Annotated in this window: 116 protein-coding genes and 2 pseudogenes (2 of these 118 only partly in view); 59 read left to right on the top strand and 59 right to left on the bottom strand. The window is 67.2% G+C overall.

Annotated elements, in window-relative coordinates; all coding sequences use genetic code 11:
- From NY1_RS04765 to NY1_RS04755, 3 genes are all read right to left on the bottom strand, one after another.
- Positions 1-431, bottom strand: partial view of a serine hydrolase domain-containing protein gene (locus NY1_RS04765; RefSeq protein WP_067708768.1) — the 5' end (the start) only. 712 nt of this gene lie to the left of the window's left edge; only the first 431 of its 1,143 coding nucleotides appear in the window; its start codon is at positions 429-431; its stop codon lies off the left edge, out of view.
- Positions 432-506: 75 nt separating this feature from the next.
- On the bottom strand, positions 507-1,628 hold the full coding sequence (locus NY1_RS04760) for a winged helix DNA-binding domain-containing protein (protein WP_067708764.1): 1,122 nt from the start codon (positions 1,626-1,628) through the stop codon (positions 507-509).
- A 64-nt stretch (positions 1,629-1,692) separates the two neighbouring features.
- Positions 1,693-2,859 carry a thiolase family protein gene (locus NY1_RS04755; RefSeq protein WP_067708761.1) on the bottom strand — a complete coding sequence of 389 codons (1,167 nt, stop codon included), beginning with the start codon at positions 2,857-2,859 and terminating at the stop codon, positions 1,693-1,695.
- A 112-nt stretch (positions 2,860-2,971) separates the two neighbouring features.
- Here NY1_RS04755 and NY1_RS04750 point away from each other — a divergent pair, with 112 nt between their 5' ends.
- On the top strand, positions 2,972-3,694 hold the full coding sequence (locus NY1_RS04750; protein WP_067708757.1) for a YoaK family protein: 723 nt from the start codon (positions 2,972-2,974) through the stop codon (positions 3,692-3,694).
- 85 nt (positions 3,695-3,779) lie between these two features.
- A complete protein-coding gene (locus tag NY1_RS04745; protein WP_067708754.1) occupies positions 3,780-4,382 on the top strand; it encodes an HdeD family acid-resistance protein in 603 nt (200 codons plus the stop codon).
- Between the two features lie 60 nt (positions 4,383-4,442).
- On the opposite strand, the gene NY1_RS04740 is transcribed toward NY1_RS04745, so the two are convergent.
- The 5 genes from NY1_RS04740 to NY1_RS04720 form a co-directional block, all read right to left on the bottom strand.
- Entirely contained in the window at positions 4,443-5,321 is an 879-nt protein-coding gene (locus NY1_RS04740; protein ID WP_067708751.1) for a phosphoribulokinase, read from the bottom strand.
- A gap of 61 nt (positions 5,322-5,382) precedes the next feature.
- A complete protein-coding gene (locus NY1_RS04735; RefSeq protein WP_067708748.1) occupies positions 5,383-6,459 on the bottom strand; it encodes a class 1 fructose-bisphosphatase in 1,077 nt (358 codons plus the stop codon).
- A gap of 14 nt (positions 6,460-6,473) precedes the next feature.
- Positions 6,474-7,439, bottom strand: coding sequence for an AAA family ATPase (locus NY1_RS04730; protein WP_233434205.1), 966 nt, complete (start codon positions 7,437-7,439; stop codon positions 6,474-6,476).
- A 131-nt stretch (positions 7,440-7,570) separates the two neighbouring features.
- On the bottom strand, positions 7,571-7,993 hold the full coding sequence (locus NY1_RS04725) for a ribulose bisphosphate carboxylase small subunit (RefSeq protein ID WP_067708744.1): 423 nt from the start codon (positions 7,991-7,993) through the stop codon (positions 7,571-7,573).
- Between the two features lie 32 nt (positions 7,994-8,025).
- Positions 8,026-9,480, bottom strand: coding sequence for a form I ribulose bisphosphate carboxylase large subunit (locus NY1_RS04720; RefSeq protein ID WP_084534656.1), 1,455 nt, complete (start codon positions 9,478-9,480; stop codon positions 8,026-8,028).
- Positions 9,481-9,604: 124 nt separating this feature from the next.
- Between NY1_RS04720 and NY1_RS04715 the strand changes: the two genes are divergently transcribed.
- Positions 9,605-10,504 (top strand): LysR family transcriptional regulator, encoded by a 900-nt coding sequence (locus tag NY1_RS04715; RefSeq protein WP_233434204.1) that lies wholly within the window; start codon positions 9,605-9,607, stop codon positions 10,502-10,504.
- On the opposite strand, the gene NY1_RS04710 is transcribed toward NY1_RS04715, so the two are convergent.
- A complete protein-coding gene (locus tag NY1_RS04710) occupies positions 10,505-11,317 on the bottom strand; it encodes a CPBP family intramembrane glutamic endopeptidase (protein ID WP_067708739.1) in 813 nt (270 codons plus the stop codon).
- Between the two features lie 39 nt (positions 11,318-11,356).
- On the bottom strand, positions 11,357-12,703 hold the full coding sequence (locus NY1_RS04705) for an aminotransferase-like domain-containing protein (RefSeq protein WP_067708736.1): 1,347 nt from the start codon (positions 12,701-12,703) through the stop codon (positions 11,357-11,359).
- A gap of 64 nt (positions 12,704-12,767) precedes the next feature.
- On the opposite strand from NY1_RS04705, the gene NY1_RS04700 reads away from it, so the two are divergent.
- Entirely contained in the window at positions 12,768-13,253 is a 486-nt protein-coding gene (locus NY1_RS04700; protein ID WP_067708733.1) for a PaaI family thioesterase, read from the top strand.
- Between the two features lie 12 nt (positions 13,254-13,265).
- Here NY1_RS04700 and NY1_RS04695 read toward each other — a convergent pair whose 3' ends face one another.
- Complete coding sequence (locus NY1_RS04695; RefSeq protein WP_084534647.1) at positions 13,266-13,871, bottom strand: hypothetical protein; 606 nt, start codon at positions 13,869-13,871, stop codon at positions 13,266-13,268.
- Positions 13,872-14,137: 266 nt separating this feature from the next.
- On the opposite strand from NY1_RS04695, the pseudogene NY1_RS44415 reads away from it, so the two are divergent.
- Positions 14,138-14,716, top strand: a pseudogene (locus NY1_RS44415) (DUF4386 family protein); the annotation flags it as partial.
- 51 nt (positions 14,717-14,767) lie between these two features.
- Here NY1_RS44415 and NY1_RS44135 read toward each other — a convergent pair.
- The 4 genes from NY1_RS44135 to mqo are packed head-to-tail and all read right to left on the bottom strand — an operon-like array spanning position 14,768 to position 19,828.
- Positions 14,768-16,237: a MutS-related protein gene (locus NY1_RS44135; RefSeq protein ID WP_084534645.1), complete on the bottom strand. Its 1,470-nt coding sequence runs from the start codon at positions 16,235-16,237 to the stop codon at positions 14,768-14,770.
- Positions 16,234-17,745 carry a MutS-related protein gene (locus NY1_RS04685; RefSeq protein ID WP_084534644.1) on the bottom strand — a complete coding sequence of 504 codons (1,512 nt, stop codon included), beginning with the start codon at positions 17,743-17,745 and terminating at the stop codon, positions 16,234-16,236. The genes NY1_RS44135 and NY1_RS04685 overlap by 4 nt, the downstream gene beginning before the upstream one ends.
- A complete protein-coding gene (locus NY1_RS04680) occupies positions 17,742-18,422 on the bottom strand; it encodes a GNAT family N-acetyltransferase (protein WP_233434203.1) in 681 nt (226 codons plus the stop codon). The genes NY1_RS04685 and NY1_RS04680 overlap by 4 nt, the downstream gene beginning before the upstream one ends.
- Complete coding sequence (gene mqo, locus NY1_RS04675; protein WP_067708725.1) at positions 18,419-19,828, bottom strand: malate dehydrogenase (quinone); 1,410 nt, start codon at positions 19,826-19,828, stop codon at positions 18,419-18,421. The genes NY1_RS04680 and mqo overlap by 4 nt, the downstream gene beginning before the upstream one ends.
- Before the next feature lie 89 nt (positions 19,829-19,917).
- On the opposite strand from mqo, the gene NY1_RS04670 reads away from it, so the two are divergent.
- Positions 19,918-20,856, top strand: a complete 939-nt coding sequence (locus NY1_RS04670) for a LysR substrate-binding domain-containing protein (protein WP_067708723.1) — start codon at positions 19,918-19,920, stop codon at positions 20,854-20,856.
- On the opposite strand, the gene NY1_RS04665 is transcribed toward NY1_RS04670, so the two are convergent.
- Entirely contained in the window at positions 20,841-21,293 is a 453-nt protein-coding gene (locus tag NY1_RS04665) for a VOC family protein (RefSeq protein ID WP_067708720.1), read from the bottom strand. The two genes, NY1_RS04670 and NY1_RS04665, sit on opposite strands and share 16 nt — an antisense overlap.
- 138 nt (positions 21,294-21,431) lie before the next feature.
- Here NY1_RS04665 and NY1_RS04660 point away from each other — a divergent pair, with 138 nt between their 5' ends.
- Complete coding sequence (locus NY1_RS04660; RefSeq protein WP_067708717.1) at positions 21,432-22,442, top strand: fused (3R)-hydroxyacyl-ACP dehydratase subunits HadA/HadB; 1,011 nt, start codon at positions 21,432-21,434, stop codon at positions 22,440-22,442.
- A gap of 43 nt (positions 22,443-22,485) precedes the next feature.
- Here the strand turns inward: NY1_RS04660 and NY1_RS04655 are convergent, their stop codons facing one another.
- Complete coding sequence (locus tag NY1_RS04655; RefSeq protein ID WP_067708714.1) at positions 22,486-22,749, bottom strand: hypothetical protein; 264 nt, start codon at positions 22,747-22,749, stop codon at positions 22,486-22,488.
- A 163-nt stretch (positions 22,750-22,912) separates the two neighbouring features.
- Here NY1_RS04655 and NY1_RS04650 point away from each other — a divergent pair, with 163 nt between their 5' ends.
- The gene (locus NY1_RS04650) at positions 22,913-24,679 is read left to right on the top strand and encodes an MFS transporter (RefSeq protein ID WP_067708712.1); all 1,767 of its coding nucleotides are present in this window, start codon (positions 22,913-22,915) and stop codon (positions 24,677-24,679) included.
- 4 nt (positions 24,680-24,683) lie between these two features.
- Positions 24,684-25,148 (top strand): MarR family winged helix-turn-helix transcriptional regulator, encoded by a 465-nt coding sequence (locus NY1_RS04645; protein ID WP_067708709.1) that lies wholly within the window; start codon positions 24,684-24,686, stop codon positions 25,146-25,148.
- Positions 25,149-25,152: 4 nt separating this feature from the next.
- Here the strand turns inward: NY1_RS04645 and NY1_RS04640 are convergent, their stop codons facing one another.
- The 6 genes from NY1_RS04640 to NY1_RS04615 all read right to left on the bottom strand — a co-directional run bounded on the left by NY1_RS04640 (position 25,153) and on the right by NY1_RS04615 (position 30,983).
- On the bottom strand, positions 25,153-26,442 hold the full coding sequence (locus NY1_RS04640) for a DUF2786 domain-containing protein (RefSeq protein ID WP_067708706.1): 1,290 nt from the start codon (positions 26,440-26,442) through the stop codon (positions 25,153-25,155).
- 85 nt (positions 26,443-26,527) lie between these two features.
- A complete protein-coding gene (locus NY1_RS04635; RefSeq protein WP_067708703.1) occupies positions 26,528-27,430 on the bottom strand; it encodes a glycosyltransferase family 2 protein in 903 nt (300 codons plus the stop codon).
- Between the two features lie 152 nt (positions 27,431-27,582).
- The gene (locus NY1_RS04630; protein WP_067708701.1) at positions 27,583-28,011 is read right to left on the bottom strand and encodes a CBS domain-containing protein; all 429 of its coding nucleotides are present in this window, start codon (positions 28,009-28,011) and stop codon (positions 27,583-27,585) included.
- 220 nt (positions 28,012-28,231) lie between these two features.
- Positions 28,232-29,401 carry an FHA domain-containing protein gene (locus NY1_RS04625; protein ID WP_067708698.1) on the bottom strand — a complete coding sequence of 390 codons (1,170 nt, stop codon included), beginning with the start codon at positions 29,399-29,401 and terminating at the stop codon, positions 28,232-28,234.
- Positions 29,398-29,841 (bottom strand): hypothetical protein, encoded by a 444-nt coding sequence (locus tag NY1_RS04620; RefSeq protein WP_067708696.1) that lies wholly within the window; start codon positions 29,839-29,841, stop codon positions 29,398-29,400. The genes NY1_RS04625 and NY1_RS04620 overlap by 4 nt, the downstream gene beginning before the upstream one ends.
- Positions 29,838-30,983, bottom strand: coding sequence for a hypothetical protein (locus NY1_RS04615; protein WP_067708695.1), 1,146 nt, complete (start codon positions 30,981-30,983; stop codon positions 29,838-29,840). Before NY1_RS04615 ends, NY1_RS04620 begins: the two co-directional genes overlap by 4 nt.
- 126 nt (positions 30,984-31,109) lie before the next feature.
- On the opposite strand from NY1_RS04615, the gene NY1_RS04610 reads away from it, so the two are divergent.
- From NY1_RS04610 to nuoN, 15 genes and pseudogenes are all read left to right on the top strand, one after another.
- Entirely contained in the window at positions 31,110-31,529 is a 420-nt protein-coding gene (locus tag NY1_RS04610) for an Rv3143 family two-component system response regulator (protein ID WP_067708692.1), read from the top strand.
- A gap of 386 nt (positions 31,530-31,915) precedes the next feature.
- The gene (locus NY1_RS04605; RefSeq protein WP_067708689.1) at positions 31,916-32,296 is read left to right on the top strand and encodes an NADH-quinone oxidoreductase subunit A; all 381 of its coding nucleotides are present in this window, start codon (positions 31,916-31,918) and stop codon (positions 32,294-32,296) included.
- Positions 32,297-32,368: 72 nt separating this feature from the next.
- Positions 32,369-32,923: a NuoB/complex I 20 kDa subunit family protein gene (locus NY1_RS04600; protein WP_067708687.1), complete on the top strand. Its 555-nt coding sequence runs from the start codon at positions 32,369-32,371 to the stop codon at positions 32,921-32,923.
- Complete coding sequence (locus NY1_RS04595; protein WP_084534641.1) at positions 32,920-33,708, top strand: NADH-quinone oxidoreductase subunit C; 789 nt, start codon at positions 32,920-32,922, stop codon at positions 33,706-33,708. The genes NY1_RS04600 and NY1_RS04595 overlap by 4 nt, the downstream gene beginning before the upstream one ends.
- On the top strand, positions 33,708-35,057 hold the full coding sequence (gene nuoD / locus NY1_RS04590) for an NADH dehydrogenase (quinone) subunit D (RefSeq protein WP_067708684.1): 1,350 nt from the start codon (positions 33,708-33,710) through the stop codon (positions 35,055-35,057). Before NY1_RS04595 ends, nuoD begins: the two co-directional genes overlap by 1 nt.
- Entirely contained in the window at positions 35,054-35,749 is a 696-nt protein-coding gene (gene nuoE / locus NY1_RS04585) for an NADH-quinone oxidoreductase subunit NuoE (protein WP_067708681.1), read from the top strand. Before nuoD ends, nuoE begins: the two co-directional genes overlap by 4 nt.
- Entirely contained in the window at positions 35,746-37,062 is a 1,317-nt protein-coding gene (gene nuoF, locus NY1_RS04580) for an NADH-quinone oxidoreductase subunit NuoF (RefSeq protein ID WP_067708679.1), read from the top strand. Before nuoE ends, nuoF begins: the two co-directional genes overlap by 4 nt.
- Positions 37,059-39,527, top strand: a complete 2,469-nt coding sequence (locus NY1_RS04575; protein ID WP_084534640.1) for an NADH-quinone oxidoreductase subunit G — start codon at positions 37,059-37,061, stop codon at positions 39,525-39,527. The genes nuoF and NY1_RS04575 overlap by 4 nt, the downstream gene beginning before the upstream one ends.
- A gap of 7 nt (positions 39,528-39,534) precedes the next feature.
- Positions 39,535-40,737 (top strand): annotated as a pseudogene (nuoH, locus tag NY1_RS04570) (NADH-quinone oxidoreductase subunit NuoH); the annotation flags it as partial.
- Positions 40,720-41,295 (top strand): NADH-quinone oxidoreductase subunit NuoI, encoded by a 576-nt coding sequence (gene nuoI / locus NY1_RS44410; RefSeq protein WP_267888391.1) that lies wholly within the window; start codon positions 40,720-40,722, stop codon positions 41,293-41,295. The pseudogene nuoH and the gene nuoI, both read left to right, overlap by 18 nt.
- The gene (locus NY1_RS04565) at positions 41,292-42,104 is read left to right on the top strand and encodes an NADH-quinone oxidoreductase subunit J (protein WP_067708673.1); all 813 of its coding nucleotides are present in this window, start codon (positions 41,292-41,294) and stop codon (positions 42,102-42,104) included. Before nuoI ends, NY1_RS04565 begins: the two co-directional genes overlap by 4 nt.
- The gene (gene nuoK / locus NY1_RS04560; protein WP_067708670.1) at positions 42,101-42,400 is read left to right on the top strand and encodes an NADH-quinone oxidoreductase subunit NuoK; all 300 of its coding nucleotides are present in this window, start codon (positions 42,101-42,103) and stop codon (positions 42,398-42,400) included. Before NY1_RS04565 ends, nuoK begins: the two co-directional genes overlap by 4 nt.
- A gap of 1 nt (position 42,401) precedes the next feature.
- Positions 42,402-44,291, top strand: coding sequence for an NADH-quinone oxidoreductase subunit L (gene nuoL, locus NY1_RS04555; RefSeq protein ID WP_067708668.1), 1,890 nt, complete (start codon positions 42,402-42,404; stop codon positions 44,289-44,291).
- On the top strand, positions 44,288-45,904 hold the full coding sequence (locus NY1_RS04550) for an NADH-quinone oxidoreductase subunit M (protein WP_084534639.1): 1,617 nt from the start codon (positions 44,288-44,290) through the stop codon (positions 45,902-45,904). The genes nuoL and NY1_RS04550 overlap by 4 nt, the downstream gene beginning before the upstream one ends.
- On the top strand, positions 45,901-47,538 hold the full coding sequence (gene nuoN, locus NY1_RS04545; RefSeq protein ID WP_067708666.1) for an NADH-quinone oxidoreductase subunit NuoN: 1,638 nt from the start codon (positions 45,901-45,903) through the stop codon (positions 47,536-47,538). The genes NY1_RS04550 and nuoN overlap by 4 nt, the downstream gene beginning before the upstream one ends.
- 71 nt (positions 47,539-47,609) lie before the next feature.
- Here nuoN and NY1_RS04540 read toward each other — a convergent pair whose 3' ends face one another.
- Positions 47,610-48,986 carry a serine hydrolase domain-containing protein gene (locus tag NY1_RS04540; RefSeq protein ID WP_067708663.1) on the bottom strand — a complete coding sequence of 459 codons (1,377 nt, stop codon included), beginning with the start codon at positions 48,984-48,986 and terminating at the stop codon, positions 47,610-47,612.
- Positions 48,983-49,246: a hypothetical protein gene (locus NY1_RS04535; RefSeq protein ID WP_218028306.1), complete on the bottom strand. Its 264-nt coding sequence runs from the start codon at positions 49,244-49,246 to the stop codon at positions 48,983-48,985. The genes NY1_RS04540 and NY1_RS04535 overlap by 4 nt, the downstream gene beginning before the upstream one ends.
- Positions 49,247-49,417: 171 nt before the next feature.
- Between NY1_RS04535 and NY1_RS04530 the strand changes: the two genes are divergently transcribed.
- A complete protein-coding gene (locus NY1_RS04530) occupies positions 49,418-50,344 on the top strand; it encodes a GbsR/MarR family transcriptional regulator (protein ID WP_218028305.1) in 927 nt (308 codons plus the stop codon).
- Between the two features lie 6 nt (positions 50,345-50,350).
- Here the strand turns inward: NY1_RS04530 and NY1_RS04525 are convergent, their stop codons facing one another.
- A complete protein-coding gene (locus NY1_RS04525; RefSeq protein WP_067708660.1) occupies positions 50,351-50,923 on the bottom strand; it encodes a maltokinase N-terminal cap-like domain-containing protein in 573 nt (190 codons plus the stop codon).
- Positions 50,924-51,056: 133 nt separating this feature from the next.
- On the opposite strand from NY1_RS04525, the gene NY1_RS04520 reads away from it, so the two are divergent.
- Complete coding sequence (locus tag NY1_RS04520; RefSeq protein WP_067708657.1) at positions 51,057-51,380, top strand: hypothetical protein; 324 nt, start codon at positions 51,057-51,059, stop codon at positions 51,378-51,380.
- 24 nt (positions 51,381-51,404) lie between these two features.
- Here the strand turns inward: NY1_RS04520 and NY1_RS04515 are convergent, their stop codons facing one another.
- On the bottom strand, positions 51,405-52,370 hold the full coding sequence (locus tag NY1_RS04515) for an SMP-30/gluconolactonase/LRE family protein (protein ID WP_067708654.1): 966 nt from the start codon (positions 52,368-52,370) through the stop codon (positions 51,405-51,407).
- A 142-nt stretch (positions 52,371-52,512) separates the two neighbouring features.
- On the opposite strand from NY1_RS04515, the gene NY1_RS04510 reads away from it, so the two are divergent.
- The 3 genes from NY1_RS04510 to NY1_RS04500 are packed head-to-tail and all read left to right on the top strand — an operon-like array spanning position 52,513 to position 53,764.
- Positions 52,513-52,965: an SRPBCC domain-containing protein gene (locus NY1_RS04510; RefSeq protein WP_067708651.1), complete on the top strand. Its 453-nt coding sequence runs from the start codon at positions 52,513-52,515 to the stop codon at positions 52,963-52,965.
- Positions 52,962-53,312 (top strand): ArsR/SmtB family transcription factor, encoded by a 351-nt coding sequence (locus NY1_RS04505; RefSeq protein WP_067708649.1) that lies wholly within the window; start codon positions 52,962-52,964, stop codon positions 53,310-53,312. Before NY1_RS04510 ends, NY1_RS04505 begins: the two co-directional genes overlap by 4 nt.
- 8 nt (positions 53,313-53,320) lie before the next feature.
- Complete coding sequence (locus tag NY1_RS04500; RefSeq protein ID WP_067708646.1) at positions 53,321-53,764, top strand: SRPBCC family protein; 444 nt, start codon at positions 53,321-53,323, stop codon at positions 53,762-53,764.
- Between the two features lie 3 nt (positions 53,765-53,767).
- On the opposite strand, the gene NY1_RS04495 is transcribed toward NY1_RS04500, so the two are convergent.
- The 3 genes from NY1_RS04495 to NY1_RS04485 form a co-directional block, all read right to left on the bottom strand.
- Positions 53,768-54,586 (bottom strand): alpha/beta fold hydrolase, encoded by an 819-nt coding sequence (locus tag NY1_RS04495; protein WP_067708643.1) that lies wholly within the window; start codon positions 54,584-54,586, stop codon positions 53,768-53,770.
- Positions 54,587-54,669: 83 nt separating this feature from the next.
- Positions 54,670-55,221 (bottom strand): carboxymuconolactone decarboxylase family protein, encoded by a 552-nt coding sequence (locus tag NY1_RS04490; protein ID WP_067708640.1) that lies wholly within the window; start codon positions 55,219-55,221, stop codon positions 54,670-54,672.
- Positions 55,222-55,307: 86 nt separating this feature from the next.
- Complete coding sequence (locus NY1_RS04485) at positions 55,308-56,156, bottom strand: helix-turn-helix domain-containing protein (protein ID WP_233434202.1); 849 nt, start codon at positions 56,154-56,156, stop codon at positions 55,308-55,310.
- A gap of 119 nt (positions 56,157-56,275) precedes the next feature.
- Between NY1_RS04485 and NY1_RS04480 the strand changes: the two genes are divergently transcribed.
- Complete coding sequence (locus tag NY1_RS04480; protein ID WP_067708634.1) at positions 56,276-56,704, top strand: GlcG/HbpS family heme-binding protein; 429 nt, start codon at positions 56,276-56,278, stop codon at positions 56,702-56,704.
- Here the strand turns inward: NY1_RS04480 and NY1_RS04475 are convergent.
- From NY1_RS04475 to acpM, 3 genes are read right to left on the bottom strand one after another with little or no spacing between them, the layout of a single operon-like run.
- Complete coding sequence (locus NY1_RS04475; RefSeq protein ID WP_169815306.1) at positions 56,686-57,597, bottom strand: MerR family transcriptional regulator; 912 nt, start codon at positions 57,595-57,597, stop codon at positions 56,686-56,688. The genes NY1_RS04480 and NY1_RS04475 overlap by 19 nt on opposite strands.
- Position 57,598: 1 nt before the next feature.
- Positions 57,599-58,039: an SRPBCC family protein gene (locus NY1_RS04470; protein ID WP_084534637.1), complete on the bottom strand. Its 441-nt coding sequence runs from the start codon at positions 58,037-58,039 to the stop codon at positions 57,599-57,601.
- The gene (gene acpM / locus NY1_RS04465; protein ID WP_067708631.1) at positions 58,036-58,341 is read right to left on the bottom strand and encodes a meromycolate extension acyl carrier protein AcpM; all 306 of its coding nucleotides are present in this window, start codon (positions 58,339-58,341) and stop codon (positions 58,036-58,038) included. The genes NY1_RS04470 and acpM overlap by 4 nt, the downstream gene beginning before the upstream one ends.
- A 555-nt stretch (positions 58,342-58,896) precedes the next feature.
- Here acpM and rox point away from each other — a divergent pair.
- The 4 genes from rox (at position 58,897) to NY1_RS04445 (ending at position 62,639) form a co-directional block, all read left to right on the top strand.
- On the top strand, positions 58,897-60,324 hold the full coding sequence (gene rox, locus NY1_RS04460) for a rifampin monooxygenase (protein WP_067708910.1): 1,428 nt from the start codon (positions 58,897-58,899) through the stop codon (positions 60,322-60,324).
- 121 nt (positions 60,325-60,445) lie between these two features.
- Complete coding sequence (locus NY1_RS04455) at positions 60,446-61,282, top strand: alpha/beta fold hydrolase (protein ID WP_067708628.1); 837 nt, start codon at positions 60,446-60,448, stop codon at positions 61,280-61,282.
- A gap of 58 nt (positions 61,283-61,340) precedes the next feature.
- Entirely contained in the window at positions 61,341-61,700 is a 360-nt protein-coding gene (locus NY1_RS04450) for a VOC family protein (RefSeq protein WP_067708626.1), read from the top strand.
- Positions 61,701-61,799: 99 nt separating this feature from the next.
- Positions 61,800-62,639, top strand: a complete 840-nt coding sequence (locus NY1_RS04445; RefSeq protein WP_067708624.1) for an NAD(P)H-binding protein — start codon at positions 61,800-61,802, stop codon at positions 62,637-62,639.
- Here NY1_RS04445 and NY1_RS04440 read toward each other — a convergent pair.
- Genes NY1_RS04440 through NY1_RS04430 form a run of 3 tightly spaced genes read right to left on the bottom strand, consistent with a single transcriptional unit; the run spans position 62,600 to position 66,150 of the window.
- Entirely contained in the window at positions 62,600-63,793 is a 1,194-nt protein-coding gene (locus tag NY1_RS04440; RefSeq protein ID WP_067708909.1) for a DUF418 domain-containing protein, read from the bottom strand. The two genes, NY1_RS04445 and NY1_RS04440, sit on opposite strands and share 40 nt — an antisense overlap.
- Positions 63,794-63,797: 4 nt before the next feature.
- Positions 63,798-64,526 carry a ParB/Srx family N-terminal domain-containing protein gene (locus NY1_RS04435; protein ID WP_067708621.1) on the bottom strand — a complete coding sequence of 243 codons (729 nt, stop codon included), beginning with the start codon at positions 64,524-64,526 and terminating at the stop codon, positions 63,798-63,800.
- 37 nt (positions 64,527-64,563) lie between these two features.
- Entirely contained in the window at positions 64,564-66,150 is a 1,587-nt protein-coding gene (locus NY1_RS04430) for an FAD-dependent monooxygenase (RefSeq protein ID WP_067708618.1), read from the bottom strand.
- Positions 66,151-66,241: 91 nt separating this feature from the next.
- Between NY1_RS04430 and NY1_RS04425 the strand changes: the two genes are divergently transcribed.
- Positions 66,242-66,946, top strand: a complete 705-nt coding sequence (locus NY1_RS04425) for a TetR/AcrR family transcriptional regulator (protein ID WP_067708615.1) — start codon at positions 66,242-66,244, stop codon at positions 66,944-66,946.
- Here the strand turns inward: NY1_RS04425 and NY1_RS04420 are convergent.
- Together NY1_RS04420 and NY1_RS04415 are read right to left on the bottom strand one after the other, a co-directional pair.
- Positions 66,918-67,859, bottom strand: coding sequence for a hypothetical protein (locus NY1_RS04420; protein WP_067708613.1), 942 nt, complete (start codon positions 67,857-67,859; stop codon positions 66,918-66,920). The two genes, NY1_RS04425 and NY1_RS04420, sit on opposite strands and share 29 nt — an antisense overlap.
- 5 nt (positions 67,860-67,864) lie before the next feature.
- Complete coding sequence (locus tag NY1_RS04415) at positions 67,865-68,083, bottom strand: hypothetical protein (protein WP_157762036.1); 219 nt, start codon at positions 68,081-68,083, stop codon at positions 67,865-67,867.
- A gap of 99 nt (positions 68,084-68,182) precedes the next feature.
- Between NY1_RS04415 and NY1_RS04410 the strand changes: the two genes are divergently transcribed.
- On the top strand, positions 68,183-69,070 hold the full coding sequence (locus tag NY1_RS04410; RefSeq protein WP_067708608.1) for an SPFH domain-containing protein: 888 nt from the start codon (positions 68,183-68,185) through the stop codon (positions 69,068-69,070).
- 38 nt (positions 69,071-69,108) lie between these two features.
- The gene (locus NY1_RS04405) at positions 69,109-72,405 is read left to right on the top strand and encodes a hypothetical protein (RefSeq protein WP_157762035.1); all 3,297 of its coding nucleotides are present in this window, start codon (positions 69,109-69,111) and stop codon (positions 72,403-72,405) included.
- Positions 72,406-72,419: 14 nt separating this feature from the next.
- Here the strand turns inward: NY1_RS04405 and NY1_RS04400 are convergent, their stop codons facing one another.
- Together NY1_RS04400 and NY1_RS04395 are read right to left on the bottom strand one after the other, a co-directional pair.
- On the bottom strand, positions 72,420-72,989 hold the full coding sequence (locus NY1_RS04400) for a DUF308 domain-containing protein (protein WP_067708604.1): 570 nt from the start codon (positions 72,987-72,989) through the stop codon (positions 72,420-72,422).
- 98 nt (positions 72,990-73,087) lie between these two features.
- Positions 73,088-74,224 (bottom strand): epoxide hydrolase family protein, encoded by a 1,137-nt coding sequence (locus NY1_RS04395; RefSeq protein ID WP_084534655.1) that lies wholly within the window; start codon positions 74,222-74,224, stop codon positions 73,088-73,090.
- 144 nt (positions 74,225-74,368) lie between these two features.
- Between NY1_RS04395 and NY1_RS04390 the strand changes: the two genes are divergently transcribed.
- Together NY1_RS04390 and NY1_RS04385 are read left to right on the top strand one after the other, a co-directional pair.
- On the top strand, positions 74,369-75,682 hold the full coding sequence (locus tag NY1_RS04390) for a cytochrome P450 (RefSeq protein ID WP_439955993.1): 1,314 nt from the start codon (positions 74,369-74,371) through the stop codon (positions 75,680-75,682).
- 71 nt (positions 75,683-75,753) lie between these two features.
- On the top strand, positions 75,754-76,164 hold the full coding sequence (locus tag NY1_RS04385; protein ID WP_067708906.1) for a nitroreductase family deazaflavin-dependent oxidoreductase: 411 nt from the start codon (positions 75,754-75,756) through the stop codon (positions 76,162-76,164).
- Between the two features lie 4 nt (positions 76,165-76,168).
- Here the strand turns inward: NY1_RS04385 and NY1_RS04380 are convergent, their stop codons facing one another.
- Positions 76,169-76,585 carry a MerR family transcriptional regulator gene (locus NY1_RS04380; protein WP_067708599.1) on the bottom strand — a complete coding sequence of 139 codons (417 nt, stop codon included), beginning with the start codon at positions 76,583-76,585 and terminating at the stop codon, positions 76,169-76,171.
- A gap of 47 nt (positions 76,586-76,632) precedes the next feature.
- Here NY1_RS04380 and NY1_RS04375 point away from each other — a divergent pair, with 47 nt between their 5' ends.
- Together NY1_RS04375 and NY1_RS04370 are read left to right on the top strand one after the other, a co-directional pair.
- Positions 76,633-77,589 (top strand): MBL fold metallo-hydrolase, encoded by a 957-nt coding sequence (locus NY1_RS04375; RefSeq protein ID WP_067708597.1) that lies wholly within the window; start codon positions 76,633-76,635, stop codon positions 77,587-77,589.
- Positions 77,590-77,593: 4 nt separating this feature from the next.
- Positions 77,594-78,202, top strand: coding sequence for a GNAT family N-acetyltransferase (locus tag NY1_RS04370; protein ID WP_067708905.1), 609 nt, complete (start codon positions 77,594-77,596; stop codon positions 78,200-78,202).
- A gap of 72 nt (positions 78,203-78,274) precedes the next feature.
- On the opposite strand, the gene NY1_RS04365 is transcribed toward NY1_RS04370, so the two are convergent.
- Positions 78,275-79,087 carry an SAM-dependent methyltransferase gene (locus NY1_RS04365; protein ID WP_233434201.1) on the bottom strand — a complete coding sequence of 271 codons (813 nt, stop codon included), beginning with the start codon at positions 79,085-79,087 and terminating at the stop codon, positions 78,275-78,277.
- A gap of 221 nt (positions 79,088-79,308) precedes the next feature.
- The gene (locus tag NY1_RS44075) at positions 79,309-79,863 is read right to left on the bottom strand and encodes a hypothetical protein (RefSeq protein WP_067708594.1); all 555 of its coding nucleotides are present in this window, start codon (positions 79,861-79,863) and stop codon (positions 79,309-79,311) included.
- Between NY1_RS44075 and NY1_RS04355 the strand changes: the two genes are divergently transcribed.
- Positions 79,853-80,047, top strand: a complete 195-nt coding sequence (locus tag NY1_RS04355) for a hypothetical protein (protein WP_067708591.1) — start codon at positions 79,853-79,855, stop codon at positions 80,045-80,047. The two genes, NY1_RS44075 and NY1_RS04355, sit on opposite strands and share 11 nt — an antisense overlap.
- A gap of 56 nt (positions 80,048-80,103) precedes the next feature.
- Here the strand turns inward: NY1_RS04355 and NY1_RS04350 are convergent, their stop codons facing one another.
- From NY1_RS04350 to NY1_RS04330, 5 genes are all read right to left on the bottom strand, one after another.
- The gene (locus NY1_RS04350) at positions 80,104-81,012 is read right to left on the bottom strand and encodes a hypothetical protein (RefSeq protein WP_233434200.1); all 909 of its coding nucleotides are present in this window, start codon (positions 81,010-81,012) and stop codon (positions 80,104-80,106) included.
- A gap of 454 nt (positions 81,013-81,466) precedes the next feature.
- Positions 81,467-82,942 (bottom strand): FAD-dependent oxidoreductase, encoded by a 1,476-nt coding sequence (locus NY1_RS04345; protein ID WP_067708585.1) that lies wholly within the window; start codon positions 82,940-82,942, stop codon positions 81,467-81,469.
- A gap of 59 nt (positions 82,943-83,001) precedes the next feature.
- Entirely contained in the window at positions 83,002-83,511 is a 510-nt protein-coding gene (locus tag NY1_RS04340; protein ID WP_067708583.1) for an SRPBCC family protein, read from the bottom strand.
- On the bottom strand, positions 83,508-83,870 hold the full coding sequence (locus NY1_RS04335) for a metalloregulator ArsR/SmtB family transcription factor (RefSeq protein ID WP_067708581.1): 363 nt from the start codon (positions 83,868-83,870) through the stop codon (positions 83,508-83,510). Before NY1_RS04335 ends, NY1_RS04340 begins: the two co-directional genes overlap by 4 nt.
- Positions 83,871-83,924: 54 nt before the next feature.
- Positions 83,925-84,515: a TetR/AcrR family transcriptional regulator gene (locus NY1_RS04330; RefSeq protein ID WP_067708578.1), complete on the bottom strand. Its 591-nt coding sequence runs from the start codon at positions 84,513-84,515 to the stop codon at positions 83,925-83,927.
- Positions 84,516-84,598: 83 nt separating this feature from the next.
- On the opposite strand from NY1_RS04330, the gene NY1_RS04325 reads away from it, so the two are divergent.
- Positions 84,599-85,351 (top strand): SDR family oxidoreductase, encoded by a 753-nt coding sequence (locus NY1_RS04325; RefSeq protein ID WP_067708575.1) that lies wholly within the window; start codon positions 84,599-84,601, stop codon positions 85,349-85,351.
- Between the two features lie 20 nt (positions 85,352-85,371).
- Here the strand turns inward: NY1_RS04325 and NY1_RS04320 are convergent, their stop codons facing one another.
- The 3 genes from NY1_RS04320 to NY1_RS04310 are packed head-to-tail and all read right to left on the bottom strand — an operon-like array spanning position 85,372 to position 88,928.
- Positions 85,372-86,526, bottom strand: coding sequence for a DUF5925 domain-containing protein (locus NY1_RS04320; protein WP_067708573.1), 1,155 nt, complete (start codon positions 86,524-86,526; stop codon positions 85,372-85,374).
- A gap of 44 nt (positions 86,527-86,570) precedes the next feature.
- Positions 86,571-87,188 (bottom strand): TetR/AcrR family transcriptional regulator, encoded by a 618-nt coding sequence (locus NY1_RS04315; protein WP_067708572.1) that lies wholly within the window; start codon positions 87,186-87,188, stop codon positions 86,571-86,573.
- Positions 87,189-88,928 (bottom strand): N-acyl-D-amino-acid deacylase family protein, encoded by a 1,740-nt coding sequence (locus tag NY1_RS04310; protein WP_067708570.1) that lies wholly within the window; start codon positions 88,926-88,928, stop codon positions 87,189-87,191.
- A 95-nt stretch (positions 88,929-89,023) separates the two neighbouring features.
- On the opposite strand from NY1_RS04310, the gene NY1_RS04305 reads away from it, so the two are divergent.
- On the top strand, positions 89,024-89,359 hold the full coding sequence (locus tag NY1_RS04305) for a hypothetical protein (RefSeq protein WP_067708567.1): 336 nt from the start codon (positions 89,024-89,026) through the stop codon (positions 89,357-89,359).
- Here NY1_RS04305 and NY1_RS04300 read toward each other — a convergent pair whose 3' ends face one another.
- Both NY1_RS04300 and NY1_RS04295 read right to left on the bottom strand, forming a co-directional pair.
- Positions 89,360-89,785 (bottom strand): tautomerase family protein, encoded by a 426-nt coding sequence (locus tag NY1_RS04300; RefSeq protein WP_067708564.1) that lies wholly within the window; start codon positions 89,783-89,785, stop codon positions 89,360-89,362.
- Positions 89,786-89,817: 32 nt separating this feature from the next.
- On the bottom strand, positions 89,818-90,519 hold the full coding sequence (locus tag NY1_RS04295; protein ID WP_067708561.1) for an SDR family oxidoreductase: 702 nt from the start codon (positions 90,517-90,519) through the stop codon (positions 89,818-89,820).
- 89 nt (positions 90,520-90,608) lie between these two features.
- Between NY1_RS04295 and NY1_RS04290 the strand changes: the two genes are divergently transcribed.
- Both NY1_RS04290 and NY1_RS04285 read left to right on the top strand, forming a co-directional pair.
- Positions 90,609-91,091, top strand: coding sequence for a winged helix-turn-helix transcriptional regulator (locus NY1_RS04290; RefSeq protein WP_067708559.1), 483 nt, complete (start codon positions 90,609-90,611; stop codon positions 91,089-91,091).
- A 116-nt stretch (positions 91,092-91,207) separates the two neighbouring features.
- Positions 91,208-92,407 (top strand): serine hydrolase domain-containing protein, encoded by a 1,200-nt coding sequence (locus NY1_RS04285; protein WP_067708557.1) that lies wholly within the window; start codon positions 91,208-91,210, stop codon positions 92,405-92,407.
- Between the two features lie 4 nt (positions 92,408-92,411).
- Here the strand turns inward: NY1_RS04285 and NY1_RS04280 are convergent, their stop codons facing one another.
- On the bottom strand, positions 92,412-93,380 hold the full coding sequence (locus NY1_RS04280) for a DUF1353 domain-containing protein (protein WP_233434207.1): 969 nt from the start codon (positions 93,378-93,380) through the stop codon (positions 92,412-92,414).
- 124 nt (positions 93,381-93,504) lie between these two features.
- On the opposite strand from NY1_RS04280, the gene NY1_RS04275 reads away from it, so the two are divergent.
- From NY1_RS04275 to dinB, 3 genes are all read left to right on the top strand, one after another.
- Positions 93,505-94,149: a TetR/AcrR family transcriptional regulator gene (locus NY1_RS04275; protein ID WP_067708552.1), complete on the top strand. Its 645-nt coding sequence runs from the start codon at positions 93,505-93,507 to the stop codon at positions 94,147-94,149.
- 132 nt (positions 94,150-94,281) lie between these two features.
- Positions 94,282-95,160 (top strand): nitrilase-related carbon-nitrogen hydrolase, encoded by an 879-nt coding sequence (locus tag NY1_RS04270; RefSeq protein ID WP_067708551.1) that lies wholly within the window; start codon positions 94,282-94,284, stop codon positions 95,158-95,160.
- Positions 95,161-95,197: 37 nt separating this feature from the next.
- Complete coding sequence (gene dinB, locus NY1_RS04265; RefSeq protein ID WP_067708547.1) at positions 95,198-96,424, top strand: DNA polymerase IV; 1,227 nt, start codon at positions 95,198-95,200, stop codon at positions 96,422-96,424.
- Between the two features lie 8 nt (positions 96,425-96,432).
- Here the strand turns inward: dinB and NY1_RS04260 are convergent, their stop codons facing one another.
- Positions 96,433-97,287: a phytanoyl-CoA dioxygenase family protein gene (locus NY1_RS04260; RefSeq protein WP_067708544.1), complete on the bottom strand. Its 855-nt coding sequence runs from the start codon at positions 97,285-97,287 to the stop codon at positions 96,433-96,435.
- 52 nt (positions 97,288-97,339) lie between these two features.
- Between NY1_RS04260 and NY1_RS04255 the strand changes: the two genes are divergently transcribed.
- Both NY1_RS04255 and NY1_RS04250 read left to right on the top strand, forming a co-directional pair.
- On the top strand, positions 97,340-97,915 hold the full coding sequence (locus NY1_RS04255) for a TetR/AcrR family transcriptional regulator (protein WP_067708542.1): 576 nt from the start codon (positions 97,340-97,342) through the stop codon (positions 97,913-97,915).
- Positions 97,916-97,944: 29 nt separating this feature from the next.
- On the top strand, positions 97,945-99,513 hold the full coding sequence (locus tag NY1_RS04250; RefSeq protein WP_067708540.1) for a hypothetical protein: 1,569 nt from the start codon (positions 97,945-97,947) through the stop codon (positions 99,511-99,513).
- Positions 99,514-99,572: 59 nt separating this feature from the next.
- Here NY1_RS04250 and NY1_RS04245 read toward each other — a convergent pair whose 3' ends face one another.
- A complete protein-coding gene (locus NY1_RS04245; RefSeq protein ID WP_233434198.1) occupies positions 99,573-101,123 on the bottom strand; it encodes an FAD-dependent monooxygenase in 1,551 nt (516 codons plus the stop codon).
- A gap of 172 nt (positions 101,124-101,295) precedes the next feature.
- Between NY1_RS04245 and NY1_RS04240 the strand changes: the two genes are divergently transcribed.
- The 4 genes from NY1_RS04240 to NY1_RS04225 all read left to right on the top strand — a co-directional run bounded on the left by NY1_RS04240 (position 101,296) and on the right by NY1_RS04225 (position 104,194).
- Positions 101,296-101,874 (top strand): NUDIX domain-containing protein, encoded by a 579-nt coding sequence (locus NY1_RS04240; RefSeq protein WP_067708534.1) that lies wholly within the window; start codon positions 101,296-101,298, stop codon positions 101,872-101,874.
- A complete protein-coding gene (locus NY1_RS04235) occupies positions 101,871-102,374 on the top strand; it encodes a zeta toxin family protein (RefSeq protein ID WP_157762034.1) in 504 nt (167 codons plus the stop codon). The genes NY1_RS04240 and NY1_RS04235 overlap by 4 nt, the downstream gene beginning before the upstream one ends.
- A 138-nt stretch (positions 102,375-102,512) precedes the next feature.
- Complete coding sequence (locus NY1_RS04230; protein ID WP_067708531.1) at positions 102,513-103,370, top strand: alpha/beta fold hydrolase; 858 nt, start codon at positions 102,513-102,515, stop codon at positions 103,368-103,370.
- A 26-nt stretch (positions 103,371-103,396) separates the two neighbouring features.
- Positions 103,397-104,194, top strand: a complete 798-nt coding sequence (locus NY1_RS04225; protein ID WP_067708528.1) for a HugZ family pyridoxamine 5'-phosphate oxidase — start codon at positions 103,397-103,399, stop codon at positions 104,192-104,194.
- Between the two features lie 27 nt (positions 104,195-104,221).
- On the opposite strand, the gene NY1_RS04220 is transcribed toward NY1_RS04225, so the two are convergent.
- Entirely contained in the window at positions 104,222-104,797 is a 576-nt protein-coding gene (locus tag NY1_RS04220; RefSeq protein WP_233434197.1) for a TetR/AcrR family transcriptional regulator, read from the bottom strand.
- 81 nt (positions 104,798-104,878) lie between these two features.
- Here NY1_RS04220 and NY1_RS04215 point away from each other — a divergent pair, with 81 nt between their 5' ends.
- The 4 genes from NY1_RS04215 (at position 104,879) to NY1_RS04200 (ending at position 108,233) form a co-directional block, all read left to right on the top strand.
- Positions 104,879-105,703 (top strand): class I SAM-dependent methyltransferase, encoded by an 825-nt coding sequence (locus tag NY1_RS04215; protein ID WP_067708522.1) that lies wholly within the window; start codon positions 104,879-104,881, stop codon positions 105,701-105,703.
- 66 nt (positions 105,704-105,769) lie between these two features.
- Complete coding sequence (locus tag NY1_RS04210) at positions 105,770-106,504, top strand: haloacid dehalogenase-like hydrolase (RefSeq protein WP_067708520.1); 735 nt, start codon at positions 105,770-105,772, stop codon at positions 106,502-106,504.
- Positions 106,504-106,935, top strand: coding sequence for a nitroreductase family deazaflavin-dependent oxidoreductase (locus tag NY1_RS04205; protein WP_218028304.1), 432 nt, complete (start codon positions 106,504-106,506; stop codon positions 106,933-106,935). The genes NY1_RS04210 and NY1_RS04205 overlap by 1 nt, the downstream gene beginning before the upstream one ends.
- Positions 106,936-106,994: 59 nt before the next feature.
- The gene (locus NY1_RS04200; protein WP_067708897.1) at positions 106,995-108,233 is read left to right on the top strand and encodes a site-specific integrase; all 1,239 of its coding nucleotides are present in this window, start codon (positions 106,995-106,997) and stop codon (positions 108,231-108,233) included.
- A gap of 22 nt (positions 108,234-108,255) precedes the next feature.
- Here NY1_RS04200 and helR read toward each other — a convergent pair whose 3' ends face one another.
- Positions 108,256-110,424, bottom strand: coding sequence for an RNA polymerase recycling motor ATPase HelR (helR, locus tag NY1_RS04195; protein WP_157762033.1), 2,169 nt, complete (start codon positions 110,422-110,424; stop codon positions 108,256-108,258).
- A 271-nt stretch (positions 110,425-110,695) separates the two neighbouring features.
- Positions 110,696-111,679, bottom strand: partial view of a serine/threonine-protein kinase gene (locus NY1_RS04190; RefSeq protein WP_084534631.1) — the 3' portion only. It continues 513 nt past the right edge of the window; the window shows 984 of its 1,497 coding nt (coding positions 514-1,497); the start codon falls outside the window, past its right edge; the stop codon is at positions 110,696-110,698.

Genomic DNA, 111,679 nt, shown 5'->3' with positions numbered 1-111,679 from the left:
TGGCGGACGGTGATAGTGCGACCATCCACTCCCTGGCCTCGGAGCAGGCCGGGCAGATAGGTGTCGACGGGTTCGTCCAAACGCACCCGGCCTTCGTCGACCAGCTGGAGCATGATCGCTCCGACAAAGGATTTGGAGACGCTGCCGACCCGCACCTGCTGGTCGGGGGTGGCCGGAATGGGCGCGCCGGTGCCGCGATCGGCGACGCCGGCGGTGAGCGTCACCGTCTGCCCGTTCTCGGTGACGGTCGCGATCGCGCCGGTGACGCCGGACTTCACCAGAGCGTCGATATCGCGCTGGACGTCCTGAATTCGCTTGGCGGACACCGCCGCCGGGGCCGTCACACTGGTAGGTGTACTGCTGTCGTGCACGGTGGCGCAACCTGTCACGGTCAGAATGACGAGGATGCCCAAGATCGGCAGGAATCGCATGCCTCGACGCTAGGGATCAGCCCACCCCGAGACATCCGGACATCCCCTGAATCCGGCCCTGAGATCGGCGGCCGGTCAATCGTTCCGGATGCCTAGTTTCTTCCGCCCGAGCGCCCGGGCCACGTGCTCGGCTTCTCCGTCGAGTTCCGGGGTCGGCAGCCCGTCGAACATGGACACCACGATGTCGTCGCCATCGTTCTCCCAGGTGCCGGTGATCCGGCCGTCCACCACCACCAGCGGCGAGATCCAGCCCGCCGCCCGGCTGACCTTGGCTCGATGGTCACCCGGAAGCAGCACCGTGTCGTTGGTTCCCGGCCCCAGCACGTACTGATCGAACGGGCCGAGCAATCGCACCGAGTGCGCGGGTTTCGTCGCGGCCAATTCCCCGGCGTGCTCGGTGAGCACGAACCCCGACCGGCCTTCCACGTCCACCTCGGTCAGCCGGTCCCCGAGATCCGAGAACCACCGGCGCACAGTCTTCTTCGACAGGAAGCCCCGGAACATCCAGGCGTTGAACGTCTCCGGCGTGGACGGCCCGTACGCGCCGAGATAGGCGGCGATGACCGCGGGCGCGGCGGCATCGGGATCCGGAATCCCGGACCAGCCGGGTATCACCTGCGCCGGACTCGCGAAGGTCACCGAGGTGCCCTGCGCCGGACCGTGGCACAACGCCCCCTGCCAGGCCAGCGGCTTGAGCATCGAACCCCAGCCGGACCGCAGATGCTCCTCCATCGGATGGAACCGGGGCTCGGCCAGAATCGCGGACACCAGCTCGTCGCGGGTGAGCACCGCGCCGTCCAGAATCTCCCGCACCGCCGCGACCAGCGCCGCCACATCCTCCGGCGTGGCGCCCGAAACCTTGGTCCACGCCGGCTTCTCCCAGGTGCGTGCCGAGGCCATCACCGAGAGCACGCTCGGCGCGAGATCCGGGGTGAGCGCGTGCAGCGTGCCGCGCATGGCCCAGGTCTTGATCAGCCGGCCTTCGTTCAGCGCCGCGACCACCGCACCCGGCTCACCGGTCGAACGGCGCAGCGCCACAGCGGTTTCCGCGGCCGAGGTGACCTGTGCCTGCACCCCGCACAACCGGCGCGCGATCGTCACGGCATCATCGCCGTCGCGCGGATCGACGAACTGCCGCCGCATCCGCCAGGCGAACACCTGATCCCACGAAACCCGCACCACGCCTCCGATACCCATCCCGTTCTGTCGGTGCCCACCTTACGACCGGGCACCGACAGCCCCGGCAATCGGCGCGAATATCTCAGAGGCGTTCGATGACGGTGGCGTTGGCCAGCCCGCCCGCCTCGCACATGGTCATCAGCCCGTACCGCCCGCCGGTCTGCTCCAGGTGATTGACCATGGTCGCCAGAATGCGCGTCCCCGAAGCGCCCAGCGGATGCCCGAGCGCGATCGCCCCGCCGCGCGGATTCAGCTTCGCCGGATCGGCGCCCACCTCGTGCGCCCACACCAGCGGCACCGGCGCGAACGCCTCGTTCACTTCGTAGGCGTCGATGTCGTCGATGCTCAGCCCGGCCCGCGCCAGCACCTTGCGGGTCGCCGGGATCACCGCGGTCAGCATGAGCAGCGGATCGTCACCGGTCACCGCGAAGGAGTGGAACCGCGCCCGCGGCTTCAGCCCCAGTGCCGCCGCCTTCTCCTCGCTCATGATCAACGCCGCCGACGCGCCGTCGGTGAGCGGCGACGAATTGCCCGGCGTGATGGACCATTCGATCTCCGGGAACCGCGCCTTGAACTCGGCGTCCTCGAACGCCGGCCGCAACCCGGCCAGCCCTTCCACCGTGGTGGTGGGCCGGATGGTCTCGTCCGCGGTCAGCGTGCCCGCGGCCACCAGCTCGTTGTCGAAACCGCCGGCCGCCGCGGTCTCGGCCGCCAGCCGATGCGAGCGCGCCGCGAACTCGTCGAGCGCGGCCCGGTCGAACTTCCAGCGCGCCGCGATGACCTCCGCCGAGATGCCCTGCTGCACAAGCCCGTTCGGGTAGCGATGCGCGATGGGCCCGCGATTGGCGTCCTTGCCCTGCGCGTTGGAGAACATCGGCACCCGCGACATGGACTCCACGCCGCACGCGATGGCCACGTCGTAGGCGCCCGCGATCACGCCCTGCGCCGCGAAATGCGCCGCCTGCTGCGAGGATCCGCACTGCCGGTCGACGGTGGTGGCGGGCACGGCCTCGGGGAAACCGGCGGCCAGCACCGCGGTTCGTGAGATGTTGAACGCTTGCTCGCCGCTCTGTGTGACGCAACCGCCGATCACATCATCGACAATGGCCGGATCGATCCCGGTGCGCTCGACCAGCGCCGACAACGCGCCGGAGAGCAGCGTCGCGGGGTGTACTTCCGACAGTCCACCACCGGATTTCCCCTTACCCGACGGGGTGCGTACGACGTCGACGATGACGGCGGAGGTCATGGCAACTCCTTGTTCGTTCCCTGCGACCGGATGAGAATTCCGGTTAACATCAGCACTGTACCGCACGTCGGCGCTCAGCTTCCGCTCATGTCGAGGTTGCTAGCCTGTTGCCATGAATCCGGCCAAGGATGATTCGAGCACGCCCTTCTGGGACCTGGAAATGCGGCTGTCCGCGGTGTTGTCGGTGCTCGCGGGCTATATCGGCGCCGCCGCGTATGTGCATTCGATCGGCTATTTCGTCACCTTCATGACCGGCAATACCGAGCGCGCCGTCATCGGCAATTTCACCGGCGACCACACCCTGGCGCTCGGTGCGGCGACCATCATCCTGTGCTTCCTGATGGGCGTTTTCGTGGCGTCGCTGTGCCGCCGGTACTGGTGGACCAATCACCCGCACGGCGCGACCGTGCTGACCACCATGGCATTGATCGTGGCGTCGATCGTGGATATCGCCCTGGGTGAGAAGAGCATCGGTCTCGCGCCCATCCTGCTGGTGGCCTTCGGAATGGGCGCGCTGAACACCTCGTTCGTGAAGAACGGCGAGGTTTCGATTCCGGTGAGTTATGTGACGGGCACGCTGGTGAAGCTGGCGCAGGGTGTGGAACGCCATCTGGTCGGCGGCGGCACGGTCCGCGATTGGGCGGGATACGCCCTGCAATATTTCTCGTTCGCGCTCGGCGCGCTATTCGGCGGCCTGGTCAGTCTGGTGGTCGCCGGCGACGACATGCTCGGTGCGGCCGCATTGGGATCGGCCCTGGTCGCGGCCTATACCTGGCGTGCGGATATCCGCTGGGTGAAGCGGCAGATCAAGCGCGAGGCGGTGGAGGTCGAATGAGGGTGAATTGCGTCGGTGATCACAGGCGCGCAACACCTGGCAAATAAACCGCAATACAGTCTGACGTCGGCCTACCCTGACGAACATGACAACCAGCAAAGAGGAAGTTACGGAAGGGCCGGTGCATGCCCTGGCCCGCAGCGCCTGGCAGTCGATATTGGTCACCGGCATCCTCTCGGTGGTGCTGGGCATCCTGATTCTCGCGTGGCCGGGCAAGACCCTGCTCGTCGCGGGCATCCTCTTCGGCATCTACCTGATCGTGTCCGGTGTTTTCGGGCTCATCGCCGCGTTCGGCACGCACATCAGCGCCGGCATGCGGATTCTGGCGTTCGTCAGCGCGATCCTGTCGCTGATCCTGGGTTTCCTGTGCTTCCACGACTGGCGGGATCAGGGCGAGGCGACCGCCGTTCTGCTGCTTGCCATCTGGATCGGCATCAGCTGGATCTTCCGCGGCGTGTCCTCGCTGATCGTCGGCCTGTCGGCGGACGGCATGCCGGGGCGCGGCTGGGCCATCTTCTTCGGCATCGTGCTGATCATCGGTGGCGGCTGGCTGATCGCGGTGCCGTTCACCTCGATCCTGACCCTGACCCTGGTGGCGGGCTGGTGGCTGATCTTCCTTGGCATCATGGAGATCGTCAGCGCGTTCCAGGTCAAGAGCAACACCAAGGATGTCCCGAAGGCGCTCTGAGCGTTCCCGATCCATCCACCGGCGGTCGTCCCACTACGGGACGGCCGCCGGTTTCACGTTTCAGCGCAAGCGCTTCGGTCGCTTGTCCATCAGCCGCAGGATCAGCGGCGTGAAGATGAGCTGCATGGCCAGATCCATTTTCCCGCCCGGCACCACGATGGAATTGGGCCGCGACATGAACGAATCGTGCAGCATCGACAGCAGATACGGGAAGTCGATCACCTTCGGATCGGCGAACCGGATCACCACGAAACTCTCGTCGGCGGTCGGAATGGTGCGCGCGGTAAAGGGATTCGAGGTGTCCACGGTCGGCACCCGCTGGAAGTTCACGTAGGTCCGCGAGAACTGCGGACAGATATGCTTCACGTAGTCGGGCATGCGCCGCAGGATGGTGTCGATGATGGCCTCGTCGTCGTACCCGCGTTCGTTGCGGTCGCGGTGCACCTTCTGAATCCATTCCAGATTCACGATCGGCACCACCCCCACCAGTAGATCGGCATGTCGCGCCACATCGATATCGCCGCTGGTCGCCGCTCCGTGCAGGCCCTCGTAGAAGAGCAGATCCGAACCCGGCGACAATTCCTCCCACGGGGTGAACGTGCCCGCCGGCTGTCCGTACGGTTTGGCTTCGTCGTCATCGTGCAGGTATTTGCGTACCGCCCCCACCCCGGTCTCCCCGTAATCGCGGAACAGGGTTTCGAGTTCGCTCAGCAGATTCGCCTCCGGCCCGAAATGCGAGAAGGTCAGGTTGCGTTGCTGCTCGGCCTCGGCCATGGCCAGTTTCATCTCGTTGCGGTCGTAGCGATGGAACGAATCCCCTTCCACGATGGCCGCGTTGATTCCCTCGCGGCGGAATATCTCCTGGAAGGTCCGCGTGACGCTGGTCGTCCCCGCACCGGACGACCCGGTGATCGCGACCACGGGATGTTTGACCGACATGGCACCTCCTCGATTGCCGGACAACGGTTCTGGCGAACCGCGAACTCTGTGTCCCCGAACTTCAGTGCCCCGCCGAACGGAACAGCGATCGCGAACCGAACAGCGAGGCGTCGAAACTCGGGCCCTCGTCCGGCTGGCGGTGATAGCGCTCGATGCGCTCGACCTCGTTGCGGGAGCCGAAGATGAACGGGATCCGCTGATGCAGTTCCTCGGGCTGCACGTCCAGCACCCGCTCATGCCCGGTAATGGCCGCTCCCCCGGCCTGTTCCACCACGAAGGCGATCGGATTGGCCCCGTACAGCAGCGAGACCCGGCCCGGACGCGCCGGATGCCGGGTATCGCGCGGGTACATGTACAGCCCGCCGCGGGTGAGGATGTGGAAGGTGTCGGCGACCAGCGAGGCCACCCAGCGCATATTGAAATCCCGCCCGCGCGGCCCGTCCACGCCCTCCAGGCATTCGTGCACGTAGCGGCGCACCGGGCGCTCCCAGAAGCGTTCGTTGGCGGCGTTGATGGCGAATCCCGAAGTGTCCTCCGGGATTCGCATGCGCGGATGGGTGAGCACGAACGCGCCCACCTCCCGGTCCAGGGTGAACCCGTCCACGCCATTGCCGGTGGTGAGCACCAGCATGGTCGCGGGCCCGTACAGGGTGAAGCCCGCGCACACCTGCCGCACGCCCGGTTGCAGGAAGTCCGCGGCGCCCGGTTCGCCATTGTCCTCCGGCGCGCGCAGCACACTGAAAATCGTTCCGACGGGCAGGTTCACGTCGATATTGCTGGAACCGTCCAGCGGATCGAAGGTGAGCAGGTATTTACCGCGCCGGTACTCGCCCGGCACCGCGTGAAAGCCGGCGAGCTGCTCGGAGACCAGCGCGCACAGCAACCCCGTCCACTGCGATTCGGCCACCATGATGTCGTGCGCGATGGCATCCATCTTGCGGTGCACCGTGATCGGCAGATTCCCCGCTTCCGAGGCGCCGAGCGACCCCACGATCGCGCCCCTGGTCACCTGATTGGCGATGATCTTGGTCGCGGTGGCGAGCACGTTCAGCAGCGCGGAGAACTCTCCGGAGGATCCGGGATGCCGATGCTCCTGCTCGATGGTGTAGCGGGTGAGGGTCTTCAATCCTTCGGGCATACCTGCTCATTTCCTCATCCGGAAGCCCCCTCGTCCGCGGGGGCATCGGCGAACACACTGCTGCCGTAGACGTCGCTGTCCGTCAGGGTGATCAGATCGGTTCGGCTCACCGGCCGATGGAGTTCGACCAGGCGCTTGGCCTGGCGCAGGCGGCAGCGGTCCAGTGCGTTGCGGACGCTGCGGGCATTGGCGAACCGCGGCCTGGTCATGCGCAATTCCAGGTACTGCGAGAATGCCTGCGCCGCCGCCGGATCGAAGTGGAAGTTCTCCTGCCGCACCATGAGCTCGGCGATCGCCAGTAGTTCGCCGTGGGTGTAGTCGGGGAACTCGATGTGATGCGCGACCCGCGACGACAGGCCCGGATTGGCGGAGAAGAACGTCTCCATCCGGTCCGGATAGCCGGCGAAGATGACCACCAGGCTGGTGCGCTCGTTCTCCATCTCCTGCAACAGGATCTCGATGACCTCCTGCCCGTAGTCGCGTTCGTTCTCCGGCCGGAACAGGTAGTACGCCTCGTCGATGAACAGGACGCCCCCGGCGGCTCTGGCGAGGGCTTCCTTGGTCTTGGGCGCGGTATGGCCGATGAACTGGCCGACCAGATCGTCACGAGTGACGGTGTGCACCTTGGGTTTCCGGATGTAGCCCAGGGCGTGCAGCATCTCGGCCATGCGCAGCGCCACCGTGGTCTTGCCGGTGCCGGGACCGCCGGTGAAGCTCATATGCATGGTGGGCCGGGTGGCCTGCAGGCCGAAACGCTGGCGGGCGCGGTCGATGAGCAGCAGCGCCGCGATCTCCCGCACCCGGCGCTTCACATTGGCCAGGCCGACCAGTTCGGCGTCGAGCCGGGCCAGGGTGTCCTCGACGTCCTTGCCCGCCACATCCGTGGACAGGTCGAGCATCGCGTCGTCGGGCAGCGGAGTCAGGTGGCCGGCCGCCTCGGGATCCTCCGATCGGGGACCCGCGGCGGCCGTACCGCGCACCGGCGCGAGGCTCGTGGCCCCGGGCCGATGCATCTGGAACCCACTCGCCGGACGGCCCGGTGCAGGTCCGCGGCCGTCCGTTGCCGCGGGGTGTTCCGCGCTCACGATAAACCTCCGCCTCCGAGACGCATTCAGCCGCCGTACCTTTCACCCGGACGCGCGTCCTGGGCATAGGAGTGGAACCCGTAGTGCTGGCGGCGGTCGTCGGTGTCGAATCGATTCAGCCGGAAGCCGGGCTCGTTCGCCGGGCGCTGCACGATGAAGCTCAACGCCGTGGTCTGGCGCCCGTAGGAGGCGTCGTAGGCGTTCACGCGAATGTAGTGGTGCGGGAACGTGGCCCGGCAGGCGTTGATCTCGGCGAGCACGCCGTCGGGTTCGTCGAGATCGAACAGCGGCAGGCCCCACATCTCCCAGTACACATTGCGAGGGTGCGGATCATCGGTGTATTCGATGCTCACCGGCCAGTTGTTGAGCAGCGCGTAGCGGACCTGGGCGGCGATCTCGGTGTCGTCGAGATCGGGCAGGTGCGAGAAGGTGCCCTGACGCAAATGCATGGCGATTTCCTGACTTTGACTGGACGCGGCGGTCAGCGGGTGGCCGTGGGCACGGCGTCGGGGGCGTCGGTGGAGGTGTAGTCGAAGGTGACATCACCCCAGACGTCGAGGGCGACCTGTAGCGGGCGGCAGGTCTCGGCGGCGCGCCGCAGCATGTCCGGACCCTCCTTGAGCAGATCGCGACCTTCGTTGCGGCCCTTGACGACTGCCTCCGCGGCCACCCGGTTGGCTTCCGCGCCCGCAGCGATCCCCATCGGATGGCCGATGGTGCCGCCGCCGAACTGGAGAATGACGTCGTCGCCGAACAGGTCCAGCAGCTGATGCATCTGCCCCGCGTGGATACCGCCGGAGGCCACCGGCATCACGCCCGGCAGGCTCGCCCAGTCCTGGTCGAAGAAGATGCCGTTCTGCGGATTGGCCGGAACGTAGCCGTCGCGCAGGGTGTCGTAGAAGCCCTTGACCGTGTGCGGATCGCCCTCGAGCTTGCCGACCACCGTGCCCGCGTGCACGTGATCCACGCCGATCAGCCGGCACCACTTGGCCAGCACCCGGAAGCTCACCCCGTGCGTCTTCTGCCTGGTGTAGGTGGAATGCCCGGCCCGGTGCAGGTGCAACAGCATGCCGTTGCGGCGGGCCCACTTGGCCATGGACTGCATGGCGGTGTAGCCGACCGTCAGGTCCATCATGATGATGACGCTGCCCAGGGACTTGGCGAACTCGGCGCGCTCGTACATGTCCTCCATGTCCGCGGCGGTGACATTGAGGTAATGCCCCTTCAGCTCACCGGTTTCGGCGATGGCGCGGTTCACGCCCTCCATGGCGAACAGGTAGCGATCCCGCCAGCGCATGAACGGCTGCGAGTTGATGTTCTCGTCGTCCTTGGTGAAATCCAGTCCGCCCTTGCAGGCTTCGTAGACGACCCGGCCGTAGTTACGCGCCGACAAACCCAGTTTGGGTTTCACCGTGGCGCCCAGGAACGGGCGGCCGTATTTGTTGAGATATTCCCGTTCCATAACGATTCCGTGCGCCGGACCCTGAAAGGTCTTGACGTATGCCACGGGAATACGCATATCCTCCAGCCGCAATGCCTGTAACGGTTTGAACCCGAATACATTGCCGATGACCGAGGACGTGAGATTGGTGATCGACCCCTCCTCGAAGAGATCGAGATCGTATGCCACATAGGCGAAGTACTCCCCCGGCCGACCCGGCACCTCGTCCACCCGGTAGCACTTGCCCTGGTAGCGGTTGTGCGCGGTGAGGCGATCGGTCCACACCACCGTCCAAGTGGCCGTGGAGGATTCGCCCGCCACCGCCGCGGACGCCTCCACCGGATCGACGCCCTTCTGCGGCGTCACCCGGAACACGGCGAGCACATCGGTGTCCTTGGGTTGATAGTCCGGCGCGTAGTATCCCATCGAGGCATACGTCTGCACACCCGGATCCCACCGGCCGCGCCCGTTCTGGTCATCGACAGCTCCGGCCATCATTCCTCCTGCGAAGCGGGTTGGGCCACTTGTGATTCCAAGGATGACGGCGGCGTTAACCACAAACAATTGGATAATTCCTGGTCTTCCTCAACCTTTTAGTCGAGTTTGCTACCGTCTGAAGATGGGTACGGTGAGCGCGGTCCGCATGGAAACTTTCCTCGCCGTAGCCCGCCACTCGAGCATTCGCCGCGCCGCCGCACAGCTGCACATCACCGAAGCCGCGGCCTCGGCGGCGGTCGCGCACATCGAAAAACAGCTGGGCGCCAAACTGATCGCGAAATCCGGTCGCGGCATCGCATTGACCGAGGCCGGGCGCGTGTACGCCGACTACTGCCGCAGCATCCTCGGCCTGATGAAGGAGGCGCACGCCGCGGTCCGGGAGGCCGAGACCGGCCGCCTCCGCATCGGCGTGGTGGCCACCGCCGGCGAGTACGTCCTGCTGCGCCTGCTGGCGTCCTTCCGCACCCGCTACCCGGACATCGAACTGGGCCTGTCCATCCAGCCCCGCGACGTCCTGTTCCTCGAATTGACCCACCACGAAACGGATCTCGTCGTCGCGGGCCGCCCACCCCGCGACACCGGCCTGGTCACCCGCGCCCGCCGCCCCAGCCAACTGGTCGTCGTAGGCGCACCCGACCGCTGGCCCGACCCCTTCGAAGCCACCTGGCTCCTGCGCGGCGCCGGCTCCGGCACCCGCGACACCACCCTCGCCCTCTTCGACCGCCTCCAAATTCGCCCGCCCACACTGACTCTCGGCACCCACGGCGCCGCCCTGGCCGCCGCCCGCGAAGGCCTCGGCATCACCCTCATCCACTCCGACGCCATCGAGACCGACCTCGCCAGCGGCCGCCTCGAAGTAATCACCCTAGAAGGCACCCCCCTCACCCGCCCCTGGCACGCCGTCACCACCCGCACCCCCACCCCCGCCGCCCGCCTGTTCCTCACCCACATCGTGAACCCCGCCGAAGTGGGCGAGAACGCCTTCGAACTCGAAGGCACCGACAGACGCGCCCGCGCGTAGCTAGGCTGTCGGCGGCGCGGGCCGTGCTGTGGCGGTCCACGGAATGAGCACGAGCAGGAGGGCGGCTGCGGCGCCGATCGTGATGTAGGTGACCTGTGGGCGGGTGGCGGTGTCGTCGCCTACTGCCAGTGCGAGGGCGACGTTGATTGCCCAGTGGCCGGTGGTTGCGGTCAGGATGCGCTGGCGGGCTGTGCCGTTGGCGAGGTAGCCGAGTAGGGCGGCGAACAGGACGGCGGCGGTGAAGAAGGACAGGGCGACCACCAGGCCCTGGGTGTAGGCCTGTACATGCCAGAGGGCCCAGGTTGTTCCGGTGATCAGTACGGCGAAGAGACGGTTGACGCGGGATTCCAGTATTGGTTGCATGAAGCCGCGCCAGCCGGTTTCCTCGCCGAGTGCGCCGAGGGCTTGTAGCAGGGCGAAGACCACGAAGGGTGCGCCGCCGAGGGGGTGCGGGCCGAACAGGGGCTGGTCGTCCAGGAGGAGGGCGATCGCCACGGTTGTTCCGATTATTGCTGCTGCGACGAGGGTGGAGAGCAGGCCCGCGAGCACCCAGCGGCCGGCGACCGGTGCGGGGAGCGAGGCGCGGAGTGCTTGTCGCCGCTTGGTTCCGATGATCAGGAGTGTGGTCGGTACCGCCAGTGCGGGGCCGAACTGGACCAATGACAGTGTCGCGGCGTCGATTCCCGTATGGGGTTGCGCCGCGACCAGCAGGCCGCTGAAGGTGAGAGCCAGCAGCGCGTAGAGCGCGATCGGGATCGCTGTGCGCCATCTGAGGTTCTCGACTGCGGCAGCACCCGTTGCTTCGACGCTCATCGGTTCACACTACCGAAAGTGCTTTGCTCACTGCGGGTTTCAACGCGGCTCGACGGTGTCGAAGACCGCGCGGACTTCGGCGAGCACCGCGGGGAGTTCCTCGGTGGCGGGCGAACCCAGGGCGAGACGGAGCGCGTGTGGGACGTGCGGTGTGGTCGCGAAGAGGTCGGCGGTGCAGACTCGGATGCCGCGGCGGGAGAGTTCGGCGGCGATGCGGTCCATGCGCTGATCCGGGTCGATCGGGAGCCACGCGAAGTAGGAGCGCGGGTGGGCTATCGGGTGCAGGTGGCCGAGCTCTCGGTGCAGGATGCGTTGATGGTGTTCGGCGGCAAGGCGTCCGGCGTGTTCGAGGGTGTCGACGGTGCCGTCGGCGAGCCAGCGGATAGCCACAGCCGAGATCAGGCCGGGTGGGCTCGCCATGGTGGTGCGGAGGGTGCGGCCGATTGCGGGGGCCGCGGTGGGCGGCACAACCAGCATGCCGAAGCGCAGGCCCGCCGCGACGCTCTTGGAGAGGCTGGAGAGCCAGAAGGTTCGTTCCGGTGCGGCGGCGGCCAGTGGGCGGGGTGCGGGGTCGGCGAGGAAGGCATAGGCCGCGTCCTCGATAAGGAGCAGATCATGGTGGCGGGCAATCGAAACGAGCTCGCGGCGTTGACTCGCGTCCAGCACCCAGCCGAGCGGGTTGTGCAGGGTCGGCATGGTGTAGATCGCGCGGACGGGGCGGTGGGCGCACAGTCGGCTCAGCGCCGCCAGGTCCGGGCCGGTCGCCGTGGTGGGGATCGGGGCGAGTTCCAGGCCGTGCGCTCGAGCGAGGGACTTGAACCCGGGGTAGGTCAGGTCGTCCACCGCGATCACGTCGCCGGGCGAGAACATCGCGCGCACAACGAGATCCAAGGCGTGCTGGGCGCCATTGGTGAGCACGACTTCCGTCGCATGCGCCGGGACGTCGCGGCGGCGCAGGAAGTCGGCGACGATCTCGCGATCGTGTGGACGTCCGCCCGGCGGCTGCTGGCGCAGCACCGCATCGAGGTCCCCGGCGCCGGCGAGTTCGCGTAAAGCAGTGCGCAGCAGGTCAGCTCGGCTCGGTGAGAGGGGCTGGGTGAAGGCCAGATCGGCGCGGACCGGGGTCCTTTCCCGGGCATCGGTCCTGCTCGGTGCGGATGCAGAGCTCAAACGTAAGGAGCGATCGCGGACGAACGTGCCGCGTCCGGGCTCGCCCACAACCAGTCCGGCGCGCTCGAGCTCCGCGTACACCCGGGTGGCGGTCGCGACCGCGATGCCGTACTCGGCCGCGAGCCGCCGGTGCGTGGGCAGGCGGTGGCCGGGCGCCCATCGGCCGTCGGTGATCCGCGCCGCGAGTTCCGCGGCGACCTCCCGATAGGTGCGCATGATCGAACTGTACCTAGGACAATTTCTTGATCGTCCTGTCTCGGCGGCTCTAGCGTCCCGGGTCATGACCCTCTCCACCACCGAACTGCCGGTCCTGGACTACCTGCGCGCACAGCTCGCGGGCACGTTGAGCGAGGGGCAGACCTGCCAATTCCGGTATCCCACCGCCATTTCCAGGCTGCTCGGCATCCGATTGACCGAGATCGACTTGGGGCGCGCGGTGGTGGAGTTGGACACCGACCCGGTGCTGCACGGGAATCAGCAGGGCACGGTGCACGGCGGGCTGCTCACCGAATTGGCCGATGCGGCGATCGGCACAGCGCATTCCACGGTGGTCGCGGCCGGTGAATCGTTCACCAGCATCGATCTGCGCACCGTGTTCGTGCGGCCGGTCTGGCGGGACACCTTGCGGGCGAGCGCGTATCCGACGCATTCCGGGCGCACCATCACCCATTACCAGTGCGATATCACCCGTGGCGACGGCAAGACGGTGGCCACGGTGACGAGCATCGTGACCACCCTGCGCGGCGAACGATCGGCCGGGCGCTGACGAGGCAGCGGCTCAGGGACGAATGTCGCTGATGCAGTAGCCTTCCGAGCCGATATCGAGGGTGAAGGTGGTCGGCGTCGTGACGCCGGAGGAATTGGTGACCGGGACCGACGCCTCGACCTTGTCCGGATTCGTGAACGGGACGGTGATGTCACCGAATCCGACGGTGCCGGTGAGCTTCCCGGGATTGTTCGACAGCGTCGAACCCGCGCACACCAGCGGATACTTGCCTTCGACATCGTCGGCGTCGACCGGCTTGCCGACCCAGCGGGACAGGTAGCGGTAGACGGCGTACCGGGCATCGGCGGCGTTGAAGCCCGCCGGGGTGCCGATCGGGGTGACTCGCGGACAGGCGTAGCCGGAGGCGATTTCGCTGCGTTTGACGCTGACAGACCGGGTCGAGCCCTTCCAGATCACCGCGAACTGGCCGTCGAGGCCGGGCTGGGCGACCGCATCGAGAATGCCTGGCGTGTCGGCGTACATGGCACGCGCGTTGCCCGGTTCGATGGTCCAGCATTTGCGCACGAGCTGATCGAGATCGCCGGAGACCAGGTCGCGAACCCACGGGCTGAGCGCCGCGGCGGCCTTCGGATTGCCGGGCACCTCGCCGACCGTCACCGCCGGGCTCGCGGTGGCGGCAGGGCTGGTCGTGGACGAATCAGCCTGTACTGAAACCGATGTCGTCGCTCGCTGGGTGGTTGTTGTGCCGGATCCGGAACCGCTTCCGCCACATGCCGTCAGCGTCACGCAGGCCGCCGCGACCGTCAGACTCACTGCCCCTCGCCATGAAGTCCTCATCATCCCCGGGAGATTACCAGCTGGAGAACGATGCAATAAAATGTGAGCACTGCTCTTGATTGGAACCTCTGATCCGTTTTACCGTCATGGACATGAAGGCAAGCTCTCGCATATCCACCGCACTCCTGCTCATCGCCGCCGTCGTCTGCGCCAATGCCGCATTCACCGGACTGTCGGCGGCATTCGATTACCCGCACGTTCTCGGTCGTCCGACGGCCGAGGTGCTCACGCTGTTCCGGGCGAACCAGACCGCGGTCATGGCCTGGTTCGGGGTCCTGGCGATCGGGGCATTCCTCTTGGCCCCCATCGCGATCGCCATCGGCCGGACCGACGACTCGACGCTCATGCGCTGGGGCGTCCGGGCCGGTGTAGCCGCTGCCGCCGTTCAGGTGGTCGGGTTGCTGCGCTGGCCGTTGTTCGTCCCGTTCATCGCCGACACCGCCCTGGCCGACGGCGACGGATCCACCGCCGCACGGGCCTTCGAAACCGTGAACGTCGTGCTCGGCTCGTTCCTCGGCGAGACGCTGGGCTACCTGCTGACCGCTGCCTGGACCGCAATCGTCGCGATCCGATTGTCGCGCAGCGGTTTTCCGCATTGGTTGGCGACGCTCGGAGTGCTCTCCGCGGCGGCGATCGCGGTCGGCGTGGCCGCGCCGTGGGGTGTACCCGGCACGCAGCAGGTCAATTTCGCCGGGTACGTCCTGTGGAGCGTGTGGCTACTGATCCTGTCCGCGTGGTGGATTCGCGCCCGGCGCGTACCCGAAGACCTGGGCGAAGATGTCGGCCCCGTGACTGGTCGCCTCGGGAGCGCCGGGCGTCAGCCGGTAGGTGCGCCGTCCGCTGGGATCGCGTCCGGCGCGCAGGAACAGGTCCGTCGGGTGTCCGGCGGTGTAGCGCTGCCGGGCGAACTCGTGCAGGTGGGTGACCAGCACGATCTGCACGCCGGCATCGAGCAGCGCTGACAGGATCGGGTCGGCGATGGCGGCGGCATCGCGGTCATTGGTGGAGGCGAACGGCTCGTTGCAGAGCAGGATGCCGTGCGGGCGGAGCTGGTCGGTGAGTGCGCGCAGGCGGGCCAGCTCCTCGTCGAGGCGGCCGTGGCGCATGGCCGGGTCCTCGGCGCGCACGAAATGGGTGAACAGGCCGTCGCGGAGATCGGCGGTGCAGGTGCGGGCGGTGACGAACATGCCGGCCTGCAGCATCAGCCGGGCGCAGCCGACCGCGCGCAGGAAGGTGGATTTGCCGCCACTGTTGGCTCCGGTCACCACCGTGAAAGTGATTGCGGCGGCGTCGATATCGGTACCGATGACGTCGGTGCCGCCCAGTGTCAGAATCGGGTCGCGCAGGTCGGTGGCCGACAGGATCGGGTGGCCGAGGGGCGCGGGGGTCGGGAAGCACGTCGGGACACCGGTGCGGGTCAGCCGGTCGCGCAGGTTCACGCAACCCAGATAGAAGGCCAATTCGGTGCGGAGCTGGTGGAAGAAGCCCTGTACGTTCTCGGCGACCCGGCCGACCACCGCCTTGACGATGGCGAGCGCGGGGGCGGTGACGATCTTCAGGGGATCGCCGTCATGGAATTCGAAGTTCTCGAACGCGGTGAAGGTGCTGCCGCCGCGAGTGCCGAACAGTGATCGCTTGGCCGCCGCCGGGGGTTCGTGCAGGATCACATGGTCGATCTTGTTGCCGGTGCCGAGGGCGGCACTGAACAGCATGCCGTGTTCGAAATACAGTGCGGCCAGGTGCTTTTCGAGAACCGCGAGGTAGTCGTCGTCCAGCTGGGTGGCGAGGATTTCGCGGAAGCGGCGCAGTCCCGCCGAGGTGCCGGCGGGGTGCTTCTCGCAGATCTGCCGCAGTCGCCGCAGCAGGCCGACCAGTCCTTCGAGCGATTGCAGCGCCATGACCGTCCAGCGGCGCACGGTCGTGGCCTCGGTGGCCACGGCGTACAGCTCGTGCAGCAGTGCGGGATCGGCGCAGAAGTCGGCCAGCACCTGCTGGCGGTAGCGAATGATGTCGGGATCGGTGAGGCTCACCGGGACAACGGCTTTCGCCACCTCGGCGATGAAGTCGTCACCGGCCGCCATCGCCGTGTAGAGGTCCGCGAGACCCAGATCCTCGGCCACCGCATCGCCATTGCGCGCGACCGGCACTCGCTGTCCGGGCGGTTGGAGCAGTCCGATCGGGATCATCGCACGCGCTCCCGGATGGCGTCGTAGGTCAGCCCGTGCCGGTGCGCGACCGCCGCGGCGTAGGCCAGACCGTCCGGTGGGCGGCGTTCGATCCGGAAGGTCCGGGTGGCGTCGGCGTCCGAATCCACGCCCGCCACCATGCTCACCACCTCCGGACCGAAGCCGGCGAGCTCCTCCAGGAACGTCACGTACACCCCCGTCGCGCCCTGATCGATGAGTCTGCGCACCACTTCACCGCCGATGGAAACCGCGTCGGCGGCCGTGGTGGTGCTGAAGCTCTCGTTCATCACCACCACGCTGCGGTCGGTGACCGCGTCCAGGATCTCCCGCATCCGGGCGAGCTCCTGCGCCAGCGCGCCACCGGCGTCGGCGATATCGTCCTCGTGCACGAAGTGGGTGAACACCTTGTCCGGCAGCAGCATTCGGGCACGGGTTCCCGGCACGGGACAACCCAGGGCGGTGAGGTAGGCGAGCTGGCCGACCATGCGCGCGAAGGTGCTCTTCCCGCCCTGGTTCGGGCCGGTCACCACGATCAGGCGTTCGGGATCGTCGAGTCGAATGTCATTGCGCACCACCACCGCCGCCGGATCCCCGTGACGCGCCCGCGCGAGCATCACATCGAACGCGCCCTCGGCGACGATGCCGTCGAACCGTTCGGTGACCTCCGGATAGCAGAAGGTCAGCCCGCGCTCGCCGAGTCCGCGCACGAATCGCGAATAGCCCAGGTAGAAACGCATTTCGGCATCGACCCGCTTGAGCATCGGATCGACGAAGTCCCGAAACCGCCGCGCATGCCGCGCAAGTCTTTCGAACACGTCCGGAAACTGTTCGGTGACGGCGGCGATGAGCTGTTCCTCGACCTCGTTCATGTCCGGCCACGGATCGACCACGGGTTCCGGTCCTTCCGTATCGCCGGGCCGGAATCGGGCGAAGGCGGCGGCCAAAGTCTCGGTGTAGTCCGGCTGGCCACGGTAACGATCGACCACCACTTTGCGGCCGTTCACCTGAACGGTGTATCGGATCTCGTCCAGCGCCGCATGCACTTCCGCGCGGTCGCCGACCAGGCTGCGGAACCAGTCCCCCGCGATGTATTCCGCGAGCTGATCCCGCAACCGGCACAGCGCCCGCGACCGCACCGGCAGCACGCGCAGCGACTCCGCGAGCTCCGATACCGTGCGGCAGTACACCTCCTCGGCATCGAGCTGCCATCGATCCCGCTGTTCCAGTTTCCGGCCCTGACCGGAATGTCTTCGCACCGAATACATTCCGCCCCCGAATGCCTCGAACGCCGCACGAATCCGCTCGTCCTCGAGATCCCGAAACACCTCGTGCCGATACGCGACGGTCGCCACCTCGCGCACCGGCTGCCGCCAGATCGGATTCGGTTCATCCGGGTCAGCGGCAAAGATCCGATGATCAAGCTTCAGATCCGCGATGGTCACCACCGCCGCGCACTTCCCCTCCGCCTCGCCCGCCGGCCACAACGTGCTGACCCCCCGCACTGTCATTGCCCCGCAAGCCGTTCGGTCAACCGCGCCCTTACCACCGGCCAATCCTCGGCGATGATCGAGAACAACACACTGTCCCGAATCGTGCCGTCCGACCGCCGGAAGTTGCGCCGCAACACCCCCTCGTACTGCGCACCCAGTCGCGCGATCGCCTGCTGCGACCGACGATTGCGCACATCGGTCTTCAACTGCACCCGCCCGACATTCAACTTCTCGAACGCATGCTCGAGAAGCAGCAGCTTGGCCTCAGGATTGACACTCGTAGCCCACACCGCCGGGTCATAAAGCGTGAACCCGATCTCCAGCGCAGCATCCCGCGCCGAAACTCCGAGATACGCGGAAACCCCCACCACGCGATCCGCTTCGATCCCCGCCACCACCCGCCGCAGCCGCACAGTCCAAAGCTGCCAATCCGGCAACGCACACCGAGCTTCGAGATGCGCCCGGAACTCCTCCGGCCCGGCCGGCCGCCAAGGCACGTGCGCCCAGACATCATCATGGTCGAGCGCATCAAACAGCCCGTCGGCATCCTTCGCCGGATCCAACGGCGTCAGCACCACCGTGGTCCCCACGAGCTCCGTGCCGTCAGGAATCGGCCAAACCATTTCAGGCCAGGGCTCATCGGCGGGCCGCACATCCACCACCGGATGAAACCTGCTCATTTCTTCGAAGCTCACAACTCGACATTAGAGGGTGGCAGCGTGGGCATGAGGCCCCGGAGAGCCGGTTCCCACTCGGGGTAGCGGGCGGGGAAGCACCGGCCCAACAGGTCGGCCATGATCGCCGGAGCCGTCGACGCTCCGGGAGATGCACCGAGCAGACCGGCGATACTGCCGTCCGCGGCGGTGACCAGTTCGGTGCCGAAGGTCAGCTCGCCGACCTTGCCCGGGTGCGGTTTGACGACCTGGGCGCGCTGGCCGGCCTGGATCAGGGTCCAGTCCGCAGGGGCGGCGGAGGGGTAGAAACGTTGCAGCTCCGCGAATTTGCGGCGGCGAGTGGCGACGAGCTGACTCAGCAGATAGACCACCAGGGACAGATTCTGAAGGCCGGCGGCCAGCAGAACCGCGATATTGCGGAGGCGGATGGTGGTGAACAGGTCGATGAGGCGGCCGTGCTTGAGGAGCCTGGTGCTGAAGGTCGCGTACGGGCCGAACAGCAGTGATTCGGTGCCGTCGACCAGTCGTTTGTCCAGGTGCGGGACGGACATCGGCGGTGCGCCCAGCGCGGCTTGGCTGTACACCTTCGCCTGGTGACGGGCGACCACGTCTGGATTGTCGGTGCGCAGGAACTGTGCGCCGAATGGGAAGACCGCGTAACCGTCCACTTCCCGAATCCCGGCCCGTTGCAGCAGTTTCAGGGAGTAGCCGCCCGCCCCGACGAAGACGAAACGTGCTCGCACGGTATGTCGGCGCTTGGTCGTTCGGTCGCGTACGGTGAGCGACCAGACGTCGGCCTCCTTGCGGAGCTTGATCACCTCTTGGCCGAGGTGGACCTGTGTGCCCGTGGTCTTCATGCCGTCCACGAGTAGCCGGGTGAGCGCACCGAAATCCACGTCGGTGCCGCCCTCGAAGCGGGTTGCCGCCATTGGCTCGCCGGGTTCGCGGCCATCCATCAGCAGCGGCGCCCATTGCGCGATCTGCTCGGGATCCTCGGTGAACTCCATCGCCTCGAACGCGGGCAGCGCCGTCATGGTTTTGTATCGGGCCCGCAGGTAATCCACATCCCGCGCGCCGAAGACGACATCGAGGTGCGGGGTCGGAGTCACGAAATCCTGGTTCCCGAGCGTGTTCCAGAATTCCCGCGACAGCCGGAACTGCCGGGCGATCTCCGCGGCCCTGGCCGGATCGTCCGGGTCGGGCATGTAGTTCAGCTCGCAGAATCCCGAATGCCCGGTACCTGCGTTGTTCCAGGGATCGGAACTCTCCGCGGCCAGGTGATCGAGGCGCTCGAACAGCGTTATCGACCAGTCCGGTTGCAGGCGTGCGAACATCGCGCCCAACGTCGCGGACATGATGCCGCCGCCGATCAGTGCGACATCCAGAACCTCCGGAGCCGCAAGGGATTCCATTGCCTGTGCTGCCATTTGACGCCTCCCGCTCTGGTACTGCGGGAATCGTCACACCGGGCAGATTCATCCGTCCAATATCGATTGCGAGCCAATACGATCCGAATATGGATCAGTCGCCGTATGCGCAGTTGGAGGCGCTCGCGCCGCTGCTCGCGGCCTTCGATACCGCAGCCGGTGAGGGGCACGTCACACGGGCGGCGCAGGTACTGGGCGTGCCGCAGTCATCTTTGAGCCGCAGGCTGAAGGCGGTCGAGAAGGCGGTTGGGATTCAGCTTTTCCAACCGGTCGGTCGTGGAATCACGCTCACGCCCGCGGGGCGCGAGTTGTTCGAACGGACCCGGGAGCTGGTGCGTGGCCTGGACGATGCGGTCAATGTGGTGCGTGGGAACGCCGATCCCGAAACGGGTCTGGTGCGGTTCGGATTTCCGCTCAGTCTCGGGCCGGTCAGTGTGCCGGCGCTGCTGGCGGACTTCCACAGGAGCGCGCCGCGAATCAGATTGCATTTGGTGCAGGCGCACGGGGAGGCACTCGCGGAACAGATACGGACCGGTCGCTTGGACCTTGCCGTGATGATTCCGGCGCCCGACGATCTGCCCTCGACGGTCTTGGGGTATCAGCCCATTCAGCTGTACGTCGCTCGCCGGCACCGGCTGGCCGGACGGGAATCCGTGGACCTGGCCGAGTTGGCCGAGGAACGATTCATCGCCAACCCACCCAGCTATCACTTGCGCCGGCTGCTCGATTCCCGGTGCGCCGAAGCGGGATTCACCCCGGTCGTCGCGTTCGAGATCACCGAATTCGATACCCTGCGCGCATTGGTCGGCCACGGCCTGGGCATCGCGCTGCTCCCTGCACCGGAGACGCCGCACCCTGAGCTGCACCCGGTGACCCTGCGGAACCCGCCCATCCGCAGCATCGGACTGGTTTCCGGCACGCATCGCCCGACACCCGCGGTATCCCGCTTACACACCTTCATCGCCGCCCATGCGATGACTCACATGGGCGGCAATGCGGGTAGGGGTGCGGATCAGGCGCGGTCGTAGGCGTCCTGGAGGACTTTGAGGTCGATCTTGGACATGGCGCGGAGGGACATGGCGACGGCGAGGGCCTGTTCGGGGGTGCCGCTCATCAGGGTCGGCATGGCGGCGGGGGCGACCTGCCAGCTCAGGCCGTAGCGGTCGGTGAGCCAGCCGCAGGGGCCGGGGGCGCCGCCGTCGGTGAGGGCTGCCCACAGGTGGTCGATCTCTTCCTGGGTGTCGACGACCACCTGGAGGGAGATGGCGTCGGTGAGGGGGTGGTCGGGGCCGCCGTTCATGATGGTGACGGCGTGGCCGGCGAGGTCGAGGGTGACGATGAAGGCGGAACCGTCGGCGTTGCGGGTGACCTCGTGGATCTTGGATCCGGGGACGGTCGCGACGTAGAACTCGGCGGCTTCCTCGGCGGACTGCTCGAACCAGATGAAGGTGTTCAGGGTGGTCATGATGATCTCCTGGGCAAGGGGTTTGAACTACTGTCAGCCCAAGGTCGGAGCCGCCGACCGGATCTCGACACATCGTCCGGAGATTTCCGGAGAAATTTTCGGGCGATGCCGGGGGAATGTGAAGTTAGGAGCACCTTGGTGGAAGCGACGTTCGATACGGCCGCGCTGGTCGGGCACCACTATCGCCTCGACGACTACTACGAGGTGGGTCGCGAGAAGATCCGCGAATACGCCCGTGCCGTGCAGGACTTCCATCCCGCGCACTGGAGCGAGGCCGCCGCGAACGAACTCGGCTATGACGGACTGGTCGCCCCGACCACGTTCTTCTCGATTGTCGCCATGCTGGCCAACCGCCGCCTCTTCGAATCCGTCATCACCGGATACGGCGTGTACGTCCAGACCGACCAGGTCTTCGAGATGTATCAGCCGGTCGTCACCGGTGACCGCGTCACCAGCGACGTCGAACTGACCGCGGTGCGCACCGTCGCCGGCCGCGACCTGCTGACCGTCACCAATACCTTCACCGCCCAATCCGGCGAAATCGTCCAGATCATGCACACCACCGTCCTCGGTCTCACCGCCGAAGACGTCGACGCCGACATCACCCCCGCCATCGAGCGCGTGATCATGCACGGCATCGAACGCACCGCCGTGACCGATCCGGCCGCTCCCTCCACCCCGGACTACGGCCCCCACTCCACCGCGAGCCGCGACCGCCTCCCCCGCACCGCCGTCGACTTCGAAAAGCTCTCGGTAGGAACCGAACTCCCGCCCCGCACCGCCCGCCTCACCCGCGGCGACCTGGTCAACTACGCCGGCGTGGCAGGCGACGCCAACCCCATCCACTGGGACGGGGCCATCGCCGCCAAAGCCGGTCTCCCCGACGTGATCGCCCACGGCATGCTCACCATGGCCCTGGGCGCCGGCTTCGTCACCGATTGGCTGGGCGATCCCGGCGCCCTCCTGCGCTACAACGTCCGCCTCTCCAACTACACCATCATCGAAGCCGAATCCGCCGGGACCGTGGAGTTCACCGCCCGCGTGAAATCCCTCGACCCCGAAACCAAGACCGCCGTCCTCGTCATCACCGCGAAGTCCGGCGGCCGCAAGATCTTCGGCCTCGCCACCGCCGAAGTCCGCCTCAGCTGAGCAACTCCCCACCCCGAGCCATGAATCCGCTCGGGGTGGGCAATCAACCGCCGATGTGGTTCCCGGGGTCGGGGCCGATCCAGTTGTGTCCGATGCGGTACTCGCGGAGATATTCGGTGTGCCAGCGCGGCCAGTCCAGATAGATCGCGCCCGCCGCCGCGCGATAACGGCGGTATTGGCCGCGGGCGGTCCGGAAGGATCGCCGGGATTCGCGCGCCGCTCGCCGGGCTTTCGCGAGTGCTGCATGCAGTTGGCCCGGGGTGAGTTCAGTAGGCGGATCGGTGTAGATGGCGGATCTTCTCAACATGGCCTGTTCCCTCCCGGACGTATTGTGGCGCGCCTCGGAAGCAGGAGCCAGACGCCGGTTTCGATGGGTTGACCAGGCGAACCGACCGCCGGATTTCGTTAGTTAGCGTAATGCAACTATATTGGGACGCTGTTCGCACTGTTCGACTCCTGGGGAGGCTCAGATGGCTACGGCTCCCACCACCGGCTTGGACGCCGATGATGTGAAGACCATTCGACGGCGGCTTCGGGTCGACCGGGATCATCCGCATTACAAGTGGGTGGCGTTGTCGAACACGACGCTGGGGATGTTGATGGTGACCATCAACTCCTCGATCGTGATCATTTCGCTGCCGGCCATCTTCCACGGGATCGGGCTGAATCCGCTCGAGCCGGGGAACGTGAGCTATCTGCTGTGGCTGCTCATGGGATTCCTGCTGGCGTCGGCGGTACTGGTGGTGCTGTTCGGGCGGCTGGGCGACATGTTCGGGCGGGTGCGGATCTACAACCTCGGGTTCGTGGTGTTCACGGTGTCGGCGATCGCGTTGTCGTTCGATCCGTTCACGCACGGCGGAGGCGCCATGTGGCTGATCGTGTGGCGCGTGATCCAAGGCGTGGGCGGCGCCATGCTGATGGCCAACGCCACGGCGATCCTGACCGACGCGTTCCCGGTGCAGCAGCGCGGATTCGCACTGGGCATCAATCAGGTTGCGGCGGTGGCCGGTTCGTTCCTGGGCCTGGTGATCGGCGGCGTGCTGTCGGAGTGGGATTGGAAGGCCGTCTTCTGGGTGAGCGTGCCGTTCGGCATTCTGGGCACCGTGTGGTCCTACCGGTCGCTGCACGACTTCGGGGCACGGACGCCGGGATCACTCGACCTGCCCGGCACGGTCACGTTCGCGCTGGGACTCACCGCGCTGCTGACGGGCATCACGTACGGCATTCAGCCGTACGGTGATTCGGCCACCGGCTGGGGCAACCCGTGGGTGATCGGCGCCGTGGCCGGCGGGCTGGCGCTGCTGGTGCTGTTCTGCTGGATCGAAACCAAGGTCGCCCAGCCCATGTTCCAGCTGTCGCTGTTCAAGAACCGGGCGTTCGCGTTCGGCAATCTGGCCGGCCTCATGTCCTCGATCGGCCGCGGCGGCCTGCAGTTCATGCTGATCGTGTGGCTGCAGGGCATCTGGCTGCCGCTGCACGGATACGACTACGAGGCCACGCCGCTGTGGGCCGGTATCTACCTGCTGCCGTTGACCATCGGCTTCCTGGCCGCCGGACCGGTGTCGGGCTGGCTGTCGGACAAGTACGGCACCCGCCTGTTCGCCACCCTCGGCATGGTCATCACCGCGGCGACTTTCGTTCTGCTGGTGGTGATTCCGGCCGACTTCAACTACTGGGCGTTCGCCGCCATCATCCTGCTCAACGGCCTGGGCTCGGGCATGTTCGCCTCCCCCAATACCGCCGAGGTGATGAACAGCGTCCCGGCGTCCCAGCGCGGCGTCGCCTCGGGCATGCGCGGCACCCTGTTCAACGGCGGTATGGCGCTGTCCATGGGAATCTTCTTCTCGCTCATGATCATCGGCCTGTCCGGTCCGCTGCCGGACGCCATGAACTCGGGCCTGCAGGCCCAGGGCGTCCCCGCCCAGGTCGCCGGCCAGGTCGCGGATCTGCCTCCGGTGGGCAGCCTGTTCGCCGCCTTCCTCGGCTACAACCCGATCGAGGAACTGCTGGGGCACAGCGGCGTGCTGAACCAGCCGGGCGTGCACGCCGATGTGCTCACCGGACGCGAGTTCTTCCCGAACCTGATCTCCGGTCCGTTCCATTCCGGCCTGGTGGTCGTGTTCCTCGGCGCGGCCCTTATGATGCTGATCGGCGCGGTGGCGTCGTGGTTCGCCGGTACTCCGAAGGTTCTCGACGAGGCCACCGAACTCCGCGAAGCCGACCGCGCGGGAATCTGACCCCATGACGCAGGAGGATGTGCTGACCGAGTCCGCGAGTGTCGCCGACACCGAGCAGCTCACCGAAGCCGCCGATCTCTACCACGCGATCGGCCGCACCATCCGGCTCCTGCGCCACTCCGGGGATCTGGGCGCGCTGAGCCCCGGCTCGGCCTCCGCCCTGGCCACGCTGGCCCGTTCGGGTCCCATGCGCTTGAGCGATCTCGCGCAGGTGGAACGGGTCAGCGCGCCCACCATGTCCCGCATGATCACCGGTCTGGAGAAGGCCGGCTACGTCTCCCGCGACGCCGATCCGGAAGACGGCCGCGCCCAACTGCTTTCGGTGACCGGATCGGCCCACGACCTGGTGAGCGGCTTGACCTCGGCCCGCATTCAACGCTTCGCGGTCGCGATGGAACGCCTCGATCCGGAGCAGCGGGCCGCACTGCGATCGGCGCTGCTGACGCTTATCGACGCGCTCGACGAGTAGTCCCCTACCGGGTGTCGCCGATCGCGCGGTGCGCGGCGAGCTGAGCGCGGTCGGCGGCATCGCGCCCGGCCTGCCAGCCTTCGGCGCTGCCGACGGAGATGCGGGAGGATTTCGCGGCGGGGAAATACGTGTCGAAGGCTTTGTCCACGTCCTGGCGGCGCGCCGCCAGCACCGGCAGCAGGCGTTCGGGGGCAGCGGATTTCGCGATGGTGGCCTGTTCGGCGGCGGCCAGGCGTTCGCCGATGCGGGTGGCATAGGCGATGAGGAAGGATTTGCGGAAGGTGCGGCTGCGCGCCTGAGTGCTGCGGTCGTCGTCGTTGCCGGAGGCGATCATGGCCCGGGTTGCCTGCACCAGCAGCGAGGTGGTGAGGAGTTCGACTGCGTCCAGGTCGGTTTCATCGCCGACGATCGCCACGAAACCCCATTCGGCGGACAGGATGACACGCGAGCGGTTGGCTTTGGCGACCGCGTCCACGAGCAGCGCTTTGGCATCGACGTAAGGGGTTTCGAGCCAGAGGCGGCGGGCGCCGGGCAGATCGACGGCGCGGTGATCGGCGTCGACCAGCACCTGATCGATGGCGTACCTGGTCATCAGCTCTTGGGCTTTGGCCGAGAGGGTTTCGGCTTCCTCGGGGAAGGCGGTGGATTCGGCTTTGGCGAGCAGACCACGCACTCGGCCGAGCACCTTCTCGTCGACGGCGTGGTGGCTGCGCAGTTCCGGTTTCGCGGTGCCGGGCAGGGGGCGGATGAGCGGCATCGCAGGAAGTTGCAGGAGCAGGGCGAGCGCTTCGAGCACGGTGGTGAGCGCTTCGACCGGCGTCAGCAATTGCTTGCCCGCCCATTGTCCGAAGTGCGGTTCTCCGGCCGACCACCAGATCGTGGCTTCGGCTTCGTCGAGCTGGGCCAGCCAGGTCGGGTCGACGGTCTCGGCGGGGAACGGCCGTACGTGGGCGGCCATCGCGTCGATGAGATAGCTCCGCGCGAACTCGTCCACCCGGCGGCGCGCCACCTGATCGATATCGCCCGGCAGCCACCCGTTGCGGAACACCGCCGAAACGAGTTGCCGCGCGGCCGAATCCGCGCCCGGACCCAGCGCGGGCAGCGCGCCCAGATCGTCGGCGCACTGCCGTGCCGCCTTCGCATTGCCCCGGGCCACGGCCAAAGCGCCCGCCAGAATCGCCTGACCGACCTGCTCCGCAGTCGAATCGTCCCCGAGCCCGGATGCGCCGAGCACGAACCCCGCATCGCCCGCCGCGGCCCGCTGCCGCTCCCGATGCCGCCGATTCTTGCCCATCCACCTCACCCGTCGCCGCTACACCCAAGGCTTCGAAGGTTAATCGGGCGCTCCGACAACCTTCGAACCGCCTCGGCGGCGCCGGCTAACCGGTGTAGGTGCGGTGCCGGATATTGGCCCGCACGCGCCCGATGAGCCCGGCGGTGTGCATGATCCACAATCCGGTCGGCACGATCTTGCGGGTGAACGGATTCAGCGGATTGCACACGACCGCCGTCAGCAGCGAAAGCAGCGTGGCGCGGAAAGGAATTCGCGGGCAGCCCAGCGGCCGGTGCTTCATGCACACCTCGGCGTAGGTGTACCCGTAATCGAAGCACTGGCTCCACGCGTCCCGGAAATTCCGGCGCAGCCGGTAGGCGATCATCGCATCGGGCGCGTGCCCGAGTTTCTGCCCGGACTGCTGCAACCGCCACGAGATGTCCACATCGTCCGCGCCGGTGAACAGGGATTCGTCGTAGCCGCCGATCTTTTCGAAGGCCGTGCGCCAGTACGCCGTATTGTTCCCGTTCGCGAACGGCATCCAATGTGTGGCGAAGCCCTGCTCCGGCGGCGGCACCGGACGCCAGGTCGAGGACCTGCGATCGTTGAGGCTGTCGCTTTCGATGGCTCCGCTCACCGCGTCGAACTCGGCGGCGGTGCGCACCATCGCGCTCAGCCAGCCCGCGTGCGCCCGATCGTCCTGATCCACGAATGCCAGGAAATCACCCGTGGCGACGGCGGCCGCATTGTTGCGGGCGAACGGCGCCCCGCGTTTGGCGGAACTGTCGACATACCGCAATCGCAGTTTCGCGGTGAGCGGATGTCCCTCGATATGTTCGCGCAGCCCGTCTTTCGACCCGTTATCGCTCACCAGGACTTCGTATTCGCCGGTGTAATCCTGGTGCGCCAGTCCGTCGAGTTGTTCGTCGAGATCCGGCAGCCCGTTGTACACGGGGATGATGATGGACACCAGTTCGGGAATTCGATTCGCCGACAGTGGAGCACTCATGTGGTGGAGCAGTCACATTCTCGAGGGTCGATGCCCCGTCACCAGGGTATCGGGCTGAACAAAGGTCGAGCGCGAAGGTATCCGCGATGCGGGCGACCGAAGCGTCGGTGAACACTCTTTCAGCTGTCCGACCGGTGAACAATCCCCATTTTTCAGCCGTGCAGGTAGCGGACCAGATGCTCGCGTTCGGTCTGCAGTTCGGAGATCTGGCTCTTCACCACATCGCCGATGCTGACGATGCCGACCATGCGCCCGCCGGCCACCACCGGTAGATGCCGGACCCGGTGTTCGGTCATGGTGGCGTTGAGGGTTTCGACCCGGTCCTCCGGCGAGCAGGTGTGCACGGCCGCGGTCATGATCGCCGAAACCGGCTGGTCCAGCAGGTCCGCGCCATAGGTGTGCAGGTGCCGGACGATATCGCGCTCCGAGGCGATCCCGGAGATGAGCCCGCCGTCCGGGGACACGATGACCGCGCCCACATTGTGCGCCGCAAGCACTCTCAGCAGTTCGCGCACCGTTGCATCGGGTGCGATCGTGACTACGTCGGCGCCTTTCCGGCGCAGGATTTCGGAGATTCGCATATGTCCACCGCCAACCCTCGGGACCATCGATGCTTAACAGGATCGCGCGATTTGCCCCGGGTGAACAGCAAAGATTACGCGGCGATACCTAACCGGACGCGAGGGCGTCGGGGCGCGGACACGCTGGGTACGGCGCAAGGCCGAGCAGGTCGGGATCCCGGCGCGGCCGATCCGGATGTTCAGGCCGCTTGACCCGGCAGGCCGCCACCGGACCGTGCCATCACAGCGACTGATGCTGGGAATCGAAGGTGAACACGCGACCGCCCAGCATCACCTGACTGCCCGGTTCCAGCGCGACCGGATGCCCCGGCACGGCGCGCGCCCACTCGACCCGCCCGGGCAGCTTGATGTGCGTTCCGTTGGCCGAACCGCGATCGAGCACGGTCACCTCCCATTCGGTCAACCGGATCTCGGCGTGCACCCGGGACATGCCGCCCGAGACGTCGGCCAGCCGTACCGGTTTCGCACCGCGCCGCACCCGCTCCGATCGTTCCGGTTCCCGCCCGATCACCAGGTCCTCGTCCAGAACGTACGAATTGCCGTCGTCGAGGAGCAGTACGCCCAGCGGTGGCCGCGCGCCCTCGACCAGCACGCACGTGGACTGGTCCATGCGAATTCCGCACGTGGTGCAAAACGACACCCGCGGGTCGTTCAAATGCCCGCGCGCACACTTGAACCCGCGCACCACCACGCCGCTCCGGACCCGCGCCGGAGTCGCCTGCGCCTCGGCGCCCGAGGCGGATGGCATCGCGTGCTGATATGCATTCGCTGCCGCCACAGGGCTTTTCGGCCCGCTCACGTCGCGGTTGTCGCTCGCCTTGACAGGCCGTTCGCGAAGCGCGATCCGGGGGTTGCTCGCCGCGGATACATCCGAGTCACCGAGCCACAGCACCGCACCCGAACCGGGCATCCGGCCTTCGCGCAGCGACCACACGCCCGGCGCCGGCAGCTCGTCGCGTGCCGGATCCTCATCCACGAATACCGCGGCCGCACGCGCGGGGATGGGATCCACCACCCGATCGACGGTGAAACCCGCATCGCTGCCGTGCAGGACTACCCGCCCGTCCTCCCCTTCCAGGATCGCGGTGATCCCGCCGTGCAGGAACACCGCCAGGGCCCGCGATCCGGGGGTGAGCACACCGAACTCGACCTGCTCCTCGTCCTCGCGCCCCATCAGCCAGGTCGAGACCAGCCGCGCGAAAGTGCGTCCGGTGCGGCGCGTTTCCCGCGCGGCAGCCTCCTGCACCAGCTCACCGAGCTTGTCCAGCACCGCGATCGATTCCGATCCGGGACCGACCGGCCCGTCCTCCCGATGCGCGACGACCAGCACCACACCGTCCACACACGCCACCAGGTGCCCGCCGGGCAACACCTCCACCCGCCCCGTCATACGATCCGGCCTCCGTTGAACCGCCACCGTGGCAGCAGTACCCGGATCGGGCCGTTGACGAACAGCCAGAACGCCAGCCAGGTGAGGACGAAATCGATCGTGAAAGCGAGCGCCGAGGGCCGTAGGTCCCGTGGCACCACGACGGTCGTCCGGTACACCAGCAGCCCCATGAGAAGACCCTCGTTCACGATGGTCACCAGCCCGAACAGGGTTGGCCAGTCCTTCTCCCATCGGAATTGCTGCAGGAAGTGGTACAGGAGTTCCCACCCGATGCCGGCGAGCACGACCGCCGCCAGGATCGACAAGGTCATCCGGTACGCCTGCCCCAGCGACAACGCCCCGCTCGGCAACAGCGGCGTCAGGACCGCAGCCACGAGAAACCCGACCACGCCGAGCACCAGCACCCGGGTCTGCAGCCGGCCGTTGAGGGTCGGGGTCATTCCGGAAGCTTCTTGTTCAGCATCCACAGCCACCATTGGTGCACCGAGCGCAGCGCGTGCAACTTGCGGCAGAAGCCGAGCCCAGCCAGATCGTCGGCGATTTCCGATGCGGCGTACTGCAATCCGAGAAAGGAATCGACGCTCGCGTAGTACCCGCCGAGCGTGGCGCTGCCCGAAGCGTACAGCCGGCCGGGTGCGCTGCGGGCGCCGATGAGCTCGAAGGTGGGTTCGACATCGAGTCGCTCCAGCGGATTGCGGCGCGCCCCGGTGTGCGCGAGCAGGTCGGCCAGCAGCCGGTGCTCGCGTATATCGGCTTCCAGTCCGGTGCAGTCGATGACGTAGTCGGCGTGCGTATCGAAGGGGCGCTCCGGCGGCCGGAAAGGCAAGGGTGCGTACCGGTCCGGGTCGATGGTGGTGACCACGCTGGCGTTGGTGCCGCCCATGGTTTTCAGCAGGGCGGCCCGTTCCCGGCCTTCGAGTTTGCGTAACCGGGTCTTCAACTGTCCGCCCCAGGTCGCCTTGGGCCAATTGAAGCCCTGATACGCCCAGCCGTCACCGCCCTTGCGCATGAAAACACTCGACCCGTGCGGGCCGGCGACATAGGTCCGGAACAAATGCAGGATCTGGGTATGGAGGCCCAGGCGATCGCGATCGTCGATGAGGCGTTGCAGCACCCGGCTGGCAACTATTCCGCTGCCGCGCACCATGACGGTTCCGGGACGTCGTTGCAGGGCCTGATAAACGTGCTCGTGCGGCTCATAGGCATTCACCACCCGTGCCGGATCGCGGTATTTCTCCCGATACGCCTGGAGATCCGGTAGCAGGCGCAGGCCGGGATAGCCGATGGCGATGTGAACATAGGTGCTGCGAAAAGCAATTCGCTTGGTCCGGGTGGCCCCGGCCGGTGGGGTGAGAATGGTGTAGTAACCGCCGCCGCGCCGCTTGCGCACCATGCGCACCTGCCCCTTGTACAGCGATTGCGCGAACCCGATCCGTTGCGCCTCGCGCTCCATTCCCGCGAGGACCTGGCCGCCGCCCACCGTCACCAGCGGCACATCGATCGCCGGAATCCCGGCCGCCCCCACCATCTCATCGGTCCAGGCGTCGGTTTCGATGAGCCGTTCGTCGATGTCACCCCGCATTTTCCGGATGCTACCGGGCGTGAATTGGGTATCGATTGTGATCGACTTGTCTCGCGTCCGGCGAAAACGCGACGCGCACACGGGTTCACGCGAAGCTGCCACCTGCACCCATAGTCAGGACGTACCATGCGGGGCGTGGCCGAAGCGAAGCGTTCCTCCGCGGTGCGGGTGCTGGTCTACAGCAACGACGCCGATTCCCGCAGTCAGATCATGCTGGCGCTGGGTAGACGGCCGCATGCCGATCTACCGCCCATCGAGTACCTCGAGGTCGCCACCGGTCCGGTGGTCATCGAGCACATGGACACCGATGCGCCCGATCTGCTGATCCTCGACGGCGAATCCGCACCCACCGGCGGACTCGGCCTGGCGAAGCAACTCAAGGACGAAATCGCCGACTGCCCGCCCATCGTCGTCATCACCGGTCGCCCGGACGACGCCTGGCTGGCGAACTGGTCGCGCGCCGATGCCGCGGTCTCCCACCCCATCGACCCCATCCGCCTGACCGAAGCGGTCCTCGGCGTACTCCGGAGCCGTTCCGCCGCCTGAAGCGGGCGTTGAACAAGAGAGTTCAGGGGTTTCACCCCTGAAACCCCAATCGGGCGATTCGAACCCGCGTGACCAGGTTTCGGAAGTGAAACCCCCAGCGGGTGAGGCGGGCCCGGATGACCTGGGGTTTCAGGGGTGGAACCCCTGAGAGTTACGAGAGTTGTTTCTGTCACGTGACGGTGGCGATTGCGTCTATTCGGTCATAAAAGACTGTTCTGAATTCGATCAAACGCAGTGGTGAATCGTCATGTATCTTGTCGCGTGAGTTGTAGTCTGTGCCCTAGCTCACACCGCGCACGGGAGGCGCATCAGTCCATCCGCCCCCGTGCGTCGGCAGCTGCGTCCGTATTTCGCGTCGTCCAGCTCGCAGGAGGGGTAGTGCTGTTGTGAACATCGAAACACCCACGCTTGTCCTGGGCGCGGTCGCCGCCGCCTTCGCGGTCTTCTCCGTGTTCCTGGCGTCGCTGATCGGCCCGAAACGCTACAACCGGGCCAAGCTCGAACCGTACGAGTGCGGTATCGAGCCCACCCCGCACGCCATCGGCGGCGGGCCCGGAAGTCCTGCCGGACAACGCTTTCCGGTCAAGTACTACCTGACCGCCATGCTTTTCATCATCTTCGATATCGAGATCGTCTTCCTCTACCCGTGGGCCGTGCACTTCGACTCGCTGGGCCTGTTCGGCCTGGCCGCCATGGCGCTGTTCATCTTCAACGTCTCGGTGGCCTACGCCTACGAGTGGAAGCGGGGCGGGCTCAGCTGGGATTGATTGCCGCACAGGGGGATTCCGAAAACCAACCCCGCGCTTGGCGGGGTCGATCCGATGGAGAAGTAGTTCGACATGGGTCTCGAGGAGAAACTGCCCAGCGGATTCCTGCTGAGCACAGTGGAAGGAATGGCCGGCTACCTGCGTAAAAGTTCGCTGTGGCCCGCCACATTCGGTCTGGCGTGCTGCGCGATCGAGATGATGGCCACCGGCGGCGGGCGATTCGATATCGCCCGCTTCGGCATGGAGGCGTTCCGCGCCTCCCCCCGCCAGGCCGATCTCATGATCGTCGCGGGCCGGGTCAGCCAGAAGATGGCTCCCGTCCTGCGCCAGGTGTACGACCAGATGACCGAACCCAAATGGGTACTGGCCATGGGTGTCTGCGCATCCAGCGGCGGCATGTTCAACAACTACGCGATCGTGCAGGGCGTGGACCACGTCGTGCCGGTCGACATCTACCTGCCCGGCTGCCCGCCGCGCCCGGAGATGCTGTTGAACGCGATCCTGAAGCTGCACGAGAAGATTCAGGAAATGCCGCTCGGCGTCGATCGCGAGGAAGCCATTCGCGAAGCCGAACGCGCCGCGCTGGCCAGCACGCCCACCATTCAATTGAAGGGGCTGTTGCGATGACATTCGATTCAGCCACAGGCACGGAGAGTCCCCCGGAGGAGGCCGTGAAAGCACACGGCGAATCGAATCAGCCGATCGAGCCGCCCGCCGAAACCGCACCGGGCACACCGGAATCCGCCTCGGAACCGGCCGCCGAGGAAGTGATCGGCGTCCAGCACGGCATGTTCGGCGTCACCGGCACCGGCGACACCTCCGGCTACGGCCGCCTGGTGCGCACGGTCAGCCTGCCCGGCGGTTCCGAACCGCCCTACGGCGGCTACTTCGACGACCTGGTCGCCAATCTGCGGGTCGCGCTGGGCAGCGTCTTCACCGAGGCCATCGAGAAGATCGTGGTCTTCCGAGGCGAACTGACCCTGCACGTGCGGCGTGAGCACCTGCCGCTGGTGGCCCAGACCCTGCGCGACAAGGAGCCGCTGCGCTTCGAGCTGTGCCTGGGCGTCAGCGGCGCGCACTACCCGGACGACAAGGGCCGGGAACTGCACGCCGTCTACCACCTGAATTCGATCACCCACAACCGCCGGGTGCGCCTGGAAGTCTCGGTGCCCGACGCGGATCCGCATCTCCCCTCGCTCTATGCCGTCTACCCCACGACGGACTGGCACGAGCGGGAGACCTACGACTTCTTCGGCATCCTCTTCGACGGGCACCCGTCGCTGACCCGGATCGCGATGCCGGACGACTGGCGCGGACACCCCCAGCGCAAGGACTACCCGCTCGGCGGGATCCCGGTCGAGTACAAGGGCGCGCGCATCCCGCCGCCCGACGAGCGGAGGGCATACCACTGATGAACGACATCGACACCCGGCGTACCGAGACAGGTACGCCGGATACACCCGTCTCTCCCACTCCCGAACGGGAATTCACCGCCGTCGGCAACGACTGGGACGAGATCTCCGCAGCGCTGGACGGCGCGGCCGAGGAACGCATCGTCGTGAACATGGGCCCCCAGCACCCCTCCACACACGGGGTGCTGCGCCTGATTCTGGAGATCGAGGGCGAGACCGTCACCGAGGCCCGCTGCGGCATCGGCTACCTGCACACCGGCATCGAGAAGAATCTCGAATACCGCAGCTGGGTACAGGGCGTCACCTTCGTCACCCGCATGGACTATCTCTCGCCGTTCTTCAACGAGACGGCGTACTGCCTGGGCGTGGAGAAGCTGCTCGGCATCACCGACGATATTCCGGAGCGCGCCAGCGTCATTCGCGTCATGCTCATGGAACTCAACCGCATCTCCTCGCACCTGGTGGCCCTGGCCACCGGCGGCATGGAACTGGGCGCGCTGACCCCGATGCTGTTCGGTTTCCGCGAACGCGAGCTGATCCTGGACGTGTTCGAGAACATCACCGGCCTGCGCATGAATCACGCCTACATCCGGCCCGGCGGCGTCTCGCAGGATCTGCCCGAGGACGGCGTGCAGAAGGTGCGCGAACTGCTCGAGCTCATGCCGAAACGCCTGCGCGACATGGAATTGCTGCTCAACGAGAACCCGATCTGGAAGGCCCGCACCCGCAATGTCGGGTACCTGGACCTGACCGGGTGCATGGCGCTGGGCATCACCGGCCCGGTGCTGCGTTCGACGGGTCTCCCCCACGACCTGCGCAAGGCCCAGCCGTACTGCGGTTACGAAAACTACGAATTCGACGTGCAGGTCGACACCGGCTGTGACTGCTACGGGCGCTACCTGATTCGCGTCAACGAGATGAAGGAATCGCTCAAGATCGTCGAGCAGTGCCTGGACAAGCTGCGCCCCGGTCCGGTCATGGTGGAGGACAAGAAGATCGCGTGGCCGGCCGACCTGGAACTGGGTCCGGACGGGCTGGGCAACTCCCCCAAGCACATCTCCAACATCATGGGGAAGTCCATGGAGTCGCTCATCCACCACTTCAAACTGGTGACCGAGGGACTGCGGGTGCCGCCCGGCCAGGTGTACACGGCCGTGGAATCCCCGCGTGGCGAGCTGGGCGTGCATATCGTCAGTGACGGCGGCACCCGCCCGTACCGGGTCCACTACCGCGACCCCTCGTTCACGAATCTGCAAGCGGTGGCGGCGATGTGCGAGGGCGGCATGGTCGCCGACGTGATCGCCGCGGTCGCCTCGATCGACCCGGTGATGGGCGGTGTGGACCGATGACCGAGATCCTGCTCAACCTGACCGTGCGCCCCATCCCGTATCCGCAGGAGGTGCACGATCGTCTCCAGCTGGAGGCGAAGGAGATCATCGACCGGTATCCGCATTCGCGATCGGCACTGCTGCCGCTTTTGCACCTGGTGCAATCGGTGGAGGGCTACGTCTCCGGCACCGGCATCGAATTCTGTGCCGAGCAACTGGGTTTGACCGATGCCGAGGTGACCGCGGTCGCCACCTTCTACTCCATGTACCGGCGCACCCCGACCGGCGACTTCCACGTCGGCGTGTGCACCAACACGCTGTGCGCGGTCATGGGCGGCGACCAGATCTTCGCGGAACTGAAGCAGCACTTGGGCATCAAGCACGGGGAGACCACCGCCGACGGCGCGGTCACCCTCGAGCACATCGAGTGCAATGCCGCCTGCGACTACGCCCCCGTGATGATGGTCAACTGGGAGTTCTTCGACAACCAGACCCCGGACAAGGCGCGGGCGCTGGTGGACGGGCTGCGCCGGGGCGAGCAGATCACCGGAACCCGCAGCGGCGCACCGCTGTGCACCTTCCGTGAGACCGCGCGGATTCTCGCCGGATACACCGACGACCGGCCGAATGCCAACGCCGGCGATCCGGGCGCGGCAACCCTCGCCGGTTTGCATGCGGTGCAAGACGATTCGACCGACGGAGGCGCGAAGTGACCCTGACGCCGGTACTCACCCGCCACTGGGCGGATCCGGAATCGTGGACGCTGGAGAACTATCGCCGCCAGGACGGCTACCGCGCCCTGCCCAAGGCGCTGCGCATGCAACCGGACGAGGTCATCGCGACCGTCAAGGACTCCGGGCTGCGCGGCCGCGGCGGCGCGGGCTTCCCGACCGGCATGAAGTGGGGCTTCATCCCGCAGGGTCCCGGACCGGACGGCATCACCAAACCGCACTACCTGGTGGTCAATGCCGACGAGTCGGAACCCGGGACCTGCAAGGACATTCCGTTCATGCTGGCCTCGCCGCACACCCTCGTGGAAGGCGTGATCATCGCGGCGTACGCGATCCGCGCCTCGCACGCGTTCATCTACCTGCGCGGTGAGGTCGTCTCGGTGCTGCGCCGGCTGCAGACGGCGGTCCGCGAGGCGTACGACGCGGGCTATCTGGGCCGCAATATCCTCGGCTCCGGCTACGACCTGGAAGTGGTCGTACACGCCGGAGCCGGCGCGTATATCTGCGGTGAGGAAACCGCGCTGCTCGATTCCCTGGAAGGCCGCCGCGGCCAGCCCCGGCTGCGTCCGCCGTTCCCCGCCGTCGCCGGGCTCTACGCCTGCCCGACCGTGGTGAACAATGTGGAATCGATTGCCTCCGTACCGTCCATCATCGCCAATGGCGTGGACTGGTTCCGGGGCTTCGGCACCGAGAAGTCGCCGGGCACCACCATCTACTCGCTCTCCGGTCACGTGACGCGACCCGGGCAGTACGAAGCGCCCCTCGGAATCACGCTGCGCGAGTTGCTGTCTCATGCCGGCGGCATCCGCAAGGGGCACACCCTGAAGTTCTGGACGCCGGGCGGTTCCTCCACGCCGCTGTTCACCGCCGAGCATCTCGACGTCCCCCTGGACTACGAGGGCGTGGCGGCGGCCGGATCCATGCTGGGCACCAAGGCGCTGCAACTCTTCGACGAAACCACCTGCGTGGTGCGGGCCGTGCTGCGCTGGACCGAGTTCTACGCCCACGAATCCTGCGGTAAATGCACGCCGTGCCGCGAAGGCACCTATTGGCTGGTGCAGTTGCTGCAACGACTGGAGAACGGCACCGGCCACGAGACCGACCTGGACAAGCTCCTGGACATCGCCGACAACATCAACGGCAAATCGTTCTGCGCGCTCGGCGACGGCGCGGCCAGCCCGATCTTCTCCTCCCTGAAGTACTTCCGCGACGAGTACGCCGAGCACATCCGCCTCGGCCACTGCCCGTTCGATCCGGCCCGGTCGACCGCGTGGGCCGCCGAAGGAGTGCGATGACCAGCACAGTCAGCGCCGGCACCGGCGGGGACCTCGCGCCCGCCGAGCTGGTGAGCGTCACCATCGACGGGACCGTGGTCTCCGTCCCGCCCGGCACCCTGCTCATCCGGGCCGCCGAACTCATCGGCATCCAGATCCCGCGCTTCTGCGACCATCCGCTGCTGGACCCGGTGGGCGCCTGCCGGCAGTGCCTGGTCGAGGTGGAGGGCCAGCGCAAGCCGGTGGCCTCCTGCACCATGACCGTCGCCGACGGCATGGTGGTGCACACCCAGCTCACCTCGCCCGCCGCCGAGAAGGCCCAAGAGGGCGTGATGGAGCTGCTGCTCATCAACCACCCCTTGGATTGCCCGGTGTGCGACAAGGGCGGCGAATGCCCGTTGCAGAACCAGGCCATGTCCAGCGGCCGCGCCGAATCCCGCTTCGACGGCGAGAAGCGCACCTACCCCAAGCCGATTCCGCTGTCCTCGGCGATTCTGCTGGATCGGGAACGCTGCGTGCTGTGCGCGCGCTGCACCCGGTTCTCGCAGCAGGTCGCAGGTGACCCGTTCATCGAATTGATGGATCGCGGTGCGCTGCAACAGGTCGGCATCGCCGCCGGGGAGCCCCTGGACTCCTACTTCTCCGGCAATACCGTGCAGATCTGCCCGGTGGGCGCGCTCACCGGCAGCACCTACCGGTTCCGGGCGCGGCCGTTCGACCTGGTGTCCAGCCCGGCCGTGTGCGAGCACTGCGCCTCGGGCTGCGCGCAGCGCACCGACCATCGGCGCGGCAAGGTCATGCGGCGGCTGGCCGGTGACGATCCGCAGGTCAACGAGGAATGGAACTGCGACAAGGGACGATTCGCGTTCCAGTACGCCACCGAACGCGACCGGCTCACCACGCCGCTGGTGCGCAGCTGGGACGGTTCGCTGCAACCGGCGTCGTGGTCGGAGGCGCTGACCGCCGCCGCACGCGGACTGGCCTCGGCGCACGGCAATGCCGGCGTGCTGGTGGGCGGCCGGGTGACCTTGGAGGACGCCTACGCGTACTCGAAGTTCGCGCGAGTCGCCTTGGACACCAACGACATCGACTTCCGCTCGCGCGCGCATTCCGCCGAGGAGGCCGACTTCCTGGCGGCGCGGATCGCGGGCCAGGGCATCACCGTCGACTACGCGGCACTGGAACGCGCGCCGATGGTGCTGCTGGTCGGATTCGAGGCCGAAGAAGAATCGCCGATCGTCTATCTGCGGCTGCGCAAGTCGGCGCGGAAGAACGGTGCGGCCATTTTCTCCATGGCTCCGTACGTGACTCGCGGTTTGCAGCGCATGTCCGGGACCTTGATCGCTACCGCGCCCGGGGTGGAACCGCATCTGCTGGATGCCATTCGCACCGGATCGACCGAGGGCATCGCGGCCGAGTACGGTCGCCTGCACGAAATCGGCGCTCTGCTGCGGGAACCCGGCGCGCTGATCATCGCCGGTGAACGCCTGGGCGGGATTCCGGGCGGGCTCTCGGCCGCCGCGCGCCTGGCGGACGAGACCGGCGCGCAACTGGCCTGGATTCCGCGGCGGGCCGGTGAACGCGGTGCGCTGGAAGCCGGTGCGCTGCCGGTGCTGCTGCCGGGCGGTCGCCCGGTCGCGGATCCCGTTGCACGGCACCAACTCCGGGAAGCCTGGGGCTGCGGCGAACTGCCCGCGGCCATCGGCAAGGACACCTCCGCCATCCTGGCCGCCGCGCCGACCCTGGGCGCACTGGTCATCGGCGGCGTGGAGGTCGGCGATATGCCCGACCCGCACGCGGCGCTGCGGGCCATCGACGCGGCCAGTTTCGTGGTGTCCCTGGAACTGCGGCGCAGCGATATCAGCGACCGCGCCGACGTGGTCTTCCCCGTCGCCTCGGCCATGGAGAAGACCGGCACCTTCCTGACCTGGGAAGGCCGCCACCGCCAATTCGACGCCGCGCTGCGCGATTCCACGGTCCGCCGGGAAGCCGCACCGCTCGCCGAATACCGGGTGCTCGATGCCATCGCCCAGGAAATGGGGGTGCGCCTGGGCCTGCCCGACGCCGCCCACGCCCGCGCCGAACTCGCCGACCTGGGCGTATGGGACGGCCCCGCCGCCGCGACGCCGGGCATCCGCCCGCAGCCGCTGGCCCAACCGCATCCCGGCAGCGCGGTGCTCGCGGGCTGGCGCATGCTCATCGACCGCGGCCGGTTGCAGGACGGCGAACCCAACCTCGCCGGCACCGCCCGCACCCCGGTGGTGCGGCTGTCCGCGCACACCGCCGCCGAGATCGGCGCCGCCACGGGCGATCCCGTGACGGTCGGCAACGACCACGGGCACATCACGCTGCCGCTGGTCATCACCGAGATGCCGAACCGCGTGGTGTGGCTGCCCATGAATTCCGCCGGCTCGGACGTGCTGGTGCAGCTCGGCACCACACCCGGCCACATCGTGCGTATCCGACGGGAGGATCACCGTGAGTGACTTGAGTATGTTCGGCCACGACCCGTGGTGGCTGGTGCTGGTGAAGTCCATCGGGATCTTCGTGTTCCTGCTGCTCACCCCGATGCTGGCGGTGTACGCGGAACGAAAGATCGTGGCGTTCATGCAGATGCGCGTCGGCCCCAACCGGGTCGGCCCGCGCGGCAGCCTGCAGTCCATCGCGGACGGCGTGAAGATGCTCCTCAAAGAGGACATCATCCCGGCCATCGTGGACAAGCCGATCTTCATTCTGGCCCCGATCATCTCGCTCGTCCCGGCCGTGATGGCGTTCGCCGTCATCCCGTTCGGGCCCGAGGTGAGCATGTTCGGGCATCGCACCCCGTTGCAGCTGACCGATATGCCGGTCGGCGTGCTCTACATCCTGGCCATGGCCTCGGTGGGCGTGTACGGAATCGTGCTGGCGGGCTGGGCTTCCGGGTCCACCTACCCGCTGCTGGGCGGGCTGCGCTCCACCGCGCAGGTCATCTCCTACGAGATCGCCATGGCGCTGTGCTTCGCGGCGGTGTTCCTGCTCTCGGGCACCATGGCCACCTCCGGCATCGTGGAGGCGCAGTACGGCACCTGGTACGTCTTCCTGCTGCTGCCGTCGTTCCTGATCTACGCGGTGTCCATGGTCGGCGAGACCAACCGCGCGCCCTTCGACCTCCCCGAGGCCGAGGGCGAGCTGGTCGGCGGCTTCCACACCGAGTACTCCTCGCTCAAGTTCGCCATGTTCATGATGGCCGAATACATCAATATGGCAACGGTTTCCGCGCTGGCCACCACGCTGTTCTTCGGCGGCTGGCACGCGCCGTTCCCGATCAGCCTGTGGGCGGGCGCTAACTCCGGCTGGTGGCCCATGCTGTGGTTCACCGCCAAGGTGTGGACGTTCCTGTTCGTGTTCATCTGGCTGCGCGGCACGCTCCCCCGCCTGCGCTACGACCAGTTCATGAACCTGGGCTGGAAGCTGCTCATCCCGGTCTCGCTGGCCTGGGTGATGTTCGTGGCCACCCTGCGGGCGCTGCAGAACGAGGGCATCGAGGTCCAGACGCCGGGCATGATCATCGGCGGCATCCTGGTGGCGGGCTTGCTGATCGGGCTCGTCCTCAAGGCCGGGCACGCGGGCGACGATCGCACCAAGGCGGCCCCGGACGAGGAGGCCACCAGCGCCTACTCGGCGTTCCCGGTGCCGCCCATGCCGAAGGAACCGCCCGCGGAAAAGCCGAAACCCGGCCTGCTGGAACCGCTCGGCGGCTTCCTGGTCACCGGCGGCACCATGTTCAAGAAGCCGAACACCGAGATGTACCCCGAGGTCAAGACGCCGACCGCGCCGCGCTATCACGGCCGGCACCAGCTCAACCGGCATCCCGACGGCCTGGAGAAGTGCATCGGCTGCGAACTGTGCGCCTGGGCCTGCCCGGCGGACGCCATCTACGTCGAGGGCGCGGACAACACCGAGGACGAACGCTTCTCGCCCGGTGAGCGGTACGGCCGCGTCTACCAGATCAACTATCTGCGCTGCATCGGCTGTGGCCTGTGCATCGAGGCGTGCCCGACCCGGGCGCTGACCATGACCAACGAATACGAGCTGGCCGACGACAATCGCGCCGACCTCATCTTCGAGAAGGACGATCTGCTCGCACCGCTGCGCAACGGCATGCTGGCCCCGCCGCACGCCATGTACCCGGGTGCGGACGAGGGCTCCTACTACCGGGGTGAAGTGCCCGGTGCGCCCAGCGAATTGGCCGAGGCGGAAGGGGCGGCGAAATGATCTCCCTGCTGGCTGCCGAACCGGAACTGATCACCCGCACCTCCACCGGTGAGGCCGTGCTGTTCTGGACCCTCGCGCTCGTCGCGGTGGCGGGCGCGCTGGGCATGGTGTGCGCGCGCAAGGCCGTGCACTCCGCACTCTGCCTGGCCGCCACCATGATCACGCTCTCGGTGTTCTACATCGCCCAGGACGCGCTGTTCCTGGGCGTGGTGCAGATCGTCGTCTACACGGGCGCGGTCATGATGCTGTTCCTGTTCGTGCTCATGCTGGTCGGCGTCGATTCGGCGGAATCGCTGAAGGAAACCATTCGCGGACAACGGATCGCGGTGCTGGTGGTCGGCATCGGGTTCGGGCTGCTGGTCATCGCCGCCGTCGCGCGCGGCATGGCCGACAAGAGCGTGGCGCTCACCGGTCCCGGACTGGGCGGCAACGACACCGTGGGCGCGCTGGCCGAGCTCATCTTCGTGCGCTACGTGTGGGCGTTCGAACTGACCGGCGCGCTGCTCATCACGGCGACCATCGGAGCCATGGTGCTCGCGCACCGCGAGCGCTTCGGGCCGCGCCAGGATCAGCGGGAACTGTCCAAACAGCGCTTCCGCGAAGGCAAGCGGGTCACGCCGCTGCCGACGCCCGGCGTGTACGCCCGCCACAATGCCGTCGACGCGCCGGCCCGGCTGCCGGACGGTTCCTTCGAGGAGCTGTCGGTCAGCACGATTCTGCGGCATCGGCGCGAACGCGCGCACACCGAAGCGGCGGCGCGCAATGTGAGCGACAACGGCAACGGCTCCCACGAGGAAGGCTTGCGGTGAATCCCGATTACTACCTGTATCTTTCGGCTCTGCTCTTCACCATCGGCGCGGCCGGAGTACTGGTGCGGCGCAATGCCATCGTCGTGTTCATGTGCATCGAGCTCATGCTCAATGCGGTGAACCTCGCCTTCGTCACCTTCGCCCGGCTGCACGCCAATCTGGACGGGCAGGTGTTCGCGTTCTTCACCATGGTGGTCGCGGCGGCCGAGGTCGTGGTCGGCCTGGCCATCATCATGACCATCTTCCGGGCCCGCCGCTCGACCTCGGTCGACGACGCGAACCTGCTGCGGTACTGACATGGATACCGCACAGATGATGCTGTGGCTGCTGCCCGCTCTGCCGCTGAGCGGAGCCGTATTCCTGTTGCTGGTCGGCAAATACACCGACAAGTGGGGACATTGGGTCGGGACCGCGCTGGCGCTGGGCTCCTTCGGGGTCGCGGTGTGGGCGTTCACCGAAATGCTGGGGCGTTCCGACGCGAAACGGGCCGTGCACTATTCGATGTTCGAATGGGTGCCGGTCACCGGGTTGAAGGTGGACTTCGCGCTGCAACTCGACCAGCTGTCGATGTGCTTCGCGCTCCTGATCACCGGTGTGGGATCGCTGATCCACATCTATTCGATCGGCTACATGTCGCACGATCCGGGGCGGCGGCGATTCTTCGCCTACCTCAACCTGTTCCTCGCGGCCATGCTGGTGCTGGTCCTCGCCGACAACTACCTGGTGCTGTACCTGGGCTGGGAAGGCGTCGGCCTGGCGTCCTACCTGCTGATCGGGTTCTGGTACGAGAAGCCTTCCGCGGCAACGGCGGCCAAGAAGGCGTTCATCGTCAACCGCGTCGGTGACATGGGCCTGGCCATCGCGCTGATGGTCATGTTCGCGACCTTCGGGACCATCGACTTCCAGACGGTGTTCGGGGCCGCGGGCCAGGCGAGCGAAGGCACGCTCACGGCGATCGGGCTGCTGTTGCTGCTCGGCGCGTGCGGCAAGTCCGCGCAGGTGCCGCTGCAGTCCTGGCTCGGGGACGCGATGGAGGGTCCGACCCCGGTGTCGGCGCTCATCCACGCGGCCACCATGGTCACCGCGGGCGTGTACCTGATCGCCCGGTCCAACCCGATCTTCGATCTGGCGCCGGGCGCGCAGGCGGGCGTGATGGCCGTCGGCGCGGTGACTTTGATCTTCGGTGCGGTGATCGGCTGCGCCAAGGACGACATCAAGAAGGCCCTCGCGGCATCCACCATGAGCCAGATCGGCTACATGGTCCTCGCTGCGGGTCTCGGCCCGGTCGGGTACGCGGCGGCCATCATGCACCTGCTCACGCACGGCTTCTTCAAGGCCGGACTGTTCCTCGGCGCGGGCTCGGTCATGCACGCCATGGACGACGAGACCGATATGCGGCGCTACGGCGGGCTGCGCAAACTGCTGCCCATCACCTACGTCACCTTCGGGCTCGGATACCTTGCCATCCTGGGCGTTCCGCCGTTCGCCGGGTTCTGGTCCAAGGACCGGATCATCGAGGCGGCGTTCGCGCACGGCGGCTGGGGCGGCATCGTCACCGGTATCGCGGCGCTGGTCGGCGCGGGCATCACCGCCTTCTACATGACCCGGGTCATGCTGCTCACCTTCTTCGGTGAGAAGCGGTGGAAGGAAGGCGCGCATCCGCACGAGGCCCCGGTGTCCATGACCGGTCCGATGATCCTGCTGGCCATCGGTTCGGTCGCCTCCGGCGCGGTGTTCGCGTGGGGTTCCTCGCTGGCGAACTGGCTGGAGCCGGTCGTCGGCAGCCATCACGGCGAACCGGTCATACCGGTCTGGGCCATCACCTTCTTCGCCCTCGCGGTGGTCGCCGCGGGCGTGTGGGTCGCCTACGACCAGTACGCCGGACAGGAGATTCCCGAAACCGCCCCGGCCGCATCGGGTCTCATCGAGGCCGCCCGCCGCGATCTCTACGGCGACGCGGTCAACGAGGCGGCGTTCATGCGCACCGGTCAGCACCTGACCCGCTCGCTGGTCTTCGTCGACAACCGGGGCATCGACGGCCTGGTCAATACGACGGCCGCGGTCATCGGCGGACTGTCTGCCCGGATCCGGCGTGTGCAAACCGGATTCGTGCGCTCCTACGCCCTGTCCATGTTCACCGGCGCGGCCCTGGTGGCTGCCGCCCTGCTGGCGGTGAGGTTGTTTTGAACGACTTTCCTTGGCTGACAACGCTGTGGGCGGTGCCCATGGTGGGGGCGCTGCTGGTGCTGTTCTTCCCCGCCGCGTGGAAGACCGCGGCCCGGGCCTTCGCCTTGATCGTGTCGCTGGGCACGCTGGGTGTGGGGATCTGGCTGGCGATCGATTTCGAGCCCGGCGGTGAGCACTACCAGTTCGTCGAATCGCACCAATGGATTCCGGCGTTCGGGGCGGGTTACACGCTCGGGTTGGACGGCATCGCCCTGGTGCTCGTGCTCCTGACGGCCGGCCTGGTGCCGCTGCTCATCCTCGCCGGCTGGCAGGACGAGCGCGCGGTGGGTACCGGACCCCGCGTCACGCACTACTACATGGCGCTCACGCTGGTGGTCGAGTCCATGGTGCTGATCTCCTTCACCGCCTTGGACATTCTGCTGTTCTACGTGTTCTTCGAGGTCATGCTCATCCCGATGTACTTCCTCATCGGCGGCTTCGGCCCGCGCACCAGCGATCTGGCGGTGCGCGCGCAGCGCTCCCGGGCGGCCGTGAAGTTCCTGCTGTACAACCTGTTCGGCGGGCTCATCATGCTGGCCGCCGTCATCGGGCTGTACGTGCTGACCGCGCGCGAGCAGCTGGGCGCGGACGGTAAGGGCACCTTCGATTTCCGGGTGGTCATGGAAGCCGCCAATTCCGGACAGCTCGGCGCCGGGCCCGCGGTGCTGAACGCGCTGTTCCTCGGCTTCATGTTCGCGTTCGCGGTGAAGGCGCCGCTGTGGCCGCTGCACACCTGGCTGCCGGATGCCGCCGTGGCCGCGACGCCGGCCAGCGCGGTGCTCATGATGGCCGTCGTCGACAAGGTCGGGACCTTCGGCATGCTGCGCTACTGCCTGCTGCTGTTCCCCACCGCCACTTCGACTTACGCGCCGTTCATCAGCGTGCTGGCGGTCATCGGGATCATCTACGGGGCGCTGCTGGCCATCGGGCAGACCGATGTCATGCGCTTGATCGCCTACACCTCGATCTCGCACTTCGGGTTCATCATCCTGGGCATCTTCGCGCTCACCACCCAGGGCGGGTCCGGGGCGACGCTGTACATGGTCAATCACGGGATCTCCACGGCGGCACTGTTCCTGATCGCCGGATTCCTGGTCTCGCGGCGCGGCACCCGGCTCATCGCCGAATACGGCGGCGTTCAGAAGGTCGCGCCGATCCTGGCGGGCACCTTCTTCATCGCCGGTCTGGCCACCCTGTCGCTGCCGGGACTCGCGCCGTTCATCAGCGAATTCCTGGTCCTCATCGGCACTTTCACCCGCTACCCGGTGGCGGCGATCCTGGCGTCCACGGCGCTGGTGCTGGCCGCGCTCTACATCCTGTGGATGTACCAGCGCATGATGACCGGCCCGGTGAAGAAGGGCAACGAGCGGCTCTACGATCTGCTGCCGCGCGAAATGGTCGTGGTGGCGCCGCTGCTGATCGCGCTGCTGGTGCTCGGCTTCTACCCGAAGCCCGTGCTGGACCGCATCGATCCGGCCGTGGCGAACACGCTCACCACCATCGGGCAACACGATCCGAAACCGGCGGTGCAGCCCGAAGCCGCGCAGACCCAGACCGGAGGTGCACACAAATGAGTGCGGGCTCACTGTTGTTCGCCGCCGGAGCGGATACCCCGCTCGCGGCGGTGGTGCCGGCGCCGTCCATCGAATACCGGGATCTGTCGCCGATGCTGATCGTGTTCGGCGTGGCGGTGGCCGGGGTACTGGTGGAAGCGTTCGCGCCCAGGGTGTCTCGGTATTACATCCAGCTGGCGCTCGGACTCGGCGGTCTGGGTGTGGCGCTGGGCGCTGTCATCGGATTGCGCGGTACGTCGGAGACGGCGGTCGTGGGCGCGGTGGCCATCGACGGGGTGACGCTGTTCCTGCAGGGCACCATTCTGGTGGTGGCCATGCTGGGGCTGCTGTTCATGGCCGAACGGCGCGCCGATCGGATGCCGATCCGGCGCGAGGGCCCCGGCACCTGGAGTCTGACGGCGTCGCGCGGGGTGGACGCGTTCACCCCGCAGGCGGCCGCCACGCCGGGCAGCTCGGACGAAATCGCCGCCACCCGAGCCGGAATCGCCACCACCGAGGTCTTCCCGCTCACGCTGTTCGCGGTCGGCGGGCTCATGCTCTTTCCGGCCTCCAATGATCTGCTGACCATGTTCGTGGCGCTGGAAGTGCTGTCGCTGCCGCTGTATCTGCTGTGCGGGCTGGCGCGGCGGCGCCGGCTGCTTTCGCAGGAAGCGGCGCTCAAGTACTTCCTGCTGGGGGCGTTCTCGTCGGCGTTCTTCCTCTACGGGATGGCGTTGCTGTACGGGTACGCGGGCACGGTGCGCCTGTCGGGGATCGCGGACGCGGTGACCCGGGACAGCGGAAACTCGCACACGCTGGCGGTATTGGGCATCGCCCTGCTGGCGGTCGGGCTGCTGTTCAAGATCGGTGCGGTGCCGTTCCAGTCCTGGGTGCCGGACGTCTACCAGGGTGCGCCGACCGCCGTGACCGCGTTCATGGCCGCAGCCACCAAGATCGCGGCTGTCGGCGCCATGTTGCGCGTGCTCTACGTCGCGGTGCCGGATCTGCGGGACGATTGGCGGCCGATCCTGGCGGCCGTCGCCATCGCCACCATGGTGGTCGGTGCGATCCTGGCCGTCACCCAGACCGATATGAAGCGCATGCTCGCGTATTCGGCGGTGGCGCACGCGGGATTCATTCTCACCGCACTGGTCGCGGCCAATACGGCGGGCATCTCCTCGGTGCTGTTCTATCTCGCCGTCTACGGTCTCGGCACGCTCGGGGCATTCGCCATCGTCAGCCTGGTCCGCGACGAGAACGGGGACGAGGCCACCTCGCTCACCGCCTGGGCCGGGATGGGCCGTCGCTCCCCCTGGCTCGCCATCATCCTGTCGCTGTTCCTGCTCTCGTTCGCGGGCATTCCGCTCACCAGCGGGTTCATCGCCAAATTCGCGGTGTTCCAAGCGGCTTCGTCCGGCGGGGCCACCCCCCTGGTCATCGTCGGCGTGGTCACCAGCGCGATCGCGGCATTCTTCTACGTGCGCGTGATCGTGCTGATGTTCTTCACCGACGCACCCGAACCCGGGCCGGCGGTCGTCTTCCCGACGCTCACCACCACGGTCATCGCGCTCACCGCCGCGGCGACCCTGGTGCTCGGCATCTTCCCGCAGCCGCTGCTGGATCTGGCCGAGCAGGCGGCGACGCTCACCCGCTGAGCGACGCGTATCGATCGCGAATCACGAAGGGCCGGGCTGAATTCAGCCCGGCCCTTCGCGTGGTATCGGAGTCATTTCAGCCGTGGGTTCACCCGGCAATTCGTGTGCAGGTATCCGGCGGCGCCGTCGGTGAAGTCGTAGATGGCGACCGTCTGAATGTCCTCCAGCGGATCGGACGGCGGCATCAGGAAGTGGGTCTCGCTCACCGGAAGGAGCTCGTACGTAATGCGATCCGGCCGCTGGAGGAACGCGGCGTGCATCGGATCGAGGGCCAGGGTCAGGTACAGTTTTCCGCCTTCGGCCGATACCTCGTAGCGGGTGCCCGGTCGCCCGTAGACGCCCTCGTAGACGGACAGATCGAGGTGCGGCGCGGGATCCGGTGCCGGCAGGTCCGGGATGGTGACCGCCCCGAGTGCGGTCAGGATCTCGTTGAATGCCTTGCGGTAGAAGCTTTCCCGGGGGCCGCCGTTGGTCAGCATGACGATGGCGGTGTTCGAATCCGGCAGGATCCGGAGCCTGGCGTTCTGACCGATCGTGCTGCCGTCGGTGGCGTAAACGGTTTCGCCGTGCCAGTCGCACACGATGAGACCGAGCGCCCATTCCGGCCCGAACATGTAGGGATCCGGTATGGGTACCCGCGACCGCATCATCTCCCGGATGGATTCGGCCGACACGATGCGCTTCCCGTTCGGCGCCACACCCTCGTCGAGCACGACGTGCGCCATAGCGAGAACCTCCCGGACCGTGGAGGTGATGCCGCCGCCGGGGCCGTACACACGGGGCAGGTAGTCGATCGGGGTGCGGATGGGGCCCTCGGTCAGGGAACGAAGCAGATGCCCGGTCGCGGCGCGGGTTTCGTCCAGCTGCTCGCGCCGGCTGTTCGTGCTGTGCAGGCCCATGGGGTCGAAGAGCCGGTCCCGCATGACATCGTCCCAGTGTTTACCGTCGATCACCTCGAGGATCCGTGCGAGGACGGCATAGCCCAGGGCCGCGCTGTAGCCATGGGTGTGGCCGAGCGGAAACACCTGCGGCGCATCGGCGATGCCGGTGACCATGCGCGCGTAGACGTCGTCGGCTTCGCCGGGATCGCCGTAGGATTCCTCGATGCCGTTGGTGTGGTCGAGCAGGCGCCGAGGGGTGACCCCGGCGCTGGTCGCGGGATCGGCCACGGTGAAACCGGGCAGATAGGTCCGCACCGGTTCATCCAGATCGACTTTCCCCTCATCGACGAGTTGCATGAAGGCCAGTGCGGTCCACGTTTTCGTCATGGAGCCGCATTGGTAGACGGTGTCGGGCGTCGCGGGTTCCCGGGTTTCCACGTTCTTGACGCCGACCGCGAATTCGAAAGTCCGTCCGTCCCGGAGCACACCCACCGCGGCGCTCGGGATGCCGTATTCCGCCAGGAGTGCGGTGATCCGGGCGCGAGGCTGCGACAGATCGACTGTCATCGCGGGAGACCGACCGCATTGGCGGTGTCCGCTTCGAAGTATTCCGTGCTGGCGTAGGCGCCGGCGTGGGTCTCGAAGAAGCCCCGGACCTGTTCGATCGAGTCGGCGGCAATGATGTTCACCGCCTTGGCGCCATCCTTGCTCGCGACCGCTACCTGCCAGGCGGTTCCCTTGGGCAGCTTGGCGTGTGCGGTCTTCAGGCCGCCCCAGAAGTTGTTCTCGTCCGAAACTGTCGATACGACCATCACGTGCATTTCCACGTCCTCACTTTCCAGATGCGGAAAAGCTACGTTGCGTTTCAGATAGCGTCAACGAAGTTGAAACTGAACTCCCAGTTGAATGCTATTTCGTTGCAACGCAATTGCCGATAAATGCAACTGTGCCTAGGTTTCCGTTGCAATGTACTGTGAATGAACGCAAGGACGGGAGGTATGCCGGTGCCAGGAGGCAGGCTGACCCACGCGGACCGCCGCCGCATCGCGGTGTGGCTGGCCGACGGGCTCGGGTACGCCGAAATCGGCCGCCGGCTCGGACGGCCGACCTCGACGATCAGTCGCGAAGTCGCCCGCAACGGCGCCTCCGGCGACTACTTGGCCGAACGCGCGCAACAGGCCGCCGGGGCCCGCGCCCACCGCCGCAGACCTGCCCGGCGCGCCGCGGTCACGATCGCCGCACAACCGGCGGCGGTACGCGACTTCGTGGAGCGGTTCGCCGCCCTGCTGGCCGCTACCGGCATGCCCCGGATGACCGCGCGGGTGTTCGTCCGCTTGCTTACCGCCGAGCTCGACGGGCTGACCGCCGCCGAACTGACTTCCCAGCTGCAGGTGAGCCCGGCATCGGTATCGAAATCCATCGGCTATCTCGAGGCCATGGAACTGGTGGTGCGCCAACAGGATTCGAGTGGACGCCGCCAGCGGTACTTCATCGACGACGACGTCTGGCTGCGGGCGTGGCAGGCCGACACCGGTGCGCACGGTGAGATAGCGATCGCCGCGCAGCAGGGCATCGAGATCTTCGGCGCGGCTTCCATTCCGGGCACTCGGCTCGCCGAGATGGGTCGATTCTTCGGCCGGCTGAGCGATCAGATGCGTGGCAGCCGCCTCGCCGACGCCGTCGGTTTCGACGCACTGACCGTGCTCGCGGCCCTCCTGCATGCCGGTCGGCCGCTCACCCTCGACGCGCTGGCCACCGCACTCGGCTGGAACCAGGATCGGGCCATCGCCGCGCTCGACGCGATCGACCGGCAACCGGGCATCGCCGACCCGTTCGCCGTGCGCGCCATGGAATCCGGGGCGTATGCGCTCACCACCAGACCGGACCGGCTGAGCCCGGTGCAACGCGAAGCACTGGAAAGGTAGACCTGGCTACCCGATTCGCGCTTCCTCTCCGCCCGACGCCACGAACCATACCCCGCGGACGGTCTCGCCCTGATTGTTCGTCCACGGCGCGGACACGAAGCCGCCCTCGAGGTCGTCGCCGGTTTCGGCGAGCACCCGGACGACGTGAGCGGAACCGGAATCGTCCACCGACACGTGCACACTCGAATCCACCGTGTCGCTTCGACTCTGGGCCTGTGCGCGAGTGCGCCCGGCGAGCAGTTCCGCCGCCTGGGCCGCGAACACCGGATCCCGCGTCGCGTCGTAGACCCACCGGCTGCCCAACACGCCGTGTTCGGTGGTGCCGATCAATGCCGCTTCCGCATTCATCAGCGGAGCGCCGCGGTAGGTCATCGGCACGTGATAGGCCACGCCCGTGTTTTCATCGAGCGCGACATAGCATTCGATGCCGACCTCACCGGCCGGATCGTCGATGCGAAATCCGCCCGCTCGCACCAACTTCGGCGTGTCATCGCCGCGATACCACTCCTGCTTCGGCAACCACTGCGCGAGCAGTTCGATCTTGGAGGGAACCAATGTCGTTCGATGCACCTCAGCCATGCCGTCGACCCTAATCGGAGCATCACGCCGACACGCTGCGGGCTGGTCGATAGCATTCCGCATTATCCTTCCGCGCCTCGCAACCAGGGCCTAGCGTTGAATCAGCAGCATCACGGCTTCCCGAGGAGGAGTCATGCGGCCTCAACCTGCGGCCATAGGTTTCCTCCGGCACGATGTGTCGGGCGCGCAACGGCAATGGGACGAGGCGCAAATTCGTCACCTCGCCGGCCGACTCGGCTACGACCTCTGCAAGACCCTCGTTCTCGGCCCCGACACCGACCGGCTCCTGACCCGAGTAAGAACCGCCATCACCCGCATGGAAGCGGACGCCGTAATCACCCCCAGCCTCGACCACTTCGACGGCCAGATCCCCGCCGACGTAGTCAAAGTCGCCGACCTCATCACCGTCTCCCCCGAAAACACCTACGCCCGCTGGTTGATCCCGCCGCTCGAATAACTCCGCACCGCGCTTCGGTCCGGCTCAGCTACCAGGACGATCTGTGACCGGGGTGAGGTCGATGCCCGGTGGTGGGCGGAGGCGGCGCAGGACGCCGTCCATGGCGGTTACGTAGAGGGACCAGCCGTCGGCGTCGCGGGCGATGCGGACCGAGCTGACGCCGTCGGGTGGGATGCGCACGGTGGAGGGTTTGATCAGACCGTCGATGATCGAACAGGTTTCGCCGGTGGTGGTGTTCGTGCGGTAGACCGCGCCCACGCCGTGATCGCCGAAGAAGAGCAGGCCGGAGCGGGTGGCTTCCATATCGTCGGGCATGGCGAGGAGCTTGGGCACACCGGTGACGAAGGTGGTGGCGCGCGGGTTGTCCATGGGGACGCGCTGGATCTGCATGGTCAGGGAGCTGGCGTAGACCGCTTTTCCGTCCTCGGACAGGGCGAGTCCGTTGGCGAATTGCACCGGCGCCCACGCCTTGGTGTACTCGCCGGTCGCGGGACGGTAGCGCGAAATGCCTTGGGACTCACCGGTGAACGAACTCGTGGCGATGAGCAGGTCACCGTCGGGCAGCAATAGCAGGCCGTTGGCCATGCTCAGGCCCGAGAGCAGGGAGGTCAGCTCGCCCGAGGCGGTGTCGTAGCGGTACAGCTGACCGGGTGCGGCGGCCATGTCGTCGCCGGTCACGAAATACACGTACCGGCCGTCGAATCGAACGCCCGCGGGATGATCGAACCCCTGCGCCAGGGTCTCGACCGCGCCGTCGGGGTTCACGTGCAGCAGTTCGCCGGCCAGGATCGTGGTGACGTAGAAGCCGCCCCGGCGATCGGAGTCCAGGTTCTCCAGTTCGCCGCGCCCGCTCATCACGGTGCTGACGTCCCAGCCCGCCGAGCAGTCCGGCGCGAAAGGCGATGCTTCCGCATTCGGTTGCCCTACAACGATTCCCGCGGCGATGGCGGCTACCAGCCAGCTCGTACGGAGCCGCCGGCTCCCCCTCATGACACCTCGCACGAACGCCAACCTATCAAGCGTCCAGCCACAAGTCCGATCTTGGATCAGGACGATATGCAACAAAGGGTTGCGCATCACTGGTCGGCGAGCTAGCTTTATATGCAACAAAAGGTTGCACGAGGAGGACGGCATGGAGTTCGGCAGCATCGAGCGTGAGATTCATATCGAGGCCTCGCCCGAAGTGGTCTACGAGGTGGTCAGCAGTCCCGAGCACGTATCCGAGTGGTGGAGTGACGAAGCGGACTTCAAGCCCGAGGAAGGGGCGGTCGGCGAACTCGCCTGGGGCGATCGCGAGCATGTGGCCGTCATGCGGGTGGTGACCGCGGACCCGCCGCGGCTGTTCGCCTTCCGGTGGTGCTACCCGGACAACGTGGCCGACGAAGTGGCCGACTCGCTGCTGGTCACCTTCGAGCTCATCCCCTCCGGCACCGGGACGCTGGTCAAGCTCACCGAAACCGGCTTCCGCGAAATGGGCTGGGAGGCGGCGAAGCTGGAAGAGGTGTACCTCGATCACTCGACCGGCTGGGACAAGTTCGTGCCTCAGCTAGGCGAGTACACCACACGGCTGGCGTCGGCGAAGTGAACACGCCCGTCGACGACGACCTGTGGTCCGCGGTCGGCGACCCGACCCGTCGGCGGATGCTCGACCTGCTCCTGGTGACCGGCGACGGCACGGCCACCAGTCTCAGCGAGCAGCTGCCGGTGACCCGGCAGGCCATCGCGAAACATCTCACAGTCCTCGACCGGGTCGGCCTGGTGCACGCCACGGCCACCGGACGCGAACGGCGATATCGGGTGGACGAAGCGCAACTCGCGCGCGCGGTCGCGCAACTGTCCGCGGTAGGAGAGTCCTGGGATGCCAGGCTGCGGCGCATCAAGCGGATCGCGGAAGCGATTCAGCGCCAAAAAGATCAGCAATCCGGAAAGTGAGAGTCGAAATGGTAGACATCCTGCACAAGGTCGCGATCAAGGCGCCGGCCGCCGAGGTCTATTCGGCCTTGACCACCGTCGAAGGCCTCTCCGGCTGGTGGGCCAGCGACACCCGCGGTAAGAGCGACGACCTCGGCGGCATCATCGAGTTCCGTTTCGGGCCCGGCAGCGTCGATATGAAGGTGCTCGAGCTCGACCCCGGCAAGCGGGTGCGGTGGGAGGTGGTGGACGGCCCCGCGGAATGGCTCGGCACCACCGTGGACTTCGCCCTCGACCGCACCGACGACTGGACCAGCGTGATCTTCAAGCACGAGGGCTGGAAGGAGCCGGTCGAGTTCATGCACCACTGCAGCACCAAATGGGCCGTGTACCTGGTGAGCCTGAAGTCCTCGGTGGAGACCGGGAAGGGCGCGCCCGACCCCTATGACGTCAAGATCGACAACTGGAACTGAGGGTCACAGCACCTCGCGCACGCGCTTGGCGAAGGACTCGGCGTCCTCGGTGAAACCACCGTGCCCGCCGGGAAAGAGCTCCGGCTCGATGCCGAGTCCCGCCGCCAGCGCACGCGAGGTGCGGTCACAGAATTGCCCGGCCGAGGCATCGCCGATACCGATGATGATGCGGGCGGGCGCCGCGCGCAGGGCTTCGAAATCGGGGCGGAACTCGACGGTCCCGTTGAATTCGTGCTCGAACCAGAACCGCTCCCCCGCCACCACGCGCGGATCGCGTTCACCGCCGAACATCTGCTCGATCATGAAGTCGGGCACCGGGATTCCGGTGAGGGCGAAGAACTTCCGCATGGCGGGGACGGGACCGTCGGTGCCGTAGGTGGCGAGGATATCCGCGGTGACGGCGCGCAATTCGGCGCGATCGTCGAGGTATTCGCGCACCGGCGGCTCATGGGCGATGAGCGTGTGCACGACCTCCGGGTGGGTCAGGACCAGGGCCAGCCCGGTGACCGCGCCACCACTGGAACCGAATACAGCGGCCGGTCCTACACCGAGGTGGGTGATCAGCCGGGCCAGGTCGTCGGCGCGCAGCTCCGGGGTGGAGTCCTGGTTCGGGTCATCGAGTTCGCTGCGGCCGTGCCCACGCGGATCCATGGTGAGCACGGTGTAATCGGTCGCCAGCGCGTCGGCCACGGCCGCGAACGGTTCCGCTTCCATGGGTGCGCCGACCAGCGCGATGAGCGGTCCGCTGCCGCGGACTTCGTAGTAGAGGCGGCCGTCGGGGACGGCCAGGGTTCCGGAGGTGACGGGCGAGGACGAGGTCATGGCTGCTCCCAGCGGGCGTACGGTACGGACACCACTGTCGACGGTACGACCGCCGGAAAGTCATCGCCGCCAATCGAACCGGTTCACACCGCTTTTCCGGGCTCCGGCAGCGCACACGCCATGCCCTCCGCCATACCCGTCGGCCGCACCCCGAGCGCCTGATTGATCCGGGCCCGCTGGTTCTCCCACGCGACGGCGGCGGCCAATTCGGCGACCTGCGCCTTCGACAACCGGGTCAGCAGTTGTGCGCGTACGTCTTCCAGATCCAGGGAGGAAGGAGTCACCGTCATCGCCTCGGCGAACGCCAGCACCAGCTTCTCCAATTCCGAGTAGGCGTCACTGGTCTGATACTTGGGCAGCTCCGCCACCTGCGCTTCGGTGAGACCGCTGTAATGCGCGAGCGTGGAGCCGATATCGAGACAGAACTGGCAGTTCACCAGCGCGGCCGCCTTGAGTTCGGCCAGCTCCTTCAGATTCGGATCCAGGCGATTGCTCAGCAGCAGCGCCGATTCGTAGAACATGGTGCTGAGCAGCAATGCCGGCCGCCGGATCAGCCAGCCCATCAGATCGGATCGATTCTTGCGCGCACGCCGGAATGCCTTGAGGTAGTGCCAGGTTCGAGTGATCGCTCGCATCGCGGGCCCCCTTGCTCGTCGAATCTTCCTGTTCCAGATAGTAGGACGCCCACGACGGGCCGTAGTAGAGGTTTTCCGGATCGAGGTCAGTGATCTGCGTCAACCGCGTCGGGGCGCGCCGGAGCCGACCAGGAATCGAGAATCCGCAGGGCTTCCGCACTGGGCGACCCGGCCGCCGCCGTATAGGTGACCAACGTTTGTTCACTGGCGGACAGCACTTGGAGCACTTGCCAATCCAGCTCCAACTCCCCCACCACCGGATGCCGCAACCGCTTACGCCCACCGGCCATGGCCCGCACCCCGTGCCCGGCCCACCAGCGCCGGAAGTCGGCGTCGTGCACCGACAACTCGCCCACCAACTGCGCGAGCCGTGGATCACCCGGCGTGCGCGCCGCCGCCATCCGCAAGCGGTCCACCGCCTCGGCCGCGACCTGCTCCCAGTCCCGGAACAATCCGCGCATCCGCGGTTCGAGGAACACCATCCGCACCAAAGCCCTTTGCTGCACCGGTATTTCGGCGAAGTCAAGGAACAACGCCGTCGCGGAGGCGTTCCAGCCGATGATGTCGGTGCGCGGACCCAGCACCAGCGCGGGCGTCGGCAGCACATCCAGGAGATCCCGCAATGGCCCACCGACCCGGGGTTCCGCGGACTTGCGACGCGGCGGCCGCACCCCGACCAGCATCCGCAGATACTCGTGTTCCTCGTCGCTGAGCCGTAGCGCGCGGGCGATACCGGACAGCAGATTCTCCGAGGCGGCCGCGACCCGGCCTTGTTCGAGCCGCGTGTAGTGGTCGACGCTGACCGCCGCCAGCAGGGCGACTTCCTCGCGCCGTAATCCCTTGACCCGGCGTGGATTCCCGATCGCGGGCAGCCCGGCCTGTTCGGGCGTCAAGGCCGCGCGCTTCGCCTTCAAAAAATCGCCGAGCTCACTCACACCGCCCAGTTTCGCACCCCGGTGCCGCCCGCTGCCTGGGGCTGTCATCCCCAGGAACGCCGTCCCCGGCCACCACACCACCCTGTTTGCGAGGTCCGTGCCGAGCCACAGTCATACCCATGACAACGATCGACCTCGCCACCGCCACCCGCCTCGCGACCGCCGGCCTCGCCGCCGCCACCGCCCTCGGCGTCCCCATGAACATCACTATCGTCGATGCGGCCGGACACCTGCTGCACTTCACCCGCATGGACGACGCCCTGCTCGGCTCCATCGACCTCGCACACCGAAAGGCCAAGACGGCCTTGCTCTTCCGCATGCCGACCGCCACCCTCGGTGAACTGTCCCGCCCCAGCGGCCCCATCTACGGCATCGAAGTGAGCAACGACGGACTGATCACTTTTGGTGGCGGACTGCCCATCACCGACCCTGACGGCCGCGTCATCGGTGCGGTCGGTGTGTCCGGCGGCACCGCCGACCAGGACGTCGAAGTGGCCCGAGCATGCGTCGATAATCTGGTGGCGCGTGACTACGAGCCGGTCGGCTGAGCGACGGCGGAACCGGCCAAGGCGTCGTACACCCAGTTGTGCGCCTGCCCGACGGTGATTCGCGGCCCGAGGAACCGGGTGGTCAACGCCCAATAGCGGTGAATCCGATGGTCGGTATCGGTGGCATTGCCGAGCAATTGTTCGCGGAAGCGCGGGGAATCACGTTCACCCCGTGCGCCTGCGTGCGCTCCGACGTATCGATCGAGTTCAGCGCCGCCCCGCGGACGCACACCTTTGGACACCAGCGGCACCACGTCCGCCATCACCCCGCCCACTTGCGAATACAGTCCGCGCAGATCCCGAATGGTTTCCGGTCGATGCCGGAAAAGTTGTTGCCGCACAGCACCGTTCATGCCCGAATCGGTCGCCAGCGCGGCCAGCTCGGCATATGCGACGACCTCCTCGGCGGAAGGATCAGCGGGTGGCTCCGGGATATTCCATTCCACCCAGCCGTCGACCTCCCGCCGCGATATCGGCGCGAGTACCTGCTGCCAGAACCGAACCAGGCACCGGTACGCCGCAGCACCGTCCACCGCAACAGTGAGCAGCGCAAGCCGCTGGTTCCGCTCCACCGGCACCGCCGCCTCGACGGCACGCAAGGCCGCCCGCCGCCAAGCCAACGACCTGAATTCTGCCTCCACCCGGGCGCTTTCGGCCGCGACAGCCTCGCCCACCGAACGCCGCCCATGCACCACCTCGGCGATCGCATCCAACCCCAGCCCCAGCGTCCGCAACCGGCGAACCAGCATCAACCGCTCAGCCGCCCGCTCGGCATCGAACATGCGATGCCCGCCCGCACTACGCGTGACCTCCAGCAGCCCCTCATCGCAATAGAACCGGATGGTGCGCACCGTCACCCCGGTGCGGCGCGCCAATTCCCCGATTCCGACCAACTTATCGATCGAGCACCTCACGAAGTCGTGGGAAGCGATTCCGCCAGCCACGCTCCATGGCATTGCGAACCATCTTCTGCCTGCGGTCACCGATATCGAATCCGGTGTGCGTCAACAGTAACCGGGTCCCGCGCCCCTGCGCCCGCATCGTCCAGTAGACGGTGCCGCGGTCCGCGCACTCCGAACGCGGACACGCCCAGCTGTAGGTCAGCTGTTCCCGCGGCTCGAACGCCAGCACCTCACACTCGATCGGATTCTCCAGATGCGACGGCATGACGAAGACGAAATCCGTTCCCGCCGCGGCGATCATACGATTCGGCCGCATCAGCCAGCGCTCCAGCAGATCGGGCACCGTCAGCGCCCGCCACACCTCCTCGAGCGGCTGCGCGAAGAATCCGCCGATCTCCACCGCCGCCGGATCCAACCCCGGATCCGCGATCACCGCCCCTGACCTTCCTTGAACTTGGATTCCAACTCCGCCGCCAGTCCCGGCTTGTCCGCCTCCATCTTCTGCACATACCTCACCGCATCCCCCACGGTCCGCAAACTCGCCATATCCTCATCCGGAATCTGCACCCCGTACTTGTCCTCCAACTGCACCGCGATCTCCACCAGCGACAACGAGTCGATATCCAGATCCTCCACGAACGACTTCTCCACCGTCACCTCCGAAACCTCGATCCCCGTAACCTCTTCCACGATCCGCGCAATCCCGGCAACGATCTCGTCCTGCGTGGTAGCCATACTTTTCCTTCCAAAGCTGATTCCGAACGCATAGTTCGATTGCCGCTACGCTAAGACCTCCAGCGGGGTGGAGGTTCAAGCGTCTGTGACGGACGACACATTCAACGAGAAGCCGGTCAGCATCGGCGAATTAGCGCGCCGCACAGGTCTTTCCGTACGCACCATCCGCCACGGACGCCAGGCCCTGTGGCGGCCCCGAGTTGGATCAAATCGTCGAGGCTCACGCGCGCGCTCGTGGTGAACGTGATTCGGAGGAATTCCGGGCGCATCTGTTGGACGGCGCTTCCGACGGAGATTGTCGAATTCAGCGCTACTGGAGGTTGACGGCGGAGCTGTTCGGGACTTCCGCGACGGTCGGCAGGCGCATCATTGGTTGTACGAGGCGCTTGCGCATACAGCGAGGTGAAATGCGAAAGGAAGGAGTTGTGTACTCCTTCCCTCTTCAACATATAACGCATCCGGGGGCTTGCGGCAAGGGGCGGGGGGTGGTGCAGAATCTCGTGCCGAAGCCAGTACCTGCGGGAATTCCGAGAAAATTTGGCGAATGGGGTGTTCATGTTCGATGTGATCGTTGTGGGCGGCGGGCCGGTCGGGGTGATGCTGGGGAGTGAATTGAAGATGCGGGGGGTGAATGTGGTTGTGGTGGAGAAGGAGACGGAGCCTACGAAAGTGGTGCGGGGGCTGGGGTTGCATGCGCGCACTGTCGAGGTGATGGATCAGCGGGGGTTGCTGGAGCGGTTTCTGGCGGTGGGGACGCAGTATCCGGTGGGTGGGTTTTTCGCGGGGATTCGGAAGCCGCAGCCGGAGCGGCTGGATACGACTTATCCATTCGTGCTGGGGGTGCCACAGCCGGTGACCGAGCGGTTGTTGCTCGAGCATGCGGCGGAGCTGGGGGTGGAGATCCGGTTCGGGTGCGAGGTGACCGGATTGCGGCAGGACGCGGAGGGGGTGGAGGTCGAGTTGGGCGATGGTGTGCGGGTGCGGGCGCGGTATCTGGTCGGGTGCGATGGGGGTCGCAGTACGGTGCGGAAGCTGGCGGGCATCGAATTTCCCGGTGAGCCTTCGCGAGTGGACACCTTGATCGGTGAGGTGGAGCTGACCACGCCGCTGGAGGAGGTGACGGCCGTGGTCGACGAGGTACGCAAGACGCAGTTGCGGTTCGGTGCGATGCAGCTCGAGGACGGCAGGTATCGGGTGGGCGTTCCTGCGGCCGAGGTCGCCGAAGACCGTTCGGCGCCACCGACTCTCGACGAGCTCAAGGAGCAGTTGCGGGTGTGGGCGGGGACCGACTTCGGGGCGCATTCACCGCATTGGCTGTCCCGATTCGGCGACGCGACACGATTGGCCGACCGGTATCGGGTAGGCCGCGTGCTGCTGGCCGGGGATGCGGCGCACATTCATCCGCCGCAGGGCGGGCAGGGCCTGAACCTCGGACTTCAGGACGCCTTCAATCTCGGCTGGAAGCTGGCCGCGGAGATCGCGGGCTGGGCTCCGGAAACACTCCTGGACAGCTATGAGAGCGAACGGCGACCGGTCGCGGCGGACGTACTCGAGAACACGCGCGCACAGGTGGAATTGACGAGCCTCGAACCGGGCCCGCAGGCCGCGCGCAACCTGGTCGCGAAGCTGATGGACTTCGACGAGGTGAATCGCTATCTGCTCGAGCGGCTCATCGCGGTGTCGATCCGCTACGACTTCGGCGAGGGGCCCGAACTGCTCGGGAAGCGATTGCGGGACGTGCCTTTGAAGCAGGGGCGGCTCTACGAATTGCTGCGAACGGGACGCGGATTGCTGCTCGATCAGACCGGCGGGCTGTCCGTCGACGGCTGGGCGGACCGCGTCGACCACATTGCCGAGGTGAGTGAGGAATTGGACGTGCCCGCGCTGCTGCTGCGACCGGACGGTCATGTGGCGTGGATCGGTGACGATCAGCAGGACCTGCGCACGCATCTCGGCAAGTGGTTCGGAGCGGCGATCGACTGAGCCGCTCCGAAGAGCAAGGGCGGTCCGGTCGAGCCGGGCCGCCCTTTGCACATCTCACAAACCTATGTATCTTAGGAAGGAACCTACGAGCCATAGTTTGATGCGGAACCAAGGAGTTCACATGCGATCCGAGACCCTGCGCGTCCCCGGCGCGAACCTGTACTACGAGGTGCGCGGCACCGGCCCGGTACTGCTGTTCCTGCCGGGCAGCGGCGGCGACGCGGCCATCGTCGACGCGATCGCCGACATCCTCACCGCGCACTTCACGCTGGTGGCCATCGACCCGCGCGGATACTCCCGCAGCACCCTCGACAACGGCCCCGAAGATCAGCGCGTAGAGGTGCAGAGCGAGGACGCGTACCGCCTCCTCACTCACCTCACCGACGAGCCCGCCTATGTCTTCGGCGGCAGCGGCGGCGCGATCGTCGGTTTGGATCTGCTGGCCCGCCACCCCGACCGGGTGCGCAAACTGGTCGCGCACGAACCGCCCTGCTTCGCGGTATTGCCAGACGCGCAGGAACAGCGCGCGTTCGTGGACGAGGTCTACCGCCTGTTCCGCACCGAGGGCGTGGCCGCCGCGGGTGCGCGATTCATCGAGGGCATCGGCGGCACCATGAAGCCCATGCCCGACCCGGCCGATCTCCCGCCCCGCGCCGCCGCCATGCTGGGCCGCCTGTTCGCCAACGCGCCGATCATGATGGAACACGAACTGCGCCAGTTCACTTCGCACGTCCCGGATTACGCAGCGCTCGCCACCGTCACCGATCGCCTGGTGCTGGCATCGGGCCGCGAAACCGGCACCCAGCTTCCGGCCCGCCCGGCCGCCGAGATCGCCGCCCGGCTCGGCACGACCGTCACCGAATTCCCCGGCGGCCACAGCGGATTCACCGACGAACCGGACGCTTTCGCCCATCTGCTCACCGAAACCCTGCTGACCCCGATCCCCACCGCCGGCTGACGCGCGGCCCACGCCTCACCTGCGAGAACGCGGCCCCGCCCCCTGCTACCGTCGGCGCATGATCAACGGAGCGCACACCATCCTCTACGCCTCCGACGCCGATCGGGCGCGTGCGTTCTTCCGCGATGTGCTGAAACTGCCGAATGTGGACGCGGGCGGCGGCTGGCTCATCTTCCGATCCCCACCGGCCGAACTGGCCGTCCATCCCGCCGCCGCCCCCGAAAGCGGCACCGCCGGAATCTATTTCATGTGCGACAACCTGGAAGCCACTATGGCCGACCTGCGCGCGGCCGATGTGGAGTTCACCGCCGAGGTCACCGACGCCGGCTGGGGGCTGCTGACCAGCTTCCTGGTGCCCGGCGCGGGCGAGGTCGGGCTGTATCAACCGCGTCATCCCGTCGCCTACAACCTGTCCTGATCCGTTCGCTCCGCGTAAAGGAATCGTGGAGATCCATTCTCCGCGTACGATTTTCAGGTATTCCTTATCGCGGGCGGGGACGGGCGAAGGTGAGGGCGGATGATTCTGGTGACGGGTGCGACCGGCAATGTCGGCGCCGAGTTGGCGCTCACCTTGGCGGGCGGCCCGGAACCGGTCCGGGCCGCGGTCCGAGATCCGCGACGGGCCACGCTGCCGGACGGCGTCGAACCCGTGACCGCCGATCTCACCGCACCCGATTCGCTGGCACCCGTTTTCGCGGGCGTGCGCGCGGTGTTCCTGTTGCCCGGCTATCCGGGCGTGGCCACCGCCGCCGCCCGAGCGGGCGTCGAGCACATAGTGCAACTGTCGGGCGTCTCGGCGGGAACCGGCGAGACCGCGAACGCCATCACCCGCTACATGATGGCCGCTGAGGCGGAAACCCAGAGGTGCGGCACCACCTGGACCATCCTGCGCCCCAGCGCTTTCGATTCCAATGCCCTGCGCTGGCTGCCGCAACTGCGCGAAGGCGATGTCATCCGGGTACCGTTCCCGCAGGTCCGCACCGCCTGCCTGGACCCCTACGATCTGGCCGCCGTCGCCGCACACGCACTGCGCGACAAGGCATTACACGGCGAGATAGTCTTCCCGACCGGCCCGGAAGCGCTGCGCCCGGCCGAACAGATCGCCTTGCTCGCCCAAGTGCTGGATCGCCCGCTCGAATGCGTCGGCCTGACCGACGAGCAGGCCCGGGCCGAGCTGCTGAAAACCACCCCCGCCACATATGTGGACGCCTTCTTCGACTTCTATGTGCGCGGCGCCATCGACGAATCCGTGGTCCGCCCGGACGTGGAACGCCTCACCGCCCGCGCCCCACGCACTTTCGCCCAGTGGGCCACCGTTCACGCCGAGGACTTCCGCCAAGCCGGGACCGACCGGTAGGTCGCCGCACGCAGCACCCATTCCACCGGACCATAGGCGTACCGCCGCAACCACCGATCGCTCAGCCACACCTGCCCGGCGAAGATCACGACCGCAATGGCCATCACCCCGAGCGGCGGCACCCGATCCCCAAGCGCCAGCCCGTATCCGGTGTACAGCAGCATGAACACGATCGACTGCAAAAGGTAGTTCGATGCCGCCATCCGCCCGGCCGGTGCGAGCAGCCGCACCCGCTCGGCCCACCGCGACCGCGTCAACCACACGATGCCCGCCACGTATCCGAGCGTGAGCAGCGGATTGCAGAGCTCCTGCAGCCCATACCAATACGTCGGCACCTTACCGTCCATGGTCCACAGCACCACGGTGACCAGCGCGACCGGCAGCCCCACACCGAAGCCCAGCAGCAAGGCGCGCGGCGTCCAACGCCGCAGCAACTCCGCGTCCTCGAACACCCGCCGCTTGCCCGCGGCCATGCCGATCAGGAACATGCCGAACGCGGGAACGCCCTGCCCGATCCAGGTGAAGATCATGAAGACCGGCGCCGTGGTCAGCTGCGTGTGGAAGGTGTCGGCGAAGCCGCCGGTGAAACCGTTCCGGATCGCCGCCACGTCGAGCACATTGCCGAGCCCGGACATATCGCCGCCGCCCGAGGACGGCAGGAAGGCCAGCGCCATGAACAGCGCGTACAGCACGATCCCGGTGATCAGAGCCGTGCGGGCGCGCACCTTCCGGAACAAGATCAGCAGCACGCACAATCCGGCGTACAGGGTGAGAATGTCGCCCAGCCACAGGAACATCACGTGCGCGAGACCGATCAGGAACAACGCCCCGCTGCGCCGCAACAGCCGGGGCACCGCCCGCGCCCCCGCGCGTTCGGCCGCGGCGATCTGCAGCGTGAACGAGTAGCCGAACAGGAACGCGAACAGCAGATAGAACTTCCCGAGGAACAGCCCCTCGATGACGGCGTACCCGAAACGATCCCAGCCGCCGTCGAATCCGGCCGTGAGATCGGTGCCCGTCCCCTGGAACGAGATCAGCATGGTCAAGACGACGGTATTGGTGACGAGGATGCCGAAGAGCGCGAACCCGCGCAGCGTATCGACCTCCCCGATGCGCCGCCCGGCGGCGACGGGTGAGACGGCCTGAACGGACATATCGTCACGGTACGGTCGCCGCCGGTCCCGCGACATCCACCGCCGGACCGGAAATCGATTCGACCTCAGCGGTATTGACACTCATCCCTGGGGATGCCGCAAGGTTGCGGGTGATGCAACCCTGCGGCGTATGCAAGCCGACCTGGTTCTCGCGCATCCACTGGCCCCAGTAGAACTCCTGGAACGGCAGACCACCGACCGTGTAGCCGATGTCGCGGGCGAAGTACATCATCGACCGGTAGTTGTCGTTGGCGAAGCTGGCCAGTCCCAGCGACTTCGGCAGTCGATCGACCGTGATCGCATTGCCGGCCACGTCCTTCAGCCACACCCAGCCCCTGGCCTGCATGGTGTCCCAGAACTCGGTATCGGACAGACCGCTCAGATTGTCCAGTACCCGCAGCCGGACGTGCAGGTTCACGCTGCCGTCGGGGGTTTCCAGGAAGGAGGTCAGGGTGTGGTGACCGTCGGTCAGGTACGCCTTGCCGCCGGGCCCGATCACCACGGTCTTCATCGGGTCTTTGCTCTCGGCGGTTTCCTGGCCGACGGCGAGCTTGCAGGTGAACGACGCCGGATCGCTCAGCCTGGCATCGGATTTGGCGGCCGCCACGCCGAGCTGGCCGTTGGCCTCGCACCAGTCGTTGCACTTGTTGTTGATCTCGTCCTTGCCGAGGGTGTAGCGGCCGAGCTTGTAGTACACCTCGTCGTAGCCCAGTGACGGCTGGGTGGCGAGCACGCGCTGTTGTGCGAGCCAATAATTGGTGAACGGATGCTCAGCCGTGGCGTGGGTCCGGTTGTGCGCACAGCCGATTCAGCAGCCGAGCGAGTTCCTCGGCCGGGTGAGTTGCGGATTCGGTGGTGCGCCAGGCGACGACCTGGTCGGGTCGCACCAGCATTGCACCCTGTGCGGTGATGCCGAGACTGCCGATCCAGGCGGCATCGTCGACGGGAATGCGGCGTACGGTGAGGTTTTCGAGCTGCTCCCCCGCCCGCGCCCAGTGCTCGTCGGCGGCGAAGAGGGTGAACAGGGGGCCGATCAGGTCGAGGGTGGAGACGGTGCGACCGGCTTGCTCGATCCATCGATGCGGGAGGCGGGAACCGGGTGTGCCGTCCAGTGTCAGTGAAACGTCTTCGGTGGAGGGCAGGTCCGGGATCGCGCCGATGACCGCGGCCGAGTTGTAGCGGTAGCCCAGGTGTACGACCGGAGCGTTGAGCACCCCCTTGGCGATGCGCTCGGCCACGGTTTCGGGACTGTCGTCCCAGTGCAGGCGCGCGTCGGCGGACCGGAGCAGGGCTTGTTCGAAGGTCATTCGCACCACCGGTTCCCGTTCGGCGGCATAGGTGTCCAGCAGTGCGGGTCCGGCTTGGCCGTGCGCGACGGCGGCGAGCTTCCAGGCGAGGTTGTGCGCGTCGGCGAACCCGGTATTGAGCCCGAACGCGCCGATCGGCGGGATGGCGTGCGCGGCGTCGCCGACCAGGAAGACCCGGCCGGAGCGGAAGGCGGTGGCGAGGAATCCGCGTGGCCGCCACGGCAGTACGCTCACCAACTCGACCTCGGCGGTGTCGTCGCCGATCGCGGCCCGGATCAGTTCCAGGCAGCGCGCCTCGGGGAACACCTTCTCCTCGGCAGCCGTCACGTGCAGGATCCATTCCTTCTCGCCGTCGACGGTCACCATCATTCCGGTCACGCCGGGGTTGTCGATATTGCAGGTCACGAACTGCCGACCGGCCAGATACGGGGTGAGGTCGGCACGGAAGAGCATGCTCACCATGGGTTTTCCGAGCGGTCCGGGGCCGCTGACGCCGATGCCGGCCGCCGTGCGCACGGTGCTGCGCAGGCCGTCCGCGCCGATCAGATAGTCCGCGTGCACCGTCTCCCCGCTGTCGAGCACCGCGTGCACGCCGTCCGCGTCCTGGGTGAGCGATGCCAGGCGGGTCGAATAGCGCAGCGTCGCACCGCGTTCCCGCGCGGCCGGCAACAGGACCGAATCCAGCCGATGCTGCGGGCAGGTGCCGCGGGTGCGGCCCGGACTCACCTCGTCCTTCCCCCAGGCCTTGCGCGCGGGCGCCACCACCGGCATGGCACCGAAATCGGTGGCGGCCAGGCTGTATGCGTAGGTTTTGCCGAGCCCCGCGCCGACCATGTCCACGCTCACCGCGTTCACGGCGTCCTGTAGCCCGAGGGCCCGCAGCATCTCCATGGTGCGCGACCCGAGCCCGGTGGCGCGCGGATGCGTGGACGGCCCGGCCTGCGCCTCCACCACCAGCGGCGGCACCCCGCGATCCGCCAGGAACAGGGCCGTCGCCAACCCGACCGATCCGCCACCGGCAATGAGTACCGGAACGTGCTTGTCCGCCATCGCAAATCTCCTTATGGATACACCGTAGCCGTACTGGCTACACCGTAACCACAGTGTTAGGCTGTGCGCAACGAATCCGGAAAGGACGCCGATGACCGACCCGCAGTTGGTGTGGAGCAAGGACCGCCGCGAACCCGCGCGCCGGGCGCCCAGCGTGGATCGCATCGTGCGGGCCGCCTGCGCGGTCGCCGATACCGAAGGGCTGCCCGCGGTTTCGATGCGCCGGGTCGCGACCGATCTGGGGTCGGGCACCGCTTCGCTCTACCGCTATGTCGCCAATCGTGACGAACTGCTGGATCTGATGATCGATGCCGTCCAGGGCGAGACCGCGCTCGCCGAACCCTCGGGTGACTGGCGCGCCGACCTCGCCGAACTGGCGAACCAGCTGCGCGCGACCCTGCTGCGCCACCCCTGGCTCGGCCCCGAGCTGTCCGGCCGTCCCGCGCTCGGCCCCAACGCGCTGCGCCGCCACGATCGAGCACTGGCCGCGGTCGCCCCGCTGACCTCGGACGCCACCCTCGCCTCGCAGATCGTCCAGACCGTGATGTCCTACGTCTTCGGCGCGGTCAACCAGGAACTCGCGGAAATCCAAGTGCAGCAACGCACCGGGCTCACCGAGGACCAATGGCGGGCCAGCGTCGGGCCCTACGTGCGCGCGGTCATCGAATCCGGCGAGTACCCGCACCTGGCCAAGCGGGTGCTCGAGGCCGAGGATCCGGGGTCGGCCGAGCAGTTCGCGTTCGGGCTGGCCTGCGTCCTGGACGGGGTCAGTCGCGCGACCCCTCCACCGCAGTGATCAGCTGCTCGAGCTCGGCGGACAATCCGTTGCGCTCGGCCACCCGCATGATCGCCGCGATCTTCTCCTCGTCCCAGACCTCCAGCTCGGCCAGCCGCATCCGGTATTTCTCGGACATGGCGAGCGTGATCGGAATCAGTTCCGCCCAGGCGTTCTCGCGATGGGCGGTCTCCACCATGTGGGTGAGGATCTCGGTGTCCATCTCCGCGACGATGTCCGCCACCCGGCCGAGCGTCTCGGTGCTCAGGAATTGCAGGAAGGTCAGCGCCTCCACCACCATGTCCTGTTCGTAACCCGCCTGCATGATCTCGCGAATGCGTTCTTCCGGCAGCGCCGCCATGACCGTTTCGAACCGGTCCGACACCGTGTCCAGCTCGACATTGAACGCCACCAGCAGCATGTCCGCACCCGAGTCGATATGCGGCAGCACCTCCAGCAACTGCTGGTCGGTGGCCGCGACCAGGAAACGCGCGAGCGTGACATAGTCCTTGCGGCGCAGCATCTCCCGCATGACAGGCACCATCACCTCGACGTCCAAGGCGCTGACAATGGGCGTGGCGGCCTCGGGGTCCACGTACGGTGCGAGGTCGGCCAGGAATCGCATGGGCACGTGACCGATGAGGGATTGCGCGCGTTCGGGGCTCAGCGACGGCGCGATCATGCCGCACAGCACCGGTCCGAAGAACCGGGTGGCAATGGTCACCGCCAGGGAATTCGGCAGCAGCGCACTGGCTTTGGCGAGGCGATCGAACATGGGCCGGTGTTTGGCGTCCAAACCGCGATGCAGGCCCCGCCGGAATTGCCGCACGGCCTGTGGATCCGATTCGAGCAGAAACTCCAGATCCTCGGGCGCGGTGTGCAATTCGCGCGCCAGTTTCACCACTTCCGCACGTGCCGCCAAACTGGTCATCATTCGCCTCAGGAGAGCAGTAACCGCCGGATCGCATTGCGCACCAGGGCGGGAACCATGCCGAGACCTTTGTCGATGGCCGCGCTCAACTCGCGTTCCCGCACCTCGAGCGCGTGTTCGCAGGCCGCGCGCAATACCGCGTAATCCCCCTCGTCGAGATCCCCCAGTGCGGCGATATCGGTGCGGGGCACGAGAGTGACAACAGATAGTCGCTCGATCTCCGACACGCCGTCCAGACTATCCGAATTCGATTGGGAACACCGGCCGTTCACCGACTCTCGTGCCAAGCTGGTCACGCCGACCGCACCGTCCGAGGAGAGTACGCCATGCCGTGGCTGTTCCTGTTCGCCGTCGTCTTTCTCGGCGCCGCCGTACTCGTCCTGCTGAGCCAGCGGGGCCGCCCGTACGCCAGCCGCGGCTCCACCCTGCTGACCGCGCTCGGCTGCGTCGTCGCCGGGCTGATCCTGCTGGCGATGTCGTCGCTGAGCATCGTCTCCACCCGCAATGTCGGCATCGTGACCTCGTTCGGGAAACCGGTGGGCACCAAGGAGAACGGCCTGCACGCGGTGTGGCCGTGGCAGCAGGTGCCCGAACTCGACGGCACCATTCAGACCAATAACCAGATCGGCGGCTTCAAGGACGACCGGTGCTCGGGCGGGAGCGCCATCCGGCTGGCCAACAATTCCACGGCGTGCGTGGACAATACGGTGCGCTGGCGGATCCATCACGCGGCCGCGGACGCACTGTTCCGCGACTATCACACCATCGCGAATATCAAGGACAGCCTGGTGACGCGGGAGCTCAATGCCACGCTCAACGAGATCTTCGCCGCCTACAACCCCTTGGAACCGCAGAACGCGGGCGGGCCGAACCTGACCGATCTGTCCGCGCAGGCCACCGACAAGCTACAGGTCAAGATCGGCGCGCAGATCGAGGTGCAGAACGTCATCATCTCGATCGTGCACTTCGATCAGCAGACCCAGTCGAAGATCAATGCGTATCAGGCGCAGATCGCCGACACCCGCATCGCCGAGCAGAAGCAGAAGACCGCCGCCGCGGAAGCCGAGGCCAACCGGATCCTGGCCGAATCGCTGAAGGATCCGAACGTGCTCGTCTCCAAATGCCTGGACATGCTCAACAGCGGCAAGCAGCTGCCGACCGGATTCCAGTGCTGGCCGGGCACCGGGCTGGCCACCACCATTCCGGCGCGCTGAACCGGCGACCGCCGGTTGATCTTTGTAACGTGGCGGCCGTGACTGGTGCGGGAAAGCGGTGGCTGGAGTCGACGGCGAGCATGTCGGTGCCGCGGCGATTGCATACGATCGCGGGCGAGGCGCGGCGGCTGGCGGGCACGGCCGAATTGGATCGGCTGCTCGCCGAACTCGGCGGCGGCGACCGGTACGAGCGGCTCACCGCGATCCGAATGGCCGAGCTGGGCGGGGCGCGCGATCACCTGGTCGCCCAATTGGATTCGGCCGATCCGGGCTGCGTGAATCGCGCGCTGGCGGCGCTGGTGCGAATGGGCGCGGAACCGGCGCTGGTGTCCGGCCGGTTGGCGCACCTGTCGCATCGCACGCGCAAATACATCCGCCGGGCCTTGGCCGCCGGGGACCGGGAAGAGCTGGCCACCGCTCTGCTGCCGCAACTGCGAACCCTGTTCGGGGACGGTGAAGCGGCGCGGGTACTGCCGTACTGTCCGGCCGCGACGGTGCGCGCACTGCTGCCGGAACTCGGCTATGCCGTGCCGAATTGGGCAGTGCTCGGTCACCGGCATGTCGAGGTGGTGTTCGAGCAGGTCGAAGCGATGGCCGCCGACGCGGGACGGGACGACTGGCGCGAATGGTGGGGGCGGCTCACCGCCGATGCCGTGGCCGCCGTGGAATTCGATCCGGATCGATTGCTGAGCTTGGCCGCGCGGGCCGTGGAATGGATTCCGATCGGTGAATTGAACCCGGTGGCAGGACGTTTGGCACGCCATGATGCCGACGCGGTCCACCGGTTGATCACCCATCCCACCGGCAATGGCCGGGGCTTGGCGGGTCCGGCGCTGTGGCGTGCCATGCGCGGGTTGCCCGACGAGCAGCTGGCCGAGCTCTATCGCGCCTGCCCCGTCCATCGGCGGCAGCGGTTCCTGACCACGCTGCCGCCGGCCCGTCGTGCCGCACTCGCGGGTCCGCTGATCGCCCGGCCCGGGCTCGCACCCGCCCTGGTGAATCTGGCCGTCCTCGACGCCATCCCCCGCCGCGAACGCATCGAACTGGTCCGGAGCCTGCTGGCCCGGCCCGGCGGCGAGGTACCCGAAGTAGCCGATGCGCTGCAAGCCCGGCTGCCGTGGCCGGAAGCCGAACCGCTGCTGGCCGAGGCGATCCGGCGGCCGACCGCCGAGGAACGCGCCCTGGCGTATACCCGGCTCGCCACGGCCGCCGCCGGCAGCCGGGACCCCGAGGTCGTCGGAACCATGCTCGGCATGCTGGGACGGCTGCGCAATGAACAGGATCCGGTGCGCAGCAGCGCATTACAAGCGGTGAACGAGATCCCAGCCTCGCTGTGGCGCACCGCGCATCTCCCCGCTCTGGAGCAGCTCGCCGAGGACGCCCTGCAAGCCCGCGACCGGTCCTACCAGACCACCTCCGCCGTCGGCGAACTCGCCCGCACCCTGCTGCTGCGCGGCGCCGCGACCGGCGACACCGCCTACACCGACGTCTCGCTGCGGATGCTGACCCGGCTGGCGGAACTGTCGAGCACCGTCAATCTGTATGGGCTGCACCGCAATCTGCCCCGGGGAGCCGAACAGCGCCTGTACGCCGCCTTGAGCGCACGGCTGCGCGCCGACGCCGACCGGGACCGCTGGGACCTGGCCATCCGCCTGGCGGTCGGACTGGACCGGCGTGCCTTCGCCCTGCCGGAACTTCAGCGGCTGCTGGTGCGCGCCTGCGCCGCCCACAGTGACGACATCGTCCGCCGCGCGCTCCCACTGGCATTGGCGAATCCGGCCACCCGTGACGCCCATCTGGACGAGATCCTGGGCCGGGATCGCTCGCTCATCGCCCTCCCGGAAGTCCGCAATCTGATCGCCTACCGGCGCACCGACCTGCTCGACTTGCTGCTGAGCAAGTCGACAGCGGGCCGGTTCCTGTCCAAGAAGATTCGCTTCGTGCCCATGTTCGCCACCGGTTTCGGCAATTGGCCGCCCGCGCAGGTGGATCGCTACTCCCGGCTGCTCGACTCCTACGCGCGCAGCACCACCGCGGGTCTGTACGAGCGCGCCGGCGCCGTGCGGCAATTGGGCCGACTGCCAGGCAGTTTCATCTGGCTGTACGGCCACCTGAACTCACCCGATCTGGTGATCGTGGAGGCCGCGCTGACCGCACTGGGTTCGAGTGATGAACCGGCCCGTGCCATCGCGCTGCTGTCCGGGTTCGTCGACGGCGACCGGGCCCGGGTCGCGGTGAGCGCCATCGCCGCCTGCGCTCGTGACATCCCCGCCGACGAACTCTCCGGAACGCTCGCGCCCCTGGTGAATTCGCGGAAGGTGACCGCGGCGAAGGAAGGGCTCCGCCTGCTCGCCGCCCTGCGCGCCCCCGATGCGATGGACACCATCACCGAGGTCTGGAATCGCCCGGGCACCCATCGCGATGTACGCCGAGCCGCCGTCTTCGCCACCCGTTCCCTGTTCGACCGGCCGGCGGCCTGGCAGCTGCTCACCGAAGCGGCTGCCGACCCCGAATCCGCCACGGCCGTCCTGGAAATCACCCCCGGCCTGCTGCCGCCCCCGCAACGCCCGCGCTTCGCCGCATTCCTCCGCGACCTGGCCGCCGCTCCCGATCCGCGTATAGCTCGCCAGGCACTGAACGCCCTCACCCGCTGGCATCGCTGGACCCCGCCCGGCACCGGTGATCTCCTGGTCGGTCTGCTCACCGACCTGAACGTCGTCGGACTCTGGGGCGAAGCCAGTCGCGCCCTGCTGGCCGCGCTCGTCGAAGACGGCGATCCCACCGCCCTCACCACCGCCGTCACAGTGCTCCGAGACTCCACGGTCACGCTTCCCGACCGCGATCTGCCTGGACGCCAACGGCTTTCGACTCTGCTCGATTTCCTCGCCGCCACCATCCGGGTGAGCGACATCGCCCGCTCGGCCGCGCCGCCGGTGATCGCATTGCTGGCCGAGGATCCGTTCTGGCACCCGCATCTCATCGACGTCGCGATGGCCGCGGTGCGCTGGACCGAGACGGAAGCGACGGTATCGGCCATCGATGCCCTGGCCCCGTATGCGACCGGTACCCTGACCGGCCGGCCCGCCGATCGCCTGAGTCAGCGAGTCGCCTCCGAATTCGACAATATCCCGGCCGGTTCCTGGACCGCGCTGGCCGCCCCACTGGCCTCGAGCTCCCGGCACACCACCGCACTGGCCGCGGTACCGCTGATCGCCCAGTGCGGCAATCGATTCGGCTGGACGAACCCGTGGACCGACCTGTTGTTCACGCTCCGCGCGCACCCCGACACCGACGTGCGCCGCGCCGCGGGTTCCGTCTACACCGCCTCGGAATGACTCCCGGGAATGGTCTAGGTCGTCGCGGACCGCTGCGGGACGATCAGCTGAGCGGAGGTGAGGATCTCGCTGACGCCGAGGGCCGCGACGCAGAGCCCGACCGCCACCGAGAACGCGGTCGCGGTCTGGAACGGTCCGACCGCCAGAATCATGCCGATAGCGGCGGTGACCAGCCCCAGGACTTCCTGACGACCGGATCCGGCGTGCTGCTCCGACCACGCGCCGGCGATGGCCTGCACGATGCCCCGGATCATCCAGCCCATACCGATCCACAAGGACAGCAATGAGATCCACTGCCCGCTGCTGAAGGACCATAGCGCCAGCACTGTCGCCGCCACCGCCGCGAAGAACTCCAGCCATTTGAGCGCGGTGGCGATGTGCGCGCCGAAGGCCACCACGAACTGCACGGCGGCGGTGGCCAGCAGAATCAGGCCCGCCAGCGTGCCCAGCACGGTTTCACTCTTGTTCGGCCAGACCATGGTGATCACACCGAGTAGCACCGAGCAGGCGCCGCTGACCAGCAGCGCTTGCCAAGCCCAGTCGGCGAACACCGTGATCCGCCCCTCGATCCGATTGGTGGGCATGGACTCAATGATATGACCGGAATATCCGTTTACCTGGCTCTTTGCGCCAACGGCATGTCCGCACCGGGTGCACAACGGCGCGAAAACGGCCCCTGGCCTCAGCGGAGCTTGCGGAAGAACTCGCGCAGGTCGGTGGTGAGCAGGTCCGGGGTTTCCATGGCGGCGAAGTGGCCGCCGCGCGGGAACTCCGACCAGTGGGTGACGGTGTGCTGTTTTTCGGCCACCCCGCGGATGGACTTGTTGCCGGGGAAGACCGCGATGCCGGTCGGCACTCCGGAGTTGGAGAGGTCCGCGCCCCACTGCTGGGACTCCTTGTAGAGCAGCATGGAGGAGCCGATGGTGTCGGTGAACCAGAGGATCGAGAGATTGGTCAGCAGCAGGTCGCGGTCGATGGCGTCCGTCGGCGTGGCCTTGGCCGGATCCTTGTAGGTGTTGACGACGTCCAGGACCCAGGCGAGCAGGCCGGCCGGGGAATCGTTGACGGCGGGCGCGAGGGTTTGCGGACGGGTGGAATGGATTCCGGCGTAGCCCGAGGTCTCCTGGCTGGACCAGTCGGACAGCTTGGCGAGCTTTTCCTGATCCGCCGAGCTGTAGGAAGACCCGTCGTCGCCGTGGGACGGAATGGTGATCGGGTCGTTGAGGTGGATACCGGCCAGGTGGTGCGGGGCGATCCGGCCGAGCTGCGGTGCGATGAAAGAGCCGGCGTCGCCGCCCTGTGCGCCGTAGCGCGAGTAACCCAGGGCGGACATGAGTTTCGCGATCGATTCGGCGCTGCGGTCGGTCGCCGCGTCGCCGGGGCGGCGGGTGGGACCGGAGAAACCGAATCCGGGCAGGGTCGGGATGACCAGGTGGAAGGCGTCGCCGGGATCGCCACCGTGGGCGGCCGGGTCGGTGAGCGGACCGATCACCTCGCTGAAATCCTCGAAGGGCCAGCCGTGCACGAGCACCAGCGGCAGCGCATCGGCTTCGGGTGAACGCACATGCGTGAAATGCAGCCGCCGCCCGTCGATTTCGGTGACGAACTGCGGGTGCGCGTTGAGTTCCGCTTCGTGCTCGCGCCAGTCGTACCCGGTGCGCCAATAGTCGGACAGTTCGCGGACGTATTCGGTCGGGATGCCGTAATCCCAGCCCACGCCCGGCAGTTCGGCGGGCCAGCGCGTCGCGGCCAGGCGAGCGTTCAGATCGTCGATATCGTGCTGCGGGACCGCGATTCGGAAGGGCTCGATATTCGTCATGCGTTCCACGATAGGAACCGTGTAGGTCAGCACCGGTCCTAGTTCCGCGGCGGCAGGACCGTTCTCGGATCGGCGGTCGCGATCTAGGCTGGACCACAGGGGAAAGCTGCCGCGCCGATGCGGTGTGCGCGAAGGGACGATCACGTGAACCTCGCTTATCCGCCCGGTCCGCCGGTGCCGCGCGCCATTCAGACGCTGCTCTACGCGAAATGGCGGGCCCCGCTGCTCATCGCATCGGCGCGCCGCTACGGCGAGGTGTTCACCCTGCGGCTGATCGAACCGTACGCATCGAACGTGGTGGTGTTCTCCAAGCCCGAGCACATTCGCGAGATATTCGCGGCCGATCCCGCGGATCTGCATGCGGGCGAAGGCAATCGGCTGCTGCTGTACGTCATGGGCGAGCATTCGCTGCTGCTCACCGACGAAGCCGAACACGCCCGGGCCCGCCGGCTGCTCATGCCCGCGTTCGCGGGTTCGGCGCTGCGCGGCTACCGGGGCATGGTGGAGGCCATCGCCAAGGAGCATACGGAGCGGTGGGTGACGGGTTCGACCGTGCACACCCTGGAACAGATGAACGATCTGACCCTCGAGGTCATCATGCGGGTGGTGTTCGGGCTGACCGATGCGCGCCGGCGGGAGGAACTCGCCCCGCGCCTGCGGCAGATCGTGAACCTCAATCCGATCGTGTTCCTGGGCTGGAAGTATCCGCGCCTGGAACGGTTCGGGCCGTGGAAACGCTTCCGCGACACCCAGCGGGCGATCGACGAGCTGCTCTATCGCGAGATCGCCGCCCGCCGCGCCGACCCGGAGCTGGACCGGCGCACCGATGTTTTGTCTCGGCTGCTCGCGGTCGGCGCGGGCGAGCATCCCTCGGACACACCGCTTTCCGATGCCGAACTGCGCGACCAGCTCATCACCCTGCTGCTGGCCGGGCACGAGACCACCGCGTCGGCGCTGTCGTGGACGCTGCACGAGCTCGCCGCCGACCCGGTCGTCCAGGACACCGCGCGCCGCGCCGCCCGCGAGGGCGACGACAAATACCTGGAAGCGGCATTGAAAGAAGGCATGCGGCGGCACACCGTCATCGCCGCCACCGGCCGCAAACTCACCCGCGACCTGACCATCGGCGGCCTGGACCTGCCGCGCGGCACCGTGGTCTCGACCTCGATCCTGCTGGCGCATCGCAGCACCTCGAACTATCCGGACGCCACCGCGTTCCGACCGGACCGGTTCCTGGACGGCAGCGTCGGTCACAATGCCTGGCTCCCGTTCGGCGGCGGCGTGCGGCGCTGCATCGGGGCCGGGTTCTCGCTCATGGAGGGCACCGCGGTGCTGCGCGAAGTGCTGACGCGCTATCGCCTCGAACTGCCCGACGGCGCGGCGGGCGAGCGCGCCAAGATCCGCAATATCACCCATGTCCCCGCGCACGGCGCGCCCGTCCGGGTCACCACGCTCTGATCATCGGCTCGGGAATGCGGTCGGTTCCGGGGTGGTTGCTGCCTCGGAGACGATCTACAAGGAGAGTGCTGATGAACGATTTCAACGCGGGCGTGATCGCGGAGTTCCGGGCCAACGGCGGCAAGGTCGGCGGCCCGTTCGAAGGCCGGGACAATATGATGCTGATGACCACCGTCGGCGCGAAATCCGGTCGCGCGGTGACCAATCCGCTGGTCTTCGTGCGGGACGGCGACGGCATCGTGCTCATCGCCTCCAACGGCGGCGCCGACAAGAACCCGGCCTGGTACCACAACCTGCGCGCCAATCCCGAGTTCGAGATCGAGATCGGCGTCGAGAAGTTCCGCGCCAAGGCCGAAGTCGTGACCGGTGCGCAGCGGGACGCGCTCTACGCCCGCATGGTCGAGGTCATGCCGCAGTTCGCCGACTACGAGGCGAACACCACCCGGGTGATCCCGGTGTTCGTCGCCCACCGGCAGGACTGACGGGTCAATCGCGAACCAGCGGACGGGGCCCGGTGCGATCGGACCGGGCGAAGTCCGAGCACTCCGGGCATTCCGAGATCACCGGATGATGGCAGCTCAGCAGATGCTCGAGAAACAGGTCGGTGCGCCGCAGCACGGCGACGCGTTCCTGGATCTCGGCCCGGCGTGCGGCAATGAGTTCCTGACGACCGGACAGGTCGGTGCGGCCCAGCGCGTGGATCTGGTCCAGTGACAGCCCGGTTCGCTGCAGAATGCGAATCAGCCGGGCCTGATACAGCGTCTGCTCGTCGTAGCCGCGATGGCCCGCCGGGGTGCGCGGCGGCGCGAGCAGCCCGACCGATTCCCAATGCCGAAGCACGTGCGCCTCGATTCCGAGCGCCGCGGCGGCATCGCCGATCTTCAGCAAGGCGGTGGTGTTCATGATTTACCCCTTTACTTCATGTCGACCTTAAGTATTAGCGTTCGGTCATGTCCGATCCAGTCCGCAATCCCACCCTCGCCGAATGCTGCTCCGCCGCAGCGGGTCTGCTGCACGGCATGGTCCGCCCGCGTCCCCGGGACGAGCGGTTCCTCCGTTCGCTGACCGACGCGGGGCTGCCCACACCGCGCAATACGGTGCGGGTCACCGCGCTCCCCCAGGTCGGCCGCCCGGTACCGACCGCCATGATCGTGGAGGGCGTCTTCCAGCCGCGCCACATCGAGACCGCCCTGACCACCTTCGTCGTGCGGCATCCGCAAGCCACCTTCCTGGTCGATCCGAGCGTGTGCGTGGATGCCGAGCACCGGGCCATCGCCCAGCTGCCGCCGCTGCTGCGCCGCGTGGTGCGCCCGCCCGCCGCCACCCTGCCCACCGTCGAGGCGCTGCGCCGCGAACCCGCCCTGCCCGCACCGGATTTCGCGCTGCCGACGCACGCGCACTGGGATCACGTGTGCGGGCTGCTGGACCTGCCGGGGCTGCCGGTGCACCTGCATCGCGTCGAGCACGAGTGGATCGCCGGCGGCGCGGTGGCGCCCGCGGGCGGCGTCCGGGATTCGCTGCTGGACCGCCCGATCGTCGAATACGAACTCGACGGACCGCCCGTCCTGACCTTCGAACGCAGTCACGACCTGTTCGGTGACGGCAGCGTGGTGCTGGTGGACCTGGCCGGGCACACCCCGGGCAGTATCGGCGTGCTGGCCCACACCGCGCGCGGCTGGGTACTGCTGGCCGGCGACGCCGCCTGGGATGCCTTGCAGGTCACCGAGATCCGGCAGAAGTCGGCCTTGCCGGGCCGGTTCGTGGACGCCGATCGCGACGAGACCTTCCGCACCCTGCACCGCCTGCACGTGGTCCGCGATACCGTGCGCATCGTTCCCACCCACGATCACGCCGCCGCCGGACATCTCGCGGCGGGGCATGCCGGCGCAGCCGAAGCAGTACCGTGAGGACATGGATGTCACCGTTCGTCCCGCAGTGAAAACGGATATTCGCGAGCTGGCCCGGGTGCTCGGGCTGGCCTTCGCCGACGATCCGGTGTTCGAATGGCTCATCCCCGACGACAGCGCCCGGCCGCGGCGCGCCGCACAGCTCTTCGCCGGGCAGACGCGGACGCATTTCCTCGCGCTCGGCGGCGTCGAGGTCGCGCAGGACGATGCCGGAAGGATTGCGGGAGTGACGCTTTGGGCGCCGCCCGGGAAATGGCACGCCTCGCAAGCCTCGACCTTGCGTTCGCTGCCGAACCTGATCCGCGCTTTCGGGCGGCGGCTGGGCGCGGCCGGGGAACTGGCCGAGGTGATGGCGGCAGCGCATCCGCGCGAACCGCACTGGTATCTGCAGGCGATCGGCACGCTCCCGAGCGCCCGGGGCCTGGGTTACGGGCACGCGCTGCTGGCTTCGCGCCTGGATCGGTGCGATGCCGAGGGCGTGCCCGCGTATCTGGAATCGAGCAAGCCCGAGAACGTGCCGTACTACGAGCGTTTCGGTTTCGAGGTGACCGGCGAGCTGGATGCCACCGCGGGCGGGCCGCTCCTGTGGCCGATGTGGCGCAAGCCGCGCTGAGGTGGCGGTGCGCCGAAACGACGATGTGCGGTGGGCGCCGGTTCGCGCCCACCGCACATCACGGTCGAAAAGCTATGCCTTGCGGGCGATCCCGCTGACGATCAGCAGTTCGTAGTCATTGAGTTCGTGCTCGACCGCCGAGGCATCCGGCTGCCACTCCGCGCACGGCTGCACACCCGGCGGGAGCAGTTCCAAATCGCCGAACATGGCCTCGATCTCGGCATCGGTGCGCCAGGTGCCGCGCCCGAACGCCTCCAGGATCTTGCGCTCGGTGGCCGCGGCTTCCCGGTTCTGGGTGTGCCCGGTGCGGAAGTGCGAGATGTAGACGCGGCTGTCGGGCGCCAGGCGCTCGGCCCAGAAGCGCACCACTCCGGCCGGGTCTTCCTTGTCCTCGAGGAAGCTGAGCACGGCCCCGAAGATGATCCCGACCGGCTGGTCGAAGTCGATGAGCCGCTGCACTTCCGGGTTTCCGGCAATGCTCGCCGGATCACCCACCTCGGCCTCGAAGACCGCGATATTGTCATCGACCGCGAGCAGCGCACGACCGTGCGCCACCACGAACGGATCATTGTCGACATAGACCACGCGGGCGTCCGGATGCACCTTGCGCAACTCGTCGTGCACATTCACATCGGTGGGCAGGCCACAGCCCATATCGATGATCTGCTTGATACCGACGTTGGCCATATTGCGCGCCGCGCGCAACATGGCCTGCCGATTGGTGATCGCGAGTAGCTCGGAACCGGGCAGATCACCCATGAAGAAGTCACCGACTTCTTTGTCGACCCCATAGTTGTCACGCCCGCCGAGCACGTAGCTGTAGACGCGCGCCACACTAGGCCGGGATTGCCGTGCTCGCATGGCGTCGATGTTCAAGTCTCGCACCCCTTTACCCTTCCGTGCACCTGTTCGGTGGATCCCTGCACGGGCGGCCCGCCGGATAACGAACCTCGATCGAAGATCATTGCAGAACCGGGGTCGGAGCGATGCCGTCTTGCAGATGACGATACCGCTGTAAGGGGCAAATGCGAGCAACATCGGAGCTTCCGCTACGAAGCATTCAGGATGCGGTCCACAGCTGTTATGCGGGCGCTACGGGTTCGCTACTACGCTGGTGACGTGGTCGCCGCCGAGGTGGGAGCGACCGAGGTGGTAGCCACGGTCGTCGTGGTTTCCGGGGCCGGCGCCGTGGTGGTGGTCACCGGCGGCGAGGTCGTCGCGGTGCCCTTGATCGGCGTGGGGCACTTGCCATCCCGCTCGCCGATGCTGTTGATTTCGGCGTTCGAACGCGGGTCGCCGTAGTAGTTGATCTGATCGGTGCACTTCCGCACCACCCCGCACTGCTCGTTGCAGTGGTCGTGGCCGCCGACCGGATGCGATGTCGGCGAATGCATGTACGGCGATTCCGGCGCGGTCGGGTCGGCGTAGTAGCCCGATCCGTCTGCTTGGCGGCCGTTGATATTGCCGCCGTCCATGTAGCCCGGCGGATATCCGGCCCCGTCGGGGGTACCGCCGCCCTGACCGCCGCCCGAATCCGATCCGCTGCCGCCGCCCGAGCCACCGGATCCGCCGGACCCACCCGAGCCGCTCTGTCCGCCGCCGCCTTGATTCCCCTGTGCCGCACTCGAACTCGTCGGCGTCACCGTCTTCGTGGCACTCACCGACGTCCGGCTCACCGACGAGGACGCCGACGCGCCCGAACTCGTATCCTTCGTCGAGCACGCCGTCACCACCAGCGCCGGCACCACCACAACCATCAACGCACCCATCGCCGCTCGAAAGCGACTCCGCGACCGCATCATCCGCGAACTTCCTCCTACCCGAACCACCCCGACCCGAAGGTGAACCCTAGGAGTCCGGCCGCGCGGAAGCTATCGGACGAATGCCCTATTCGGGACGAACTACCGGGATTCGCGGGCCGCGGCCGGCCGTTCGGCGAGGAGCTGATCGAGCTGTTGTTCGGCGCGTTCGGCCCGGGCGAGGGTTTGCGCGCGGGCGTCGTCGAGGGTAGCCAGACGTTCGGCAGCCTGTTTGCCCGCTTTGTCCAGCGCGGCGGCGGATTCCGCGCGGACCGCCGCGATATCGGCCGCCGCCTGCTTGCGGACCTCGGTCAGTTCGGCACGGGAGCGCTCGAGCTCGTCCCGTACCCGCTTGAGTTCGTCGCGGGTCTCGCTCAGCGCCTGATTGCGTTCGGTGACAGCCGCTTCCGCCCGATCGATGGCGCGTTCGGCATCGGCCGCGCGCTGCACCGCCAGGTCCCGTTCGGCCGCCGCGGCCGTGATCCGCTGCGAGGCGTCCCGTCGCGCCGCTTCGATCTCGGTCACGGTTTTCGACCGCGCCAGCTCGATCTCTTCGGTCGCCTGCTGCCGCGCCCGCTCCACATCTTCGGCGGCTTCCCGTCGCACCGTGCGAATCTCGGCTTCGGCCTCGGCGCGTGCGGCGAACACCTCATCGGCGGCCTGCTTGGTGGCCCGCTCCATTTCGCCCAGTGCATCGTCACGCGCACTCAACGCTTCGGCGATCCGCGCCTCCGCGCTCTCGGCAGCGGCCGCCGCATCATCGGCCGCGGCTTCCGCTGCCGCCCTGGCCTCTTCGGCATCGCGCCGCGCCTGCTCCGCCGCCACGGTCGCGACCTCGGCCTCGGCAATCCGGCGCGCCGCATCCGCCTGCACCGCCTGGACCTGCGCCTCCGCCACCGAAGGGTCGGCCAGCGTAGACAATTCGGCGACCGCCGCCGACAAGGTGTTTCCCAGCTGATCGGCCAGTCCGCGGAACTGCCCCAACAATTCATCGGCCCGCAATCGAGCCACGGTAGCCGGACCCTGTTGCGTCACAGTGACGTTCGCGGCCGAGGTCTCACCCTCCGCACTTTGCCTGCGCTGCCGCTCTTTCCAGGCCCGCCAGCGGGTGTGGTCCGGGTGGTCACAGTATTCCGATGGCCGTCCGGGTCCCCCTCCGCGAGTAATCGGTCGGACACATCCCGGGTAGTTACAAGTCGTCGACACGAGCAGAATCGTAACGTTGGTTCCGTCATTTCCAACGGAACAACACGAAACGAAACCCATTGCGCCCCAAATCCTCCCATCGCGGTCTGACCTCCGATAAGTGAACCTTATCGGAGGTCAGGCTTCGCCGAATCCCCTGTTCGACCTGCGATTCATTTCGTTCCGTTTGGTTGCTGCAAACGTAACGATAATCAACGAAACCGCTTCAAAAACTGGGCACCCCTGTACAGGCGTCCCAGTTTCTGGCGGAGAGCGGTTTTCAGTCCCCTACGACAGCAGCGCAGCGCATACCGAATCGCTCGGCCATCGTTTCGAGGGTCTGCCGCTGGTGTTCGCGGTCGCGCCGATGCGTCCGCGCGAAATACGCGGAATCGACCATGCGCCGATGCAGCGGATACCACCGATCGAAATCCAGTCCGCACCGCAGGAACACCGACGGCCCGAGCGCCTCGTAGATGAGGCTCAGATTGTGCAGGTGCAGCGTCAGAGCGCCATAGGCGAGCGGAGCGGCGGTAACCGTCTTCTTCCGCAGTTCGTCCCCGTCGAACGCGTACAGCGGCACCTTACGGAGCTTGTCCCGGAACATCAGGTGGGTGAGGAAGTAGCCGCCGAAGGAGAGGAATCCGAAGGTCGCCGAACGGGTTTGGATGGAGAGCACCTGGCCGCCGGGCGACACGTAGGGCTCATAGGGCGTATCCGTGTGCAACAGGTAGCCGGTGCAGTTGACGATCCAGCTGCCGGCCGGGGTCGCGACGGTATCGCCATTGCGGAAGACCAAATCGACGGCGCCATTGCGGTCGACCGCGTCCCGCAGGTGACCCATGACGACCGTGTGCAGTCCCGCTCGAATCGTCGCCTGTTCCGCCTCCGACAACAGGCCCGCGAAGAAGTTGTCCGCCTGCGGGGTGACCGACAGTCCGGCATTGGCCAGCAGCCAAGCCTGGACCTCGTTCTCGTTGGTGCCGTCGAATTTGCGTGCGACCTCGATGAACAGCCGGTTCGGCATGAGGCCGCCCCAATACCGGCGCGGCCCGGGCGGGACGATGCGATCGCGGTCCAGGAATACGGTCCCGGGCCCGGCGACCAGGTTCACCTCCCGGTCCGGGCGGGCCGCGATCAGGGCCGACGCGGTGTCCATCGCGGTCTTGCCGCCGCCGATGATCCACACCGGTTCGTCGCTGTCGGCTATTTCTCCGCTGCGTACGTCGCAATAGTTCGGCGACACCGACCGCACCCGGTCGCTCGATACGGTGAGCGGGTCCTTGGGCGCGACGTTCACCCCGAACGCCTTGATCAGCTTGTCCGCCATGATCACCAGTGGCCGGCCGGCCGGATCGGTGCAGGTGACGCGCACGCCGTCGGCGGTCTCCTCGTGTGACCGGTAGTCGACGCCGAAGTGTTCCTCCACCTGCACGCGTTCCCTGATGACCCGGACGCAGTGTGCGAAGTGCTCGAGCACTTCGGTCCTGGTCGCGAGGTAGGACCGTTCCTTGTGGATGGTCCATTTGATATCGCCTGCGGTGAACAGCGGATGCGGCTGGTGCAGCCGGACGTACGGATAGGCGTCGACCCACATTCCCCCGGCCACCGGATGCCGGTCCACCAGAATGATTTTCTGGTCCCGGCGCAGATATCGACTCGCGACGAACAGGGCGTTCAACCCTGCGATTCCGGCGCCGACGACGCATACATCGCAGGTTCGCGCATCCACCGGATTCAAGTCGGACGATGTCATCGCAAACTCCCTGCTATCGCCAATTGGACCACCGGCGAGCAGGGGTGTCAACGAATCAGTTAGGCATCGGGCATGAGGTTCTCGTAGTAGGCCGCCATGTTCGGGTAGTAGTCGTTGAAGTCGGGTCGTGGCGAATCGTCACGTGCTGCTCCGAGCATGTCCAGGTAGTACTCCCAGCCCGGGCCCACCTGGGGGATCTGGGCGATCTCCGCCTCGGTGAGCAGATGGTGGATGAATCGCAACTCGGTGACGCCGTCGGTCTCGGTGAGAGTGAGTTCCAGACGCCACGAGCCGTCGTCATCCACCGCCGAAATTCCGAGCCGGCGCGGCGGCTCGCAGATGTCGACCTGCATGTCCATCCACGGCTGTTCTTCTTCGAAAGCCATCTGCACCTTGATGGTTCGGCCCGGCCCGGCGTCACCGGTCCACGGGCCGAACCAGCGAGCGGTCCGTTCGGACTCGGTGACGCTCGCCCACACGTCCTCGATGGGCGCGCGGTAGGTGCGGGTCAAAACCAGGTCGCGACCTTGCTCCGCGCCGAGCAGGCGGCCGGTAGGTGTCGGGGTCATGCGGTCTCCTCTGCGTGTGTTTCGTCAGCGGTGCCCGCACGGCGTTCCCGCCGGGTGCGATACACCTCGGTCTCCAGTGCGTCGAGATGCTGTTCCCAACCGGGCCGCGCCGCGAAACTCGCTATCCAGTCGGCGATCTCCGCGAGCGGCTCGGCGTCGAGCAGGTAGTACCGCTGCCGTCCGACGAGTTCGTCCCGCACCAAGCCGCTCTCGCGCAGCACCCGCAGATGCCGGCTCACGGCAGGACGACTGATCTCGAACTGCTCCGCGATCGCCCCAGCCGTCAGCCGTTGATCGCGAAGCAACTCCAGGATGCGCCGCCGCACCGGATCCGCGATCGCTCCCGCCACCTCGTCCACAACCAGAAGCGTAACCGACTGGTTACGCGTTGTCGAGATCCGCGGCGAGGCGGATCAGGGCCAGCCCTGGATCGCCAGCGCGGCCACCCGCTGCAGCTGGCCGCGGGTCGCGCCGTCGCGAGCGGACTGCGAAATGCCTTGCAGCACAGCGCCGGCGTAGCGGGCCAGCGCTGCCGAATCGGTATCCGCGGGCAGGAGGCCGACTTCGACATCGGCCCGAATGCGCTCTTCATAGACCGCGAGATCTCGATTGCGGAGTTGCCGGAGCTGTTCGGACACTTCGGCATTGTTGGTGTTGTCGGCCGCGCAGAGCAGCATGCAGCCGCGCGGCCGGTCGGGGCGGGTGTGTTCGGTGGCAGCTTCGTGCAGGATCCGGGCGATGGCCTGTTTCGCGGTCGGCTCTTCGGACAGTGCGCGCGCGATCCAGCCGCCGTAGGTACGGCCGTAGGCGTCGACCGCCTCGTCGAACAACGCCTTCTTGTCACCGAACGCTCCGTAGAGACTGCGCACGCCGATGCCCAGTTCGGTGGTCAGATCGCTGATCGAGGTCGCCTCATAGCCTTTCGTCCAGAACAGCCGGACCGCCAGGTCGAGGGCCGCCTCCCGGTCGAACGATCGTGGCCGTCCGCGCTGTCGCTCCTGCATGCGGATTATTTTACAGCGATCGCTGCAAATTGCGGTACAGTGCCTTTCTGCAACGAACGCTGCAAAATGATGGAGGTGGCGCAATGCACGCGCTGACAGGCAAGACCGCGCTGGTTACCGGCGGAAGCAGGGGTATCGGACGGGCGATCGCCGAGCGGCTGGCGCGAGACGGCGCGCGGGTCGGCGTGCACTACAACTCCAGCCCCGACGCCGCGAAGGACACCGTCGCCGCGATCGAGGCGGCGGGCGGGTCGGCGTTCGCGGTGTATGCCGAGCTGGGCGTAGAAGGTGACGCGCAGACGCTCTGGTCGGCGTTCGACTCGCACGCCGACGGGCTGGACATCCTCGTCAATAATGCCGGAATCGCGGACCTGGGCGGGGTTTCCGACACCACTCCGGAGGTCTTCGGGCGGCTCTTCGCGGTCAATACGACAGCGCCGTTCTTCATCACGCAGCTCGGTCTCGACCGGCTGCGCGACGGTGGTCGCATCGTGAACGTCTCCACCAGTTACACGCTCGGCAAGGCCGACCCGCAGCTCACCGCGTACGCGATGACCAAGGCGGCCATCGATGTGTTCACCCGTGCGCTGGCCAAGGAACTCGGGCCGCGCGAAATCACCGTCAACGCGGTCAATCCCGGCGCGATCGACACCGACCTGAACGCCTGGTGGCTGCGCTCCAATGACGAGGCCCGCGCCGCCACCGCCGCCCGCTCACCTCTGGCACGCGTCGGGGTGCCGGGCGATATCGCCGGGATGGTCGCGTTCCTTGTCTCCGATGACGCCGGCTGGGTCACCGGCCAGCTCCTCGACGCCACCGGCGGAGCCCTGCTGTAACCGGCCCACTCCCCCGCCGGTCAGAGGTAACCGGCGGGGGTGGGGTTGGCGTCGGTCGGGGTGGCTTGGATTCGGGTGCGGTCGTCGCGGGACTCGATGAGTTCGGCGAGGGTGAGGCCGTCGGGGCCGACGAAAGGCTTGGGGCGGTCCGGGAGTTCGCGGTCGAGCCAGGCGGTGGCCTCGGACGGAGAGAGCGCGCCGACTTCGAGCTGGGCCAGGCAGCGGCCGGGGCGGATGACGGCGGGGTGCAGGCGGGAGAGGTTTTCGTTGGTGGTGATGGCGACCAGCACGTCGCGGCCCTGGCCGAGCATGCCGTCGGTGAGGTTGAGCAGGCGGGAAAGGCCTTGGCCGGTGGATTCTTTGGCGGAGCCGCGGATCAGTTCGTCGCAGTCCTCGAGGACCAGGAGCCGCCAGCGGCGCTTGGACTGGTCGTAGGTGTCCACGCCGATGGCCACTTCCATGAGGTAGCCGGGGGTGGCGAAGAGTACTTCGGGGTCGAGTACGCAATCCACCTGGCACCATTCGGACCATTCGCGAGCTAGGGCGCGCAGGGCCGAGGTCTTGCCGGTGCCGGGCGGGCCGTGCAGCAGGAGCAGGCGGCCGCTGATCTCCTCGGGGCGCAGGGCCATCAACTTCTGCAGTGCCGCGCCGATATCGGTGCCGTAGTTGCCCGCGACCTGAGACCAGGCCGCGGCGCTGATGGTGCGTTCGCGGCGCTGCGGGCCGTGGGATCCGTAGTGCCAGAAGCCCATGGTGATCTGGCTGTCGTCGGCTTCGGGCTCGACCGTGGCGTCCTGACTGCACGTGTCGATCACACTGCGGGCCAGTTCCTCGGTGGCCGCGCAGATCTGCAGAGCCGCGCTGCCGCTGGTGCGGCGCACGACGCGCAGGGTCCAGCCGTCACCGGCCGCCAGCGTGGTGCGGGTGCCGTCGTCGTCGCTGGTGCGCAGTACGCGCGCGGTGTCGGGGCACAGCGGCGCTTCGGGCTTCACGCCCTCGAGCTCCACCGAAAGCGCGTGCGGCTGTTCGCCGCTCACGTACGGCGCGAGCCCGATGGCGTCGATGATGTCGCGAGGCGTATCGGAGTCGTCGAGGTTCATCACCCACGTGAGCTCGCCGGCGGCGGGCACCTCGCGGCCGACCAATCGCAGGCGTTCGTGTGGTGTGGAAGTCATTCCGACGATGATCCGGTTCAACCTGATCGAGGTCCAGCCAATATTCAGGCGGGCGCACCGGGCCGGGTTGTCAACTGGTGGAACACATCCGCGATCTGCTCGATGCGCGCTTCCTCGAGCTCGGGCCGCGGGAAGGTGTGCCGGAAGATGGCCTCGCCGTCGAACATGTGCGTCAGCGAGGTGGCGATCAGCCGGGCGGTGTCCGCGGACACGTCCGGGGTGAGGACGGTGACGGCGAGTTCCTCGACTTCGCGCATCATGTCCCGCAGCACCGGTTCCAGGCGCAGCCGCAGTTCGGGTTCGGTGCGGGCGGCGACCAGCAATTCCAGCCACACCGTATTGGTGGTGTCCCGGATTTCGCGCCGGATCAGGCGCATGATCGTCATCAGATCGGCCGGGCTCAGGGAGTTCTCGGGCAGCCGCAGTTCGGCGGCGGCGAGCAGGTGCCGGCGGCGGACCTCGTCCGCGGCGGCGACGACCAGATCGGTCCGGGATTCGAAATGGCGGAAGATGGCGCCCTTGGAAACCCCGGCCCGCGCACTGATCTCGCCCAGCGAGGCATTGTGATATCCGATCTCGGCGATGGCCTCGATGGTGGCATCGACGAGCTTGCTGATGGTGGCGGCGCGGCGCTCGGCCTGAGTTCGTCGCGCGGTCGTCAATTACCCTCCAGCTCGCAGGAATCGGCCCGTGCGCGCGGCGCCCAGCACCTCGGCGGGCGCCCCGTCACCGAAGACGTACTGGCCACCGACGAACACCGCCGACACGGCTTTGTCATTGCGATTGACCATACGTGGCAGGTCGCCGTAGGTCGGCACGGGGCATTCGGCATACGCCTCGAGCGAGTCGTCCAAGCCGTCCGGATCGACGACGAGCAGATCGGCGCGGTCGCCCTCGCGCAGATAGCCGGCGTCGATGCCGTACCAGTCGGCCAGTTCACCGGTCACCCGGCGCACCGCCTGTTCCAGGGTGAGGAACGGCTGCCCGGCCTGTTCGGCCTGCCGCACCCGGCGCAGGAAACGCAGGCCGAAGTTGTAGAAGGCCATATTGCGCAGGTGCGCGCCCGCGTCCGAGAAGCCCAGCTGCACGCCGGGGTGGGCGCTGAGCTTGTTGAGCATCTCCGGCCGATGGTTGGAGATCGTTGTGCGCCAGCGCAATTTGGTGCCGTGCTCGACGACCAGATCCAGAAACGCGTCCACCGGATGCAGGCCGCCGCGTTCCTCGCCCACCTGCCCGAACGTCTTGCCGATCACGTGCGCATCGGGGCAGCCGACGATCTCGGCATCGAAGAAGTCGCGATGCCAGACCCGGATCCCGAATTTGTTGTCGTAGTCCTTGCGGAACCGCCGGCGGTAGGACTCGTCGCTCATCAGCGCATTGCGCTCCACTTGATCGGCCAGATGCAATGCGGCCGCGCCGGAACCGAATTCCTCGAAGATGACCAGGTCGATGCCGTCGGCGTACACCTCGAACGGAATCGGCAGATGCTGCCAGCGGAAGTCACCGCCCAGGCCGTTGATCACCCGGGTGAGCGTGCCCATGAGGTACACCAGCAGCGGGTTCGCCTTGAGATCCGCCGCCGAGATCAGCGTGGTCTTCAACCGCTTGCGGAACAGTCCGACGCTGCTGAAGGTCATGGCGGCGATGCTGCGCGGCGAGGTGACGTCGGGTCCGCCCTGCAATACGCGCCCGCGCCGCCGCAGAATCGCATTGAGCCGCCGCCGTTCCCGCGCACCGGCGTAGGTCGAGGGCAAGGTCCGGGAGCGCGCGACCTCACCGTCGAGCTTGTCGAACAGCAGCTGCTGGGCCGACATGCCCACGAATCCGGCGTCGAGGGCCTCGGTCAGCGCGGCTTCCATGGCCGCGAGTTCGCCGGAGGTGGGCCGGACTTCCTTGCGGGTGGCCCGATCCAATCCCATGAGCGCGGTCCGGATATCCGAATGCCCGATCATCGCCGCGAGATTCGGCCCCAGCGGGAGTTCTTCCAGTGCGGCCACGTACTCGCGCGCCGACTTCCAGGTCTTGTCGCGCACCGCGTCGATCACGTGCTCGCGCGGGATTGCCTCCACCCGCCCGAACAGGTCGCCCGCATCGGTCGCCTCGGCGTGCACGGTGGACAGCGAACACGAACCGAGGATCACCGTGGTGATCCCGTGCCGTACCGACTCGGTCAGTCCGGGCGCGCGCAGCACCTCGATGTCGTAGTGGGTGTGGATGTCGATCATGCCCGGCAGTACCCATTTGCCCGCGGCGTCGATGACTCGGGGACAACCGGTTTCGTCGAGGGGTGCGGCCGAGACCGCGGCGACGCGATCACCGACCAGCCCGAGATGTCGGATGGCGGAAGCGTTTCCGGTTCCGTCGAACCAGCGGCCGCTCTTGATGATCGTGTCGTAGCTCACAACAACATTGCAACCGATCGGTCACTAACTGTCAAGGAGTGCGCCCCGGGCGAACCGGCGATCGCCGCGCCCGGGGCGTGGTGGATACTCGAGCGATGAACTGGGATCACCTCAAATCACGGCGGCCCAGCGACACCGAACGTGATGCCCTGCAATCGGAGCTGGTCGAGCGCGCGATCGCCGTCAAGCAGCACGGCTGGGACGACTATCGCGACGCCTGGACCGCGGGCGACGCCGCGGGAGTCGCCTACCTGCTGGGCGATACCGAAGCCCTCGAGCAGTTCGAGGAACACGAGGGCTCGATCCTGACCCGATACGCCGGGGCGCTCTACGGGTTCAACGGCGCCCGCAAGGAGATCGCGGCGGGACTGCCCGACACCCAGGCCTGGTTCGCTGCGGCCCGGGCGAAGGTGCAGCGCGCGGCCCGCTGATCAGTACGGGACCGCGAGATTGCGTTTGGCCCAATCTTTTTCGGCCTCGGAACCGCCCGGCGGCGGTACCAGTCCGTTGATCATCCAGAGTTCCTCGCTGGTTTCGTCGGCGTGGAATTCCCAATGCAGGTCCGGGTGCCGGTCGAGATACGGTTTCAGGATGCCGTTGATCCACCGGGTGGTCCGGCGGCGCGACTCCGCGTCGGGGTTGTGCCGGGCGATGTGGTCGATGATGACCCGCACCCCGACCGGAGTGGGTTCGCCGCCGACGAAGAAGTTCTCGGGCTGGGTTTCCTGGAACAGCGTGACCACGTAGAAGCGCGGTAGTCCGACCTGCTCGTAATGGTCGGTGATGCGGGAGGCGAGTTCGTGCTTCTCCTCGGCGGTGAAGATTCCGGGGGTGTGGTGAATGGTCCACAGCGGCATGGCGGTTCGATTCTCCTGGAAGCGGTGCGGTTTCAGCTGGCGGCGGCGAAGGTCAGGCGTTCGACCGGGCCCGACAGCGCGGCCTTGACCGTCACGGTGACGTCGTCGGCGAGCACTTCGGTATCCCCCGCCTCCAGGCCGTCGAGGATGCGCGCGGCGATCTCGGCGGGCGTGGCCTTCGGCCGATCCAGCGCCGAGACCATGTCGGTGTCGATGAAGCCCGCATGCACGCCGACCACCTGGGTGTGCTGGGCCGCGAGTTCGAGCCGCAGTGAATTGGTGACCGACCAGGCTGCGGATTTGGAGGCGCCGTAAGCGCCCGCGCCGGCCAGCCAGGACAGCACCGAATGCATGTTCACCAGCGCTCCCCCGCCATTGGCGGCGAGTGCGGGCGCGAAGGCGCGAGCCACGCGCAACAGACCGAACACATTGACATCGAAAGTGTCCGTGATGTTTTCGAAGGAACCGGTCACCAAGCCGCCCGGCAGCAGCACGCCGGCATTGTTGAAGACCAGCTCGGCATCGGGAGCAAGCGCCGCGAGGGCGGCGACCGACTCGTCCGACCGCACCTCCAATTCCGCGGTGACCACCTGCGGACGTTCGTCGGCATAGGCGGACCGTGCCGTCGAGTACACCTTGCGCGCCCCGCGCGCCAGCAGTTCGTCGACCAGCGCCGCGCCCAGCCCGCGCCGGCCGCCGGTCACCACGGCCACCTTGTCCGCTACTGCAACCATCACATCCTCCTAGGTAACGATGTCGTTAGTTAGATGGAACCACGCTCCCGCTGGATAACGCAAGCGTTAGTTACACTGGCGGAGTGGCGATGGAATTCGAGGAGCGACTACGCGACCGGGATGCCTGGTCGATCGGCGACGGCTGTTCCGCCGAGCGCGTGCTGGATCTGCTCAGCACCAAGACGGTGTTCCTGGTGGTGCGCGAATGCTTCTACGGCACCACCCGATTCGAGGATTTCGTGAGCCGGATCGGCACCTCGGCGCCCGCGGTGTCCCGGGCACTCAAGCAGCTCGAGGCCGCCGGGATCGTCGCGCGCGTGCCCTATCGGGAACCCGGCCACCGCGCCCGCGACGAATACCGGCTGACCGCCGTCGGCGAGGATCTGCTGCCGGTGTTCATGTCGCTCATGCAGTGGGGTGACAAGCATCTGCAAGACGGCCGTCCGCCATTCTCGTTCGTGGAGAACGGCACCGGCCGGCAGGTGAGCGTACGGGTGACCGCGCAGCCCGCACCCGAATCCACCTCCGGCGATATCCAGATCCGGTTGAATCCCGCCCGGCGGCGCACCTGAGCCGAACTCTTGTCCGGTTCCCAAGTCGGCCGTATCGTCGAAAGTTGTTAGCAAAGGCGCTTGCAACTGTTGAACACTCGGATGCGGGCGACCTGTACAGACAAAGGAGTCTGGAAATGTCGGCTGCGATGCTCGTCGACGACCGGTTCACCTCGGTTGCCGCCAAATTCTTCTCGCTGTTCGGCGCCCCGCGGAAGGGCGGCGGCGCGGTCGCGGTCTATCTGCACGGCGAACCCGTGGTCGATATCTGGGCGGGTTGGGCCACCCCCGATCGGCCGTGGCGGGCCGACACCATGGCGCTGTCGTTCTCGACCAGCAAGGGTGTAGCCGCGACGGTGCTGCACCGGCTCGCCGATCGCGGATTCATCGATTACGACGCCCGGGTGGCCGACTATTGGCCGGAGTTCGCGGCGCAGGGCAAGGGTGAGATCACCGTTCGCGATGTGCTGCGCCATCGCGCCGGATTGCAGCGGATACGCGGGCTGCTGCCCGACACGGACGATCTGTACGAGCACGATGCGGTGGCCGCCGCGCTCGCCGCGAGCGCGCCGGATCCGCTGCGCCTCAAGGCTTCCGGATATCACGCCATCACGTTCGGGACGCTGGTCGCGGAGATCGCGCAGCGAGCCACCGGGCGCGACTTCCGGGATCTGGTGCGTGAGGAATTGGCGGTTCCGCTGGGCGACAGCGACTTCTGGTTCGGGGTGCCCGCGCCGCAGCGGGGGCGGGTGGCGCAGCTCGGGCCGCGCGCCAATATCGCGAAGCTTCCGGTGGATCGCCTGCTGGGCGTCGCCGCCGCGATTCCCCCGCTGCGTTCGCTGCGCGGGGTCGTCTACGACGGCATGCTGAACGCCGCGCAGTTCTCCGACCGGCCGTTCGATGCCATGATGCCGGGCTGGAACGGCGTGTTCACCGCCCGCTCGGTGGCCCGCATGTACGCGGCGATCGCCAATGACGGATGGGTCGGCAATCAGCGGCTGCTGAAGCCCGAAACCGTTGCCCGCATTACCGAAATGCCGTTCAACAGCAAATTCGACTATGTGCTCGGCGCGGCGCCCAACCATTCACTGGGCTATCACCGCGCGATCGTGGGCACCAAGTTGCGCCGGGATTCGCTGGGGCACTTCGGTATCGGAGGCTCGGGCGGTATCGCCATGCCGGGGCTGGGTCTGTCGATCGCGTTCGTGACCAATCACCTCGGCAACCGGGCGTCCTCGCTGGGTGATGCGCGCTTGCCGGTGCTGGCGGCATTGGCGGCCCGGGCGGCGCGCACCGATCCGGGCATCGAGCGATTGCCGGCGGCCGCGGCGGGCTGATCGGTCAGGCCAGCCACCACGAGGCCACGAACACCGCGAAGGCCAAGGCGATGAACGCGATTCCCATCGCCTTGGCTACCGGGGGCCGCCATTCCTCGATCCGGTCGACGGCCGCGAACAGCGCGCCCACCAGCACGATCGGCAATACCGCTGGGATGACCAGCGCCACCAGGGAACCGATGATCCAGCCCGCGATCCGGAATTTGCCCCAGGTGATGCCCAGCAGCAGCGGAATCACCACGGCCCCCGCCGCGCCGCCGATCAGCGCATGCCAGGGCTGCTCGCCGATCCACGGTGCGCCGGGGATGCCCGGGATGTCGAGGATATCCAGGGTGCACCAAATCCCCACCAGCACGATCAACGCGAGCGTGCCCCACAGCGCGATCCGGTAGTGCCATTTCCGCAGCGGGGTCCAATCCACCTGCCGCCCATGGTGCATGGTCGCGGCCGTGACCGCGGACCAGACCAGCCAGCGCCGGATCAATCCGGTTCCGGTCTTGGCCATGGCATCCCGGAAGATCCGGTCCGCCTCGTCCCGGTGGATCTCGCGCGCCGCGATGTAGCTGGCGGGCTCACCCTTGTCCAGGACCAGCCCGTCGTGCAGGATCGCCGCCGGCAGGTGCGCCCCGGTCTTGGGCACCAGCCAGGTCAAGAAGGCCGGCACAGACGTCAGGTCCGTCGTCCAGTTCGCCAGATCCGCGGGCACCAGAATCTCGCCGACCCCGTCCGGGGAATCGTCGTTGTAGCCGATGCGCCGCAGCAACCGGAACTCTTCGCGCCGGGTGGCTTCGTTGTAGAGCCGGTCCAGCATGATCGTGAGGTCGGGCGGGGCCGGTACGACCGTCGGCGCGGCCGGCTCCATGGACTTGTTGACCACGACCGCTTGCGGATCCACCTCGGCCGCGGTCGCGCCGGCAGGTGCGTCGCCACCGTCGTAGAACGATCCGGTGTCCTGCTCGCCCCCAAGCTTCATGCCCACAGCTTGCACCTTCTCGGAGCGCATTTGCGCAGGTAGAAGGAAATGCAACCGAGGCGAAGCTTGATCGTTTCCGGAGCGCTTGCCCGGGGCCGGTCGCGGCGCCGATTACCATCGCGGCATGGCACCGCGACCCCAGAGTCATCGTGCGGCGGGCGAGCGCCGGCGCGCGCAATTGCTCGACGCGGCGATCACCGTGATCGCCGAGCGCGGGGTGCAGGCGGCCACGCATCGCGCGATCGCCGCCGCGGCCGGGGTGCCGCTCTCGTCCACCAGCTATTTTTTCGAATCGATCGACGAACTGATCACGGCCGCAATGGATCTGGGCGCGACGCGGTTGCTGGCCGATATCCAACGGCTCGCGGACGCGCCGATACCGGATGGCACCCCGGTCGAGGCGTTGATCGATCGGTATCTCGAACTGCTGATCGGGGATACCGCGGCGACGACCGGCGAGACCGGGCCGGAGAAGATCGCGCAGCTGACCCTGTACCTGCAGTGCCGGCACAATCCGGCCCTGCAGCCGCTGGCGGAGCGTCTGATCACCACCTACAACGCGGTGTCCGAGGACTTTCTGACGCGAATCGGCGTGCGGGATCCCGCTTTTCGGGCCCGGGTGATCATGGCGTTCATCGACGGCGCGGCGCTGCAGAACACGGCGTGGAATCAAGGCGCGGAAGGGCTGGAGTTCTTCCGGCAGGCGATCAGGACGCTCATCGCCGCGGGCCTGCCCGCGCACGACGTGGTCGAACCCTCGGCGCGATAACTCCCCCCGTAACCCCGAGCTCATTGCAGCCCGGGTGTGACCGAAGCCAACCCAAGAACATCGGACATTTGTCCGATGTTCGACTATCGTTGCTGGTAGATCGCTTATGACCTCGAGAGAAAGGGTTCCATCATGAAGATCGCCATCATCCAGCACCTGGCCGAACGCGAGTTCCCGGTGAAGGAGCGCTTGAACCGGGCGGCGGAGCGCATCGAAGCTCTCGCCGGGCAGCGGATCGATCTGATCGTCCTGCCGGAGGAGTGGCTCGACGGAGCCTTCTACGACGACATCCAGCACGCCGAACAGCACACCATGGACGGCTGGGCTTTCACCCGGCTCGGCGAGGCGGCGGCGAAAGCCGGAGCATTCCTGCACGCGGGCACCTTCCAGGTGGTGAACGAGGACGGCGGCCTCCCGTTCAACTCCGCGATCTTCTTCGGCCCCGACGGACGAATCCGTACCCGCTACGACAAGATCCACCTGCACGGCAAGTCCTACGCCTTCCTGTCGCAGGAGGACAAGGACCGCTACCTCGGCGGCGCCAGCGAGGTGCACAAGGCCGAACCGCAAACCAACGGAAGCCGACTCGTCGTCGACACCGTCACCCTGCCGCACAGCGGCCGGCAGGTGACCTTCGGATTCAATACCTGCGCCGACATCACCTACGGCGAACAGCAGCGCGCACTCACCGAAATGGGCGCCGAGGTGCTGCTGCTGTCGGCGGCCTGGCCGACCGAATACGCCCACGCCTGGGACATGCTCCCCGCGGTCCGAGCGCTGGAGAACTCGGTATTCGTCGTCGCGGCCAACAACCGTGGCCGGCAGGACGCGCTCGAGCTGTACGGCAACAGCATGGTCATCGACCCCTTCGGCCGAGTGCTCGCCCGCGCGAGCAAAACCGACGAAATCCTCGTCGCCGAAATCGATCTCGACCAGATCAAGGCGGCCAATGTCGTCAGCGGCTTCAAGAAGGACCGCGAGGTCGCCGAAAGTTACGCCGGCAAGATCTGACCGGGCGTGCCGAAAAGACCGATGGGTATGCGAACATATGTTCGTGTCCGGATCCGAGCAGAGTCAGCGCGAGCGCCCCGAGAAAGCGGCGATTCTGCACGCTGACCTGGACTCTTTCTATGCCTCGGTGGAGCAGCGGGACAATCCGCGATTGCGGGGGCGGCCGGTGCTGGTGGGGTCCGGGGTGGTGCTGGCGGCCAGTTACGAGGCGAAGGCGTTCGGGGTTCGGACGCCGATGAATTCGCGGCAGGCGCTGCGATTGTGTCCGCACGCGATCGTGGTGCCGCCGCGAATGTCGGCTTACGCGCAGGCCAGCAAGGCGGTGTTCGAGATCTTCCGGGACACCACGCCAGAGGTGGAGGGGATCTCGATCGACGAGGCGTTTCTGGATGTGAGCGGGTTGTGGCGGATCGCGGGGCCGCCGGTGGATATCGCGCAGGGGTTGCGGGCGCGAGTGCGGGCGGAGGTGGGGTTGCCGATCTCGGTGGGCGTGGCGCGGACCAAGTTCCTGGCCAAGGTGGCCAGCGCGGTGTCCAAACCGGATGGGCTGCTGGAGGTTTCGCCGGATCGGGAATTGGAGTTTCTGCATCCGCTGCCGGTGGAGCGGCTGTGGGGCGTCGGGGAGGTGACCGCACGGGAACTGCGGGAACGCGGGATCACGCGGGTGGGGCAGCTGGCGGAATTGGGTGAGGGGCCCTTGGCGGCGGTGCTCGGGCCGGCGACCGGCAGGCATCTGCACGCACTCTCCTGGGCCCGCGATCCGCGACGCGTCGATACCGGACGACGGCGGCGATCCATCGGCGCGCAGCGGGCCCTCGGACGCAGGGCGCGTACGGACGCGGAGGTCGAGGCGTATCTGCACGGACTGGCGGATCGGCTCGGACATCGGCTGCGGCGGGCGAAGCGGGTCTGCCGAACCGTGGTGCTGCGCTTGCGATTCGACGATTTCAGCCGGGCCACCAGGTCGCACACCCTGGTGCAGGCGACCGACCGTGGGGAGGTGGTCTTGCACGCGGCCCGCACGCTGCTCGAGGCCGCACTGCCGATGATTCACGAGCGCGGGCTGACGCTGATCGGCCTGGCGCTGACCAATCTCGACGACTCCGACACCATGCAACTGTCGCTGCCCTTGGCGGAGCGCGCCGAGAACTCCCTGGACTCGACGCTCGACGCACTGCGGGATCGGTTCGGCGCGGGCACCGTCACCCGCGCGGCCCTACTCGGTCGCGGCGAAGGGCTTTCGGTGCCGACGCTGCCCGATTGATCAGCGGCTCAGACCGCCGGCGCGCCGGGTTCGAGCAGTCGTTTGGGGTGCATGCCGTCGACCTGGCCGATGAACGGCGGATGGATGCTGTAGCCGAGCATGCGCCGGATGTCCTCGGAGACAGCGCGAACCGTGTCCCGGGTCATGGACAGCGTGAACGCTTCCTGCGGGCGCAGCCACGGTTCGCAGTACTGGGCGGTCAAGGCCAGGCGGGGCGCGGAGGTGGTGTTCGCTCCCCCGCCGTGCCACAGTGTGCCGCCGAAGAAGACGCAGGAACCCGCGGGCATGACGACGGGTACGCGGACGGCGTCACCGGGTAGGCGGTCGTCCCAGAGATGGCTGCCGGGGATGATGTCGGTCGCGCCGTTCTCGGCGGTGAAATCGTCGATGGCCCAGATGGTGGCCGCACCCAGGAACTTTCGCGGCCGCGGCAGCGGGTAGAAGCCGTCGTCGGTGTGCAGCATCTGCGCCGACTCCCCCGGCAGGATCTTGATGACCTGCAGCATCGACAGCAGATAGTTCGGCAGGAACAGCCGGTCCAGCAGGGCCAGCACGCGCGGATGGTCCGCGATGCGATCGCAGGCGCGGGTCTTGTTCAGCACGCTGTAAAGCCGCTGCGTCCCATGCCCTTCGAAGGCATTGCGACCGGTCTGATCCAGCAGTGGTTCCACGGCCGCACGGATTTCGGCGAGCTCCGCCGGAGTGAGCAGGTCGCGCAGGATGACGTAACCGTCCCGTTCCAGCGCCGCCAGATCCGCGTCCACCACGGCCGGATCGATACTCGCGCCGCTGCTCGCCGTCCGCCGATAGGTGCCCGCCAGGTCGCCGTTCAGATCGACCAGCGATGACACGTCCGCGCTCATGCCGACTCCCTCCAGAAGCCATAACATAACCGAATTCGGTTATGCTTCGACTGTGGCACGCGCACCGATCGGACGTCAACAACTTCTCGATGCCGCCCGCGACGAACTGGTGCGCGGGCGCGGGAGCCTGGAGCTGAGCGCGCTGACCAAGCGCGCCGGGTTGAGCACCGGGGCGGTGTACCACCATTTCGGGTCGAAAGTGGGCCTGCTGGCGGCGGTTTGGGACGACTTCTACGAGGGGCTCAGCCGGGCCACCGCCGACGACCGGCTACCCGAGGCGGACTGGGCGACGCGCGAGCGGGAACGCACGCGGTGCTTCGTGGAGTACCACTTCACGCATCCGCTGGCCTCGCTGCTGCTCAATCGCACCGCACCCGATCCGGGATTGACCGAGCTGGAAGCGGTCTACATTCTCAATCTCGGTGACGCGGCGGCGGCGAATATCCGCACCGGACAGGCCGCCGGCGAGATACCGGCCGCGATCGACCCGGACAGTGCGGGGCATTACGTGATCGGCGGGCTGCGGCACGGGATCGCGCAGCAGTTGCGCGTGGTGCCGCGCGCGAGCGTGGATCGGGCCACCGAACTGCTGTGGCAGCTCATCGCCGCCACCCTCCGGCTGGGCTGAATTCGGCTGCGGCCATTAGCATCGGCGCGGTGAACAGCGTTCCCGATCTCGAATTATGGCTGGCCGACCACGAATTGGCGATACACCGCCGGGTGGAGAAATGGGTGCGCGGCGGGCTGCCGGTGCCGGTCGCGCTGTTGCGGGAGCTGTGGGTGGATCCGCGCTGGCAGCGGGCGTTGCGGGCGGCGTTCGTGGGTGTGGCCGAGCGGTTCGAAGGGCCGGTGCGGGTGCTCGGGCTGCTCGAGGAGATCGGCGAGAACGGGGTGACGACAGCGGGTTTCGATGGCGGGCGGGAGGTTTCGGCCGAGACCGAGCTGGTGTTCCCGCATTACCGCGATTTCGCCGATCGCGACGCCGCGCTGGCGTTGCTGCGGGAACAACGTGGGGTGCGCCATTCGCAGCAGGTCGAGCGGGATACGTTGCGCGTGCCCTTGAACAAGTACGACTATCGGCGTGCGAGTGACGCCGTTCGGGAGCGGCTGGCCAGGACGGGGCTGGCTCCGTTCCGCGAGGGCGTCGAATCCGAGGTGACGCCGGGGCATTCCATCGAGCAGGCGGTGCGGGTGCGGGTCTATCGGCATCCCGGACACGGCGATCGGCCCTTCGCGTGGCTGCTCACCGATGCCGAGGCGATCGGCGCGGACCTGTACGCGAAGCAGCTGGGATGCACGGGCCCGCAGGTGAGTCAGGCGGTCGCCAGCGCGTATTGCCATCCGCTGCTGGGGTTTCCCGCCTGGTCGGTGCGGCATGACACCATCACCGATGCCGAGGTGATCGGCGGCATGAACGGGTTGATGGCGGCCCGGCAGTGGGCTTCCAACGACGATCCGGAAGCGGCGTCGAACGTGCTCGACACCCACGCCTTCGCCCTGCCCGTCCAGCACCGGGCCGCCTTCTGGACCAGCGCGGCGTACACGATTTTCGACAGCGGCACCGGCTTCTACTGGACCAAGCACAGTGACGGCGTGAAGCACGCGCGCACCGAAATCCTCGCGGCGTGCCGGCGTTCGGGGCTGTTCGCCGATGTGGACCTGCATTACGCGGTCGCCGTCGCAGAGAATGCCGATCTGGAGGCGGTCTGTGACGCGATCGCGCTGCGGGACGGGCCCGAGGCGGCGCTGCTCGCCTACCGGGCCGTGGCACTCCGCCACGGCGCTTCGGCCAGTCATCTGGCCAAGCTTCGGGACTATGCGGCGGCCGCGGGACGGGATCGGCTGACCGAGGATACGGCGGATCTGGGTGCGGTGCTGGCCCAGCGCGGCTATCTGTTCGGGCTTGCGGATTCGCTTCTGAAGAACCGTAAACGAGCCATCACCCATCTGGTCCTCACCGATGACCATGCCGTGCGGACGCTCTTCTCCGAGCCCTACGAGCTGCACACGCTCGACAAATGCGGGGTGCTCGATACCTTGCTGAAGAACAAGAAGGTGCTCGAGCGCCTGCGCGGCGGGGTGTTGTGGCCGGGTTCGTCGGCTGCGGAATGGGTGGACGAGCAATTCGGCACGATGTTCGCCGAATCCCCGCCGGAGACAGCGGGTTACCGTCAGGCGCGGCGGATCGCCGAGCTGCTGGTGCCGGAAGCAGCCGTACAGGGCTGAGAGGATCCGCGCGGCTGCTGCGATCGCGCGGATCCACGATCGCAGCAGCCGAGGCCGGACTAACGGACGACGGCGGTCAGCGGTGCGCCGAACCACCCGGTGAGCGCCCGGCGCAGCGAATCCGCGGACGAGTGGGCGGGTTCGTCGACGGCCGCGGCCCAGGCGATATGGGCGTCCGGGCGAATGAGCAGTGCGTCGGCGGGACGCTCATCCGTTGCGGCGGTGTGGATTTCGACGCGATCCCGCCAGGCTTCGGCGATCTCCCGCAGGTCCGGGCGGTCGGCCAGCACCAGCAGGATCGGCCGCGCGGTGCGCAGCAGCGCCGCCACACTGCTCGCGCCCTGCTCGGTCCGCAATGCCAGATCAGGCGCGAAGGTACCGACCAGCGCATGCTCCTCGGAACCCGACTGCGGGTACCGAGTGCAGTTGCCCGCGATCAGATCACCCACCCGGCGCAGTGCCGGCTCGTCGGTGGTCAACTCCTGGAACAGCTCCCGCAGCGCCTCGGCCGCGGCGTCCTGCCCGCGCCGCAATGCGACCTGAGCCCGCGCCTGCATCCGCGTGCGGGCGCCGGCGGCATGACGTTCGTCGTGATAGGTGTCCAGCAGTCCTTCGGGCGCCCAGCCATTGATCTCGGCGCCCAGCTTCCACGCCAGGTTCACCGTATCGAGCATGCCCGCATTGAGCGCGACACCGGTGGACGGGAACAGATGCGCCGCATCACCCGCCACGAAGATCCGCCCGGCCCGATACTGTTCGGCCTGCCGATCCTTGAAGGTGAACCGCGACAACCGCTTCGCGTCCCGCATCGGAATCTCCGCACCCAGCACCCGGCGAATGCTGCCCTGCAGTTCCTCCAGGGTCATCACCACATCGTCGTCGTACTCCGCGGTCTCGTCCTCGGTGGTCGAGAGATGCAATGCCCCGTCCGGCGTGCTCGCGAACGCCAGCTGACCGTGCTCGGTACGCGTGAATCCCGCCGCGACCCGCCCGAATCCGGGGACCTCGAGATCACCGTTCTCATACACGGTCACCCCCTCGCCCACCGAAACCTGCGCCAGCCGCACCACTTCCGGATACGTGGTGCCCGAGAACACGATCCCCGCCATCTCGCGAATCCGGCTCCGTCCACCATCACAGGCCACCAGATACCGCGCCGTCACCGCATAAGCGCCCGCCGGCCCGGTGACCTCCGCCGTCACCGACTCCTCGTCCTGGAGCACCGCATCCACCCGATGCCCCCGCCGAATCTCGGCCCCCAGCTCCTCACCCCGCGCGGCGAGCAACCGCTCGATCTCCATCTGCGCCATGGGCAACACCTTCATCGGCGCCTCCGCCATCCGGGTGAAGTCCAGGTGCATCCCGCCGAACGGCAACCGCAACGGCGGATAAGGATCCGAACTGACCGCCTCGAACCGCTCCAACAACCCCCGATACCGCAGCAGATCCAGAATCCGCCCCCCGATCCCACTGGCCTTCGGCACATCCCACAACTCCGGATGCCGCTCCAGCACCACAGCCCGCACCCCCGCCAGCCGCAACTCGGAAGCCAGCATCAGCCCGCTAGGACCCGCCCCGACAATAACCACGTCGGTGTCCAAGACTCGCAATCCACACTCCCGTTCCCGCACTCCATCAACAACGAGAAGCGATTCTGCGCCACCCCCCACCCCTTGCGGCAAGTCCCCCGGTGCGTTATACCTTGAAAAGGGAAAGAGAACGTTCAGTTCCATTCAGCCGTTCGGCGCACCCTGTCACACCCCGCGCGTAGGCTCCGCCCCCATGCAACCTGCCACCGCCGCGGTAGCCGCCCTCATCGCAGGTATCACCCCGTACGACGAGCTCGAACAACGCCACGCCGCAAAGGTTTCGGCCTGGCTCGACTCCACCGACGACATTTTCCGCCGCACCAAACCCGCCACGCCTTCCCCTCATCTGGTCTCCTACGTCGTCCTCACCGACCCCGACGCCCGGGCCATCTACCTCGGCCGGCATCGCAAAGCCGGCCTCCACCTCCCTATGGGCGGGCACGTAGACCCCGGCGAACACCCCTCCGCCACCGCCCATCGGGAAGCCGTCGAAGAACTCGCCCTCACCCCCACCTTCGACGTAATCGGCCCACACCCCGTATTCCTCACCTGGACAACCACGGTCGGCCTCACCGCAGGCCACATAGACGTTTCCCTCTGGTACGTCATCCGCGGCGACCACACCCGCACCTACCCCTTGGACCCCACCGAATTCGACGGCGGCCAATGGTGGCCCCTCGCCCCTTCCGATCTCCCGCCCACCGACCCTCACCTCCCCCGTTTCATCGGCAAACTCAACACCCTGCTCGCCCAGACCCGAGAGCCCAAGTGAACGAATCCAGCGTTCTCGTCGTGATCCGCGGCAACTCCGGCTCCGGAAAATCGACCACGGCAATGGCCGTACAGCAGCGGTTCGGGCGGGCCGAATGTCTTGTGGTGCAGCAGGATACGGTGCGGCGGCTGATGTTGCGGGAGGGGGATGTCTCGGGTGGGGTGAATGTCGAGTTGATCGAGCACATTGCCAGGTTCGGGTTGGAGCGGGGGCTGGTGGTGGTTGTGGAGGGGATACTCGATGCGGGGCGGTATGGGGGGATGTTGGAGCGGTTGGGTGGGGTGGCGGGGTGTGCGCTGCATTACTGTTTCGATCTCTCGTTCGAGGAGACCGTGGTGCGTCACGCGACTCGGCCTCAGGCGCAGGTGTTTTCGGTGGCGCAGATGGCGGAGTGGTATCGGGGGTGGCAGCCGTTGCCGTTCGTGGAGGAGGTGCGGTTGGACGCCGGTTGGGAGTTGGGGGCGATCGTGGAGCGGATCGAGGGGGATGTTCGGGGGTGACGGTAGGGTGGTTCCGTTCGGATGGGGTGGCGGGTCGGGACCGCTTGTCAGCGGGATCGGTCCCCTGGGGTGGGGGTTGGGCGGGCTTACGTTGAGGGGGCGTCCGGTCGGGCGTTTTATCTCGATGAAGAAGGATCGATGACTGTTCAGCATCGCACTGTGAAGATTCAGGGGCAGGACGTTTTCTATCGGGAGGCAGGGGATAAGTCCAAGCCGACTTTGGTGCTGCTGCATGGGTTTCCGAGTAGTTCGGCTATGTTCCGGAATCTGATTCCGGCGTTGGCCGCGGATTATCATTTGATCGCGCCGGACCATATCGGGTTCGGGCAGTCCGCTATGCCGGCCGTCGACGAGTTCGAGTACAGCTTCGAGAAGCTGACCGAGATCACTTTGGAGCTGCTCGATACGCTCGGGGTGGAGCGGTTCGCGCTGTATATCCAGGATTACGGTGCGCCGATCGGGTTGCGGATCGCTTCGCGGAATCCGGAGCGGGTCACGGCGATCATCACGCAGTCGGGTAATGCCTATCTGGAAGGGTTCACGCCGTTCTGGGAGGTGCTGTTCGCGCATGCCAACGATCGGGCGACGCATGAGCCGGAGGTGCGGAAGCTGCTGGAGCTGGATGCCACCAAGTGGCAGTACACGCACGGGGTGCCGGCGGATCGGCTCGCCAGCGTGAGCCCGGATACGTGGACTCTCGATCAGCATTATCTGGATCGGCCGGGGAACAAGGAGATTCAGCTGCAATTGTTCGCCGATTACAAGCTGAATCTCGACGGATACCCGGCGTTTCAGAAGTACTTCGCCGAATACCAGCCGCCGACGTTGATCACCTGGGGTGAACACGACGAGATCTTCGGGGCGGACGGGGCGCGGGCTTGGCTGCGGGATCTGCCCGACGCGGAGCTGCATCTGCTCGATGCGGGGCATTTCGCGTTGGAAACCCACGGGGACGAGATCGCGGGATACATCCGGGAGTTCCTCGGGCGAATCTGATCGGCGGACCGCGTAGCCTTCGAGCTATGCCTCTCGATCATGGTGACCCGGGCGATGCCCCTTCGATCGCGCCGCCCCTGACGGACGTGCTGGATGCGGCCCGGCCGTCGGCGGCCGACGAAGCCAGAACGGTTGCGGCGGGAACCAATACGGGGACCTTGGCGACGTTGAGCGGCGATGGAACGCCTTGGGCTTCTTTCGTCACGTACGGGCTGCTGGACGGGCAGCCGGTGCTGTGCGTATCCCGGATGGCCGAGCACGGGCGCAACCTCGCGGCCGATTCGCGGGCCAGTCTGGCGATCGTGCAGCCGGAACTGCCCGCGGATCCGCTGGCGGCGGCGCGGGTCACCCTGGCCGGCCGGGTGGTGCGGCCGGAAGGGGAGGAAGCGATCGCGGCCCGGGAGGCGCATCTGGCGGCGGTGCCCGCGGCGAAGGTGTACATCGACTTCTCGGACTTCACCCTGTGGGTGTTGCGGGTCGAGCGGGTGCGATGGGTCGGCGGGTACGGGCGGATGGATTCCGCCCGCGCCGAGGATTACGCCGCGGCAATGGCGGATCCGATCATTCCGGCGGCGGGGCGAGCCATCGCGCATCTCAACGATGATCATGCGGATGCGCTGCTGGACATGGCGCGGGCCCGGGGCGGTTATCCCGATGCCACCGCCGCGGTGTGCGAGCGAGCCGACCGGTTCGGATTGGATTTGCGAGTGACGACGCCGCGCGGAGTGGCGGTCACCCGGGTCGGCTACGTCTCGCCCATCGACTCGATCGGTGAATTGCGCGCGGCCACTGTCGAATTGACGCGGTTGTCGCGAGACGCGTGATGCGAATGTGGGTAGATCCCCCGCGACCTACCCCACCGCCGCACCGATGACCGCCACCACCATGGTCCGCACGGCCTCTGGAGTAGGCGCAGTTCCGGATCGGTCAGCGAAGAGCAGATGCCCCGCACCGACGAGGGTGGGTGCGAGCGTGGCGATATCCGCAGACTGTTCCAGTCGCCCCAGCGCACGCTCAGCCGTCAGATAGTTCGCGATCATCTCGCTGATATCGGCAACCAACGGGATTCCGACCGGTTGGGACTCGCGCAGCCGGGCACGCACCTCGTCCCGGAACGTAACCAGGCTGACCACCGCCACGGCAACCTGCCCGAACGCCAGCGTGATTGCCTCCGTGAGGTTCTCGACCACCGATCCCGCCCCCGCCGCCGCACTCAATTCACCCGACTGCCGCCGCACCCGCGCGATCCGATCCCGGACCAGCTCGACCAGAAAGTCGTCGAAGTCCGCGAAATGCCGATGCAGCACCCCCTTCGCGCACCCGGCTTCGGCCGTCACCGCCCGGCTGGTCAGCGCACTCGGCCCCTCCCGCACCAGAATCCGCTCCGCCGCCTCGAACAACTGCTCGCGCGCATCCCGAATAGCCACACCCGTCGGCACCGTCCCCGATTCCCTTCTCCCGCACCCACTTTCCTTGCCGAGTGGGCATGCGCCCACTATGGTGGGCGCATGCCCACTATACGACCGCAAGAACCACCCGAACCCCACCGGTTCCGGCAGGTAGCGGAATCCTTCGGCATAGACCCCGACCGCTACGACCGCACCCGCCCCCACTACCCGCAGGCGCTCATCCGCCGCATCGTCACCGAAAGCCCCGGCCCCGACATCCTCGATATCGGTTGCGGCACCGGCATAGCCGCCCGCCAGCTCCAAGCCGGAGGCTGCCGAGTCCTCGGCGTCGAACCTGATCCCCGCATGGCCGAATACGCCAGGCGAACAGGCGTCACCACCGAGATATCGACCATCGAGAACTGGGACCCCGCCGACCGCACCTTCGACGCCGTCATCTCCGCCCAGGCCTGGCACTGGGTCGACCCACTCGCCGGCGCCGCCAAAGCAGCCCAGGCCCTCCGCCCGACCGGCCGAATCGTACTGTTCTGGAACGCCTTTCAACCCCCCGCCCCCATCACCGAAGCCTTCGTCACCGCCCTCCGCCGAGCCGTCCCCGACTCACCCTTCGACCCCGGCGCCGCAACCTCCGCCCTCGACGCCTACCAACGCATGATCGACCTCGCCGCCAAGGGCATCCGCGAAACCACCCGCTTCACCACCCCCGAACAATGGCGCTTCGACTGGACCCTCGACTACACCCGAGAAGCCTGGCTCGACATGCTCCCCACCCAAGGCGCCCTGACCCGCCTCTCCCCCACCCAACAAGCCCTCATCCTCGAAGCAGTAGGCGCCGCCATCGATGCCCAAGGCGGCACCTTCACCATGCCCTACACCGCCCTCGCAATCACCGCCACGACCCGACCATCCAGAACCGATTGCTAGCGAAGATCACTCCAGCACGGCAGCCTGGTGACAAGCCTTGTCGACCGCCTGACTCGAGGACAACGCATGCCACCCAGCTCCGACGCCGATAGTCCGATTCTCGTGCTCTGGGATATCGATCGCACGCTGCTCATCTCGCGTGGGGTGGGTAATGCTGCCTTTGCGACTGCTTTCGAGTTGGTGACGGGGCGGGAGTTGGCGCATATGCCGCCGGCTACCGGGCGGACCGATATCGAGATTTATGCGGCTGCGCTGGAGATGAACAATGTTGTTCGGGGGCCGGCGTTTTCGGAGTTCGCGGTGGCGTTCGAGAAGGATTATGCCGGGCGGCGGGCGGAGTTGCGTGGGACCGGGCTGTTGATGCCTGGTGCGGCGGGTGCTCTGCGGGATCTGGCGGAGGACCCGCGTATTCATCAGTCGGTGTTGACCGGTAATACCCGGCCTATCGCACGGATGAAGCTCGAAACCTTCGGACTGGACGCCCATTTGGATCTGGAGGCCGGGGCTTATGGGGATGACGATGGCCATCGACCGGCGCTGGTGCCGCTCGCGCAAGCCAGGGCGAAGGCCCGGTTCGGGGCCGGGTTCGGGCCGCACAACACCGTTCTCATCGGTGACAGCCCGGGGGATATCCGCGCGGCGCTGGAGGGTGGGGCGCGGGTGATCGCGGTGGCCGCGGGTGGTGCGGAACCGCGGAGTCTGGTCGGTGCGCATGCGGTCCTGGCTGATCTCACCGACACCCGCGCCCTTTCCGATACGATCCGGTCGATCACGAAATATATTGGGACACAGGATGGTTGATGGTCGGCATGGCTGATACGGCACGGCAGGAATTACATCGGGGCGTCATAGAGGAGTTCCGGGCCAATGGCGGGAAGGTCGGTGGGCAGTTCGCGAGCATGAACCTATTGCTGCTGACCACGACCGGCGCACGAACCGGGAAATCGCGAACCTGGCCGCTCGCCTATCTACGTGATGGGGAGCGGCTGGTCGTTTTCGGGGCCAATGGCGGCAGACCGAATCGGCCCGGGTGGTATCACAATCTGGTGGCGGATCCGGCCGCGTCGGTGGAGGTCGGAGACGAGAACTGGGCGGTGACCGCCGAGGTCGCGAACGGGACGGAACGGGAACGGCTCTGGGCGGGCGTGGTGCGGATGGCGCCGTTCGTGGCCGACTTCCAGGCCAAGGTGCCGTGGGAGATTCCGATCGTGGTGCTGTCCCGCGCCGAGTAGGTCCACGGTCGAGGACCGACCGACCGGGGTGACGTAGGGTCGGGGGCATGGTCGGCCGGATGGAATCGCAGCACGGCGGGGAGTCCGAGAACGGTGAACGCGCGGGGGGCCGGGCGATCATCGCGGTGCCGGACGCGGTCCGCACCGAACTGCGGCGGGGTGTGCGCAGTGTGCTGGTGGATACCGCAGCGCTGCAATTGGTTCGGGAACGCTTCGACGACGATCAGGCCGGATCGCTGCGCCGGTATCTGGAAGCCTCGCAATCAGCGAATACCTTACGCGCCTATCGCACCGATTGGATCGCCTGGGCGGGCTGGTGCCTCGGCGAATCACGACAGGCCTTACCCGCGGATCCGCTGGATGTGGCCGTCTATCTCGCGGCAGCCGCCGACGCCCGGCGCGACAACGGCGAATGGGCTTTCAGCGCCGCCACTCTCGAACGCAAGGCCGCCGCGATCGCCGCCGTGCACGCCGCCAATGGACTGCCGTCTCCCACCAGGGCCGATGTCGTCCGCCTGACGCTGCGCGGTATTCGCCGCACCCGCCGCACCCAACCCAAACGCAAACGCCCCGTCCTGCTGCACACCCTGGATCAACTCCTGGCCGAACTGCCCGCGCCCGGCTGGCCGGCCGAACCCGCCCGCCGCCGCGACGGCCTACTGCTGCTCGTCGGTTTCGCCGGCGCCCTCCGCCGCAGCGAGCTTGCGGGCCTGCGCATTTCGGATGTCCGCGTCGACACCGACCACGCCAGCGGCGAACCGATGCTGCTGCTGCAACTGCCCACCACCAAAACCGACCCGACCGGCGTCAGCGAACAACGCGTCGTGCTGCCCCGCGGCCAGCGCCCGCACACCTGCCCGGTCTGCGCGTTCGCCGACTGGATCCGCCTGCGCGAAGCCCACGCCGCGAACCCGCTCGCCCTGTCCGCCTGGGTGGACGGCGACCCGGCCGCGACCGCCATCCACCGCTGTCACGGATTCACCGGCACCACCCTCACCGACCCGGATCTCCCACTGTTCCCGGCGATCTCCCGGCACGGCGGCATCGGCGACACCGCCATGTCCGGCCGCGCGGTCGCCGAGCTGGTGAAACGCTACGCCGCCCGCGCCGGCCTGGACCCCGACCTGTTCTCCGGTCACTCCCTGCGCGCCGGGTTCGCCACCCAGGCCGCCCTGGGCGGTGCCAGCGACCGCGAGATCATGCGGCAGGGCCGCTGGTCCAACCCGCGCACCGTGCACGGCTACATCCGCACCGCCAATCCCCTGGAAGACAACGCCGTCACCAAACTCGGCCTGTGACAGCGCTTTTCCGTGCCCGAGATCAGGACGAGGTGAGCACGACCAGCTGCCGGGTCGCCCGGGTCATCGCCACGTAGCGGTCGACCGCGCCTTCGATGCCCGCCCCGAAGTCCTGCGGATCGACGAGCACGACCAGGTCGAATTCGAGGCCCTTCGCGGTCTCCGGGGTCAGCGAACGGACCCGCGCCGTGGACTCGTAGCCCGGATCGCCGATGACGCAGGCGATTCCCTCCTCGTGTTCGGCCAGCCAGTTCTCGAGGATGGAATGCAGGTCCGAGACCGGGCCGTGCACCACCGGGATACCGCTGCTGCGGATCGAGGTGGGCACATTGGCGTCCGAGAGCGCGGCGCGGATGACCGGGGCGGCCTCGGCCATGACCTCCTCGGGCGTGCGGTAGTTGATGGTCAAGCCCGCCACCGTGACCCGGTCGAAGCCGACTCGCTCCAGGCGTTCAGTCCAGGATTCGACGAACCCGTGCCTGGCCTGAGCACGGTCGCCGACGATGGTGAAGCTGCGGGAGGGGCAGCGCTGCAACAGCATCTGCCATTCGGCGTCGGTGAGCTCCTGCGCTTCGTCCACCACGACGTGGGCGAAGGGACCGGCCAGTTGGTCCGGTTCGACGGTGGGCAGCGCGGATTCGTCCACCAGGCTGTCCTTGAGGTCCTGCTGCCGGAGCATGGTCATCAGTCCCTCGCCGTCGTCGTGCACGGCCGAGGCGATCAGGTCGCCGATGACATCGTTCATGCGGGCGCGTTCGACCGCGACGGTGGCCTCGTATTGCCGTTTGCGGCGGTCGGTTTCGGGATCGCCGAGCCGCTGCCGGGCGGCGTCGAGCAGGGGCAGGTCGGAGACGGTCCAGTCCTTGGCATCGGCGCGCTGGAGCTTGCGCACCTCCTCGGCGGTCAGCCAGGGCGCGCACTTGCGCAGGTAGGCGGGCACCGACCAGAGATCGGCCACCAGGTCCGCCGCCTCGATCAGCGTCCAGCCGTTATTGAGCTCCCTGCGCAATTCTTTGTTCCGCCACAGGGATTCGCGTAGTTCATCGAGCGGAATATCGTCGTCGTGCTTGTCGGCCAGGATGCTGACCAGCACCTCCCAGATCTGCTCGTGCGCCTCATTGTGCGGAGTGCCGGGCTCGGGTGCGTCGAATGCCTCGGCCCAATCCGAAGGGCTGAGCCACACATCGGCCCAATCGGTGCCCACCGTCATGCCCTTCTTCGGCGGCGTCTCATAGAACTTCACGGCCGCGTCGATCGCCCCGACCAGCGCCGCGGACGATTTCAACCGCGCCACCTCCGGATCGGATTCGGGGCGCGCCGTCGCGCCCTCGGTGACCAGATCGCGCAGTGTGCAGGACTGCACGCCCTCCTCACCGAGATTGGGCAGGATATCGGCCACATAGGACAGGTACGGGCGGGACGGACCCACGAACAGCACCCCGCCTCGGCGATGCCCCAGCCGCGGATCGGCGTAGAGCAGGTAGGCCGAGCGATGCAACGCCACCACGGTCTTACCGGTACCCGGACCGCCGTCGACCACCAGCGCACCCTGCGAACCCGCGCGAATGATCGCGTCCTGATCCGCCTGAATGGTGCCCAGCACATCCCGCATCCGCGCCGACCGGTTACTGCCCAGGCTGGCGATGAACGCCGACTGGTCATCGAGCGCCGCATTGTGTTCCAGCTCATCGGCGGTGAACACTTCGTCCCAATAATCGCTGATCCGGCCCAGCGTCCAGCGATACCGGCGGCGGCGGATCAACCCCATCGGATTGCCGTGCGTGGCGGCGAAGAACGGTTCCGCCGCCGGCGAACGCCAGTCCACCAGCAGCCGCTCACCCGCGCTGTCGGTCAGCCCGAGCCGTCCCACGTACACCGGCTCCGGATCGTCCGCGCGCACGAAATGTCCGAGGCACAGATCCAGGCCGAAGCGACGCAGGCCACGCAGGCGGTTGTTGAGCTGACGGACCTCGTAGTCCCGTTCCACGGCTTCCTGCCCGAGCGATACCGGCGCCTTGCGCACGGCCTCGAGCCGGTCGGACAGATCCGCGATGGACTGTTCGAGACTGGCCCCGATGGCGGCGAAGTGACGGCGGTCCGCGGCGATCAGCGCCGGATCGGCCTTGGCGGCGAGCCGCTCCGGAAGATCGAACGCATCGATGGTCGGCGAGTTCACGTCGGCAGCACCCATTCACAACTCCATTTCCGCAGGTTCGAGCTTCGATGAGCGATTCTGCGGCATACCCGGGGTCTTGCCGCAAGCCCCGGGGTGCGATATAAGTTAGAAGTGGGAAGGAGTGCATCTCCTTCCTATTTCTATTTCAGGAGCGTTTTCGATGCCGGCGAGCCGGCCACCTAGGGAGCGTTTCCGATGCCGGCGAGCCGGCCACCCAGGGAGCGTTTCCGATGCCGACGAGTCGGCTATCCGGGGAGCGTTTCCGCTGGCCAGCGAGCGGGCAGGCTCAGGAGCATTCTCCGCGGGCCGCGAGCCGGACCGCTTCGCGCGCGATCGCCTGGTCTGCGGGTGTGGCGAGAGCCCAGGACGGCTCGGCTTCGAGGGTCGCGAGTGCGCCTTCCAGACCATTCTGCTGGACAAGCAGCACGTAGGTCTGACATTGGGCGTGCGCCGCTGCGGAAACATCCTCTGCCACAACGGTTTCGATGACCGGGGTCGATTCGGTGAGCGCCGAGGGGACCTGGGCGGGCGCGGCCACGGGCACGCGATCGGGAACCTGCGCGGTGGCGGGCGACTGGGGTGCGGCGGCGGGAGTTGTTGCGCTGCCGTGGGAATGATCGCGGCCGGGCGACATGGCGAAGGCGAGCACCGCAACACCACCGGCGAGCAGCGTCGCGGCCGCGGCGGTTCCGAGACTCACCGGGAGCACGCGCGGACGGCGGGTAAGTACGGGCCGGGCCGCTGCGGGCGGCACACCGGTACCGGCGGCGGTCAGCGCGGACGGACCGTCGATGGTCAGCGCGGACGGACCGTCGGCGGGCGGCACACCGGTAGCGTCGGTGGTCGGCGCGGAGGAGCCGTCGGTGGACAGCGCGGCCGGTGCCGGCGAATCGGTCGCCGTCAGGGCGAGACGCGCGGCATTGGCGAAGGCCCGGCAGTCCGAGTACCGCTCGGCCGGATCCTTGGCCAACGCGGTCGCCAGCACCGCGTCGAGCGCGGCCGGCAACTCCGGGCGAATCGCACTCACCGGCGGCGCCGGTTCGAAGAGGTGAGCCATCATCACCGCAGCCGGATCATTGCGCGGAAATGGCGGCTGCCCGGTGAGGAATTCGAACAGCGTGCACCCGAGCGAATACACATCCGCCCGTTCGTCGATCGGCGCGTCCTGGAACCGCTCGGGCGCGGCATAGGCGAAAGTCGCCGTCATATTCCCCGCGGTCGCGGTCTCCCCCAGCGCCCGGGCGATCCCGAAATCGGTGACCAGCACCCG

The organism is Nocardia yamanashiensis NBRC 100130, assembly GCF_001613325.1.
In the GTDB taxonomy this organism is placed as follows: domain Bacteria; phylum Actinomycetota; class Actinomycetes; order Mycobacteriales; family Mycobacteriaceae; genus Nocardia; species Nocardia yamanashiensis.
Note: the sequence above shows the minus strand (reverse complement) of the source record. Positions and strands in the feature narration are given on the sequence as shown.

Bases quoted from the DNA above. Each gene is read 5' to 3' on its own strand.
- NY1_RS04760 (WP_067708764.1), bottom strand. From the start codon at position 1,628: ATGGGTATCGGAGGCGTGGTGCGGGTTTCGTGGGATCAGGTGTTCGCC.
- NY1_RS04755 (WP_067708761.1), bottom strand. From the start codon at position 2,859: ATGACCTCCGCCGTCATCGTCGACGTCGTACGCACCCCGTCGGGTAAG.
- NY1_RS04750 (WP_067708757.1), top strand. From the start codon at position 2,972: ATGAATCCGGCCAAGGATGATTCGAGCACGCCCTTCTGGGACCTGGAA.
- NY1_RS04745 (WP_067708754.1), top strand. From the start codon at position 3,780: ATGACAACCAGCAAAGAGGAAGTTACGGAAGGGCCGGTGCATGCCCTG.
- NY1_RS04740 (WP_067708751.1), bottom strand. From the start codon at position 5,321: ATGTCGGTCAAACATCCCGTGGTCGCGATCACCGGGTCGTCCGGTGCG.
- NY1_RS04735 (WP_067708748.1), bottom strand. From the start codon at position 6,459: ATGCCCGAAGGATTGAAGACCCTCACCCGCTACACCATCGAGCAGGAG.
- NY1_RS04725 (WP_067708744.1), bottom strand. From the start codon at position 7,993: ATGCATTTGCGTCAGGGCACCTTCTCGCACCTGCCCGATCTCGACGAC.
- NY1_RS04720 (WP_084534656.1), bottom strand. From the start codon at position 9,480: ATGGCCGGAGCTGTCGATGACCAGAACGGGCGCGGCCGGTGGGATCCG.
- NY1_RS04715 (WP_233434204.1), top strand. From the start codon at position 9,605: ATGGGTACGGTGAGCGCGGTCCGCATGGAAACTTTCCTCGCCGTAGCC.
- NY1_RS04710 (WP_067708739.1), bottom strand. From the start codon at position 11,317: ATGAGCGTCGAAGCAACGGGTGCTGCCGCAGTCGAGAACCTCAGATGG.
- NY1_RS04705 (WP_067708736.1), bottom strand. From the start codon at position 12,703: ATGCGCACCTATCGGGAGGTCGCCGCGGAACTCGCGGCGCGGATCACC.
- NY1_RS04700 (WP_067708733.1), top strand. From the start codon at position 12,768: ATGACCCTCTCCACCACCGAACTGCCGGTCCTGGACTACCTGCGCGCA.
- NY1_RS44135 (WP_084534645.1), bottom strand. From the start codon at position 16,237: ATGATCCCGATCGGACTGCTCCAACCGCCCGGACAGCGAGTGCCGGTC.
- NY1_RS04685 (WP_084534644.1), bottom strand. From the start codon at position 17,745: ATGACAGTGCGGGGGGTCAGCACGTTGTGGCCGGCGGGCGAGGCGGAG.
- mqo (WP_067708725.1), bottom strand. From the start codon at position 19,828: ATGGCAGCACAGGCAATGGAATCCCTTGCGGCTCCGGAGGTTCTGGAT.
- NY1_RS04670 (WP_067708723.1), top strand. From the start codon at position 19,918: ATGGATCAGTCGCCGTATGCGCAGTTGGAGGCGCTCGCGCCGCTGCTC.
- NY1_RS04665 (WP_067708720.1), bottom strand. From the start codon at position 21,293: ATGACCACCCTGAACACCTTCATCTGGTTCGAGCAGTCCGCCGAGGAA.
- NY1_RS04655 (WP_067708714.1), bottom strand. From the start codon at position 22,749: ATGTTGAGAAGATCCGCCATCTACACCGATCCGCCTACTGAACTCACC.
- NY1_RS04650 (WP_067708712.1), top strand. From the start codon at position 22,913: ATGGCTACGGCTCCCACCACCGGCTTGGACGCCGATGATGTGAAGACC.
- NY1_RS04645 (WP_067708709.1), top strand. From the start codon at position 24,684: ATGACGCAGGAGGATGTGCTGACCGAGTCCGCGAGTGTCGCCGACACC.
- NY1_RS04640 (WP_067708706.1), bottom strand. From the start codon at position 26,442: ATGGGCAAGAATCGGCGGCATCGGGAGCGGCAGCGGGCCGCGGCGGGC.
- NY1_RS04635 (WP_067708703.1), bottom strand. From the start codon at position 27,430: ATGAGTGCTCCACTGTCGGCGAATCGAATTCCCGAACTGGTGTCCATC.
- NY1_RS04630 (WP_067708701.1), bottom strand. From the start codon at position 28,011: ATGCGAATCTCCGAAATCCTGCGCCGGAAAGGCGCCGACGTAGTCACG.
- NY1_RS04625 (WP_067708698.1), bottom strand. From the start codon at position 29,401: ATGACGGGGCGGGTGGAGGTGTTGCCCGGCGGGCACCTGGTGGCGTGT.
- NY1_RS04620 (WP_067708696.1), bottom strand. From the start codon at position 29,841: ATGACCCCGACCCTCAACGGCCGGCTGCAGACCCGGGTGCTGGTGCTC.
- NY1_RS04615 (WP_067708695.1), bottom strand. From the start codon at position 30,983: ATGCGGGGTGACATCGACGAACGGCTCATCGAAACCGACGCCTGGACC.
- NY1_RS04610 (WP_067708692.1), top strand. From the start codon at position 31,110: ATGCGGGGCGTGGCCGAAGCGAAGCGTTCCTCCGCGGTGCGGGTGCTG.
- NY1_RS04600 (WP_067708687.1), top strand. From the start codon at position 32,369: ATGGGTCTCGAGGAGAAACTGCCCAGCGGATTCCTGCTGAGCACAGTG.
- NY1_RS04595 (WP_084534641.1), top strand. From the start codon at position 32,920: ATGACATTCGATTCAGCCACAGGCACGGAGAGTCCCCCGGAGGAGGCC.
- nuoD (WP_067708684.1), top strand. From the start codon at position 33,708: ATGAACGACATCGACACCCGGCGTACCGAGACAGGTACGCCGGATACA.
- nuoE (WP_067708681.1), top strand. From the start codon at position 35,054: ATGACCGAGATCCTGCTCAACCTGACCGTGCGCCCCATCCCGTATCCG.
- NY1_RS04575 (WP_084534640.1), top strand. From the start codon at position 37,059: ATGACCAGCACAGTCAGCGCCGGCACCGGCGGGGACCTCGCGCCCGCC.
- nuoI (WP_267888391.1), top strand. From the start codon at position 40,720: ATGCCGAAGGAACCGCCCGCGGAAAAGCCGAAACCCGGCCTGCTGGAA.
- NY1_RS04565 (WP_067708673.1), top strand. From the start codon at position 41,292: ATGATCTCCCTGCTGGCTGCCGAACCGGAACTGATCACCCGCACCTCC.
- nuoL (WP_067708668.1), top strand. From the start codon at position 42,402: ATGGATACCGCACAGATGATGCTGTGGCTGCTGCCCGCTCTGCCGCTG.
- nuoN (WP_067708666.1), top strand. From the start codon at position 45,901: ATGAGTGCGGGCTCACTGTTGTTCGCCGCCGGAGCGGATACCCCGCTC.
- NY1_RS04540 (WP_067708663.1), bottom strand. From the start codon at position 48,986: ATGACAGTCGATCTGTCGCAGCCTCGCGCCCGGATCACCGCACTCCTG.
- NY1_RS04530 (WP_218028305.1), top strand. From the start codon at position 49,418: ATGCCGGTGCCAGGAGGCAGGCTGACCCACGCGGACCGCCGCCGCATC.
- NY1_RS04525 (WP_067708660.1), bottom strand. From the start codon at position 50,923: ATGGCTGAGGTGCATCGAACGACATTGGTTCCCTCCAAGATCGAACTG.
- NY1_RS04520 (WP_067708657.1), top strand. From the start codon at position 51,057: ATGCGGCCTCAACCTGCGGCCATAGGTTTCCTCCGGCACGATGTGTCG.
- NY1_RS04515 (WP_067708654.1), bottom strand. From the start codon at position 52,370: ATGAGGGGGAGCCGGCGGCTCCGTACGAGCTGGCTGGTAGCCGCCATC.
- NY1_RS04510 (WP_067708651.1), top strand. From the start codon at position 52,513: ATGGAGTTCGGCAGCATCGAGCGTGAGATTCATATCGAGGCCTCGCCC.
- NY1_RS04500 (WP_067708646.1), top strand. From the start codon at position 53,321: ATGGTAGACATCCTGCACAAGGTCGCGATCAAGGCGCCGGCCGCCGAG.
- NY1_RS04495 (WP_067708643.1), bottom strand. From the start codon at position 54,586: ATGACCTCGTCCTCGCCCGTCACCTCCGGAACCCTGGCCGTCCCCGAC.
- NY1_RS04490 (WP_067708640.1), bottom strand. From the start codon at position 55,221: ATGCGAGCGATCACTCGAACCTGGCACTACCTCAAGGCATTCCGGCGT.
- NY1_RS04480 (WP_067708634.1), top strand. From the start codon at position 56,276: ATGACAACGATCGACCTCGCCACCGCCACCCGCCTCGCGACCGCCGGC.
- acpM (WP_067708631.1), bottom strand. From the start codon at position 58,341: ATGGCTACCACGCAGGACGAGATCGTTGCCGGGATTGCGCGGATCGTG.
- rox (WP_067708910.1), top strand. From the start codon at position 58,897: ATGTTCGATGTGATCGTTGTGGGCGGCGGGCCGGTCGGGGTGATGCTG.
- NY1_RS04455 (WP_067708628.1), top strand. From the start codon at position 60,446: ATGCGATCCGAGACCCTGCGCGTCCCCGGCGCGAACCTGTACTACGAG.
- NY1_RS04450 (WP_067708626.1), top strand. From the start codon at position 61,341: ATGATCAACGGAGCGCACACCATCCTCTACGCCTCCGACGCCGATCGG.
- NY1_RS04445 (WP_067708624.1), top strand. From the start codon at position 61,800: ATGATTCTGGTGACGGGTGCGACCGGCAATGTCGGCGCCGAGTTGGCG.
- NY1_RS04440 (WP_067708909.1), bottom strand. From the start codon at position 63,793: ATGTCCGTTCAGGCCGTCTCACCCGTCGCCGCCGGGCGGCGCATCGGG.
- NY1_RS04430 (WP_067708618.1), bottom strand. From the start codon at position 66,150: ATGGCGGACAAGCACGTTCCGGTACTCATTGCCGGTGGCGGATCGGTC.
- NY1_RS04425 (WP_067708615.1), top strand. From the start codon at position 66,242: ATGACCGACCCGCAGTTGGTGTGGAGCAAGGACCGCCGCGAACCCGCG.
- NY1_RS04420 (WP_067708613.1), bottom strand. From the start codon at position 67,859: ATGATGACCAGTTTGGCGGCACGTGCGGAAGTGGTGAAACTGGCGCGC.
- NY1_RS04410 (WP_067708608.1), top strand. From the start codon at position 68,183: ATGCCGTGGCTGTTCCTGTTCGCCGTCGTCTTTCTCGGCGCCGCCGTA.
- NY1_RS04400 (WP_067708604.1), bottom strand. From the start codon at position 72,989: ATGCCCACCAATCGGATCGAGGGGCGGATCACGGTGTTCGCCGACTGG.
- NY1_RS04395 (WP_084534655.1), bottom strand. From the start codon at position 74,224: ATGACGAATATCGAGCCCTTCCGAATCGCGGTCCCGCAGCACGATATC.
- NY1_RS04385 (WP_067708906.1), top strand. From the start codon at position 75,754: ATGAACGATTTCAACGCGGGCGTGATCGCGGAGTTCCGGGCCAACGGC.
- NY1_RS04380 (WP_067708599.1), bottom strand. From the start codon at position 76,585: ATGAACACCACCGCCTTGCTGAAGATCGGCGATGCCGCCGCGGCGCTC.
- NY1_RS04375 (WP_067708597.1), top strand. From the start codon at position 76,633: ATGTCCGATCCAGTCCGCAATCCCACCCTCGCCGAATGCTGCTCCGCC.
- NY1_RS04370 (WP_067708905.1), top strand. From the start codon at position 77,594: ATGGATGTCACCGTTCGTCCCGCAGTGAAAACGGATATTCGCGAGCTG.
- NY1_RS04345 (WP_067708585.1), bottom strand. From the start codon at position 82,942: ATGACATCGTCCGACTTGAATCCGGTGGATGCGCGAACCTGCGATGTA.
- NY1_RS04340 (WP_067708583.1), bottom strand. From the start codon at position 83,511: ATGACCCCGACACCTACCGGCCGCCTGCTCGGCGCGGAGCAAGGTCGC.
- NY1_RS04330 (WP_067708578.1), bottom strand. From the start codon at position 84,515: ATGCAGGAGCGACAGCGCGGACGGCCACGATCGTTCGACCGGGAGGCG.
- NY1_RS04325 (WP_067708575.1), top strand. From the start codon at position 84,599: ATGCACGCGCTGACAGGCAAGACCGCGCTGGTTACCGGCGGAAGCAGG.
- NY1_RS04320 (WP_067708573.1), bottom strand. From the start codon at position 86,526: ATGACTTCCACACCACACGAACGCCTGCGATTGGTCGGCCGCGAGGTG.
- NY1_RS04305 (WP_067708567.1), top strand. From the start codon at position 89,024: ATGAACTGGGATCACCTCAAATCACGGCGGCCCAGCGACACCGAACGT.
- NY1_RS04300 (WP_067708564.1), bottom strand. From the start codon at position 89,785: ATGCCGCTGTGGACCATTCACCACACCCCCGGAATCTTCACCGCCGAG.
- NY1_RS04295 (WP_067708561.1), bottom strand. From the start codon at position 90,519: ATGGTTGCAGTAGCGGACAAGGTGGCCGTGGTGACCGGCGGCCGGCGC.
- NY1_RS04290 (WP_067708559.1), top strand. From the start codon at position 90,609: ATGGAATTCGAGGAGCGACTACGCGACCGGGATGCCTGGTCGATCGGC.
- NY1_RS04285 (WP_067708557.1), top strand. From the start codon at position 91,208: ATGTCGGCTGCGATGCTCGTCGACGACCGGTTCACCTCGGTTGCCGCC.
- NY1_RS04280 (WP_233434207.1), bottom strand. From the start codon at position 93,380: ATGAAGCTTGGGGGCGAGCAGGACACCGGATCGTTCTACGACGGTGGC.
- NY1_RS04275 (WP_067708552.1), top strand. From the start codon at position 93,505: ATGGCACCGCGACCCCAGAGTCATCGTGCGGCGGGCGAGCGCCGGCGC.
- NY1_RS04270 (WP_067708551.1), top strand. From the start codon at position 94,282: ATGAAGATCGCCATCATCCAGCACCTGGCCGAACGCGAGTTCCCGGTG.
- dinB (WP_067708547.1), top strand. From the start codon at position 95,198: ATGTTCGTGTCCGGATCCGAGCAGAGTCAGCGCGAGCGCCCCGAGAAA.
- NY1_RS04260 (WP_067708544.1), bottom strand. From the start codon at position 97,287: ATGAGCGCGGACGTGTCATCGCTGGTCGATCTGAACGGCGACCTGGCG.
- NY1_RS04240 (WP_067708534.1), top strand. From the start codon at position 101,296: ATGCAACCTGCCACCGCCGCGGTAGCCGCCCTCATCGCAGGTATCACC.
- NY1_RS04230 (WP_067708531.1), top strand. From the start codon at position 102,513: ATGACTGTTCAGCATCGCACTGTGAAGATTCAGGGGCAGGACGTTTTC.
- NY1_RS04225 (WP_067708528.1), top strand. From the start codon at position 103,397: ATGCCTCTCGATCATGGTGACCCGGGCGATGCCCCTTCGATCGCGCCG.
- NY1_RS04215 (WP_067708522.1), top strand. From the start codon at position 104,879: ATGCCCACTATACGACCGCAAGAACCACCCGAACCCCACCGGTTCCGG.
- NY1_RS04210 (WP_067708520.1), top strand. From the start codon at position 105,770: ATGCCACCCAGCTCCGACGCCGATAGTCCGATTCTCGTGCTCTGGGAT.
- NY1_RS04205 (WP_218028304.1), top strand. From the start codon at position 106,504: ATGGTCGGCATGGCTGATACGGCACGGCAGGAATTACATCGGGGCGTC.
- NY1_RS04200 (WP_067708897.1), top strand. From the start codon at position 106,995: ATGGAATCGCAGCACGGCGGGGAGTCCGAGAACGGTGAACGCGCGGGG.
- helR (WP_157762033.1), bottom strand. From the start codon at position 110,424: ATGGGTGCTGCCGACGTGAACTCGCCGACCATCGATGCGTTCGATCTT.